Origin of the sequence: Pseudarthrobacter sp. fls2-241-R2A-127 (assembly GCF_030209355.1) — a bacterium.
Lineage (GTDB): Bacteria > Actinomycetota > Actinomycetes > Actinomycetales > Micrococcaceae > Arthrobacter.
This window is the reverse complement of sequence record NZ_JARVSF010000013.1, coordinates 57312-171720: the sequence shown is the minus strand read 5'-3', so window position 1 is coordinate 171720 and position 114409 is coordinate 57312. Positions and strand designations below refer to the sequence as shown.

The following is a 114409-nucleotide window of genomic DNA, read 5'->3' as shown; positions in this document are numbered from 1 at the left end:
ATGTTCCATGCGCTCTGCTGTACCGTGGCGGCTGAAGGCCTGCCGGTCCCCCATCGGTGGGCCTTCTTTTTCCCTCACTGCGGGGCACGATGGGCGAATTCGTGGCCGAAGTTGCCCCTGAAGTCGCTAAGAGACTGACGAAGCAGCCGCTGGATATCAGTCCGCAAGGGTACGGAGCTTGGCGGCGCTGAATTCCTCGTCAGAGAGTGCACCCTTCGCGTGGAGTTCTGCAAGGAGAGCCAGTTCTGCCGCCAGGGACCTTCTGCCCCGCATTTTGCCAAGTAACATCCGATGCCCGCCCGTGCGGGCTTGGGCTGCCGCTGGTTCCTGCGTCTGCCGTCGTGATGAACCTTTGATGCCAAATGCGATGAGTAGGGTTATCGCGAGGACGCCTAGCGCGATTCCCAAGGGGGCTCGGAACGGCTCCGTTGCGTTTGCCACGACGGCGATAACCACCCCAGCAACTGAAAACGTCCCAGCTATCCGAAGCCACCCTCGGCTGAGGCTGAACGCAAATATGTATTGGCCTGGTTCGGTCGGTACTGCATGTTGGTTCATCTGCCGAGGATAGCCCTACGAATACTCATAGAACATCCCCTGATGTGAACGCGATGAACTGCCGAACGCTGAACTCGTCATAGGCGTCCTTGGTCCACTTCCCGTTCCCATCGGGGGAGTAATTCTTGCGACCCTTCCCAAAATACGAAGTCAAGATCGCGTCGTTGTGAATTCAAGCGTTGCCTGGGTTGTCGAGTTGCTTGCGCAGCCGCTGGACTTCAGCCTCCGCCGCGGCGAGTCGAGCCTCGATCTTCTCCCGATCGAGGTTCGTCGACGGACGCGGTGCCGGCCTCGTCCTCGTCCTCGTAACGAGCCAGCCGATCCGCTGATAGCCAGTGATCCGCCGCACCTGCGTACACGTGAAGCAGTCCCTCTCGGGCTCAGGGCGCGGCCAGCGCAGATCGATCATCTTCCGGATGTGGTCTCGCTCGAAACCCTTTTCAGGCCATCCAGGGTTATCCGCTGCCGCCCAGCTTTCCTCGAAATCACGGCGGATTTCCACGATGCGCTCCTCGGACACCAGCTTGGGCCCGTCCTCGGGCTTCCAATCCACATCAGTGCAGACTTGCTCATAGTGCCCGCAGGAGAGCTTGACCCGCCAGAACGCCGACGAGTGTGGCTTGGGTTTCCGGATCTTCGCCCAGTCCTCGGCGTCCATCCAGTCGTATTCCGGCTCCACAGGGTCCGCCGGGAACTCCGTGACCTTGCGATCGACCCACTCGACGATGTCCCGATACGGCTTCTGAGCAGGTCCGTGGTCAGTCGTACACCAGAACTCCCCGGAGGGAAGCCTGCACTGACTGATGAGGTCGGGGAAGCGGCGATCGTCCGGATACTTGTCCTCTCCGTGCGTGTAGACCTCGTGCGTACATCCGCACTCCAACTCGACGCGCCAGCGAAACATGTTCTTGGCTTCCGGGACGAAGAGCGGCCAGAATACCGGGTCGTAATGCTGACGCAACTGGGCGACACCCTCCTCGAACTCCCGGAGGGCCTCCTTCTGAGGCCGCGCCCGCCCAGGTACTCGCTTCAGCAGTCTTGCGGATTCACGTGTCTGGTCATCGACCGGGGCAGTGTCGGCGGCGCTCACTATTCAATGCTCGTCCACAGCGTCACCCAAGTCTAGGAACAAGACGGACATCATCCCGAAAACGTAGCTTTGAACAAAAGCCAGGTCCTGCGCAGTTCCAGCTGATGGTTTCTCGTTCGGCTAATTGTTGGCACCAATCTGCTAGGAGACAGCAGCCTGGTGTGGACGGATAATGAGCGGCTATGGAACCAAATGCTGAGGTTTCCCGTGGTCCCTGCCCGGGGGAAGAGTGGGCCTACAGGCTGCGTGACGATGCGCGGTCCGAGCGGGTGCACATCGTGGCGGTGCACCAGGAGGGTCGAAGATTCCGGGTCGACATCCGTCACATGCACGGCCATCCACCGGGCAGGGAAGAGAACGTCCCTCGTTCCCGGCTCAAGGTACCGTGGGAAGACGTAGTCCCGTACGATGCCGCAATGGATGGCTGGAGGCGGCTCAAGGCCGAGGCCATCGACGAACATGAGGCGTCGGCCCTTTGGGCGGCCCTTGAGCTGCTTGTACCTTCGGAGGTCGCCGAGCTGTCTGTCGCTTCAAGCGACGATACGTTGACGGTCCACGATCACGTCGCCTTCGAAGCGCTCACCGGACAGACCGTGGCTGCCTTCCAAGCCCGATTTTCCTGGCTGGTTCACGACGGCGAGGTGTTCCTATCGCCGCGTGCGGCGCTGGCTGTCGTGGAGCTGGCCTGTCGCAGGAACCCGGCCCCGGTCCTGGACCTCGTCATGGCCGAGGAAGCGGTGGCTCGAGAAAAATCCAAGCGGGGCGGAACAATTGAAAACTGGGAAACCCGAGAACCGGTAACGACTTCAGCCGAGTTTGAATACGACTATTACCTGCGCCGCCAAAAGCCCGTTCATGAGATCCTCCGCCAATGGTGTGGTTATGGCTCGGTGACGGCCCATGAACGGCTCTTGGCTGCAGAAGCGGAAGTCAATCGCCTCGACGTCCTCCTGGCCTGGGCAGTGGACCACATCCGCAGGACTGACAAGAGCGCCGCAGAATTGATCGAGAGGGAGCACGAGGAGGACCGCATCACCCCTTATACCATCCGCCCGGTTCCCCAACGTCCACTGAAACCTCACGAAATCCCGCGGATTGAAGTCCCCACCCGCCGCGGCTGGTACCGCTGACACGTACCCACTAACCGCAGACGACGTGGACACTGCTTGCGTCTGCGGATCCCGACTCACTTCTGGAGCCAAGCGGGATACAGCACATGAAGACTTCCATCAAGCCATGGCTCGACAAGAGGAACCAGGCCTTCACCGCCGGAGCGAGGAGCGCAGAGCATGTCGACCCGTGGAGACATGCTCTGGGCCGGCAGCCCGAGTTGGGAGCGGCATTAGGCTCCGGTTCGCATGTAAGTGATGGGTACCGTAATAAGGCTTAAGCGGACTGAGCGGTCCGGGTCACTGGTCGAGCGAAGCACGTAGTCTGGTTCGTCCGGATGCTCCAGATTCTCTCGCAGGTTAAGGAAGAGTTTGTGCTCACGAATCGCTGTCTGCGCCTTCGCCATAGCCTCGGACATGTACTTCCTGTCACGGATGAAGATGATCAGGGCTGCTCTGGTGTTCCGCCAGACCACGTAACGGCCCATGAGCTGGTCGATCGCTGCCTGTAGCCCTTTTTCCCCTTCCCAGAGCTTGCACTCGGCGATGAAAGCGTCCCTATCTTTCCATCTCAGGAGGATGTCGCTCTTCCCGATGCCGATGAAGGTCTCGCCCGTGGCGGTACCGTCCCAGTTGGCATTGAGAATGAACAGCAGAAAATCACGGAGTGTCTGCTCGTCGCTTGTCAGCAGCGCGTCGGCTGATTCAGGGAGCCGTTCCAGCGCTGTTGCGAAGGAGCGAATGGTTCCCAGTAATTGCGCCGCTATCTTCTCCTGGAGCTCATATTCGGGTACGCCGCTGGCTGCCGATCGGTCCACGTGGCTAAGGGTCAGCGATGCCGGTCGAAGAGCTATCTCGATTCCACCTTCCACAGGGACCAAGTTAATTCCGGCCCTCCGCATCGATTGTCGAACCATTCGCGAGGCGCGTTGCTTGTGCTCCAGGATGGAGGAGAGCTGGGCTCGCATTCGTTCCTGGTGCTCCATGATCACATTGTTGGCCTTCCCAACAGCCTCGTTGACCTTCTCCACCCACTGCCGCTTCAAGTTGGCTATGGTTTCATCGAATTGCTGCTGGGTGACTTGGTCCAGCCCTTTGCTGGTCAGCGTCAGATGGATTTCATATCGTTCGCCCCGCAAACCAGTGTTTCCGCAGCTGCCGATCACCCCCGGATCGGAGACACGGATCAAAAGATCTGCCGCGCCCGTACATGGAATGGTGAGCTGCACCTGCACGACCCTTTCCCCTGGCGGCGGGATCTCAGCCATCGTGGTCTTAGGCCAGGATGGGGTTGCGTGCATCCTATCGACATGGATTTCAATGGGTAAGGCCGCCCACATCTTGACGATCTCACCAATCACAACGTCGACGTCCGTGTCCTCGAGTGTCTCGTCGTCGACGAGCTCGGCCGTTTTCCTGGCACCGTCTTCCCGGAAACCGAAGTCCGACTCAAACTCTCGTTTCGTGTTGCGAGGAGGCTGTTGCATTAATCTTTGTCTCCAAAAGGGCGCGAGGAAAATCCAAAGGGATAAGGCTGTTGAAGCCCAGCCTACGGCACGCAAGAGCGCCTTCCGCGGCACACCGCTCCGCGTCGAGGACTATGGATGAAGAGGCGACGGGGGCTTCCTTGCACTGACGGCATTCTGTAGTCTCTGGAGCTTCGGACCAACCCCGCGCCTTGAGGAGGACAGAACGCGGCGACCCCTGATGACGTCCAAGGCGGTCTGCATTGGTGGTCTCCGTCCAGACGTTGTGGAGTCGTTGGTACGATCCGGTCATGGTCGATTGGCTGGAGGACCCTCGAAACCTCGAGCTCCTCATGAATGCTTCTGCCGTGGTGCTGAGCGTGCTCGGGATACACCTGACAGCCCGCGGCGCGGCCAGGATATTGTGGGACCTCATCCGGAAGCGGACGGTTGTGTCCCCCGCCGGGATTCCCTCCGGCGCGAGGCTTGGCGACGCATCCATTATCAGGGATACAGTGTCGGCTGAGCTGACAAGCCCCGAGCTCGAGCGCCGATTGGAAATCCTCGAGCAACAGATGCATGACTCGTACAAGCAGATTCAAAACCTGCAGTCCGTCCAGAACCTCATTCGGACAGCGCTGGACGAGCTTCGCAGAAGCCACGCCGAGCTGAGTGCAGACATCACGCGGAAGATCGATCGCGCATCCCAGGAAAGCATCGAGATCAACGCGATCGGGATCCCGTTCGTCGTCGCTGGGATCGTGCTCGGGACATGGCCGTCTCTGTGGATGAATCCTTGGGCCGTGCTGGTCATGATCCTCGTCGCCGCGCTGATCCCGACGGCGATCTGGAGGAGGGACCGGAAGCTCCGGGCCAGGCGAGCGAGCAGTTAGAGGCGGCCACAGCCGGGTTCCCGCCCTTGCCGCGGGAACCGCCGGGCGGCGCGGCGGGGTCGTAGTGGCTCTCCTCGTGAAGAGACATCTTACCCATCCTCTGGTGTGGGGTGGTCTGCCATGCGGCGAGCGCATCGTCAACGTCCAGGCGGGCCTCGTCCGCGAGCGACTGGACACCATGGTCGACCTGTTCTAAGCGTCTCGGGGATGCAAGCGCGGCAGGCCCGTACAGCGGGGCTTTTATCGGATGAAGGTGGCGGCACGGGTCGATTCATAGGTGGAGAAGAGCGATCTGATCAGCACCAATACAGCCCGAACACCTAGGGTTCTGGGGCACGGTGAGTCAGGAAAGATGATCCGTACGAGCCACGCCGGCACTGCACCACCGAGATGTCGTTGGTGGCCTCTAGAGTCTGCCTATGACTCAGTACATCTATGCGACATCTGGCCAGGCCGTGGGCTTCGTTCGAGGCCGATATATCCACTCGCTCCACGGCGCTGCCATCGGTTAACTCCATGGAACCCATGTCCATCGGCTTAGCGGTCAGTACGTCGGAGAGCTCCACGACGACCAAGTCGTGGACAAACATCTCGGCAATTTAGGTAATATCGGCAATCCAGGAAATCCGGGGAACCCTGGCAATCCAGGAAACCCCGGTAATCGAGGCAACCGGGGCTGCCCCTACCCCGATGTCTTCCAAAAGCTCCTTTAGCTGCCGAATGGCAAACCTGTGACATAGCGGCACGCACGCCCGGAATGATGGAACGGTCGAGCGACCGGCACGGGCTTGCTGACGGTCGATGGGTGGTTCGCCTCCGCGATCTCGAGGCTCAACGAGAAGCTCTCCGCGGTTGACCACATCTGATCGCCCGAAGTGTTCGGAGTGCCCGTTGCTGACCACTAGCGCGTGATAAATGCGCACTCACCTCTCGACAGGCTGGTCGTTCTGGCCGAACTCCCGAGCCTCATCTTGCCAGCCCTTCAGGACTTCAAAGTTGTGCAGTACGAGGTTGGGGGCGTAGTCATAGGTCACCAGCAGCCGCGACATCCGCTCGAGCACCTCCTCGTCGTTCAACTGGGCCAACCACGCCGCGATCTGCGGGCTGCTCGGGGACCCGCCCATCTGGCCGATCATGTCGACCAGATCAACCCGTGCCGATGCCGCAACGAGGCGCTGCTTGTGGCGTTCCCCTGCGGACGTCGCCGATCCCACCGAGATCGCTCGACGCTCGTCCCCATGCCCGACGGCGATCTCGTAGCGCGTCGGAAGCGCAGGCTCGGGCGGTTCTGTCCCCGTGATCAGGCGCGGCACCGCCTGCGTGCGGACCCAATGGGCGATCTCATCGAGTTCCTGCGTCAGGACCGGCCACCGGTCCGTGTCTGGTCGGTTGATCCCGACCGTAGGAAACATGGTGACAGGGACCCTGGTGCCCATCGGGGTCTCCGCGATGATGTCGCCAACGCGCAGCGGTTCCTCGGGCCGGGGAGCAAGGTCGCGCACTGAGCGAGGCATCTGGTCGTCCTGGTACATGGCAGCCAGACGCACCGCCGTGATCGCCGGCGTCCTGTGCTTGGCGTGGTTCGTGTGAAGCACAAGCCGGGCCAAAGGGTGTAATTGAGGCTCGTTCCGACGGTGGAATGGCTGCAGGCCGTCGATCCGTCGTACGAGCTCACTGCCGGCACGCAGTGACGGCGGGCCATTGCGTGCTCGCTTCTTCTTCCACTCCTCGAACTTCTCGTAGCTGTCTGACGCGGGCATCTCAACCAGCTTGGCGGCCTTCTCGTCGAGTGGCGCGCCGTCCACGAACTCGACCTCGGCAAAGAGCGTGTGCTCGAGTGCGGCCCGGAGCGCCACGAGCGCGTCGGCAACGAGCAGCGGCACCTTGCGCGGGATCGGATCTACGCGCTCTACAACGGTTCGGCTGAACCTGCCCGCAGGCACCTCGCGCAGGCCGATCACGCCGTCTGGCTGCGTCTGGTAGTCGAAGAGGAGATCCGCGACCTGCCCGATCAGCTCGTCGGCGTGGGAAATTGTCGCGGCGACGCCGAGATGGCGCTCAGGGAGCCAGGTATACGTCTGATCGGTCATGACGATACTCTAGGGGTCGCTGCCCGTAAGCCGGCTTATCGTCACCGTGGGTCACATGATGTGGTCGTGCTCATGAGGGTCGAGCCATTCGCTTAGTTTCCGGGTGAGAGCTGACGACGAATTGTGGAGCGTGTTTCGGCATTGAGCGTGCTATCCGCGGCGACCAGCAGGCCGGTATCATTTTCGTTCGAGCAATCCGGCCACCCGTCACAAACAGCGATCACGAAAGCGCACTGGGATGCGCTGACTGGACGCAGCGTTTTCTCGGAAGAAGGAATCCTGCTGCGCTCGATGCACACGTCCGCCGCTCATCTGCTGCGGGGTGTCTGTGCGATGTATGTCCCTACTTCCACTAACCCCAACCGTCAATGATCTTCTGTTCCTCAGGAGTCGGACGAGGAGCTGCGGGTATGTGCCCGGACCACCATCGATTGACCACACGGACGGGTGCATCGTGCTGGCCCTCCCATCTTCGCGGCGTCCAGAATCGAAATAGGGATTCGTCCGAATTGGGTAAGTCGATCAGCTGAGACCGGATGCTGACCGGCTGCGAGGGAAGGTATAGCCTCTCCGCAATGCTGTCTCCCGCGCAAGCGATCGCGAAGCTATGCGCATTCGCGAGGATCGAACTGTTTAGGTCGATCGCTTCGCTCGTCGTTAGCATCGAACCAGGCTCCAAGGGAGGCTCCAGATCACGTCGGTACATAGCAAGCACAGAATAGGGGCCCAGAGGGAAGGCCAAAATCGGAGCGCCCCACACCCCACCCCCTATCGCGGGATTGGCCATGTACTCATGTAGCTCGATGACAGGCTCATCACAAGTAATTAGCGCCCTTCGAGTCCCATAAAGCGTTACATGGCGTGTCATGAGGATGCCGGCGATATGTGTCGCTGCTTTTGCTGAAGACTCCAGGTCTTCTTTCCGTGGGAGCGGCAGTTGCGACGGATCGGTGCGGAAACGTTCGACATCCGCAACAAGCTTTTCGAGGTCCTCGGAGGCGAACGACTGGTCACCGGCGGACAATTCGCGAGCTAGTTCGCCAGGTCCGCCGATCTCCAGGACCCGGGCCATCTGCTCGGCAATCATTGCACGCCGCCGCAGACGCGCAGAGCGGCTGCGCGTCATCTGCACAGCCAGAAAGAGACATAGCCACTGATGTGCTTCGTCGTCCATGGCCCCCGGGCCGGCAGCATCGATGCGTGCGATCGATGCCGCGGCCTTCCTCTCGACCTCCGAAAGCCACGCTTCCCAATAGACCGGCGACGTCTCATCGTCCGGCTCATCAAGTCGATAGAAGTCAGTCTCCAACGCGGCCTGGGCCGGAGAGAGTTCGTAGGCGTTCCGCCCGCGCAGTAGGTCAACGACTCTTACTCGCCCATCGACAGCCCAGCGATCGATGTAGAACCGGGGGACGAGATGATGGCGTCTTGGCTCCTGCCCCGCCGCTGTCATTGCAGCAGCCCGCGCAGCTGCCGTAGCCCATAGGTCATACGTAAGTTCCGCTCCCATCTCAGGAGCGTATCCAAAGAGGACAGCATTGGCGGAACTGTGTCTGGCCACGCGTCATTCCTTAACCTGCGCAAACCTTCGGAACCGGGACTCCCCATTGCGGAACCAGAGGCTCGTTTCGGTCGAGCCCGACTGCAAGGCTGACTTGATGGCGGCCGTGGTAGCGCCACATGCTCATGCTGTCGCCGTCAGATAAGGCGGAAAGCACAAATGAAAGCCGCGATCTCTCCCTTACTTCGGGAATGTATCTTTCCAACCCCTCGACTTCCGTCGGCAGCGCTGCCCGCTGATCCTCAAAATGCTTTCGAAGCTGATCCTGACACACAGTAGTTCGTTCGTATCTTTCATGAACGCCGCCGAACCGCCCACAGCTCGTTCTTCGTAAGGATATTCATCAAGGCGGCACCATCGGTGCAGTGCCCAACCAGTGCCGGCGCATTCTTCTCATGCCCCGAGCCCACGCTGCTCATGGTGTTGGGCGTTCACGCTTCGCCGGGAGCATCAGCCAACACGAGCCAGCGGAAGCAGCTCGGAGTCCGACTCAACATTCGGCTGGGTCTGCACCATCTTGAAGAATATGTCTGACTGCGCTGCGGTCAGATACTGGAAGCTCTGCGGGGGACGAAGGGTCGTGCCCAGTTCAGACAGGGGGACTGGTTCAAGGAATCGGCCAGCGGTCTCGACAAGGATCCCTGTTCCGTGCTCCCGCTGGTCGTAGTAGTCAAAGAACCTGCTCTTTGAGATCCCACCAACTGCACGGAATGTGGACCAGAGCCTCTTCGGGGACATGGTCTTCTGCCCGCGGACAGCAAACCACCCAAGAAGTGAGCCAACAGGCATGGTGGCATAGATCAGAACGTGGCTGACGTCATCGGCGACGGGCCGCTTGCGGAACTCCACAATCTTCTCGCCGGCGAGAATCGCATTGGCAAACTCCGGCCTGATAGACATCAGGGCTACCCTTCCTGGAGTGTTCTTGCCCACTGAATTCCTCCCTCTGATTTGATTTGGGCGATGGATTGCGGGGACTCTTCCATGACTCCCAGCATTTTGAGGTTTTCGCGCGACACTGGCGCGTCGAGCACTTGGTCAAGCCTGAATTTGACCGCCAGTACTTCCTTTGCGCACATCTTCTGGAGTTCCTCGGCACGGTATACGGTGCGTGCTCCGGCGAAACTCAGCACGTCGGCCAGGACGCTGGTGCGTCGTGTTTCTTCAACGACGCCAACAGCGTGCACAGCCCGCCTTTCGTGCGTCCGGAGAAAGAAAAGAGTGTCGCCCGGCTCCAACGTTTTTATACCCGAGTGGCAGATGTATACCTTACGGATTGCGTTTCCATAGGTCGAATCGAAGAAAGACTGCTGTGGTTCGGACGCAGGGAAGAGCATGCTGTGGAATACCGGAATGATAGGGACGAGGAATGCCCTGTTCACACGTCGCTTTCCAGGGCCGTAGCGCCTGTTGTACTCGAGGGGGTGCTCAGGCGGCTCTTGGTCGACGCTGGGCTCCAGGATCTTGCCAAGCATAATTTGTCCGGACGCCCCCGGTTTGGGCCCCAAATCGAAGAAGCCGAATTCCTTCAGCATCGCGAGCAACGGCTCTTTGTCCAAAGAAGCCTCGATGAAGCAGGTGTCAGCCCGCATCGACCGGATGCGGGCTATGACGGCTTCCAGCAGTGTCTCTCCCAGTTTCTTGCCCTGGTTGGCTTCGGCAATCTTGAATGTACAGATCTTCACGCTGTTTCCGGTCAATCCGGACACTTCCGGTTCCTGACGATCGAGGACCGCCAGGCCACGGATGTCCCTGCCGCCCCCTATGACCAGACAGGCCCGTCTTTCGGCAACCACTTTCTCCCACCAGCTGGAAAAGTCCCCATAATCAGCTCGGAGTGAATCAAAGAACGGTTGGACTGGATCTATGGTGTGAGGCTGGACGTCATCGACAGAATAATGAACTGGCAGCTGCCCCGACAGTGCCGTCAACACCCCTTGGGCGTCATCGAGCATCATCACGCGGTCTTGAAGTCCCGCATGACGGGCATGCGCGTGGAGCTTCCGGTCCTCAGTTATCAGCCAGGTGGCGGCGTTACGTTGCAGTGCAAGAAGCAGCGCGGCGTCCACGCCATCGTTACTGCGGGCCCCAAGATCCGGTGCATAACGTGCCTCATTCAGGAACCCTGTGGTGAGTTCAACACGTCCCAACCGCGGATACTTCTCCAACTGACGGCGCCGGCGGTCCCTTAGGTGGCGATCCTGAATCCGCGAGATGTCGTCAAATTGATTCTCCATGATGGAGATCTTGCCGCCGGTGTCCAGAACAAGGCGATAAACATTCGACGCCGACTGGTGGTTGACGTGATCTGCATCCTCATCACCCTCGATGGCGAGAACAATATTTGTGTCCATCAGGACTCGCAGGTCCCCCATATGCCCCGCGTGGCTTCCCATTTTCTCCCCAAGCTCTCGAATGCGGCAGACCATCCGCGTTGTCCCTGCTGCCTACGCTACCGACCTGAGCTCACGCTGGCCCTTTGCCACGGCGGCGGTGCAGAAAGTGACTCTAGAAGCCGCCGGCGGCCAGCTGGGCCGCCTTAGGGCCGAAGACAAGACCTATGAACTGGCCAAAGCAGCCTCCGAAGCCATGACCCCCGAGGGCTCGAAGGCAATCGCGATCCGGCCTGCCTTCCGCACAAGACCCTGCCACTGGATATTCAAAGTGAGCTACGCATCAGATACTCACTGAGCAGCCTGATAAGACGAGGACCAAGGTGTCGAGTGAAGTCGTCGACAACGCTACGGTCATCAAAGCTGTCCAACACGCCCCCGTACCGCCGGATGACCTGCTCTCGACGAGGCGTCGGAGCGAAGAGCGCACCGTAGAAGGCTCGTTCCGCTCCGCGGGAGGAGCTGTCGCGGCACCGCGCCGGGCGAGGTCGAACAGGTGAATGCGCTCGAAGTCCCTCAGCCGCACCCAGCCGAGCGCGACGTTCGTCTTCGAGAACTGCGCGCTGCATGGCAGGCGGTCCCAAGACCACTCATGAGCACCCAGACTCCGAGGGCGACGGCCGCTGATCACTCGTTCCAGGACGTCTCCGGCGACCGTGTCGACACCAGATAAGCCTGGTATACGAGTGCATCATCATATCTATGGTTAAGAGCAATGACCCGGAGGTGCAGGAAAGCGTAAAGACCATGTGTGCGCGCCCTGCTGACACCGAAATTCTGGCTGATTTGTGGACGGTAGCCAGGATCGGTCCGACCAACTCTGGGGTTCTCGTGGGTACCTGAAGACCTACAAATTCCGATGGCATGTCCTCCAGAATGGGGATACACCAGGGCTAGGCTGGCGGAACAAAGTCGGATTGGGGGATCCCCTGAAGCGCAGAACCGGGTTGTTAGCGGCCAGGAAAACTGCCCATAGGGGCGGGGAAGCCCGGGCCAACCGCCGCTTCGAAGCGTTCCGCGAGGTCCGCCGGCTATTGAACGGTGACCCGGTGGTATCTAGGCGAGGCTCTAGCTGCGCTTTTCGAGCGGACGATACCTGTCACCAAGCATGCGCGCCCCGGCACCGGGGCGCGCATGCTGTACCTTCTCGTCGCCGGAGACAGTCCCTGTCCGGGTCCGCCTAATGAATTCCGGCCGCAGCGGGGGCGTTGGCCTGTGCCGCGGTTCGGGAAGGCAAGGTAGCTGCAGCCAGTATTCCTGCAGCCACCAGCAGCCCAGCCGCGACGGCAAGTGCGCTGCCGTATCCGGCGACCAGTTGGCCTGCCTCGGTGACGGCCGAATGCTGGCTGCTGTTGCTGACCGTTGCAGCAACGCCTGCCAAAACGGCCAGTCCGAGGGCAACGCCGATTTGCTGGGCCGAGTTCAGCAGCGCAGAGGCAATTCCGGCCTCCGTTTCCTTCGTGTAATATACGGCGGCCTGGGTCAGGGCGATAATGCCGAGGCCGAACCCAAGGGCGAGGATGAACATGGCCGGTGCCAGGTACAGCCAGTAGTTCGTGTTTACCTGGATGAAGGAGAACCAGAAGGCAGCCCCGGCACTGAGCAGTGCCCCCGCTGCTGCGATGAGGCGCGCGGCCATCTTCAGCAGCAGCTTAGGCGCGGCCCCTGCCCCGAGCACCAGCCCTGCCGCGAACGGCAGCCAGCTGGCACCGGTCCGCAGAGGGCTGTAATGCTGAACCTGCTGGAGATAAAGGGTGATCACGTAGAAGCTGCCCATGGGACCAATGGCGAGCAGCAGCATGGAGGCGTATGCGCCAGCGCGGCCACGGTCCCGGAACAGCCCCAGTGGGACCAGCGGCGTGCTGCTGCGGGATTGCAGGGCGATAAAGGCAGCCAGCAGCAGGGCTGCAGCGGCTACCAGACCAAGGCCCAGAGGATCCGCGAAACCCTCCTCGCCAAAGCGGGTAATTGCGTACACCAGGGCGACCATGCCGCTGGTTCCCAATACGGCGCCCCTGACATCGAGACTCCCGGCGCGCCGTCCTGCGCTCACCAAGGTCCGGCTGCCCAGGAGCACGAGGATGGCGATGGGTACGTTGATGAAAAAGACCCACCGCCAGCCGAGGGTGTCGGTCAGGACGCCACCAAGAAGCAATCCCACCACAATTCCGAGAGCGGACATCGCGCCGTACAGCGACAGGGCTGCATCACGGGTCTTGCGTTCGGAGAAGGTTGTCGCAATGAGGGCCAGGGCGTTGGGCGCAACCAGTGCTGCTCCCAGTCCCTGAATCGCGCGAGCAGCGATGAGCGTATCGCTGTTGGGACTGAGGCCACCGGCCAGGGAAGCCATAACAAAGAGGGTGAGGCCTGCCTGCAGGATGCGGCGCCGGCCGTAGAGGTCGCCAAGCCGGCCGCCCAGGAGCAGCAGAGCGCCAAATGCGAGGATATATGCATTCACAATCCAGGGTAGATGCACGGCGCTCACCCGGAGTTCCTGCTGGATGCTTGGCAACGCGATGTTCACAATGGAGTCATCGAGCACCAACATCAGCTGGGCGGTCGCGATCACCAGCAGCGGTACCAATCCGCGCTGCTGGCCTGGCTTTCCGGTCATAACATCTCCTCTTAGATTGGCGGGCAGCGGCCCGCAGAAGCTTTGGAAACCCCGAGGGGGCATCACTCTGTTGAATTTGGGGCGTCGCCAACAGGACCCCGCGAAAGTCGAATCCTCCCCGTTGCCGGTTCAGTCCGTTTGTGGTGGACCTGCCGGGGGAATCGTTCGCTGCTGGCTGCACGTGCCCTTCCTCGCGTCTCCTTTTTCGGGAGGGGCGCCGGATTTGAGTGCAACCAGCAGGGGCTCGGGAAGTTGCAGGGGCTCAGTCGCCTACAACTGTGTAATCGGCGGACATGACGGCCTGACGCACAGCGGCTCCGGCGGCCTTACCACCTACAAGGAGGTGGGAAGGGCCGCCGGGAACGAGCTCAATAGCCACAGACTCCACGCCCTCAAGGGCTGAGACGGCCTTCTCAACAGTGCGGGCGCAGTGCCCGCAGGTTAGGCCCTCGAGAGTGAGCTCAGCAGCAGCCGGGGTGAAGGCGGGTGGCGAAAAGGGTTCTGATGAGCAGCAACTGCACGCCGCGCCCGATGGGGCCAGGAGCAGTTGAGTGCGGTTTGCAGATTCAAACATGCCAGTTTCCATTCCTTGACGAAGCATCAATGGCGCTGGGGTTGACGGGCTGTGAGGGGCGGTGCAGGGCACACGCCGGGACATACCATGTCACTGACAACAGTTGAAAGCATACCCCCCAGGGGTATAGGAAGCAAAGTGTGGCCCGGCTGGAACGGCCCTCCGTAACGACGCCAACAGAGGCTCGGTCAGCGTCGCCACAGCGCCAATCTTCGCTTTGTGTCATGGTCCACCGTGTGCACGATGGACAACCTTCGGATGGTCCGCCGGTCAGGCCTCGATGAGAGATGGTTTTACGGATCTTTCGGGTGCCGGCACGATTCCTCAACACACCGGTTATGACGAAGCGCCCGGCTGGCTTTCCCAGCCGGGCGCTTGCCCATTCCTTAGTTCATCGAAGAAGGTCCCCCTGCTTCGGCACATCTGACCCGATGCGGGGGCCAGTCATAAGGACAGTGTCACCGTACTTTCTTCACGGGGAGGATCGTCAGTGCCCCCAACAGGGCGATCCCGGCCGCTACGGCGAGCAGGAGGTCGTAACGGCCACCACCCATGGTAACCAGGGCTGCCGAGACCGCCGGGGCGAGTGTCTGCGGACCTGTCATGGCGATGTTGAATACGCCGAGGTCCTTCGCTGTGTCATCAGGATTCGGAAGGACATCGATGACGAGGGCGAGGTCAACAGCGATGTAGATGCCAAAGCCAATGCCGATGACCAGTTCCGCCCAGTAGAACCCACTGGTGGAGTCGGCCGCAGTGAGCATCCAGGTGCCGATGCCGAAGATTATGGCCGAGGTCCAAATGAAGACTTTCCGCCGCCCTAGCCTGTCGGAGATCCATCCGGCAATCTGGCCGGCCGTAACCAAGGCGAGCGTGTAGATGAGAACGCCGGTTGCCAGTGCGCCGGCCGCATCCTGTTTGGACAGGCCCAGATCCTGCTGTAGGTACAGGAGGCGGAAGGTGACGAACATAAACATCGCCAGGACGACGAGGAAGCGGGAGACCCAGGCGAACGCGAAGTCGGGGTTCTTGCGGGGGTTTACCCAGAAGGTCTTCAGGGCGGTCCGCAACCCGCCTTCTGAGGCAGGGCGGCGCTCCATTGGCCGGTCCGGCAGTACGAAGGCGAAGACAAGGACCAGCACCAGGGCGAGGACGCCGGGGACCAGGAAGAGTAGGAGCATGTTCTGCCCGAAAAGGCTTGCCGAATAGGCTGCGCCGAGGGAGGCTGCCTGGGAAGCAATGCCGATCATGCCGCTTACTTTGCCTCGCTGCCACTGGGGTACCTGGTCTGCCAGGGTCGCCGTATGTGCAGCGACCGCCGCGTTGCCGAGAGCCTGCGCGAAGAACCAGCCGATGCCCAGCACTACGGCATTCGGGGCCGTGGCGATGACGGCCAGGCATGCCAGGAGTCCCAAAGCTCCGGCAACCAGCCAGGGACGGCGGCGGCCGAAACGTCCGACGGTGCGGTCGCTAAGGCGGCCAAAAACGGGGTCGAAGAGGAGGGCTGCGAACGCGCCCATGGAGATGACGGTGCCCAGTGTGGCGGCAACGTCCGGTCCCGGAACCAGAGACTGCACCTTGAGTGTCATGCCGGCGACGATGGGCATAAAAAGGGCAATCATCAGTCCCAGCCGCGCGAGCACCATCGTTGTGATGACACTGGCCTGGGCCTTTTCGACGGGGACGGGAGCGTAGGACAACGAGTTGGGCGCTTCGGGTCCTGCAGCAGAATCAGACACAACCATGGGTCTCATTGCTTTCTATTGGGAGAGGGGAGGCGGGCCAGACGTAGCCCGTGTGATAGGAACCACAGTACCGCAGACCGACCGAGTATGCGGTCGGTTTATCAAATCGTTACTTTTTCGTCGCGCAAAGCTTGTGTTACCGACCGTGTAGTCGGTCGGCGTGCTATCGTTGTGATTCGAAGCACAACAGAAGGGGCACCAGTCCCGAAATTCGCCACTTTCCTGACGAAGGAGTCTTCCGATGAGCGTTCCTGCCACTGATCTTCCTGTCGTGTCCGGCGTGCAGTCGGACTTCATAGATGAAGCGGTGCAGTCCCTTGACCTGACAGGAAAGATCCGGCTGCTTTCCGGTGCAAAGATGTTCAGCCTCTGGGGTGATGCTTCCATTGGCTTGGACGAGATTGTCATGTCTGATGGCCCGACCGGTGTGCGTGGTGAAGAAGTTGTCGGTGGTCGCGAGAGCTGCCTGCTGCCGAACGCCACACTGCTGGCGCAGACGTGGAACTCTGGCGTGCTCGACGAGGTCGGCGCACTTCTGGCAGAGGAAGCCATGGACCAGCAGACCCACATCGTCCTGGGCCCCACGATCAACCTCCACCGCACTCCCCTGGGTGGTCGCCTCTTCGAGTGCTTCAGTGAGGACCCGTACCTCACCGGTGTCCTCGCGGCCGCCTATGTCCGCTCCCTCCAGAGCCGGGGCATCGGAGCGTCCCCGAAACATTTCCTCGCCAACGAATCCGAAATACAGCGCACCACTGTTGACTGCGTCGTTGACGAACAGACCCTGCGGGAGCTTTACCTGCTGCCGTTCGAAATCGTGAATCACGACGCGCAGCCGTGGACCGTGATGGCCTCCTACAACGGCGTAAACGGCGTCACCGCCACGGAGCACGATGAGCTCCTCAATGACATTCTGAAAAAAGAGTGGGGCTTTGACGGGCTTGTCATGTCCGACTGGTTCGCCACAAAGACGGCCGCGGAAAGCGCGAACGCCGGCCTGGACCTGGTGATGCCCGGGCCCGAAACGGTCTGGAGCACATCCCTGGAGAAAGCCGTGCGTTCCGGCGACGTCCCCGAAGAAGCCATCGATGACCACGTTCGCCGGTTACTGATTCTTGCCGCCCGGGTCGGCGCCTTCGGCACACGGCGTGACTGGCCCGCTGACATTGCCCGGCCCGACAGCGGAGTCCGCCGCGAACAGCTGCGAAGGATCGCTGCCCAGGGCATGGCAGTGCTCAAGAATGACAACGCCACCCTTCCGCTCGCCAACGAAACGGGGACCGTGGCCGTGATCGGTCGCCACGCTACTGACACCGTCGCCCAGGGCGGCGGCTCCGCCCGGGTCCGCCCGCCGCACATTGTGAGCATCGCAGATGGCCTTACGTCCGCGCTCGGCCCGGGGGCCACGATCGTGGACGGGGTGGAAACCAGGACGCGAATGGTGGCCGCGCCTGCCTCGACTGTGCGCGATCCCGAAAACGGCACTCCCGGGATGCGGGTCCGCGCTCTCGACGAGCAGGGCAACGTCATTGAGTCCCGCCACTTTGACGTAGCCGAACTTGAAGTAGCTGACGATGGTTGGCTCGCAAATGCGGTCAGGATCGAGCTCTCGGCCGACGTCGCCATGTCGTCACCGGCCCGGATGCGCGTCGGCGTGATCGGACCCGGCCAATGGACCGTGACGGCGCCCGGCCACCACGAGACGTTCGCCGTAACCCCGCATGATGGTCCCGGCGGCGGCCTTCACCGGCCCAAGAGCCACGTCGCAGTGGTGCCCTTGGAAGCCGGCGCCAGGATTACCGCCACCACCGGGCCCCACTTCGAAATGAGAATCATCGGGCTCGTCGTCACAGCGGCCGCCCGCCCCGCCGCCGCCGCGATCCGTGAGGCCGTGGTGGCAGCGGCATCGGCTGACACTGCCATTGTCGTCGTCGGCAACACCCAGGAACAGGAAACCGAAGGCCAGGACAAGAAAACGCTGGCATTGCCCGGCGACCAGGACGCCCTCGTGGCCGCCGTCGCCGCCGTCGCACGGCGTACTGTCGTCATCGTGAACGCCGCCACACCGGTCCTCATGCCCTGGCTTGATAATGTCGACGCCGTGCTCTTCGCCGGGCTCCCCGGGCAGGAAGCAGGAGACGCAGTCGCTGCAGCGCTGACCGGTGACATCGAACCGTCGGGGCGACTCGTTACCACCTTCCCCGCCCGTGACGGCGAAGGGCCGGCCTGGGGGACCATGCCCACCGACGGGCGTCTCGAGTACGCGGAAGGGCCGCGAGTAGGCTACCGAGGATGGCACCAATCCGGGACACAGCCCTTGTTCTGGTTCGGCCACGGCCTCGGCTACACTTCCTGGGACTACACCTCAGCGCACATCACCGGGCAGGACGGGACGGGGGTTAAAGCCGTTGCCGTGGCCCTGACCAACACAGGTCAGCGTTCCGGCAGGGAAACCGTGCAGGTCTACCGCGTCCCCGCCGGCGAGGATCAGCCTGCACGTCTTATCGGATGGGCACAGGTTTCCCTCGATCCCGGGCAGAGCGCTACTGTTCAGGTTGAGTGTGATCTCCGAACCCAGCGGATCTGGGACGTGGAAGAACACATATGGCTGCCGCTCTCCGGCGGTTCAATCGTGATTGCGCGTGGCCTCGGCGATCCCCGCATCACGGTTCCGCTCGAAAACGGACAGGAGTCCTAAGGCATGTCTTACCCACCCGGCTACCGCATTGAACGCGAGCGGAACCGCACGGAAAAGGCCGGCGACATCGCCCGGGCCAAGGCCATCCAGGCGGCGATTGAGCTGTTCTCGACCAGCGGGTACAACAAGTCCTCCATCGCCGAGGTAGCACTCCGGACCGGGCTGTCCCAGTCAGGCCTCCTCCACCATTTCCCCAACAAGACCGCCCTGCTCACTGCGGTGCTCGAACAGCGGGAAAAGGAAGACAGCGAATTCCTCTTCGGAGAAGGCGCGGCACCCATGGGATGGGCGGCCTTCGACTCGCTCGTCGCCCTCGTTGCCCGCAACTCCACCCGGCCGGAGTGGATCGGCCTGTTCGTCCGGATCTCGGCAGAAGCCACCGAAGCCAAACACCCGGCAAACCAATGGATGCTCGATCACTACCGCAGCACCCGGGAATGGCTCACCCAAGCCATCGAGGACGGCAAGCGAACGGGCGAGATCCTCCCGGACGCCCCCGTTGAAGCCATCGTCCGCAACACCATCGCCGTGCTTGACGGGCTCCAGCAGCAATGGGTGGCCGAACCGCACAGCATGTCAATGGTCGCGGAGCTCCGGGTGTACCTTGACCAGCTTCGTGCTACCTGGGGAAACTCTCAGCAGTAACCACAGCACCTGCCAGGCCCAGTTGCCCGCCGCGCGTACCAGTCGAGCGTGCGGGGCATTCTGGCGTACCCGTTCCCACCCTGAAAGGCGCCCCCTCATGCCCGCTCTCCCCCAGCACATGTACGACTTCATCTCCCAACCCAATCCTGCAGTCATGTCCACGGTCGCCTCCGACGGGCGCCCTGTCAGCGTCCAGATCGTCTATCTCGCCGAAGATGCCGGGCACATCCTCCTGAGCATCGCTTCCGGAAATTCCCGCGGCGGCCGGCTCCAGCACCTGCGAGAAGACCCCCGCATGTCCCTCACCGTGCTCAAGAACGACGACTGGACAGAGGCCGTCACCGTTCTGGGAACCGCCGTTGAATTCTTCGACGACAAGGACCTCCAGATCATCGATGCCATGACCACCCACTACTTCGGTGCGCCCTACGCGATCCGCAACCCGCGCACGGCAGTGAGGGTCCGCATCGACGAATGGACCGAACACTCCAACGCGATGTTCCGCATCAACAAAGCCGGAGAAGGCGAGACAGTTGGCTGAGCTCAATCGCTTTCCCAAAAGAGTCTTCAGCCAGGGAGATGAACCGGACCCACGGTTCAGCCTCGCTAATGAACGCACCTTCCTGGCGTGGATCCGCACCGCACTGGCTTTACTCGCCGGCGGGGTCGCTCTCGAGGCACTGGGCCTCGGCATCCATCCCGGGTACCGGCTCTCTGCGTCCATCCTGCTGATCCTCAGCGGGATCATGTCGGCCATCCAGGCCTGGGGCGGGTGGACGAGGACGGAACAGGCCCTGCGGAAGAGTTCACCCCTTCCCCCGACGATCCTCTCGCTCCCCCTGACTGTTCTGCTGGTAGCGGTTGCGGTCCTGGTTCTGATTGGAATCGTTCTGAAGTGACCGGGCTCTTCGATCCCGGTCTCCAACCGGAGCGCACGGGTCTGGCCTGGCAACGGACCTGTCTTGCGTTCCTCGCAGGCTCCCTCGTCGCCATGAAGGTCCTTCCGCCCATCCTGGGGCCCTGGTCACTGCTGTTGGGTGTGGCGGGCGTTCTGGAGTCCGTGCTCTTACTGTTTGTGGTCCGTCGGCGATACCTCCAGCACCATCAAATTCTCACAGCCCCGGACGGGCCACCTGCCCGGGCCGCCGACGGCTTCCTTCCGGCCGCTCTTGGCGCCTCGACATTGGTTGCAGGGTTTGTTTCGCTGGCTCTGGTCCTGACAATCCGGCTTTAGGGACGTCGTCGGATATTCCGCCCTGGAGAGGGCAACTGCGTGGAACAGTGTGTTCAGTATCGGGGGCGGTACAGCTTTCGTACTTGTCCGGTCTACAGAGCAGGGCGCTGAATTGAAGCAAGGCGTCACTGCTGACGCCTTAAACCACGAAGGAGTAGACGAAGAACTATGACTACAGACCTCTCGCGCATGCAGAAGGCCAATTTTGTCGACGAGGACAATTACGAACTCATCACTATCGGGCGGATCACGAAGAGGATGGTGACCCTTGACGGGGCCAGCGCCGTTCTCGTCCGCTTTCCGGTGGGGGCATCAGTGACGGAGGATGCGGTCAAGACCGGAATTCTCGACACGGATATGTGTCCTATGCCGCATGTCGCCTACATCCTGGAAGGCAGTTTGGGGGTGCGCCAGCGTACCGGATCCGAGGAGGAATTCTCAGCCGGAGATCTTATGATGCTGCCGCCGGAGCATGAAGCATGGACCGTCGGGGACAGGGACTGCGTCTTTATCGAATTCATGCGTGGGACCAGTGACGTCTACGACTACTGGCCGGAGCACTGAGCGGGCGCGTAGGCGCCATGTGAAGTGCGGGCACGATGAGCGCTGAAGATAGCGCTCATCATGCCACGTCTCCCGTTGGGCAAGTCGCCGCGCCTAACGGGAGGCGTGCCAGAAGTCATCATCTAACTGTTCGCCGGCTTCGTCCCAGAGGGGATGGCGGCGCTGTAACATCGAGGGTGTTGACGACAGCCAGGCTGCCTACTTCCGTCGCCGGCGGTCTGCCTGTTCGACCAGTTCCGTAATCCATGGCCGATGTCCGCGTCGAAATTCCATCCACTCAGGCAGGCCCTGAATAGAGGGGCCGGACCTATCGATGTCGATGGTGATCCGGCCGCCACCAACAGGTGCGTTGGTGATGTGCAGATCACCATAGGCTTCCGGAAGCACAGGATCCATCCACAGTCCCCGACGGGAGACATGAACGTCGTACCGCATCAGGTTCGTCACCAGGAGGATCGGGGCCGTTGCTGCCCAAGCCTGGGGCGAACACGCCGTTGGATAAGGTACGGGTTCGGCGAACTGATCACGGCTGAAGCCGCAGAAGAGCTCGGGCAAGCGCCCGCCCGAGAATTCGGCGGCTTCCAATATCGCAGTGGTAATGCGCTGTGCTTCCGCCACGAAGCCGTATCGCAACAGACCGGCAGCGATGATTGCATTGTCGTGGGGCCATACCGAGCCGTTGTGATAGCTGGCCGGGTTATATGCGCCCATGTTGCTGGCCAAGGTCCGTATACCCCAGCCGCTGAACATCTCCGGAGACATAAGCCGCTCGGCAACCTGCGGAGCCTTGTCCTCGTCTACGAGTCCGTAGACCAGACAGTGGCCCATGTTGGAAGCACACGCGTCCACCTGTCGCTTCCTGCCGTCGAGTGCGATTGCATAGTACCCCCGGTCCGGCATCCAGAACTGCTCGTTAAATCTCCGCTTCAGTTCCGCCGCCCGATCGGCGAGATCATCTCCCCGTGCCGTGTCGCCCGCGTCGTATGCCATCCAGGCACGCGCGGTATACGCAGCATAGACATAGGCCTGGACTTCACAGAGCGCGATCGGGGGCTCCGCAAGTGTTCCATCGGCAAAATTGATGCCGTCCCAGGAGTCTTTCCAGCCTTGGTTTATCAGGCCCTGGTCGTTGAGCCGTTCATACTCGACGAAACCGTCGCCGTCCTTGTCCCCGTAGTGACGTATCCATTCCAGGGCGCGGTCCGCGTGGGGCAGCAAACCGGCGATAATATCCGCACCGAATCCCCACCGGCTGACGGCTCCGAGCACATCCACAAATAACGGAGTCGCGTCGACGCTCCCGTAGTAGGCTGATTTGCCTCCAAGGGCCAAACCGGCATTGAGGCTAAGCCTTACTTCGTGCAGGATCTTGCCGGGCTCCTCCTCCGTCAGTGGGTCCACGACGCTTCCTTGCCGGTCCGCCAGCGTCTGCAGCGTCCCCAAAGCCAGTGAGGGATCCACCGGTAACGCCATTTCCGAGGCCCACAGGGAATCCCGGCCAAAGAGCGTCATGAACCACGGCGCACCTGCCGCCACCACAACGCGTTCGGGATGATCCGGATCCTCGATCCGGAGGGCACCCAAGTCGTCGTAGCTCCGCCGTAACGTCCGCTCAATGGATCGGTTACCCATGCGAACGACGGGAATCCTGGCAACCCATTCCTTGTGGCGCCGGTCACTGGGGGACAACTCCTCCCCCTCAGGGTGGACAAGGGTGGCGCTCCGGCCAGAGCCTTCAACCTCAACCCGGGCACTGACGACAGCGCTCCAGTCCCCTTGCGGTGGGACAGATACCAGAAAGGTGACCCCCTCCGGCTTCACCTCTGCTCCCGGAGCCTGAATAACCACCCGTTTTCGCATGCCTTGCCAGACACCGGAAATGGTCAGCTGGTCCCCATCCACGTACCGGGTTGCGTCCCACGCACGCTGGATCCGGGCTTCCTTCACTTCAAAAAGGTCCGCGAAGTCAGCTTCAACCTCGAGGGAAATCGCGCATTCGACGGGTTTGGTTGAATAATTGCGTACGGTAAGTCGCTCCTGAATACCCGCGCCGACTTCCCGCAGGCGCTCCACGATCAGCGGGCTGTCCGCATATCCGTCGGAACGGGGAACGCGACCTGCAAACAGGGCCCGGAACGGCTCGCGCGTCTCGGCAGCCAGGGACTCAAGCGGATGACTGTTAACTGTCAGGTTCCAGCGGGACAGGAATCGGGTGTCCTGCACGAACAGGCCATGCGGGTGCTCGGGATGAATGTCGCCATTGGGCAAAGAAATGCAGAACGAGGTTTCCTCGACCAGGGTGACGGTCCCTGCCCCTACTGGGCCGGCAGCCGTGTCAGCATTCCATCCAGCCATCCTGGTTCCTCCAAGAAAGCAGCGCCGGCACAACGTGGTCTCTTAGACACGCTTGGGCGACGGCACCTCTGTTTACTTGACCCTACTCTCCCCCGGCTAAGGGGTGTAGACCCTGTTTCATATCCCTGCATGGCATCCAGAAACAGGACCCAGTGCAACGTACCTGTATAGCAGGAAGCCGGGAAAAGGCGGGCCTGTCAACCGCGGGGCACCGTATGGTGGGCGCTGACCGTTAGGAAGCTGCCCGAGGGGCGAACCAGCCGGAGAAGTCCGCAGCCCACTCTTGCGGGCCAACAAACCCGATGGAGCCCAGCTGCCGCGCCTCCTCACAGCGGCGCAGACCCCACCAGAGGTCGTAGAGCACCCGCGGGGCGACATGAACCTGAAGATCCGGGACACGTTCTGCGCGGCCGATGCTCGCGGTTGTCTTGCTGTTCTCTGTGCAGATCCAGCCATGAAGGGGAGCTCCCCTGACGTTGTCGAACTCGAACCCCAGGACAATCGACTTCCTGGGCAGGGAATCTGTCACAAGGCCGCGGCCCATGTGTTCGAGCAGCGTGCCAAGCCCTGTCCGCAGGTCATTCTCAAAGGGCGCATGCCAATGACTCGCCCAGAGGCCCAGCGACTCCAAGGTCTGCCGCAGCGCGTAGCCGACCGGCGTCAGTCTGTAGCGTCGTGAGCCGCGGGGGCCGGTTTCATCGTTGCGAACGACAAGCTCCAGCTGGACCAGGCGCTTGAGCCGCTGGGAAAGCAGTGTCCGCGAAAGGTCAGGCAGGGCCCGGGACATATCGTTGAACCCCATTTCACCGCAGAGGAGTTCGCGCACGATCAATAGGGACCAGCGGTCACCCAGCAGCCGCAGCCCTTGTGATATCGACCAATAATCGGCACTCGGGCGCCCTGCTGTTTTCGCCAGGTCGTCTTGTTCCCGGGTGAACTGCTCCGCAATGGTCGTCATCGTCCCTGAACTCCAAGCGATCCGTGAGTTGTGCTGCCACCATTCTTCCCGACCCTTCGAGGTGCTGTGTGTGCGCCACGCACATAAGTTGATGCCCGCCTGTCCGTCGCAGGCCTTCACCGGTTCTGCCTTTAAGCAAGAATCGAAGGTTGGCCGATAACCGTCCAACCTTCGATTCTGCGGTCCGTTTGCTAGAGCCGGATGTCTGCAGACTCCCCCGGTTTCAAGGCGATGAGGAGTTCGCTGAGCCCGGCATCTGCGAAAAGCTTGCTGATCTGGTCAGCATTCTGGCTGAAATGTTCCCACGAATCCTCGTGCACTGGAACGACCTTCTTGACACCCATGATCTTGGCCGCCTCCAGGGCCCGGTCATTGCTGAGGGTGATGTACGCGCCATCTGCGATCACATCGAATTTTGCGCCGCCGACGAAGAGCACAGCGATATCAATGGCTGGAAAACGATCCGCAATTTCGCGCACGATATCCAGCTCGGAGTTATCACCGCTGATGTAAATCGTCGGCATGCCCTCTGCTTCGAGGACAAAGCCAATAACGGGCCCGAGTGCGTCCCACACGCCCTCCGGGCCATGATGCGCCGGCACTGCCGTGATTTTCATCTGCCTGCCATCGGGAAGCGTAACGGTATGAGTCTCGTAGTCGCTGGTCCCGCGGACGTTGGGGCCGAAGTTCTTCGCAGCCTCCGTCGTGGTGAGGGCAAGCGGCACCATCGTCAGAAAACCCCGGCCGGCCACGTCCAGATTGTCGATGTGCTCGTGGGAGGCGAGTGCCAGGTCAACGTGGCCAAGCTCCTCGGGGGTGGCGCTGGGGGCGAGCTTCTTGATGACGGGTCCGGCGATTGGGTGGTGGTAGACCTGGGGGGAATCGAAGGTGGGGTCAGTGATCATCCGGTAGCCGGCGATCTCGAGGAGCAGGGTCGGTCCTCCAATGAGGGTTACTTTGACGTCGTCCATAATTTCAGTCCTTATCGGGTCGGTGGGGGCCGGGGTTCAGCTCTTGCTCGTCATTTGAGCCGTGATGTCTTCCGCCCCGTGCAGGACATAGACGAGCTTGCCGTCACCATCGAAAGCCGGAGCGTTCAGGGGCTGGAACCACCGGGGCTCGAAAATCCCGTCTGAGTTCTCGATGTCATACCGAACAGGCGGAAGAATATCGATCTTGCCGGTTTCGACAACACGCTCGATGGAGCTGCGCAGAATCTCTGTTCCCTTGGCGTCAGGGTTGTCCGGGTTGTCCGGAAAAGCCTCGAGGATGTCCATGCCGACGATTCCCTCGCGGCTCTTTCCCGTAGATGCAAGGAACGAGTCAGTGGCAGCGACGATCGTTCTGTCGGGGGTGACGATGATGTATTGGTTCGGCAGACTTTCGAAGATTTTCTGAAAGTCGGGGTTACGTGCATCTGAGGATGACACTTCGACTCCTTTCCCTGATGAGCGACTCTTTCGCGTCTCGTATTGCCATTGCAGCAGGTGGGGCCGTCCCGCACTAGTGCAATACATGGACTGGAAGGAGTCAGCGTCCCTGCTGTTTCGCCGACCAGGGCCTGCCGCAGATGCCGGGAAAAACGGGGATGCCCTTTGGCTTGGGCCATCGGCGGCATTTGTCCCAGATCCCTAGAGTCCGAAGGCGGTTCCGTGGCCATGCTCGAACACGAGGTTGGTCTGGGTGCCTGCGACGGCAGGATTCGATGACAGATGGTCCAGTACGAATTGACGGATGTGCTCGGTATTCCTGGCCGTGATGTGGATCAGGAAATCATCTGCACCGCCAAGAACGAAGAATTGCTTGATCTCGGGCAGGTCCCGCAACTCATTTCCGAAGGCATTCATCAGGTGCCGGGCCCCAGGCCTAAGCCGCACGCTGACCAGGGCCTGGAGGGGCAGGCCCATTGCTTCGGGTGCGACTTCGACGGTGAACCGCTTGATTACCCCCGACTCTTTGAGCGCCTTGAGGCGGGCAAGACAGGTTGACGGCGCAAGTCCGAGGGCCTCCGACAACGACTGATTGGTACGCCTTGAATTATTGGACAGCAGGCCTAGAAGCTTGTGGTCCACTTCGTCCAATGGCACCTGTTGCAGTTTCTGCGAGTCCGACACTCTGTAACGCTCCTCACAATGCAGGAATTAATCAGCTGCTTCCATTCTGCCGCAGATCCTGCGAGCAACGCGCAGCTCTCCGCATTTTCTGTCATTCTCTTCCCCACAAGCATCAATCTCGTCAGAAAGCATGAGTCATGATCATCTCCGTCCCCAAGGAAATCAAGAACAACGAGTTCCGCGTCGCCATCACGGCCGCCGGCGTGTATGAATTCAAAGCAAACGGCCACGACGTGCTCGTGGAAACCGGTGCCGGCGCTGGTTCCGGCATCAGCGATCAGGTGTACGCACTCGCCGGAGCCGAGATCGTACAGAGTGCAGAAGAGGCCTGGGCGCGGGCCGACATGGTGATGAAGGTCAAGGAACCCGTGGCATCCGAATACCGCCACTTCCGCGAGGGCCTGCTACTTTTCACCTACCTTCACCTCGCAGCGGAACCCGCACTGACCCAGGCGCTTGTCGACTCCGGCGTCACGGCCATCGCCTACGAGACCGTCCAGGAAGGCCGAACGCTGCCGCTGCTCGCACCCATGTCCGAGGTGGCCGGCAGGCTCTCCGTCCAGGTCGGTGCGACCTCGCTCATGGCGCCGGCAGGGGGCAAGGGTGTGCTGCTCGGTGGCGTTCCGGGCGTCCGTCCCGCCAAGGTTGTCGTCCTCGGTGCAGGTGTCGCAGGCACCAACGCCGCGGCCATGGCGCTCGGCCTCGGCGCCGACGTCACCATCCTGGACATCAACATCAACCGGCTGCGCGAACTCGACGCCCAGTACCAGGGCCGGCTCAAGACCGTGGCGTCGAACTCGTACGAGATCGAAAAGTCAGTTATCGATGCAGATCTCGTCATCGGCTCCGTCCTGATTCCGGGAGCGAAGGCACCCAAGCTCGTCACCAACGACCTCGTGGCCCGGATGAAGCCCGGCTCGGTCCTGGTGGACATCGCGGTGGACCAGGGCGGCTGCTTCGAGGACACGCACCCCACCACGCATCAGGAACCCACGTACAAGGTTCACGAGACGATCTTCTACTGCGTGGCCAACATGCCCGGCGCTGTCCCGAACACCTCCACCTACGCGCTGACCAACGTCACGCTCCGCTACGCGGTGGCTTTGGCCAACTACGGCGTCAAAGGTGCTTTCGACCGGCTCCCCGCTCTGGCCGGCGGTCTGAACGTGGCGGCGGGAAAGGTCACTCACAAGTCTGTCAGCGATGCCCATGGACATAACCTCGCCGACTGGCAGGACCTCGTAACGGTTTAGGACATCGGCTGTGCCTGCCCGATAGAAGGCAGGCACAGCCCGCTCCATAGGAAGGGCACGGCATCAAATGGCATTTCATCTGCAACCCAAATGGCAGCCGCTGGTCGGTCAACTGGTCATCGTGAAACTTCTGGATAAGGAGATCCGCCGCGGAGTTGTCGATGCAGTCACCGATGATGATCAAATCCTATGGCTCGACAGTCACGGCGCCGAGCCCCGCCGTCTCTTTCACCGGGCAGACGGTTTCAAGGTGTGGGTCGACTATAGATGGGAAACCGACAGGTCCAGCCTCTGCCCTGGCTTCCAGCATGCTGCTGCACCATGACGTGCCAACACTCCGCTGCCCCTGGACGCGTACAGCTTCTGGAACAGCTGCATGATGATAATGAGTTAGCAAGAGCCATTACCCGACTGCGCTCTGAAACAGTCCCGGATGAAGCGTCAGGCGTTCTTGTCACCTGGTACGGCCCTTGGTCCTACACCCTTGAACTCAGCCATCAGATTCCTCCTGGTCTCGTCTACGAGTGCGTCGCCCCTGAACAACTGAACTTCTCAGACTGATTCAGGACCGCCGGTCTGACTGGTCGAGCCCATCAGCGCCCCTCCCTCCAACGGCGGCGCGCTGGCGGCGCCCTTCCAGCAGGCTGTCGACCTCACGAGCCGACCGCGGGTCCACCGTCCTCACGGATAGGCACCAGGCACACAGCCGATGCGAACGCTGTGCCCGCAGTACATATCGATCATCTGAGCCGGCACGAAAATGGTCGAATATGAAGAGTCGGTAAGCCACTCCCATTCCTGGTGAGTCGGGAGCGGGAGCCCCACCGGCCGTGTGCAACCTGGCAACGAGAAGGAACCCTGATGTCCGAACTTCCTGTGGAAAGAGCAGATCTCGGCATGGCCTGGGCGGTGAAAGAGAGCTTTGTACAGTACGTGCAGTCTATGCGCGATGGACGCATACTCCTGCGCGAGGGTGCTGCCGTGACAAATACCCGACAGTTCTATTTCCCGTTCAGAAGCCTGGATCAATCCGACGGGAACAACTTTGTGCTCCAGTTCGGTGGAGAGGCCCGCTTCCTCGCCCATCACGGGCTAATGTCGGTCTCAATTTGCAACCCAAGAATTAAAGTCGGGCCCGACGGGGCATGCCTGTCCATCGAACAAGGAAACGAGATCGTGCACCTCGCCCATCTCAACTTGCCGGCGGTGTCGGTGGAAGAAGGCATCAATATGTGGGCAAATGTCCCGGTAGCTCTGACCAGCGCAGGAGCGGCTGTTTTCGCAGATAGCTACTCAGCCGGAGAAACACTGGCTCCACTGACCGTGAGAGCACCATCCATTGTGGAAGTATCCTGACCGCGTTCTGCGGGGGACTGGCGGCACCACTTGGGACACGGTGCTGGGCCAGGCATGAACACGCCGTGCCTTGCCCCGCTCCCGACGACTCGGTGGATCCGGGCACGAGAGACTGGCAAGGACCTGTTCCTGCCCGCAGACTCAATGGGTCCAGAGGCAGGAATCGCTGCATCGACTAGTGTGTCCAACCCGCGGCCGCAGCACCACCACGCACTGTTGGTTACTGAGTAGCCACTGTTGCGGTCGTTCGGACCAGGTGGGCGAAGCGTCGCGCCATCGCCTCGGTATGCTCCCTCACGATCTGGTCTTGATTCTCGAATGCTTTCATTCCGCGGCCGGCCCGCTCTACGGCATCCGTGTCATTCTCCTTGACCAGGGACAACCACTGGCGGTAGACCACCGGCGAGATTTCCGGGTGAAACTGAACTCCCCATGACATCTCGCCTACTCGAAAAGCTTGGTGCGGATACTGGGCCGTCATCCCGAGCCATACCGCTGACGGCGGGAGTTGTTCGATCATGTCCCCATGCATGGCGCCTGCGAAGAATGGACCCGGCAATCCGGCCATCAAGGGATCCTTGGCAGCATCGGGCCGTAATGCCACCTCTACGACCCCCGCCTCGAGGCCCTGGTCTCCCCTAGCCACGGTCCCGCCGAACGTCTGTGCCATCAGCTGAGCTCCAAGGCAGATCCCTAGCGTGGGCTTTCTATGTCTGTCGGCGGCCGCCATAAGGCGCCGGATGTCGGAAAGCCAGTGATAGGCATCGTCGTCCAAGGAGCTCATGTCTCCACCAAGAACCACCAAGGCGTCCTCCTGGATCACGTCCGGGATCACGTCGCCAATGAAAGGCTGGATAATTCTGGTGGTTATTCCCTCGTCATGCAGCCAAACACCGAGACGGTCCAGCGGGCAGTGGAAATCTGGCTGTATGACGAGTGCCTGCAGGGTACCGGTACCTCGGGGCAGGTTTGGCTGATTGGTCATGCTCGAATTCCTTATCGGGCGATCGGGGTTTCAGCGTTCGAAACCCCCGGTTGTGAAGGGACGGTGGCATCCCGTGCGGTTAACCCGGACACCAAGGCCCCATGGCCTTTAATCCCCGACCCCCGCGGACAACTTCAACATAGCGAACAGCATCGCCGGGACCGCAGTGCCGTTTGCACATTAAGATCCAAATGTGTGTGCCACACCCTGGTGCTCTTGGGATCACGCGAATATTCCTCAGCGAACTCCGGCCGCTGTTGCCGTCATTGAAGAACCGCGCGGTGGCCTTCGCGCATCGCCAGTCGCGCTGCAATGCCCGTGGGAAGCCAGTCGCCGGCTTCTTCGAATGAATGACCGATGAGCTGCTCTACACGCTGGAGCCGTTGCCGGAGTGTGTTGCGGTGGATGTGCAGTTTTGAGACCGTGTCGGCAATGGATCCTTTGTTGGATAGGAGCATGGCGACTGTTTCGGCCAGCTGGGTTCCATTTTCCGCGTCGTAGTGCGTGAGGGACCTGAGTTCCGCGAGCACGTCCCTGATCTCCGCAGACATCCCTTCCCCAACAAGCGGCAGTTCCTGCAGGTGTTCTATGTCGCTGAAAGAGGTTACCCGTCTCCCGGATGTCCTGCCGACCAGTTCTGTCCATGCCAGTGCGGTTTCGGCGTCTGAAAGCGCTGGCTGCAGAGAGGCGACGTCCCGCGCCAGTGGACCTACGCCGGCGAAAGCTGAGACGCCACGGTGTTCGTCGAGGTCAGAAAGAGTTGTCTCCAACTTCGCCTTGATCTCTTCTCCGGAGCCGGAGGCGGTATCGATAAAGAGCAGGCTGAGGGGGCCTTCAGTGAAGACCAGGGATCGGGAGCCAGCCAGCTCCTGAAGATAGGGGGCGATGCGCCTGGACACCGCGTCAGAGTCGAATTTCAGCCGTTTCACTCGCACCAGAACCGGCAGAGTGCGGCCCTTGGACCAACCTGACTCCTCGAGAATCCGGGCGAATGTGCTCGTGCCGACGCTTCGGAGCAAGCGTGAAGCATGGGATGAACCGACGGACTCCAGTTCTACTGCTTCAAACAGAGCGGCCAGCTGAGAGCAAATGGCGCTCAGCCGATCGAGCTCTCTGGCGGAATAGCGGCGTGGACGATAGCACGTGACAATGCCCCGGGTGCTCGTCAGGCCAAAGGAGACAGATATCCGCTCGTGTCCAGCGACGTTGGATTCAATGAACTCGGACGTTGCCGTTCGTGAATGAGTGGTTCGAACCATGATTCCGCTCCGCTCGCCCTTGTCCATTGCAATGGCGGTGGGCGGCGACGTGGCTGGACCACGCCCGAAATATTCAATGACGCAGGCGTCCGAGCTCATGTGCTTAAGAATCGACCGGGCGGCCACCTGGGCGCACTGCAGGACGGAAGTGGCGGAGTTGATCGGGAAATCGACAAGGAAATGCGCTGCTGCGGATTGGCGCCGCAAGTCATCAACAGTCTCAGCCTGCAGCAGGCCGCTGGCAAGCAGCACGCCCACCTCGTCAGCAATCAGCTTCGACTCCCAGGTGAAGGTTTCCTCCTCATATGACCAGAGGCTAAACACGCCTAGCAGGGTCCCGGTCGGTGCCACGATCGGGACAACCAGCATCGAATTGAAATCTTCTTCTTGCAGTTCGCTGATGCTGACGAACCGCGGGTCCTGCTGAATGTTCTTGTTAAGGACAACCGACTGCCTAGTAAGCCCTACCCAGCCAGTTACACCTTCGCCGAGGCGAAGGGTGACTCTTCCCACTTGCTGGCTTTGCACTCCAGCGGTGCCTGCGCGCATGACAAGGACTTGTTCCTGTTCATCCCACAGGTAGACGAAAACCCCTGCTGAGTTTGTTGCCCTGGCTACCAAGTCCACTGCTCTTTGAGCAAGCGCGAGTGGATCCGGTCCTTCCATCATTAGCTGCGTGAGCTCGGACAAGGTATCTGCGCGAAGCTCTGCTATTTGGAGTTTATGGCGATAGTCAGCGGGCAGGGCCTCATTCGGTTGCGAGGCCGCGGGCTCAGCAGGGGGTTTCATGGTTTCAGCTTAGAAGGCTCATGCCCATGGACGCCCGGCTGAACTGCCGTGGCGCGTTGACGCCTATCCAAGCCACGTCCTCCTCCGCAGATCCAATCCGGTACAAGGCGGCGTTGCGTTCCTCTGCAGCGTATACCTGTACGAGTTCGCCTGCCGACGGAAGCATTCCGTGTACCTGTACCTTTCGGCCGAACTGCTCCGTCCACCCGTACGGAGCCTGTTCCAGTTCCGTGGAGTCGAAACCGGCAAAGTATTCAGCCAGGGCTGCGCCATGCCGTTGGGCCTGGGTCCAACTCTCGAACCGCCGAAAGGTTCCGTCCTCCGCCTGCCGGGCCGAAACGTCTCCGATAGCGAAGATCCCGTCGGCGATTTCACCGCTGGCCCGCAGGGCTTTCCCGTCCGCAGTGCAACGGACTCCGTTGGAAACGTCAAGCTCGCTATAGGTCAGCCATTCGGTATTGGGCCGCGCACCGATAGCGCTGATAACCAGGTCGGCGTGCAGGTCCAGGCCGCTGACCCGGACCGTCCAGTGCGCATTCGTTTTCTGAATGGATTCCACAGCAACCCCAAAATGAGTGACAACACCGGCCTGGTGCATCCATGCCTTCGCTTCCTCCCCAAGATGCCCCGAAAAGAAGCGCTGCATTGGTTGCGGAGCCAAATCCACTACCGTGACGGCAAGCCCACGTTGGGCGAGAGTAGACGCCAGTTCCGCACCAATGGTTCCGGCGCCGATGATGATCGCACTGGCAGCTCCTGCATCCACAGCGTTGCGCAGGGCCAGGGCGTCCTGGGCGGTTCTTAGGCTTAGAACGCCCGCTGGCTCGTTCGGCAGCCGGATTGAACCGGCTCCTGTTGAGATGACGACCGCGTCAGCAGCTACCTCTCCGAGCTTGTCCAGCAGGACAGTTCGCTTGTCGGTGAGCAGCCCGATCGCCTTTGCGTTGAGGATCGGTGTAGCCTCCGGCCACCACTCGGCCGGTTCAACGGGACCAGTGCCTAGAAGGAATTGCTTGGACAGCGGGGGCCTGTCGTAGGGCGCGTTCGGGTCTGAATCAATGACGATAAATTCGCCTGCAAAGCCCAGCTCGCGACTGCGTTCAATCAGCATTGCTGATGCAACCGAAGCGCCAATGACCGCAACCCGCTCTGGCAGATGTGTCACGACGCCGAAACCTCTGATGCTTTCTCGCTGGCCTCGTTCGTTTCCCGTTCCAGGATTGCCCGTTCGGGGCAGTTCCGGATGGCCTTTCGGACGTTGGGTTCATCGCCGCTGTTTTCGCGGCCAGGAATGACGTGCGCGTAGCCTTCCTCGTCGATCTCAAAGGTTTCGGGTGCCAGAGCCCAGCACCGGGCGTGGCCTTGGCAGCGCCCTCCGTCGACCCAAAGTTCTCCCATGGTGATCAAGCTCCAATCTTGAGGGTAAGCGGGCCGACGCCGTGCCACGGTTCGTCGTCATTCGCCCGTTCGAAGTGAGGGACAGCCTTCAGGAATTCCTCCATGGCGATAACCATTTCGGCGCGGCCAAGGTTCGAGCCAAGGCACCGGTGGATCCCTCCGCCGAAGGCCAGGTGGCGGTTGTCTTCGCGGTCAATCTTGATGTCATTGGGTTCTTCGTAGACCTCTGGGTCACGGTTGCCCGCGCCGAAGACGAGCACGACGCGTTCACCGGCCTTGATCTCCTGGCCCCGGACGACTGTGTCCTTCTTCGCGGTGCGGGCCATGGCCTGGACCGGGGAAAGCGTCCGCAGGAATTCTTCTGCAGCTGTGGGGATCAGGTCGGGGTTTTCACGCAACTGCTGCTGGGCCTGCGGGTTGCCGGCCAGGTACCAAAGGGCGGAACGGATCGCCCAGGCGGTCGTGTCCAGCCCGGCCAAGAAGAGCAGGTAGCAGTACGACAGCAGCTCTTCACGCGTGAGCTTCCGGCCTTTCACTTCCGCTTTCAGAAGCTGGGTGATCAGGTCATTGCCGGCTTCTGCTTCCGGTCCGGCCTTTTCCCGTTCGTCGAGAAGACGGTCGAAGTAGTCGTTGAGCTCGCGTCCGGCCGCGTATGCCTTTTCCGGATGAGCGGTCCGCTCATAGATGATCTCGTCAATCCACCGGTCGAAGATTGGCCAGTCCTGTTCCGGATATCCGGCCAGGCGGCTGAAGATAATGGTCGGCATCGGGCGGGCAAGCTTCGCCGAAACATCAACGACGTCGCCGGCTGCAAGGACTTCCTGGCACAGCTGCTTAGCGGTCTCCCGCATGCCGGGTGTCAGCTTTGAGATGTTCATGGGTGTGAACATCGGTAGCAGGATTTTGCGGAAGTCAGCGTGGGTCGGCGGATCGATGTCGATCGGAATCAGGGGGACGTCAGTGCCGAACGCCGGGAGGAGCATTGAGGGACCGACAGCGAAGGTGTCGGGGTCCTGCTCGGCGTTGAAGATATCCTCGCTTTTGGTGATGTACCAAAAGCCTCCATACTTGTTGCTGTGTCCAACAGGGCCGTTGGCCAGTATGTCCTGGTATTCGTCGAAAATGTTGTCGAGCGACCGTCCGTGGAAGTCAAAGTCTGACTTGTTGTGGCTGAGTCCCCGCTCAGTTTCTGTGCTCATGAGAATTGCTCCTGAAGTGGTTTCTGTGACTGTGCGTACGCTGCGGCCTTCTCCACGAGATCAACGAAGAGGGCCTTCTGGGCTTCGTGATAGTCGACCATGTGCTCGGGATGCCATTGGACTCCGATGAGGCGGGCATCATCGGCTTCAATTGCTTCGATGACGTCGCCTTCCCGTCCCACGACACGAAGACCTGTTCCGAGCTTTCCCAAGCCCTGATGGTGGTAGCTGTTCACGGGAATGCTCAGGCCTTTGGCGATCCGGGCAAGTTCGGAACCGGGCTCCAGCTGTACCTTGTGCCATGGTTCGTGTGAGGGGTGGTCCTGCCAGTGCCCCCTGTCCGGGCTCACTTCCTGGACGAGGTTTCCGCCGCGGATGACGTTGACAAGCTGCATCCCCCGGCAAGTGGCCAGGATGGGCAGGCCGCGAAGCATGGCCTCGTTGTAAAGTTCTATTTCGAAGTCGTCCCTGATGTCGCAGACGTCATAGACCGTGTCGATCGGGTCCTCGCCGTACAGCCGGGGGCTGATGTCGCCGCCGCCGGTGAGGAGGAGCCCGTCAAATCCTTCAAGAGCCGCATCCGGGATTGTTGCCGTGGACGGAAGAATGGCGGGACGGCCGCCCGCGGCAAGAACGCCGTTGGCGTAGGCCATGTTCTGGACCGTTGAAGGCATCGGGCCGAAGGCGGTATCGACGGTTTGCCGGGCCGCGGAAATGGCAATAAGGGGCGCCCGCATGTCAGTAAACCAGCCAACCACCGTCGACGTGGATGGTGGTACCGGTCACCCAGCTGGCCTCGTCGCTGGCCAGGAACGCGACGGCGTTGGCAACGTCAGAGGGCCGTCCGATTCGTCCGAGCGGCGTACGGTCGAGGAGGAACTTCACGGCCTCCTGGTTTTCCAGCACGGACTTGGTGAATGGGGTCTCGATGAAGCCGGGGGCGACAGCGTTGACGCGGATTTTGGAAGCTGCGGTTTCGATGGCCAAAGCCTTCGTGAACATAAGGAGTGCACCCTTGGATGCGTTGTAGTGGACCTGGGGGTGTCCGCTGCTGGCGATGACGATGTGGGCCTCGACAGAGGTGATGTTGACGATGGCACTGGTTGAATCGTCGCCCCGGGCGGCAGCGCCCTTCTCCAGCAGCGGCCGTGCGGCCTGGCTGACCAGGAACGGTCCGGTGGAGTTCACGGCGAAGACCTGGTCCCATTCCGCTACGCTCACGTCGTCGAAGTTGCTGCCCTTGACGATGCCTGCGTTGTTGACGAGGGTGTCGAGCCGGCCGAATTTTGCGTCGATCTCGGCCATGCCGCTGCGGACCGAGGCTTCGTCGGCGACGTCCATAACAACAGGCACCATTTCCGGGTGCTGGGCAATCAGACGCTCGAGCGCGGCCTCGTCACGGTCCAGGGCTACGACGGTGGCGCCCTCCTTGAGCAGCTTTTCTGCGATGGCAAGGCCGTTTCCGGACGCGGCTCCGGTGACTGCAGCGATCTTTCCGGGGTGAGTAGTCATTGGGTGCTTCTTTCTGAGTATTGAAAAATGGAAATGGAGCTCTTAGCGCGGTGTTGGGCGCTAGATTCGTTCCAGGTAACGTGCGATTTCGAAGTCGGTGACACTGGTCTGAAGCTTGCGGAGCTCCCAGCGCCTCGTCTGGACGTAGTGGGTAACGAACGTTTCGCCGAAGTACGCCTTGGCGACCTCGCTTTTCTCGAACTGTTCGATGGCCTGGTCGAGTGTTCCGGGCAGCTGCTTTACCTGGTGTCCTTCCTCCAGGGCGTAAGCGTTTCCTACCACCCGCTCCGGGGCAGTCAGTTCCTGCTCCACGCCGTGCAGGCCGGCGGCGATGCTTGCGGCGATGACCAGGTAGGGATTGGCGTCAGCGCCCGGTACCCGGTTTTCGATGCGTGCAGCACTGCCCTTTGACGGAATGGACCTGATTGCGACCGTACGGTTGTCGAGCCCCCAGGTGGCGCTGGATCCGGCCCACTGACCACCTTCGGTCCGCTTGTAAGAGTTGATGGTGGGCAGGTAGACGGCCGTGAGCTCCGGCGCCGTCTCGACGACGCCCGCCAGGTAGTTGTACCCGATGGCGCTCAGTTCGCCGGGCTCGTCGGCATTGGCGAAAGCTGACTTGCCAGATTCCGGATCCCAAAGGCTCTGGTGCATGTGTCCGGAAGAACCGGCCCACTCCGGGTTGATCTTGGCCATGAACGATGCCGTGTAGCCGGCTTCAGCTGCAGCCTCCTTGACGGTGGCTTTAAGCCGGAGGGCGTTGTCCGCGGCTGCGAGAGCATCCGAATAGTGGATGTTCATCTCGAACTGGCCTGGACCGTTTTCACTGTTGCTGGCCTCGATGAAAATGCCCTGCTCAGACAGGCGGCGTCGGATCTCACCGATGAGGAACTCGGTGCCTGTGTCCCTGACAAGGCTGTAGGTATGGCTGCCCGCCGTGATGGGGGTCAGGTCGCGCCAGTCCTTGGCGGCCAGGTCCGTCGGAGTGCCTTTGAGCAGGTAGAACTCGAACTCGTAGGCGCAGACTGGCGAGTATCCAAGGTCTTCGGCTTTCTGCACGACCCGCTTGAGAATGCTCCGGGGACAGATTGCCGCAGGCTCGCCCGACATCTCGTAAGCGTCGCAGATGACGGAAGCCACGCCGGGTTCCCCGGGAACGACCTTCAGGGTACTGAGATCGGGGAGGAGCGTCACGTCAGGGTAACCCGTGTCCCACCCCGTGTAGCTGAGATCAGAAATGATTTCGTCCTGAATGTCCCAGCCGAAGATGATGTTGCAGATATTCGTTCCGCTCTCAGCGACACTTTCCAGGAAGTACCTGGCAGGGATGCGCTTGCCGCGCCAAACACCGTCGAGGTCCACCACGCCCACTTTGAACGTTTTGATGTCGTTGTCGGAGACGAACTTTTGCAGTTCGTCATGCGCTGACGCCGCTGCGGATTGATCCTGCATGTCGATTGCCTCGAGTTCTTGGAGATCCTCCGGGACCTGTGTGATGGGATTCACTGTGTACCTCTTATCCTCATTGATATTGCTTACTAAAAACACTAAGAGCGGGATCCTATTGGCGTATGTGCAAGCTGCACATCATGATTGCCGGCTACATGCATGCGGTAAGGCAGATCACATCCAGAGCCGTACGTAGGCCAAGACTTTTTTCGAGTCCTGCCGAGTATCCGGGACACGAAAGCCCTGGTACTGGGCAGGGTTCAGATGGGGCCTAGTAGACGTCCTTGACGTAACGGCCCTCAGTCTTCATGGACTGCACGTAGTCGTACGCCTTTTCGCGGGTCATTGCGCCGTGGCTGCCCAGCACCGCCAATAGGGCTTCGTCGATATCAGGTGCTATCTGTTTCCCACCGCACACATAGACGGAAGCTCCGTCCGATAGCCAGGCAAAGATGTCTTCACCTTCTTCGCGGATCCGGTCCTGGACGTAGACCTTGCCCTGTTGATCCCGGGAGAAAGCCAGGCTGAGGCGGTCCAGCACACCGTTGCTCTGCAGTTCTTCCATTTCCGCCTGATAGAGCCAGGAAGGCCTTTCATGGCGGTCCCCGAAGAACAGCCAGTTCCGGCCCCGGGCTTGTGAGACTTCACGGTCACGGAGGAATCCGCGGAACGGGGCAACTCCGACACCTGGACCGATCATGATCACATCAGCTGAGCTGTCCTTGGGCAGGTGGAACTCGTGCGCGGGCAGCGGGAACACTTTCATAGCTTTTTTGGTGCGTGCGGCGGACTGGAGGAAAGCGCTGCACGCCCCCGAGTGCCGGCGCCCGGCGGTCTCGTATCGCACAGAGGAGACCGTCAAGTGGACGCGGTTGCCGTCGGCGAGGGGACTGGAGGCGATGGAGTACGACCGGTGCTGCAGAGGCCTCAGCTTTGAGAGGAACTCGCCGGGGTCGACATCTGTTGTCCGGGTTTCCTGCAGCACGTCCAGCATGTCCCGTCCCCACAGCCAGTTCTCCAGCGCGTTCCGGTCACCGGACTCGACCAGGTTCCGCACGGGATGATCCGGTGCGAGATCTTCAACGAGCCAGGCAACGATGCCCAGGTGGGGCAGCCGAAGCTCATAGTCGTTTTGAAGCGTCTCGCGTACAGTCTTGCCGTCCTCACCGAACGCCTCGCTGCCCTCGAGGCCAAGGAATTCGAGGAGGTTTTCCACGAGCTCGATGGAGTTGGTGGGGATTACGGCAAGTGAGTCACCTGGCCGGTAGTTGCGGCTGTCGCCGCTGACCTCAAGCTCATAGTGCCAGACCTCTTTTTCGGACTCTGGAGCGCTTAGGAGGCGGGCCTCGACGACGGTGGCAGTGTCAGGTTCCCGGCGTGTGCTTTTGGGCTGCTCGGCGGGGTTTGCTCCTGGAACAGTGGAGTCTTGCGGGCTGTTGTCCCGCTTCTTGGGAACAACTGTCGTGAAGGTCTCGAGCATGCCCTTGATCCACTTGCCTGACGTCAGGTCATAGTCGACATCGCAGTCGAGGCGGTCGAGGATTCTCTTGCCGCCGAGTTCGCCAAGGCGCTCGTCAAGGTCGATGCCGGCTTTGCAGAAGTCTTCGTACATGGAGTCGCCAATGGCAAGGACTGCGAAGGGAACGTCCCTGAAGAGGTCTGAGCCGGCGCTTTGAAGCTGATCCCAAAACGGTTGCGCGTTGTCCGGCATGTGGCCGTTGTCGTGTGTGGCGGTAACGATCAACAGGCGGTCCTTGCGTGCCGCATCTTGCGGGGTCAGCATGTCCAGGCTCATAAGCTCGGCTGAGTAACCCTGGCCGTTTGCCTTGTCCACGATCTTGGACGCAAGGAACTCAGCGTTCCCGGTCTGGCTGCCGTAGAGGACGCTGAGGGTCTGCACGGCGGTGTCTGTCTCACTGGATACTCCGGATGAGGTGCCTTGGTTGGTCCGAACCAGCTCCCCTGTGTCAGTTGTCACGGTTCTGTCCTTACAAATACGGTCTTGAGTTCTGTGTATGCCTCGATGGCAGCTTGGCCCAGTCCGCGGCCGATGCCTGACTGTTTGAAGCCGCCATAAGGTGTCTGGATTCGAATTGATGAGTTTGAGTTGACCGAGAGAGTCCCGGACTCGAGTGCCCGCGCCGTCCGCAGGGCCTGGCCGACGTCGTTGGTCCAGATGGAGCCGCTCAGGCCGTAGATTGAGCTGTTGGACAGCGCGATGGCTTCCTCTTCGGTGTCGAAGGGAATCACCGAGGCGATGGGGCCGAAAATTTCCTCGGTTGCCACCCGGCTCTTGGGGTCGGGGGCGATGACGATTCTGGGTGCCATCCAGAAGCCGGGGCCATCCGGTGCTTCACCGGCGGTGACGACGTTGAGCCCGTTTTCGAGGAAGCTGGAAACGGTGTCGCGGTGGGCAGCCGATACCAGCGGTCCGAGGTTGGTCTTGTCGTCCAGCGGGTTACCGATTTTCAGTGCCCGCGTAGTTTCGATGAATCCCTCAACGAACTCGTCGAAGATTCCCCGCTGCACGAGAAAGCGGCTGCGTGCACAGCAGTCCTGGCCCGTGTTGTCGAAGACCGACATCGGGGCTGCCCGCAGACACTTGGCGAGGTCGACGTCGTTGTAGACAATACTGGCGGACTTCCCGCCGAGCTCAAGAGAGACTCTTTTCATCGTCGTTGAAGCCGCTTGGACGATGGACCGGCCGACCTCGGTGGAACCAGTAAAACTTACTTTGTTAACATCCGGGTGTTCAGCGAGGGCATTGCCGATCCGGGCGCCCGAACCTGTGAGAACCTGAAGCGCGTCTCCGACGACGCCCAGTTCCTTCACGATTTCACCAAATCGGACAGTTGACAGGGGGGTAAGGGCGGCGGGTTTCACAATCACGGAATTGCCGCTGGCCAGTGCCGGCGCGATACTCCAGGATGCGATAGGCAGAGGGAAGTTCCAGGGGGCAATTACGGCCACCACGCCCAGCGGCTCGCGGAAAGTCATGCTGACGCCGCCGTCGACGGGAATGGTGTCTCCGAGGATCTTGTCCACCGTTCCGGCGTAGTACTTGAAGCACTCGGCGACACCAAGAACTTCCTGTCGGGCCGCCGCCAATGGCTTACCAACGTCGGTGGATTCGAGTAAGGCCAGTTCGTCGCTGTGAGCGATGACAGCATCGGCAATAGCCCAGAGGGCATCACGGCGTTCAGCCAGTGGCTTGCGGACCCAGGCGCGCTGGGCGGCCCGTGCGCGTTCGACCGCTGCATTCACGTCCGGCAGGTCGTAGGCGGGCACCTCGCCTATCTGTTCTTCTGTAGCGGGGTTGTAGACCGAAATAACGCTGCTCATAATCGGGTGCTCCTTCAGGAGAAGTGGGTTTTGTCGAAAATTTCCTAGTCCCGTGTGGAGTCTGGGAAGCTCCGTTAGTTCCGACAATGCCTGAGGAAACTGCGGCCAGCGAGTGCTGGGAGCACCACGATAACTAGCTGTATGTGCGTGGTGCACATTCCAGAAACTCTTCGGTCATCGGACCGCGTCCATTCTTTTGCCAGCCGGTAGCTGTGCATCAAGACCATGCGCAGGACGGATGTATGTGCAGGCTCAACACCGCAAACCCTGGGGTAACTCCTACGCTGTAATCCAATTCACAGTGACGTTCGGCAAGGGGGCCGGCCCCACTTGTGGGTTCCGCGATGCCGTTCAATTCCGCCTTGTCGAAGGCATCGCGATGACACTCAGCTTCTACGTCCAGGAGGGACGAATGGCAATTAAAGATGTTAAATTTGAGCCGGTGGATGCGGGACCGAACAGCATATTGAGCCCGGACCGATTGCTCAGCAGGGGCCTTGGAGTCCGGTCGATCGTGTTCATGGTTGTGGCGGGAGCTGCGCCCATGACAGCTGTCGTGGCTGGTTGGCCTGTTGTCGTTTCTGCATCGGGAAGCACGGGCGGTCCGCTGTTCTTCCTTATCGCGACCGCTATTCTGTTTCTGTTTGCCGTTGGCTTTACGAGGATGACGCCCTTTGTAAAAAATGCTGGAGCGTTCTATTCCTACATCCAAACGGGGCTGGGCCGGGGTGTTGGCATGGGGGCTGCCACTTTTGCGCTCGGAACATACTTGCTGCTGTTTCTTGCGTTGTGTTCATACCTGGGATCAGCGGCCCAGACCACGGTTCACGATCTGGGCGGTCCGGATCTTCCCTGGTGGCTGTGCAGTCTGGTGCTGATGGCAACCTGCGGTGCTCTTGCTTACCGGGACGTCGAGCTCTCCGCCAAGGTGCTGGGCGTGGTCCTGGTCATCGAAACAGTCGTTCTGCTGGCAGTAAACATCGGGGTGATTGTCCACGGCGGCGCGGAAGGTTTGAGTGGTGACTCGCTGTCCCCCGCGCGTTTGGGCGAAGGTGTCCCGCCTCTGGGCGTCATGTTTGCCTTCTTCTCGTTCATCGGTTTTGAGGCCACCGCCGTCTTCCGGAACGAAGCACGTGACCCCGATCGCACTATCCCTCGGGCAACCTACATCGCCGTTATCGGCGTCGGCATTTTCTACACTTTCACTGCCTGGGCCTTGCAGGCGGGAGTCGGAAGCAGCCAGATCGTCGAAGCCGCGACGAATGATCCCACCAGCATTGTGGTAGGGCTCGCGGGACAGTACGTGTCCCCGCTCCTTGCCACCCTGCTCCAGGTTTTCCTCATCACCAGCCTTTTCGCCTGTATCCTCACCTTCCAGAACGTACTGACCCGGTACCTCTTTACCCTTGGTACTCAAGGTGTTCTTCCGTCTGGACTTGGTGCAATCCACCCACGTCACCACGCTCCGTCCAGGGCAGCCTTGATCGTCTCGGTAGTTGCGATAGCACTGCTTGGTGTCGAGGCGATCATCGGGCTCGACCCGGTAACGCAGGCCTACACCTGGTTCTCAGGCTCGGCCACATTGGGCATCGTTGTTCTGATGGCTCTCACGTCACTCGCGGTGATCGTGTTCTTCCGGAGGAATGCACACAACAAGAAGGTCTGGGGCACGTTGCTGGCCCCCGCGCTTGCCCTTCTCGGACTCGGGGGAATTGTCTTTCTGGTCCTTCAGAACTTCGGGCTTCTCGTCGGCGGCGACTTGGCGGCGGGAATACTGTTGGCGCTCATGGCCGCACTCTTCCTGGGAGGCGTGACTACCGCGCTGGTTATGCGATCCAAGCGGCCGGCGACGTATGCCGCACTGATTCCGGCAAGTTCCAGCAGCGAGGAAAGATCTACAGCGAGCTAAGAAAAGAAGATCTATCTCCGTAGCTTCCGTCGCACAGGTCTTCTTGGGGCGATCGTAACGGTGTCCGGTCGCGCAAAGCGCGGCCGGACACTCGCGCCCATGGACAAAAGGATCTTCCAGAGATTTCTCTACCCGTCACTGCATTTAGTGAGCTGCTAGAGCAGCTGCCGATATTTAGGAGCTTCCCATTTCCGACAGCGCACTGTTAAAGCAAATCATCGACAGGAAGTACCCGACAGTTGCCTACGGCGAAGGCGTCTTCCTGTATGACACGGAAGGGCGCCAGTATCTGGATGGTTCAAGCGGCGCCATGACCGCCAGCATTGGCCACGGTGTGGAGGAGATTGCTGAGGCGGTGAAAGAACAGTGCCGCCGCGTGGCTTTTACGTATAGAACCCAGTTCACCAACCTGCCCGCTGAAGAACTTGCCCGCCGGCTCACCGACATTGCTCCCGGGGACCTCGATATGGCTTTTTTCGTCAATAGCGGGTCAGAAGCATCCGAATACGCCATCCGCACCGCAGTGAGCTACTGGCGCGAAAGGGGGCTCCCAGGCAAAGTCAAAATCCTTGGCAGGACCATCAGCTATCACGGCATGACAATGGGCGCCCTGTCGATGTCCGGGCATGCAGCACGTCGCCCCGACTACGGATCCTTGCTGCATGCGTTCTCCTTCGCCCCGCCGGCCTACGCATACCGCTTCGCCCTGCCAGGCGAGAGCGAGGAAGCGTACGCTGCGCGGGCTGCGAAAGCCTTCGAAGATGCCATTCAGAAGGAGGACCCCGGCACAGTCGCGGCAGTCATCGTCGAACCAATCGTAGGAGCCGCCGGCGGAGTCCTCACACCTCCAGCGGGCTACTTCGCCCGGCTTCGGGAAATCTGTGATCGGCTGGACGTGCTGATGATCATCGATGAGGTCATTACCGGAATGGGGCGCACGGGCGACTGGTTCGCGAGTTCCTACGAGGACGTCGTGCCGGACCTTCTTCTTATCGGCAAAGGAATGAGTGCCGGTTACTCCCCTGTTGCTGCCGTCTTGCTGCGGAGCCACATCGTTGAGTCGTTCAGAGAGGGCAGCGGCGTCGCGCCGTTCGGCCACACCTTCTCGGGGAACCCCCTGGGGGCAGCAACCTGCCTGGCGGTCCTGGACTTTATGGAACGCGAGGATATCCTAGCGAACGTCCGGCAACGGGGGAAGCAGCTCGAGGAGGGTCTGCTCTCCCTGGCAACAAGGTACCGCTGCATGGCAGATGTCCGTGGGCGGGGCCTGCTCTGGGGCTTCGAGTTCGTTATGGACCAGGAAAGCAAGCAGGCACCCGATCCTGCGCTGGGAGCGGCCAACGCATTCGTGCAGGAATGCCTGGCCCAAGGGCTCATTGTCTATCCGGCCGGTATCGCCCCGCTGAACAACGCCGTGATCCTGTCCCCGCCCTTGGTGATCACCGAAGAGGAGACACGCGTACTGCTGGCGAAGCTGGAGAAAGCCCTCCGCGCCATGGAACGCCACGTTAAGCGCTGGGCAACCGTGGGTGACGACCGGCATGGATCCCGAGTTGGAACCGGAAGCTGACTCTCATCCCGGCCGTTCCACAGTGGAGCCGGAGGTCAGGTTGCACATAGTGGTCGTAAAGGCTGTTCCCTCCACACACTTTTGAAACTCGACCAGGGCTGAAGATGGTCGAAGCGACCCATCTGCCAGCACCTCAACCATCAAGGAAGCCAAGTGACTACACCGATTCTTGCCGCCGTGCTGGAAAAGCCCGGAGCCCCTCTTCAGATCCGCGAACTGCTGCTTGACGATCCGGAGGACAATGAGGTTCTCATCCGGACTGAGCGAGTGGGCCTTTGCCACAGCGATCTGCACTATATAAAGGGGTCGCTGGATATCTCCCTGCCGGTAGTCCTCGGGCATGAAGTCGCAGGCATTGTCGAGCGCGTCGGTTCTGCGGTCACAAGAATTAAGACCGGTGACCGGGTCGTGGCAACGGTCACCCCCTCCTGTGGGGCATGCCGCAACTGCATAAGCGGGCGCCCGACCCAGTGCGAACGGGTCGACTCGATGCGTGAGCGGCATCGACCCAGGCTGCTCGCACCTGATGGATCAAGCGTTGAGTCGCTCGGCGGTATCGGCGCATTTGCAGAAGCCTTCCTTGTGAAGGAGGCATCCGTTGCAGTGGTCGGCTCGTATCTGCCTCCCCAGGTGGCGTGTCTTCTCGGTTGCTGCATTAGTACAGGAGTAGGCGCGGTTATTCACGGCGCAAAGGTAGGGCCAGAGGATACTGTTGCCGTAATCGGTTGCGGCGGTGTCGGCATAGCAGCCATTCAAGGTGCCAGGTTGGCTGGGGCACGACGAATCATTGCCATTGACGCCGTGCCGGCGAAGCTGGAGCTCGCCCGCAACTTCGGTGCCACGGACACTGTTGTCTCATCACCCGACCCGACAGAAACACTCATCCAGGTCCGATCACTACTTCCCCAAGGTGTCAGCCATGCAATCGAGGCCGTGGGCCGCAGCCAGACAGCGGAACTCGCCTTTTCGCTCCTGAGCCCGAACGGAACCGCCACCATCCTCGGTCTCATGCCCACAGGGTCCGAACTGCGTATCCCCGCAGATGCACTCGTCTACGGCGACCGACACCTGCAAGGCGCCTACATGGGCGCGAACAGGTTCCTCAGCGACGTCGACATGTTCACGGACCACTACCTGAACAACCGACTGGATCTCGATGCAATGGTCACCAAGGAACTGCCCTTCGAACGTATCAACGAGGGATTCGAAGCGATGGCAGAAGCCTCGACGATCCGAGTTGTGCTGAACATGACCGACAGGCAATCGTGATCCGGGCAACCTGAAGACCATTCAACAGCTGACTATTACGCCGATCATGATCTGATTTTCCGCCACGGCCAGCGTCGGAACGAAAGCTGCGCAACATGGCGCTGCAAATCCTCCCGAACATAAACGGTCAACGTCAAGGCTCAGCCCCTGCCGTCGCTGGTCCCGGACGACAAAGACAACAACGAAAACCAGAGGAGCACCTTGAATGACTGCTGAAGGACTAACACAACTGACCGCTATCACCCCCGACCTTGTCGAGCAACGCTCCTTTGTCGATGGCGCATGGCTGCAGCTCGACGAAAACGGCCGCTACCTTACCAACCCAAATACGGGCGAACCTCGGCAGCCGATGCGAAAGACCGGAAAGGCTGACGTCGAGTGCGCACTCGCCGCAGCGGCGACACTGCACGAGTCCGGGACGCTTGAAGACATCAAACTCCGGGACCGTCTTAAGCTCCTGACGAAGGTAGCCGCATCTCTCGATGCTCAGAGCGAAGAAATCGCGCTGCAGGACAGCATCAACACGGGAGTCCCTATCCGGACCACTCGCCTGATTGCCGGTGCACTCGGGGACAGAGTCCGGGGTACTATCGCTGAAGCGGAGCAGCTTGGCGAGTCGGAGACCCTGGACGGCGGTGACCGGTCTGTGGTCATCCTGCGCAAGCCCCTCGGCCCGGCCCTCATCGTTGGCCCCTGGAATGCTCCAACCTTCACCGTGGTAGGCAAGGTGGCGGCAGCAATGGCGGCTGGCTGCCCGGTCATCCTCAAACCCTCCGAGAACGCCCCCGGAGGTTGCCAGCTCTTCGCCGAATCGATCGTCGCCGCCATGACCGAACTCGATTACCCGAGCGCCGCGTTTCAACTGGTTCATGGGAATTCGGAGACAGGATCACTGCTGACTTCGGATCCCCGCATCGAGGCTCTTTCGTTTACCGGCGGCGATTCGGCAGGCCGCACAGTCGCGCAGGCTGCAGCGTCCAATCTCGCTGTCATGCAGATGGAGCTCGGATCCAACAATCCCGTGATCATTCTGGATGATGCCGATGTCAGCTCAGCGGCACAGTCCATTGTGCAGGGCATGACCCGTCTCAATGGCCAGTGGTGCGAGGCGCCCGGCAAGGTACTGGTTGACGGGTCGATTCACGACCGTTTCGTTGAAGCTATGAAGTTCGAACTCAGTAAGCTTCGGGTAGGAAATGCCTTGGATGAGACAACGCAAGTGGGTCCCCTGGCGTTTGAGCGGCAGCGTGATGGTTTGAAAGCCGCCGTGAATCGACTCCTCGAACTGGGGGGAACGCTGGTCACTGGCGGCGACCTACCGGATCTAGACGGCTGGTTCCTGGCACCGGGGATGATTGTCGGATGTCCCGCCGGAGCCGCCACGGAAGAACTCTTCGGGCCGCTGGTCACGGTACATTCCGTGCATTCCGTTGAAGAGGCGCTTAGCCATGCAAACGGACCGGCAACCGGTCTTGATGCCTACGTATTCGGTGGCGACGAAACACGGGCCATCGACGTTGCATCCCGTATCCGTGCCGGGGAGGTCCGCATCAACGGCACGTTCATGAGCGACCTGGCCGGCAATTCGCGCCAGAGTTTCTGGGGTACCAGCGGTATCGGAGGCCACGGTCCCCAGTACGGCGTACGCTTCTTCACCGGCGACCGCGTGGTTGGCGTGGACAGGACGGATTTCCCGCTCTAGGGGCCATATCCGACCCCAAAAGCGTAGGCGAGGCTGCACTGGGCCTGGGACAAAGATTCCGGGAACGTGACGCGTGGCTCAGACGGGGGCTCCGCGTCCTCTCGGGAAAGCAGCAGGCCAAGGCCTTGGCAACATGAGACGAGAAAGTCCTTCAATGACAGATACTTCAACGACAGATACGGTGCGGCTTTCAACGCTGAGCTTCCTTGAGGGCGCCGCAGCGGCGATCCCGGCCTTTGAAACCGACCTGGTCGATTTCCGTAGGGAAATGCACGCCGATCCTGAAGTCGGCCTGTATCTGCCCCGCAGCCAAGCCCGGGTCCTTGAGGCACTCAAGGGACTCGATCTCGAAATAAGCCTGGGAAAAGCAGCCTCGTCCGTGGTAGCGGTACTACGTGGCGGGGCCACCCAGGCCCCCGTCGGGAGCCGCCCCACTGTACTACTCAGAGGCGACATGGACGCCCTTCCTCTGGCTGAAAAGACGGGGATATCCTTTGCCTCGACCAATGGAGCGATGCATGCCTGCGGCCATGACCTGCATACAGCGGGCCTGATTGGTGCCGCCCGCCTGCTCTCGTCCGTACGTGACAGCCTGACCGGCGACATCATCTTCATGTTCCAACCGGGGGAGGAAGGACATGACGGGGCCCGCATCATGCTGGAGGAAGGCGTTCTTAACGCAGCCGGGAGGCGGCCGGATGCTGCCTACGCCCTGCATGTCGTTTCGGACATCCCGTCAGGCGTGTTCACGACCCGGGCCGGCTCCTACATGGCAGCCTTCGGAGATCTGTCCGTCAAGGTTATCGGGCGTGGTGGGCACGGTTCGCGCCCCTTCCAAGCTCTGGATCCCATACAGGTAGCTGCTGAAATGCTTGGCGCGCTACAAACGTACATCACCCGGCGATTCAACGTTTTTGATCCCGTGGTACTGTCCGTGGGCCAATTCCATGGCGGTTCCGCCTCTAATGTCATACCTGATTCGGCGGAATTCAGGGCCAGCGTCAGGTCTTTCAGCCCCGGTGTCGAAGCGCGGCTCGCACAGGAGTTGCCGGATCTTATCCGGCAACTGGCGACCGCTCATCAGCTGACAGCCGAGGCAACGTTCACTCCGGTTATGCCGGCCACCGTCAATCACGACAGTGACGCCGAACTCTGGGGCAGGACCGCACGGACGTTCTTCGGAGAGCACCGGTTCGTGCCCAGCCCGTCCCCCAGGACCGGCTCTGACGATTTCTCCCGTGTCCTCGTGGAGGTCCCAGGAGCGTACGGGCACCTCGGAGCTGGGTCTCCAGATATCGACCCCATGGAGTGGGCTCCCATGCACTCGCCCAGGGCAGTGTTTGACGACAGTATCCTCGTCGACCAGACACAATTTATGGCGGGCGTGGCGCTTGGAAAGCTCCAGGAGTTGGAGGTCCTGGGGTAGCGCAGTACCGGTCTCGAAGCCCCGAATGGATGGCAGTTCAACCACTATCAGATTGGCGTACAACCCAACCGGACGTCAGACGATCCGCAAAAAATGCGTCAAGATGGGCTCAAAGTGCTCTTCCTTGACACCCAGCGGCTGAATTCTGAGATCTCAATCTGACACCTAGTGGTGGGCAGCACCGCTGTTCTTGTCGGACCTCCTGGTTAGCGTTAAGCCCGACGACACAATTAGGGGGACACATGTTTGACCGAGACACCGACTACCCAACAGCCGTAGCGAGCTACGACGACGAGGGCGTCAGCGCGGCGATCGACTGGTGCGTCGAACACATGCAGACGGATGACACGCTCTCTGTCTGGACGGCACTACAGTCGAACCTCAGCAACTGCGACGCTTTGGAGCGCCTCGTGCAGCGACACAGCAATGTGTCGCATATCACCGGTCGTGGTGGCGGTACGCCACAAGGTACCGGTCCGGTGCTGATGGCTTGGCCGGACATGGACGACATCGGGAAGCTGGTGCGCTACGGCCACGGGATCCGCGCCATCTGCGTCATCACCTGGAACGCCGACCGAATCCGCTCGTGGGTCACGGCGATGAAACCGGACATTCTTGGCGACGGCTCAGACTGGAAGACTCCCTCCGCCGAACTCGACCCGATCATTATGGAGGCTCTGAGAAGCCTGACGCTTACGGTGAACCACAACAACACGATATCGGCCGGCTTTGAGAAGGATCAGGTCGTCGGCGTACTCCTGGCGCTGCGCGACGCCAGAATCCCGATGGACGCCGACGCCATGCAGGGCTGGGCCCTTGCTCACGGGTGGGCCGGCAAGAATCCGGAGCGGCTGGCGCAGTACGTCCGGGACATCAACGGCGGGAAGCGCCCGCGAGCCCGGCACGTGCTCCGTACGGACTATATCGACTACCTGCGGCAGAAGCTGGCATCGGGTGACGATCCTGACGCTGAGGATTAGGAATCGCAGTCGGGTAGTTTCACTACCCCATCTTCTGGCTCCTCTGCGAGTCCGAAGAGCACGGCGATGTCGCTGAGTCGTCATCCCAGCTTTCGTGCATGACGGGCAGGAGCTCGGAAAGGGCTCTGTCTACCCGAGGAGCACCGCTCCGCATGGTGAGAAATGCCCGTCATTACAGGGAACACATCACATCATTACTTAAGGACATACCCCCGGCGGCCCCGTGAGGAGCAAGTGGTGGGCGCCCGCGGCCGCCACCTCCAGCGCCTGGCGCGCGTCCCCCTGCCCGGCGACATCGGCCATGTCGGGACACGGCCCGGCTGCCAAAGGGCCGTCGTCGGCCTCTTCTGCGTCGTCCGGTTCGAAATCCAGGGCGAGCTCTTGCGGGTCCGCCCCGAAGTCGAGGGCCAGCCGGGCAAGCGTGCGGTAACCGCGGACGCTCGCTCCCGGGACGAGGGAAGCCTCGGCAAGGTTCGCCTGCGCCACCACGACGTCCGGGTAGCCGGCCTGCACTGACGCCATCACGGCCGGCAGGATTCCCCGGACGGGCCGGAGCCTGCCATCGAGTCCCAGTTCAGCGATAAAGACCGTGCGCCCCGTGGGCTTGATGTCGTTCGCTGCCCGGAGTACGGCCATGGTGACGGCAAGGGCAAAACCTAGCTATGGCGGTTTTATGAGCGTAGTGTTCACCTCGGTTGAAGCTTCAACCAACGAACCGCTAGAACCGAAGGAAGCAACCGAAATGTTCACCCAGCACATCACCATCGCCAATCCCGCTACGCAGCAGGTTTCCCATCACCCGGAAGTGCGCCGTGGCGACACCGTGGCACTGATCGCCCGCGTTGCCGGTGAGGTCGAGGCCAAGGAGTTCTTCGCCGAGATTTCCGAGAACCCCGACCGGATCGCACCCTACGTCAGCAGCAGCGGCAACGTGGTCGTGGTTTTCTCCGCAAAGCCCGACCCCCGCAACGAGTGGCCAGCCACCTTCTCCGTCGAGCAGCCCGAGCCGGAAAAGCCGGTGCGCCAGGCTGGCAAGCAACTCCGCCGCCGCTGCCTCGAATGCGGCAAGGAAAGCACCGCTGCCGCCATGGGCTACCACATGAAGTCCAGCGGTCACACCGGACTAGAGGACGTAGCGTAAAAGCAAAATCCCAGCGGAGGGCGCGGTAGCCAGCTACCGCGCCCTCTTTCTGTGTCCCTATGATCTTGTTCATGGCACAACAATTCATGAACTTGCACCCCGGCCCCATCGACTCCATTACCGAGCTTCCCCCGAATGATCAGTTCACGGCCTCAGCGATCTTCCGGGCCAGCAACGCCCAGTTGGTGCCCATGCGGGGAACCGTCACAGCGGAGAGCGAGAACATGTACCGGTTCCTGATCGAGAAGGACGGCGAGTCGCTGTCCCTGTGGGCGATGAAGGCAGTTACGAAGAAGGGCTAGCTGATCCATCGCAGGGCGCCGAGCCGACCTGCACGGATCGCACGGCATAGGGGCGGTACAACCCACCAGGAATGATCTTTTTGGATCTTTTAGGACGTCCTGGGGCCTGTTGTGCAGGGATCGGCTTTATTAGTCTTCCTTGCGGATAGCCTTGTCCCGTGGAAGAAACCGAAGAAGCGAAAATAGCTATTGGCCGACTAGTTATAAAAGGGCGTCTAAAGATGGGTTATAAAGCCCAAGCTCCGTTCGCCACTTTTGCCGACGTGGACCTGAAGACGCTACGCAGCCTCGAAACCGGCCAGCGCGCCCCACGGGACGGCACCCGCAGCAAGGTCGAAGCAGCGCTTGGCTGGCGTGAAGGTGTCATCACTGAAGTTCTCGACCACTACGAAATCATCCCGCCCGATGCCCTGACGCTGGAATACATGACACAAGGGCCTCGGAAATCAGTGAGCCGCGCCGCGGACTTGACCGACGAAGAGCTGATCGGGGAACTCGCGTACCGGCTGCGCAGCAGGACCCAAAAGAGTCCATTCTAGGGTTTTGCTTGGGCTTTGATATCCGTTTGTACTGCCTTTTGTAGCACTTCGACTCGTGCCGGCGATCCATCCTTGCTGATCAGGGGCTTCTGTAGGTATTTTCATCCACCCAAAATTTTGGATTTGGGTGTCAAAAACGCGATGTGCATAGCTGGTGCATACCCATGGAGCGCGGGATTGGCTATCCGAGCTAGAGGTTTTTCACCACCCTGCCCCTCGGAATCCGCGCGGCAGGTGTCCCCGGGGGCCGGGTGGGGGCGTTTAGATATTTCATCGTTTCGCCGTTGCCCTTTGGGGCAGGCCACGGGGAGCGGTCAAGCCAGGAGAAGGAACCGACCGCTCCACGCGGTTCTAGGGCGAGTGTATGGTGCAGCACAAGGGGACACCATACACTCGCCGGTCTAGGTCGTACCGGTGAGGTATAGGTCCATCGTGAAGCTGGGGCTGGTGCCTGTGATGGTAGCCACGGCCCGGACGGATGAGCCGATTGGACCAGCGACGACCAGCCTCTGCGTCGTCGCTGCCGTTGCGGCAGTGAAGGCACCCGACGGCAGGTCGTACCATGACACACCGTCGGCCGAATCCTGCAGCTTTACCGTCATGGACGGCGAGGTTCCGGACACGGTCGAGACATTCAAGTATCCGATGACACCCTTGTACCCACCTCCCTGGGTCATGGCGCTGCTCGTCGTCGCCGTGAGCACCTGTCCAACCCAGATAGCGCTGGTGGCGTTTGTTCCCTGGAGCATTGACAATCCCTTCTTTTCCGACTCAGAGCCCGGTAATGATGTTGACAGCCGCTGGACGCTGGACGCCCAGAGTCAGGCGCTCTTCAGCCCTGACACGAACCGATCCGGTCTGGAAATCGGTGCCACTCTGGTTCGACATTTCCAACGTCACTCCACTGCGGACGAAGGCAGTAACGGCTAGGGACGTATTGAGCAAAATCCCTGTGCCGACTGCGATCTGCGTCGTGAGGGCCACAGGAACGCCCCAAAGCTGAGGCACGATTTCGTCGGCTGGATTGCCGAGAAGGTAGTGGCCGTAAGAGTCCTTGATGGTCCTGATCGAGGCCCAGGTGCTCGGGTGGATTATGAAAAGGTCCGGCTCCACGAATTGAGAACCAGAGCGAAGGTCCGCAATTGCAGCGTTCAGGGTATCCAAATCGTTCGTTCCGTACGCTGCCGCGCGAGTGAGTACGCCGCTTGTGTTGAGCAGGCCCCGAATCTGCGGGGCGGTGCCGTTCCCGTTCAACAAGGCGTTGTTTTCGGCGTCCTGAATTTGCCTCGTGATCTCGACGGAAATGTAATCTCGGAAGCTGGGGAAGTCAGCCAGTAATTCGTCGAGGACTACGGTTTGTACAGCCAGCTTCTGAGCGACCAGCGTTGTCTGTGTCGTCGTCAGGACGTTTTCCGGATACGTGCCGCCCATGGCGACGGCGGTAGCCGCCTGCGAATTGGCCGAGTGGGTAATGAATTCAATCGAGGGCCCCGCCATGGGAGCGGTGGGAAACAGATCAAGGAGCCTCTGCGGCTCAAACCGACGTTCTACCAGTCCGATCAACTGCGGGGGAATCTGCTGCTCAGTGACGATAGATTGAGCGCTGTCCTTGGTTATCACGCCCAGTTCAAACCGAGCTCCGCCGCCACCTTTCAGTGATTTGAAGCCGTCGTAGAGTGCTTCGTCCGGGATTTCGAAAGACGGCACGACTGCCCCGCGACGGGCAAGGACGGGGCCATTCGCGGCGGCCGAACCGTTGAAGCTGTCGGCTCCGGCCATCATCATCTTGGCCTGCGTGTGCAGGGCGATGATTGCGTTCTGCTCCTTGATGTCTGCTTCGATGCGGTCGAGCTGACGTTTCTTCTCGACATTCGTCAGCGACTTGTTGTCCACAATTTGGGACGCTTTGGTGCTCAGCTCGCTGATGGCGGCACGGGCAGTTTTGATGGTGCTCATTGGAATTTGATCCAGATTCTGCGGACCCTGGATGATATGTGGACGTGGGCGAGTGCCCTTTGGTGAGCGTCCGACTTTCAGGTCCAGCAGGCGGCAGTGGGCGGCGCGGGCAGCGAGGGGGCAACGGGGGCAGGATGGGTACTGCGCCGGATGCGCCGTCGACTGCGCCATAACGCGGCGACTACGGCGGTTGTGCCGAAAGAGCGTGTGATGCTTGCTCAGGATTTCGATCTATTCAGTTATTTTGCTAGCAGTTTCATTGTAACTTGAAACGTTTCAGGTACGCAGCTTTGAGCGGTCCTGTGTGGACTTTGACCCCGATCCGGCTATAACCACATCGGGGTCGTTCCGTTTGATCCGCTCGGGAAAATCAGAGTCAAAATTTATTCAGATGGGTGCATATAGGTAAACTCGCCTCAAAGCGGGTTCCCGTCCACGTCGTACTCGGCAGCGGGACCGTCCTCTGGCTCGGCCAAGGGGCAGCCGGGTTCATGCGTGACGCCCAGTGCCCTGGCTCCAACGTCGTTGACTTGGTTTACCTCGCGCCTAGGCGTGCAAATCTGGCAGTCGGGGAACTCGCGGAGCTCCTTCTCTGCCTTGATGCGGCGGATCAATTCATGGACCCTACGAGCGCGGCGGTTTCTCATTGTTCTTCCTCCTGTTGCTGTTGTTCGGCCATTGCTGCCAGCAAAGCGCGGACGAGCTGCCGAGCATTCTGCGTGGTCATGGGTAGGCGTAGATTTCCATTCACCAACACCCCGATACCGGGCTGGAAGTTCAGCCCGGACGGCGACGTGATGCGGATGCACGCGGCGTCGACCTGAGCCGTGCTTATCTTGCTGAATTCGTGCGCCTGGGTTCGCGTAATCACTTCTTGTCTTCCTTCTTCTTGTCCTTCTTGGCGGCTCTGATCGCAGCGGCCTTGGCACGCGCCAATTCCGCTTTCCGAGCGTTCGCCACTGATGGCGTCGGCATCGTCGTGAACCGCCACGCATTCTTGCTCATCTCAGTTCTTTCCTTTCTGTCGTTTCGCTGCCCGACGGGCAGCCCTGTTTCTGTTGATGGCATGGAGGGACGGGCAGGTGTCGTCGTGGGCGACAGATAGGAACGTGGCGTTCCCCCTGCTGATCACTGTCACTTCGGCAACGCAGTCCTCGCACGGACGGGCCATAATGCGCGCGGCAAGCGACAGCATCTCGTCGTGCGTGCCGCCGACAATCGTGAGGTCGTTGTTCATTTCCGGTTTCCTTTCATGATGAAAAACTCCCCCAGTTGGCGCGCTCGCGTGGGGGTTGCCCCCACTGCACCAACTGCACCAACTGCGCTGACAGAGTGAAAAAGAGTGAGTGAGTGCATGAGCTATTTCTCCCCAGTTGGTGCAGTTGGTGCAGTTGGCGCGCGCCCAGGGACGTCTGCACCAACTGTGGACAGGTCGGCCCCCGGCAGATGCCAAAATGTCACCCTTGGAAAGCCCAGGGACTTGTGGCCGATCTTGCGCCGAGACTTCGCCCTCTTTAGGGCATCGGCGGAGTGCCCAGCCTTACTTCCCGCCTTCTTGATTTCGGCGCTTGGCGCGACCCCATCCCACAGCTTCAGAAAGTCCTCAAGCCAGTCCGCTGCCTCCCCGGTCGCGCTTCCGTCCTGCTCCTGCTTCATGGCGTCGGCGATCGTGCCTTCCGCCTCTCCCCGCCAGATAAGACGCCCCGTTTCCGCCGGACCCTCGTCCGTGAGGAAACTGAAGCCCTCGATTTCAAACCTCAGGGCAGGCAGGTCGGAACGTCCGAGGTTGTTCTTTGGCGTCCCGAACAGCCGGATGGTTTTCGTGTCATCGTCCGGGTCTGGGACTACCGTGTGAACTGACCGCGCTACGGCAGTGAAAGCCTTGGACCCCATGATCAACTGGAGCGGATCGGTGGAGCCTGACTTGTTGTGATGGATGAGGCCGAGCACAGCCATGCGCGTTCGGTCTGCGACCGCCACGATCGGTTCCAGCGCCTGCCTCACTTCGGCGTCCTTGTGCGTGTCGCGGTCGCCCAGCCGCGAGATCAGCGGGTCCAGCAGTAGCAGCGCGGCGTCAACCTCCCGAGCCGCTGTCTCCGTCGCGTGGTTGTCTCGCGGGAGCCGGAGCCCTACGTGAATCTCGTCGGCGTTGAGTACTTCTACCCGATAGACCCGCCGAAGGTCCGCCTCGGCGGCGATTAGCCTGGGAACGATTGTGTGTTCCCAACTGTCCTCGGTGGCGCACACCAGAACGGCCTTCGGCTCCCCCTCGAACACACCGGGAAGCTCCCCGCGCGTGATCCGAGCGGCCACCCAGTACGCGAGCGTTGACTTTCCGAGGCCCTCCCTTCCAGCGAGCAGCCCGAGCGTCCCGAGGGCCAGCCTGCCCTCCCACAGCCAGCGGACGGGGCGAGGCCGAATGTCCGCCGCTGACGTGAGAACAAGCCGCCTCGTCCCGGCCGTGGACTCCGCTCGATCAGGCAGCGGCACGGCGAAGTCGTGTGCGGCGGACCACCCTTGCGCCCATGGCGGCAGGTTGAGCACTTCGAGAATGTGCTTGTCGCTGCACTTCGCAGCGCCGAAGTCCTCCATCCACACGCGCTCCGCGCACTCATCCCACCCGAAGCGAAGCGACGGCCCATCGTCGGCGTGGCCTGGGCACTGAGCGTAGTCCCCCCTCACCGTCTTACCTGCCGCGCCCAGCGCTGAAAGAAAGCGGTCGTACGGATGCTGCTCTTCGTGGGACAGCGGCACCAGTTCCTCGGGGTGCAGAAGCCGCCCATCCGTGACGCCCCAGTCATAGGTGTCCGCGTCGGGTGTAGATGGCCAGTACATGCAACGCTCCGGGTCACGGCTCCCCCTGTCGAAACACTCGCGACCCAGCCGGTCCATCAGCGCATCAGCCAGAACGATGTACTCTTCGGGCGACACGCTCTCGGACAACGGGACGACGATGCGATAGCGCGGCGAGTCCGATGTGTGCGAGAACGTAGTGTGATATGCGGCCAGCCAGGGCAGCGCCTTCACCCGGTCCGAAAGCCCCAGATCAGCCGTGTCCGCGTCGAGGGTGACGGCCGACCGCGATACGAGATCGCTCCGGCGTCGCCGGTTGCCCTTGAAGACCGCTCCGAGGACGTACAGCCCCACGCCGGTCTTCTCGTCTGTGACGACGGGGTTGCCCAGCCGATCGACGTACTCGCCCCAGCCGATCGTCCCGGCCTTCCATACAGGGCTGCCCACACGTGGTGCAGTAGCGAGCGTATACTGAGTATGCGTAGATCGGGTTTCTGGAAACTCCCTTTCTTCGCCTCCTGTGAAAGGCTCCCCCGGCTTCATGCCCCGAGGGGGCCTTTCTTTTTGCCCGCTCACTCGAAAACCCCGCCGTCTGTGCCGTCGTCCTGGCCAAGCAGAATCGCGGCAACGGCGTCGACCTGCTCAGCGGTCAGCGGCGGAGCGCTTGCCACGATATCCGCGATGCGGGCCTTGTATGCGCGGTTGTTCTCAAGAAGCCGCCGTGCGGCTTCTACCTTCTTCGGGTCAGCGTTATGGCTAGAAGCCCTTGCGGCGCGTGCGACCTCGGTTCGCGCCCGGATGATGTCTGAATGGGGAGAGCGTGGCATAAAAAGAACCGGAACCCTTTCCGAAAGCCCCTTCGGCTTACGGTTTTCGGTTCACGGTTCTTTGGGGGTAGACCTCCCTGTTGAGGCCTATGTATATAGCTTAATTTCCAAAAGGCGTTTTTATGGGTGTTTTCCAAAATCCACGTCAATGAATTTCGGGTCAAAGTACGGCTTCCCGGGCACATGTCCCACAGGCCGTCCACGCCGCGCGGGCCTGATGGTCACCACTGCCAGCGCATCGATAATGGCACGCCGCCTGTCGAGGTCCGCGTCGAGGAACATCTGTCCTGGGTCGGCGGCTGTCAACGTTTCGCCCAGAACGTTGCCCGTCGTAAGCGCGGTCAGCTTCTGCTCTACTTCCTCGATCTGACCCTCCAGATTGCTGCGCGCCTCAAGGACCATCTGCCAGTCGGTGATCCTCCCGCCCGCGTACTCCGCAGGCAGCCCCTTCAGTCGCTCCCGGTAGCCTCGAAGGTCAGCCCGCAGCTTCTCTACGTCCTTCCGGTGCGGGGCAGGCACCGTCATCTTTGCCCGAAGCGCGTCCTGTTCGTCGCGCAGGTAGTCTCTTACGGCTATCTCTACGACGGCGTCCGTCAGATACATGTCTCGGTTCACGTGCCCGCTCGACGTCTTGCAGCGATAGACGAGCCGTCGCACCCTCCCCTCGCCCGAGGTCACAGCCGCTCGAACCACTCCCCCGCAGCCCGGTGTCCCGCAGCGGAACAGGCCGGAGCCGAGCCAGCGCCTCTCGCTTCCGTTCTGCGTCCGCCGCGACGGGTCCGTGAGGATGCCCCGAAGCGCCAGCCACTTGTCCTCAGGAATGACGGCGGCCCACTGTGCTTTCCCGGTTATCTCTCCGTTGACCTCCATCAAGCCAGCGTTGCGCGGCCGGAGCAGGATGTTCCGCAGCGAGACAACATCCATCGCGAGGTTCTTAGATGTGGTCGTCAGGCCGGACTCGTTGATTTCGCGGGCAGCCGCGCCCAGCGAACGACCCGCGATTATCGCGTCCGCAGCCCGCTCCAGCGCTGCCGCCTCGTCGGGGCGGATGGTCACGCCATCGGCCTCGTAACCGAATGGCCTGCGACCCCCGCGCCACTTACCTTTCGCCGCCGAATCGGCCTTCGCCCGCTGCACGCGCTCAGCGGTGCGCTCGGCTTCTGCCGCGTCCCATGCCGCCACGGTGCGGGCAGTCGCTCGCCCGTCGGCCGTCGAGAAGTTGGCCGTGCCGGACATAACGGTGTGGATCATCGTGCCCACCGTCTCATACAGGCGGATTAGATCTTCCCACTCGGCGGGCCGTCGCGTGATGCGGGAGGCGGAGTACGCGAGGATGGCGTCGTAAATGCCAGCCCGCGCGCCGTCGATCATCTCCTTGTAGAGCGGACGAGCCTTCTTAGACTTCGTACTGGCTCCTGTGTCGTTCTCGACGAACACGCGGACCACTTCGAGGCCCAGGCGCGCCGCCAGCGCGCGGCAGTCCACTTCTTGCCGTTCCACACCAAGGGCCAGCCCCTCCGGATCACTGGAGATGCGGCAGTAAATGGCGGCGCGGGGCCGTGCCTGCTGGGTAGTTTCCATAAACGCCATTTTACGCTTTTGCTAGGTCGAAGCCCGAACCGCGTTTAGGCAGTGACGCCGGGATGAGGTTGGCCGTGATCTTCCGGCGGCTGAGCGGGATGCCGGAATTCTTCGCGGCCGAACGGATCCGTTCCTTGGCTTCGTTCAGGGCCGCATCCGGCAGCCCCAGGATGACGAACGCCGGGAGCGTCTGGCCGATGTCGGCTTCGACTTCAACCACATAGCCGTTCAAGCCCACCAGCGCGATGGAGTACGTCCGGCCCAGGGCCATCACCCCACCCCCTTGAGGTGCTCCACCACCGGGTGGCCGCCGCCGTCGTCCACCACGGCGATAACGTCCACGCGGCGCAAGGGCATTCGGAGTTCCCGGTCACGGCACCAGGCTGCACCGAGCCGGTGCAGGCGTGCCAGCTTCTCCGGGCCTACTGCCTCGAAAGGGTGGCCGAAGTCCAGGGAGCGGCGGGTTTTGACTTCAGCGATGACCAGCGCGTCACCGTCAAGGGCCACGATATCGATCTCGCCCTCGGCGCACCGCCAATTGCGTTCCACCACGAGCATGCCCAGCGTTTCAAGGTAGCCGGTGGCAAGGTCTTCGCCGCGCCGGCCCAGCAGGTCCTTCGATTTCATTTCTACCTCCGCACCCAGCTTGGAGGCGGCCGGCCGCGGAGCACAGAAAGGCCCTGCCGTATGTGGACAGGGCCTTTGTGTGGAGGGAAAGTCGGGGAGCTGCTAGTTGCCCAGGTCCACGTCCTTGGGCAGGGCCAGTTCCTCGTTGCGCGGCAGTTCTTCGACGTTGACGTCCTTGAAGGTCAAGACCCTGACGCTCTTGACGAAGCGGGCCGAGCGGTAGACGTCCCAGACCCAGGCGTCCTGGAGGGTCAGGTCGAAGTAGACCTCGCCGTCGGCGCTTCGGGCCTGCAGGTCCACATGGTTGGCGAGGTAGAAACGCCGTTCGGTCTCGACAACGTAGGTGAACAGGCCGACGACGTCGCGGTATTCACGGTAGAGCTGAAGCTCCATGTCGGTTTCGTAGTTCTCAAGATCCTCGGCACTCATGCTTCCATCTTGCACCATGTCCGGCAGGGCTTGCGCCGAAGGGAAAATTCAGACTTGGTCCTGCGCGTCTTCGCCGGGGGTTTCGGTGCCCTGCAGCTCGCCGCCGAGCAGCCGCCAGCTGACCCGGTGGTAGGGCGTGGGTCCGGCTGCGCGGAGGACGTCCCGGTGCGCTGCGGTGGCGTAACCCTTGTTGATGTCCCAGCCGTAATCCGGGTACTCGAGGTGCAGTTCGCGCATCATCCGGTCCCGCTCCACTTTGGCGATGACGCTCGCGGCGGCCACACTCAGGCACTGCATGTCCGCCTTGACCTTGGTGTGGACGGGCGCGTCGCAGGCGGCTTCGGCCACGGGCTGGTCGAAGAGGGAGGGCTGCCCAGCCGGGGAGAGCCAGTTGTGGCTTCCGTCCAGCAGCACCGCCTCCGGGATGATTCCGTCGCCCAGGATGGTCCCCCAGGCACGGGTTCCTGCCAGCCGCAACGCTGCGATGATGCCGAGCGAATCGATCTCTGCGGCGGTGGCGTGGCCCACTGCCGAGGCGACGCTCCAGCGGCGCACCAACGGTTCCAGCCGCTCCCGCTCCGCCGGGCTGAGGAGCTTGCTGTCACGCACGCCCGCGAGGGACTTTTGGCGCTCCAGGTCCACCACGGCGATTCCCACGCTGACCGGCCCGGCAAGCGCACCGCGGCCCACCTCATCCACGCCGGCCAGGAGCCGTACGCCCGTGGCCTTGAAGGTACGCTCATGCCGCAGCGTGGGTGCCTTGGCCCCGCGTGCCGGAGCGGCACCTGCGCGGGTGCGCGGTGTTCCTGCGGGTGCGGTGCGGGCGGCGGAGGGCATGGTCAGCGGGGCGCCGGTACGTTGCGGAACACGTCGGGGTAGTTGTCCAGGGTCTTGATCCTGTTCAGCGGCCAAGCGATGACCGCGGCCTTGCCCTCGAGGTCCTTGAGGTCGATAAATCCGCCGTCGTTCTCCATGTGTGCCCGCGAATCGGCGGAATGGTTCCGGTTGTCGCCCATCACCCACACCTTGCCCTCCGGGACGGTGACGTCAAAGTTGCGGACCTGCGGAACTTCGGCGGGGTTGATATACGTCTCGTCCACCGGCGTTCCGTTAATGGTCAGTTTACCGCCGGCGTCGCAGCACACCACGTGGTCGCCCGGGAGCCCGATGACGCGCTTGACCAGGTGCTGCTCCGAATTGTCCGGCAGCAGTCCCACAAACGTCAGTCCATCCTGGACCCACGTAAACGGCCCCTGGGTCTTGGCTGCTGCCGGCGGCAGCCAGCCCTTGGTGTCACGGAACACCACCACATCCCCGCGGCTGAGCGCAAACGGTTCCGGGACTAGGAGGTTGACGAAGATCCGGTCGTCCACATCAAGCGTATTCACCATGGACTCCGACGGAATGAAGAACGCCCGGAACAGGAAGGTCTTGATGAGGAAAGACAGCACCACGGCGATGACCACGACGGTGGCAATTTCCTTGAGCCACCCGAGCAAGGGGTTGCCGGTGGCCTTGCCGGCCGGTTTGGATCCGGACCGGCCTTTCCGGTGGGAGGGCGTGCCCGCTGCGGGACCGTCGACGGCTTCTTCGGGGGCTGGAACGGCCTGGTTGTCTGCGGCGCCGTCATGGCGCGGTTCAGGATTCCGCGCTGGGTTCTCGGGCATTTACGGTCCGTTCTTTGTTGTTGGCTCCACCACTGGCGGCCGTGCTACTGGAGCAAATCTATCAAGGGGCCACAGGATCTGGACCGGCCGGCCGATCACGCGCTCCAGCGGAACCAGGCCGCCGCCGGGGGCGCCCAGCAGGCTGCGCGAGTCCGCGGAAACCGAACGGTGGTCACCCATCAGCCACAGCCTGCCCTCGGGGACCACGGAGTTGAATTTTTGGGCGCTGGGGGCATCACCCGGAAATATGTACGGCTCATCCAGCGGCACGCCGTTCACGGTTACCTTGCCGCCTGCATCACAGCAGATCACGGTATCTCCGGGTAGCCCGATGACCCGCTTGACGTAGGTGGTGTCGCTTCCGGTGAGGCCAAGCCACTGGGTGAGGCCGGTGGCGGCGTCCATCAGCGACCCCTTGCCACTCGCAAGCGGCGCGAACGTGCCGCGTCCGTCAAAGACGACGATGTCTCCGCGCCTGATGGGCTCGGCCTGGAAATCCGTGCGCGAGACCAGGATCCGGTCGCCGCCCTGGAGCAGCGGCTCCATGGACTCCGAGGGAATGTAGTAGACATCGAGCCACAAGGAGCGCACCACGCCGCTGATGGTGACGGCCAGGACCAGGGCCAGGAACACAAAACGCCAGCCCATGGTGCGGGGCTGGCGTTTTGTCTGGTGCATGGTCCGTATCCTGGCGCTGGTGGATTGCTCCGGCGCTTGCCGGCTACGGCCGCGTCCCAGCCTGGTGCTAAGTCCGAAAGGAGCTTACTTGCCGGTGGCGAAGTCGCGCTTTTCCTTGATCTTCGCAGCCTTGCCGCGCAGTGCGCGCATGTAGTAAAGCTTGGCGCGGCGGACGTCACCCTTGGTGACGACCTCGATCTTTTCGATGATCGGGGAGTGTACCGGGAAGGTACGCTCCACGCCGACACCGAAGGAAACCTTGCGGACGGTGAAGGTTTCGCGGACGCCATCACCCTGGCGGCCCAGGACGAAGCCCTGGAACACCTGGACACGGGAGTTCTTGCCTTCGATGATGTTCACGTGGACCTTGAGGGTGTCGCCCGCGCGGAAATCGGGAACATCGTTGCGCAGCGAAGCTGCGTCGAGGGAATCGAGAATATGCATGGTTGCACTCCTGGTGAACGCCACAGGTCATTCACTTTGGGTCACGGCAGGCAAGTCCGTCCGCCCGAAAGCCGGACGGATTATTGCCGCCGAAGTAAAGTGGTCCGGCCGCTTCAATGGTTGACGGGGCCGGTTGTCCGGCTGTTGGCCGCGCTACCCCCTGTGGCAGGTGCGGACCCAGCAGACACAAAGGTCAATTTTGCCACAGTGGAAGGGCTACGCCAATTCCGCGCCGGAGCCGGGGCCGCTACTGCTCCGTCGGAGCCGGGCCAGGGCGGCGGGCCAACCTTCCAGCGACGACGTCGTACCCCAGGTTGTGCAGTTCGGTGCGGTCGGCACGCGGAAGATTACCGGCGTCAAACGCCTCCAGGAGGTCCGGGCGGCGTTCGGCTGTGCGGCGGTACTGCTCGTGCCGGCGCCACTGCGCAATCTTCCCGTGGTTTCCGCTGAGGAGGACCGCCGGGACCTCGCGGTCCCGCCACACGGACGGCTTGGTGTAGACCGGATATTCCAGCAGGCCATCGGAGTGGGACTCCTCCACCAGGGACTCGGGGTTGCCCACCACACCGGGCAGCAGCCGGCCAATGGCCTCCACCATGGCCAGGACAGCCACCTCCCCGCCGTTGAGGACGTAGTCGCCAAGGCTCACGGGGCGGACGGTGAAGTGCTCCTGCGCCCACTCGATGACCCGCTCGTCTATGCCTTCATAGCGGCCGCAGGCGAAGGCGAGGTGTTCTTCCTCGGCCAGTTCGTAGGCGAGTGCCTGCGTGAACCGCTCGCCGGCGGGAGACGGAACGATCAGGACGGGTTTGCGCTGCGGATCGGCATTGCCCTGGGCCACCGCTGACAGGGCTTGCGCCCACGGCTCAGGCTTCATGACCATTCCCGCACCTCCGCCGTAGGGAGTGTCGTCCACGGAACGGTGCTTGTCCGTGGTGAAGCTGCGGAGGTCGTGGACGTGCAGGTCCAGGATTCCGTCCTGGCGGGCCTTGCCGATCAGCGAGAGCTCAAGCGGAGCAAGGTATTCGGGGAAGATGCTGACGACGTCGATCCGCATCTATTCCCTGCCTTCGGGTTCCGGAGACGCGGCGTCGTCGGCGTTCACTTCAAAGAGGCCGTCCGGCGGGGTGAGGAGGACGAACCCCTCCTCGATGTTGACCTCGGGCACGATCTGCTCAACGAAGGGGATGAGGATCTCTTCGCCGTCCGGGGTGGTCACGGTCAACAGGTCCTGCACAGGCATGGTGGCAAGCGCTGTTATCTTCCCCACGACCCGTGAGCCCACCCGCGCCTGGAGGCCGACGAGTTCGTGCTCGTACCAGCCTTCGTCGTCGTCATCCTCGTCGAGTTCCTCGGTTCCGATGAAGAGCTTGGCACCGCGGAGGGTCTCGGCCCTGTTGCGGTCCGTGACTTCCTCGAAGCCCAGCAGCAGGATGTCCTTGTTCCAGCGCGCACTGCTCACCGTCAAGGGGCCGGCGGAGGCAGGTTCAACGACGAACTCCGTGCCGGGGACAAACCTGTCTTCGGGGGCATCGGTCAGCACCTGGACCGTGACTTCCCCGCGGATGCCGTGCGGCTTGCCGATCCGCGCCACCTGAAGCTGCATCTGTTCCTCTGTTCCGGGTTGTGATTGTGGTGGGGTGAAAGCACTCCGGCCCCTCCACCTGATGGTGGAGGGGCCGGAGCAAAAAACTGAAAGTTGCCGAGCGCTCAGCGGCGGCGGTCGGTGTCGACGACGTCGACCCTGACCGGTTCGCCGCCGGCCAGTGCTGCCACCACGGTGCGCAGTGCGCGTGCCGTGCGGCCCTGGCGGCCAATCACCCGTCCGAGGTCATCCTGGTGAACCCGCACCTCGAGGGTGTCCCCGCGGCGGTTGTTCTTCGAACTGACCTTGACGTCGTCCGGGGAATCGACGATTCCGCGGACGAGGTGCTCCAGCGCTTCTGCCAGCAATTTACTCAGCCTCGGTGGTCTCAGCTTCGGCGTCGGCCGGGGCCTCGGCAGCGTCAGACTTGGAGGCCTTCTTGGTGATGGCTTCCGGGATGATGACCGAACCCTTCTCCGGAGCAACGAAAGCTTCCTTCGCGACCTTGGTCTTGAGGGTGCCTTCCTGGCCCGGGAGGCCCTTGAACTTCTGCCAGTCACCGGTGATCTTCAGGATGGCGGCAACCTGCTCGGACGGCTGGGCGCCGACGGACAGCCAGTACTGGGCACGCTCGGAGTTGACCTCGATGAATGAGGGCTCTTCGGTGGGGTGGTACTTGCCGATCTCTTCGATGGCGCGGCCGTCACGCTTGGTGCGTGAGTCCGCGACGACGATGCGGTAGTACGGGGCGCGCATCTTGCCGAAGCGCTTAAGGCGAATCTTTACGGCCACTTTTGTGGTCACTCCTGTTTCAGAAAAGGGGTGAACCCGGCTTTCTGCACCCGTGGGGCGGGCCATACTTGCGGGCTCAAAGGACAGGATCCGGACGCGGAGAGAGGGGCCACGCGGATCGAGTACATGTCCATTGTGCCAGATCAGCGAGCTTATTTCGACTTGGCGTCGCGGCGCGGGGCGCCGCCGCCGGCAGGAGACCGGACCCTGCGGCTCCGGTCAGGCGGACCAGACGTACAGCCCGGTCCGCTCGGCGTCGTCCAGCCCGGCCGCGAGCGTGGCGAGCTGCTCCACATAGGTCCGGGCCTGGGCCGCACCGAAAGGCATGTCGTCCTGGGCAGCCCACTGCTCGGCAACGTCTTCGAGGACGTTGCCCTCACCTTCGGTTTCGTAGGACAGGAGGTCAGCGAGCGCCCGGACCATGGCAGGGGGAACTGCGAGGAGGGAGTCGCTGGCCACGTCCACCATGGTCAGCTCATAGTCGGCACCGCCGGCGTGCACTGCGGTCCCGGCGAGGTCGCCGAGCTGTTCGATTTCGAAGTCGCTGACCCCCTCGATCCGCACGGCATGACCACCTGTTGCCGCGGGCGCGCTCCCTGCATCAAGGAGGCCGGCGCGTTTCAGCGCGGCGTCATGGGTGGCAACAAAGATCTCGGTGAAGCCCATGGCTGTTAGCCCTTCTTCCGTTGGCGGAACTGCGCGCCGGGAGCTGCCTGCGTCCCGGCCGTACGGAATCAGCCTAGTAGCTGCGGACCGGCCGGCGCACGCGCGGGGGCCACGGGGGCCACGGGGGCCGGCAGGGCCGGCCGCCTTCCGCCGTCAGGACGGTTCAGCGGACGGCCACCCGCAGCCGGTTGCGCCACGGATCCTCGAACCGGAGTTCGGCGCCGGTGTGGTGGGCAGGCACTCCGGCGACCTTGAGGCGGTCGGCCAAGGCGCCGACGTCGTCCCCTGACGGAACTTCGATGAGGACTTCGCCGAGCCCAAGGGTGTCCTTGCGGGGGCCGGCACCGCGGCTGTTCCAGACGTTCATGGCCATGTGGTGGTGGTAGCGGCCGGCGGAAACGAACAATGCCTGCCCGTGCCAGCCCGCCGTCTTTTCGAATCCGAGGGTGCCCACGTAGAAGTCGCGCGCCGTCTGGACGTCTCCCACCTGAAGGTGGACGTGGCCCACGCCTGCGGCCGTCACGCGCTGGCCTTCCAGGGATTCCTCCGTTAGGTGCTGTTCCAGGTAGCGCTGCGGGGGCAGTGCGAGGCTGTCCATCACTACGTCCGTCCCGTTCCAGGACCAGTTGCTGCGCGGGCGGTCCCAGTACAGCTCGATACCGTTGCCTTCCGGATCGGTGAAGTAGAAGGCTTCGCTGACCAGGTGGTCGGCGCTGCCGGTGAAGGACATCGGCTCGTACTGCGCCGCGGTGGCAATGGTGGCGGCGAGGGAGGCCTGGTCCTCAAACAACAGCGCGGTATGGAAGAGGCCGGCCTCTCCCCTGCCGGGCAGGTTCAGCCCGGGGGCCGGGGCCAAGTGGACCAAGGGGCGGCCAAGACGGCCCAAGTACAGCCCGCCGTCCTGTTCGGCCACCACCTCCAGGCCCAGGGCGCGCTGGTAGTAGTCGGTCATGACCTTCATGTCCCCCACCTTGAGCATCACGGTGCCCATGGCGAGGTCGGCAGGAAGAAGATCCTGGCTGCTGGCTGATGCGGTCATTGAAGGCTCCTTGCATTGGCGGCCGTCCCGTTGGCGGCCTGTCACACATTAAAATTACTTGAAGCTTCAATTTATTCCAAGTCCCGGGCAGCACTTTCAATCAGCAGATGATGCGGCCGCCGAGCACGACATGTTCCAGCCTGCCGATGGTCTCCGGGACCGCCCGCGGATCCTCACGGCACACGACGACGTCGGCGCGGGCCCCCTCGTCCAGGCCGTCCGCCCCCAGCCAGGCACGCGCTGCCCAACAGGCCGCATCAAGGGCTGCAGCCATGGGGAGCCCGGCACTGTGCAGGGCGAGGATTTCGTCCGCAATGCGGCCGTGGCTGATGACGCTTCCGGCGTCGGTGCCGGCGAAGATGCGCACACCGGCGGCATGGGCCTGCGCCACCCGCTCCAGCCTCCGCTCCCAGAGGGACCACATGTGGGCTGCGTACCGTGGAAACTTCGGCTCCGCCTGGGCGGCAATGTCCGGAAACGTGGCGATGTTGATGAGGGTGGGCACGATCGGCACCCCCTGTTCGGCGAACCGGGGCAGGTGCCGCGGCAGGAGCCCGGTGGCGTGCTCAATGCAGTCGATGCCGGCATCGAGCATCTGGTCCAGGGTGTCCTCGGCGAAGCAGTGGGCGGTCACCCGGGCGCCTTCGTCATGCGCCGCACGGACGGCGTCCCGGACGACGGCGGCGGGAAAGGAGGGTGCCAGGTCGCCGACGCCCCGGTCGATCCAGTCCCCCACCAGTTTGACCCAGCCGTCACCGTCCCGGGCCTGCTTGCGCACCGCCTCAACCAGGCCCTCGGGTTCAACTTCGTGGGCGAAGCCGCGCAGGTAGCGCCGGGTCCTGGCAATGTGCCTGCCCGCGCGGATCAGGACCGGAAATTCCTTGCCGCCCTGCATCCATCGCGTATCGGCCGGCGAGCCCGCATCCCGGACCAGCAGCGTGCCGGCGTTGAGGTCGGCAAGTGCCTGTTCCTGCGCCACGGCGGCCTCCACCGGACCGGACGGACCCAACCCGATGTGGCCGTGGGCGTCGACGAACCCAGGCAGCACCCAGCCGTCAAGCACCCGGTCAGGCGGTGGCGCGGGCCGATGGAAAGTGAGCCTGCCGTCCACCGACCACAGTCCGCGCCGCACCCGGTCCGGCGCAGCCAGCACGGGTCCGCGGAAGTGAATGATTCCTGCCATCCGGGGATCCTTTCGTTGCCCGGTCAGGCTAGCATCACCGATTGTTACACCGGGCTTCCAGAGGGCTGTGGTAGCTTCGTTGCTGACCACACGGGTGCCCTTGCAGGGGCTGAGATCGGGCTGACGCAGCCTGCGACCGTTGAACCTGTCCGGGTAATGCCGGCGAAGGAAGTGAGTATTCCCTTGAGTACGCAAAACACCCAGTTGAACCCTGCCCTGCTGACCTCCGGCGGCCCCGGGGACGCATCGGAACAGCCCGTGACCCAGTCACTGAAGTCCCATTCACTCGCCTATGTCGAGGACGAAACGGCCGGAATCCGGGTCCCGGTGACTGAAATCGCCCTCGAGCCATCGCCGAACGGGCGGCCGAATGCTCCCTTCCGGACATACCGGACGGCGGGCCCGGGAAGCGATCCGGTGCGCGGGCTGGAGCCCTTCCGCGCGGAATGGATCGAGGCGCGGGAGGACACCGAGGCCTACAGCGGCCGGGAACGCAACCTGCTCGACGACGGCCGCTCGGCCGTGCGCCGCGGCGCAGCCTCCGCGGAGTGGAAGGGCGCCCGGCCGGTGCCCCGCCGCGCCGTCGAAGGGAGGACGGTGACGCAAATGCACTACGCCCGGCAGGGCATCATCACGCAGGAAATGCGTTTCGTGGCGCTGCGGGAGAACTGCGACGTGGAACTGGTCCGGAGCGAAGTTGCCGCCGGGCGGGCCATCATCCCGAACAACATCAACCACCCCGAGTCGGAGCCGATGATCATCGGCAAGGCCTTCCTGGTGAAAATCAACGCCAACATCGGCAATTCCGCGGTGACGAGCTCCATCGCCGAAGAAGTGGACAAGCTCCAGTGGGCCACCCAGTGGGGCGCGGACACGGTGATGGATCTGTCCACCGGGGACGACATCCACACCACCCGGGAATGGATCATCCGCAATTCCCCCGTCCCGATTGGAACCGTGCCGATCTACCAGGCGCTGGAAAAGGTCAACGGTGAGGCCAACGCGCTGACCTGGGAGATCTTCCGGGACACGGTCATCGAGCAGTGCGAGCAGGGCGTGGACTACATGACCATCCACGCCGGCGTCCTGCTGCGGTACGTCCCGCTCACGGCTGACCGGGTAACGGGCATCGTCTCGCGCGGTGGCTCGATCATGGCCGGCTGGTGCCTGGCCCACCACCAGGAGAACTTCCTGTACACGCACTTCGACGAACTCTGCGAAATCTTCGCCAAGTACGACGTCGCCTTCTCCCTCGGGGACGGCCTGCGCCCCGGTTCCACGGCGGACGCCAACGACGCCGCCCAGTTTGCCGAGCTGGACACGCTGGCCGAACTGACGCAGCGCGCCTGGGAGTACGACGTCCAGGTGATGGTGGAAGGCCCGGGCCATGTGCCGTTCCACCTGGTCCGGGAAAACGTGGAGCGGCAGCAGGAGTTGTGCAAGGGTGCGCCGTTCTACACGCTGGGCCCGCTGGTGACCGATGTCGCGCCCGGTTACGACCACATCACCTCGGCCATCGGGGCCACCGAAATCGCCCGGTACGGCACCGCCATGCTCTGCTACGTCACGCCCAAGGAACATCTGGGCCTGCCCAATAAAGACGATGTCAAGACCGGCGTCATCACGTACAAGATCGCAGCCCACGCAGCAGACCTGGCCAAGGGCCACCCGGGAGCGCACAAACGGGACGACGCTTTGTCCAAGGCACGGTTCGAATTCCGCTGGCGCGACCAGTTCGCGCTCTCGCTGGACCCGGTGACTGCGGAGGCGTTCCACGACGAGACGTTGCCGGCCGAACCCGCCAAGACAGCACACTTCTGCTCCATGTGCGGACCCAAGTTCTGCTCGATGCGGATCAGCCAGGACATCCGGAACGAATACGGCTCGGCTGAGGCGCAGGCGGCGCTCACCGAGGCGGCGTCCGGGATGCGGGAAAAAAGCCAGGAATTCCTGGCCGCGGGCGGCAAGGTCTACCTGCCGGAACTCCAGGTGCCTGCCGGCAGCTAGGAGGCCCGGGCCGGCCGGCTCCGGCTGACCTCGCTGATGAACTGCCGGATGGCACGGTCGCCTTCCACCGAGTCATGGGGCCGGTGCCCGCCCGCGGCAACGCGGTGCAGGGCGCCGGTCTCCCTCAGGTAACCGGCAATTTCCTCGTACAAGGGCTCCCAGCCCCCGGTCAGGACCAACGTGGGGACACCGGGAACAATGTGCAGCGGCGCCTCCCACGACGGGACCTGGAGCCGCAGCCGGCGTGCGGACCGCTTCTCCTCCGTGGTGGCAGGCTGCTGCAGGTCCGTGGCATAGACCCGCCGGACGAACTCCCGCTGGAAGTCCTCGTCACTGAGCTGGTGGCGGACCTCGAGGAGGGGCTTCATCAGGCTGATGTGTGCCGCCGTGGCCGGCAGTTCAGCGGTCAGGGAGAGGCACGCCGGTTCCACCAAGGTCAGCGAATAGACGAGGTCGGGGCGTTCGACGGCGGCCATCATGGCGGGGATCGCTCCCTGCGAGTGTGCCACCACGTGTCCCCCGGCTGCGCCGCGGCCATCATCCGCCAAGGACCGCAGCACGATGGCGGTGTCCTCGGCAAAGGATGATTCCACTGGTTCCGCCACGGCGTCATAGCCCTGCCGGCGAAGGAACAAAGCGTCGAAGGACAGCGCCATGCCGTGCTGGCGGGGCCACGCGGCGGCACCGAAAGCACCGGCGCCGTGCACGAAAACTACCCGCTGCTTGAACATGAACCAACCCTATTCCACGGCACCGACATCCCAACGAAGAAGCGCCAGGTGTCGTCTTGAACGGTCAAGACGGCACCCGGCGCTTCCTGATTACGTGAAACTGCTACTTGCCCAGGAACTTGTCGAAGCCCTTGGGGAGGTTCAACTGGGACGGATCGAAGTCGCCACCCGGCTGGCCGAACGCGGCACCCGTGGGCAGCGCCTTGCCAGCGTTCGCGCGCCGGGCTTCGGCCTCCTTGCGTTCCTGTGCGGCCTTGGCGGGGTTGCCGGACTTCGCCTTCTTCTTCGGCGCGTTCTTGGCGTTCTTGCGCGCACCTCCGCCGGCGCCGGGAATGCCCGGCATACCGGGCATTCCAGGCATGCCGCCCTGGGCCATCTTCTTCATCATCTTCTGGGCCTGCGCGAAGCGTTCCAGCAGGCCGTTGACCTCGGAGACGTGGACGCCGGAGCCGCGGGCGATGCGCGCACGGCGGGATCCGTTGATGATCTTCGGGGCCAGGCGCTCGTGCGGCGTCATGGACCGGACAATGGCCTCGACGCGGTCGATTTCGCGCTCGTCGAACTGCTCCAGCTGCTGCCGGATGTTCTGCGCACCGGGCATCATCATGAGCATCTTCTTCATGGAGCCCATGTTGCGGATTTGCTGCATCTGGGCGAGGAAGTCCTCGAGGGTGAAGTCTTCCTGGTCGGCGAACTTCTTCGCCATCCGGGCAGCTTCATCCTTGTCCCAGGCCTTTTCGGCCTGTTCGATGAGCGTGAGGATATCGCCCATGTCCAGGATGCGCGAGGCCATCCGGTCCGGGTGGAAGAGTTCAAAGTCGTCCAGGCCTTCGCCGGTGGAGGCGAACATGACCGGCTTGCCGGTGACCGACGCAACCGAGAGCGCGGCACCGCCGCGCGCGTCGCCGTCGAGCTTGGAGAGCACGATGCCCGTGAAGTTCACGCCTTCGTCAAAGGCGAGCGCCGTGTTGACGGCGTCCTGGCCGATCATGGAGTCGATCACGAAGAGGACTTCGTTGGGGACGATGGCGCGGCGGATCTGGCGGGCCTGTTCCATCATGTCGGCGTCGACGCCGAGGCGGCCGGCGGTGTCGACGATGACGACGTCGTGAAGCTTCTGGCGCGCCTCCTCAACACCGGCACGGGCTACGGCGACGGGGTCGCCGGCCGGGTGGTCCAGCTCCTGGGAGGTGGCGCCGGGGTGCGGGGCGAAGACGGGCACGTTGGCGCGCTGGCCAACCACCTGGAGCTGGGTGACGGCGTTGGGACGCTGCAGGTCGCAGGCCACCAGCATGGGGCTGTGGCCTTGGGCCTTCAGCCACTTGGACAGCTTGCCGGCAAGGGTGGTCTTGCCCGCACCCTGGAGGCCGGCCAGCATGATGATGGTGGGACCGTTCTTGGCGAGCCGGATCCGCCGCGTTTCGCCGCCAAGGATCTCCTGGAGTTCCTCGTTGACGATCTTGACGATCTGCTGGCTGGGATTCAGCGCGGCCGAAACCTCGGCACCGAGCGCACGTTCGCGGACCTTTCCGGTGAATTCGCGGACCACTGGTACGGCGACGTCTGCGTCCAGCAGGGCCCGGCGGATCTCGCGGACGGTGGCATCGACGTCGGCCTCGGTGAGGCGACCCTTGCCGCGGAGATTTTTGAAGGTTGCTGTCAACCGGTCAGAGAGTGAATTGAACACGCGCCGTGAACTTCTTTCAAGAGATGATCGGGACTCGACTACCAAGGGTATCAAGTCAGCCACGTCAGATGGCATGCTGGCAAAATGACGAGCCAAACATCTGTACAAACCTTGCTCATCCTCGGCGCCTCGGGCGACCTCACCGGCCGGCTCCTCCTTCCCGGCCTTGCCCGGCTGGCGGCGGCCGGGCGTGCCGAAGGACTCCGGCTGCTGGGTGCCGGATCGGATCCGTGGACCCCGGAACAGTGGCAGGAGCGGGTCCGGTCTTCGTTCGACGCCGCAGCCGGCTCGGCGGACGGGCCGGGCAAGGAAGCCCTCGAGTCGATCAGGAAGGAGACGGAGTACCACCAGGTGGATGTCACGGCCAAGGGGGCCCTGGCATCGTTGCTGGCGGGGCTCAAAGGACCTGTGGCCGTCTACTTTGCGCTTCCGCCCCGCATCAGCCAGCAGGCTTGCGAAACGCTCCAGCCGGAAGAGGTTCCGGAGGGAACCCGGCTGGTCATGGAGAAGCCGTTCGGCTCCAGCGAGGAATCGGCGCGCTCCTTGAACCGCACACTGGCGCGCCTGGTTCCGGAGGACCACATCCACCGCGTGGACCACTTCCTGGGCAAGGCGACGGTGCTCAACCTCCTGGGCCTGCGGTTTGCCAACAACTTCCTGGAGCCGGTATGGAACCGGCAGCACGTGGAGAAAGTGGAGATCTTCTTCGACGAGGACCTGGCGCTCGAGGGCCGCGCCCGGTACTACGACGGTGCCGGCGCCCTCCGCGACATGATCCAGAGCCACCTGCTGGAGGTCATGGCCCTCATGGCGATCGAGCCGCCCGCAACTATTGGCGAGCGGGACCTCCGCGACGCCGTGTCCAGCGTGCTTCGGGCCAGCAGCGTCCGCGCCCCGTTTACTGACACCACCCGCAGGGCGCGCTACACGGCGGGATCAATTGCAGGAAAGGCCGTCCCGGACTACGTGAAGGAAGAGGGGGTGGACGCCGGCCGGGGAACGGAGACCCTTGGGGAGATCCAGGTGGACATCGACAACTGGCGCTGGCAGGGCGTGCCGTTCATCCTGCGCTCCGGGAAGGCGCTGGGCGATAAGCGCAAGGAAGCGGTGGTCACCTTCCTGCCCGTACCCCACCTGCCCCGGGGCTTCACGGGGGTGGACTCCCCCAACCAGCTGCGGATCGGGTTTGGTCCCGACACGTTGGAGTTCGACGTCGACGTCAACGGCCCGGGGAACATCTTCAGCCTGGGCCGGGTCACCCTGGAGGCGGAATTGAGTGCCTCCGACCTGTTGCCGTACGGGGAAGTGCTGGAGGGCGTCCTGACCGGAGACCCGTTGCTGTCCGTCCGCAGCGACACGGCGGAGGACTGCTGGCGGATCGTGGAACCCGTACTCAAGGCGTGGGCGGCGGATGAAGTGCCGTTGGAGGAGTACGACGCCGGTTCGGCCGGCCCGGCGTCCTGGCCCACCAACCGCGGGACCGGCGCGGGCACCGGAGACTGACCGGGCCCCGGCACCAGCCCTAAACGACTCACGGCGGGCGGGAACCCTTTCGGTTCCCGCCCGCCGTGGTTCTGCGTTCAGGTGTTCCTGACCACAGGAACGGTGCGTCCCGCCTAGATGGCGGCTACTCCGCGCTCTCCGGTCCGGACCCGCACTGCTTCGTGGACGTCGATGGTCCAGACCTTGCCGTCCCCGGCCCGGCCGGTGTTGGAGCTGGCGATGATCACGTCCAGGATGTCGTCAGACTGTTCGTCGGTGGCCAGGACTTCGACGCGGATCTTGGGAAGAAGGTCCACATTGTATTCGGCCCCGCGGTACACCTCGGTGTAGCCGCGCTGGCGTCCGTAGCCGCTGGCCGCGCTTACGGTGAGCCCCTGCACGCCGTAGGCTTCCAGTCCTTCCCGGATGGCTTCGAGCTTCTCCGGCCTGACGATTGCAGTGATCAGTTTCATGCCCCCACACTTTCCTTGCCTGTTGCCGGCTGTGCCTTCTGTGCTCCGGTTGCGGATTCCCGGTTGTCCGCCTGGGTCTTGCCCATCACCATGTCGTGCAGCGGCTGGAAGCTGCCACCGTGGCCGCCGACACCGAACTCGTAGGCAGTCTCGGCGTGCAGGCTGAGGTCTGCACCGGCGATTTCCTGGTGCTCGGAGATGCGGAAGCCCATGGCCTTGTGGATCGGGTAGGCGATGATCAGGGTCATCACCCCGGTGAAGGCGATGGAGAACAGTGCTGCCAGGACCTGGGCCACCAGCTGGGTGGCGCCGCCGCCGTAGAACAGGCCGGCTGCACCCTGGTCGGGGGTGGCGAGGAAGCCGATGGCGACGGTTCCGATAACACCTGCGACGAGGTGGACGCCCACGACATCCAGTGAGTCGTCATAGCCGAGCTTGAACTTCAGGCCGACCGCCAGGGCCGAGGCGATGCCGGCGACGACGCCCAGGGCGATCGCACCGAGCGGTGAGACGTTGGCGCAGGCGGGGGTGATGGCGACCAGGCCGGCAACCACACCTGAAGCGGCACCAAGCGAGGTGGGGTGTCCGTCGCGGATGCGTTCCACGGCGAGCCAGCCCAGCATCGCGGCGGCCGGGGCTGCCAGGGTGTTGATCCAGATCAGGCCGGCCTGCTCCACGGTGGCGGCGGCGCCGGCGTTGAACCCGAACCAGCCGAACCACAGGATGGCTGCACCGAGCATGACGAACGGAATGTTGTGCGGGCGGTGGTTCGGGTCCTTGCCGAAGCCCTTCCGGTTGCCAATGATCAGCACCAGCACCAGGCCGGCAACACCGGCGTTGATGTGCACCACGGTGCCTCCGGCGAAGTCGATGACCGGAGCGAAGGTCTGGCCGAACCAGCCGTCCTTGGAGAACAGGCCGCCGCCCCACACCATGAACGCCAGCGGCGCGTAGACCAGCGTGGCCCAGATCGGCGTGAAGATCACCCAGGCAGAGAACTTGGCGCGGTCAGCGACGGCACCGGAGATCAGTGCGACTGTGATGATCGCGAAGGTTGCGGCGTAGCCTACCTTCAGCAGGTCTGCCGGATCCGTGAAGTTGTGAAGGCCAAAGTGGCTGAACGGGTTGGCGAAGATCTGGAAGAAGTTGTCCTCGTTGCTCGTGGACATGGAGGCGCCCCACAACACCCACGTGATACCGACCGTGCCGATGGCGACGAAGCTCATCATCATCATGTTCAGTGCCGACTTGGCGCGCGTCATGCCGCCATAAAAGAATGCCAGGCCCGGGGTCATGAACAGCACGAGTGCTGCCGCAACCAGGAGCCAAACGAGACCTGCGGTGAGTTCCATGGCCTACGTCCTCTCTTGCTTTTGGTGCGGACTTGTCCGCCTGCCAACGCCTTTTTGCGTCCTGTAACGAGTGTGTCGTTGGCTTGTTTCGGCCGCGGAGGATTTAGATTGCGGGCCTGTTACAACAACCTCTAGGAAGTAAATGGTGCATATCCGCCTTGTTACGGTTATGTTTCCGCACTCGCGCAGCCACCCGGCTCCCTTTCCAGCAAGGACTTCAGCACCATGACGGCACCACCCCCGGTAAACGGCGCCACCGCAAGGATCTTGGCCCGTATCAGGCCGCAACGGGAGAAGCTTCCGCGGGACATCAAGGTGATGCTGGCCGCAGCGTTCCTCATCGCCCTTGGATTCGGGCTTGTTGCCCCCGTATTGCCGCAATTCGCAACAACCTTTGGGGTGGGAAACACGGAGGCGGCAGTCATCGTGGCGATCTTCGCGTTCATGCGCCTGGCGTTTGCTCCGGCCGGCGGCGCCCTGATCGGAAAGCGGGGCGAACGGCCCGTCTACGTTGCCGGGCTCCTGATCGTGGCACTGTCCACGGCAGCGTGCGCCTTTGCCCAGGACTACTGGCAGCTGCTGTTGTTCCGGGGCCTGGGCGGGGCGGGGTCAGTGATGTTCACGGTGGCCTCGATGGCCCTGGTGATAAGGCTGGCGCCGCCCCAGAGCAGGGGCAGGGTCTCCGGGGCCTACGCATCGGCGTTCCTGATCGGGAACGTCTGCGGCCCCATCGTGGGCGGGCTGCTGGCCGGGCTGGGCCTTCGGGTTCCGTTCCTGGCGTACGCCGGTGCCCTGCTCGTGGCCGCGTTCGTGGTGCAGACCCAGTTGAGCCATCAGCGCCAGGGCGCCGGCGAGGTCCGGGAACGCGCACCGGACATGCGCTTCGGCGATGCCCTGGCGGCCGGGACGTACCGGTCGGCGCTCCTGTCCAGCTTTGCCAACGGTTGGGCCACCTTCGGCGTCCGGATGGCAACTGTCCCCTTGTTCGCCGCGGCCGCGTTCGGGGCGGGCCCGCAGGCGGCGGGCCTCGCCTTGGCAGTGTTCGCCGCGGGCAACGCGGCCGCCCTGACTTTCTCGGGGCGCCTGGCGGACTCCCTGGGACGAAAGCCCATGATGATTTCCGGGCTGGTGGTGGCCGGCCTGTCAACAGCGTCGATCGGCATCACCCACGATCTGCCCTGGTTCCTCGCGGCGTCGACGCTGGCCGGCGTCGGATCCGGCCTTTTCGGTCCCGCGCAGCAGGCCGCAGTGGCGGACGTGATCGGCAGCGGACGCTCCGGCGGCAAGGTGCTGGCCGTGTACCAGATGACGTCGGACGTCGGAGCGATCGTTGGACCGGTCGCGGCGGGCCTGCTTGCGGACGGACTGGGATTCGGCTGGGCGTTCGGGGTCACGGGCGCCACGATGCTGCTGGCCGCCGTCGGGTGGCTGCCCACCCGGGAAACCCTCCGGGTTAAACCCAACTAGCTCGCATTTGTTGTCATTTTGAGGGCTCAAAACGACAACAAATGCGAGCCAGTCGGGCGGGCAGCTAGTTCAGCAGCGCGTCGACGAAGCCTTCGGTGTCGAACGGAGCCAGGTCGTCCGCGCCTTCGCCCAGTCCGATGAGCTTCACGGGGACGCCCAGCGTCTTCTGGATGGCGACGACGATGCCGCCCTTGGCGGTTCCGTCAAGCTTGGTCAGCACGATGCCGGTGATGTTGACCACCTCGGAGAAGACCCTCGCCTGGTTCAGGCCGTTCTGGCCGGTGGTTGCGTCCAGGACCAGCAGGACCTCGTCCACTTCGGCCAGCTTCTCCACTACGCGCTTGACCTTGCCCAGCTCGTCCATCAGGCCCACCTTGTTCTGCAGGCGGCCCGCGGTGTCGATCATGACGACGTCGACTTCCTGCTCGATGCCGGCCTTCACCGCTTCGTAGGCGACCGACGCAGGGTCCGCGCCGTCGATGTCGGACTTGACCGTGGGGACGCCAACGCGCTGGCCCCACGTTGCCAGCTGCTCGGCGGCGGCGGCCCGGAAGGTGTCGGCCGCCCCCAGCAGGACGTCCTTGTCCTCGGCCACCAGTACCCGGGCCAGCTTGCCCACGGTGGTGGTCTTTCCGACGCCGTTGACGCCCACCACCATCATGACGGCCGGCTTGTCCGCATGCCGCTCAACATGCAGGCTGCGGTCCATGGTGGGATCGACCAGCTTGATGAGTTCTTCGCGGAGCATGGCCTTGACGTGTTCGGGGGTCCTGGTGCCGAGCACCTTGACCCGCTCCCGGAGTGCATCCACCAGCTGCATGGTCGGTTCGGTGCCCAGGTCGGCGAGCAGGAGTGTTTCCTCTACCTCGTCCCAGACGCTCTCGTCGATCCGGTCGCTGGACAGGAGGGCCAGCAGGCCCTTGCCCATGATGTTGTTGGAGCGGACCAGCCGCTCCCGCAGCCTGGTGAGGCGCCCTGCGACCGGCAGCGGGGTTTCGACCGGGATGGTTTCGAGTCCGGCTGCATCGTCCGGGACGGTGGTGGTGTCAACAAGGTCGGGGCCGGCCTCACCGGGTGCCCCCCGCTCGATGGTGCCGGTGCTGTCCTGCACTGCCGTGCCGCCCCCGGAGCGGACCGCAGGATCGTTGGCGTCCCGGGTGTCCGGGTACCGGGTGATGTTCCTCCGCGTCTTGATCAGGACCGGGATCAGCCCGCCGATGACCACCAGGGCAGCAAGGATGGACAGGACAATGGGAAGGATGTCATTCACTCCCCTAGCTTCTCATACGCGGTCCGCCCGGTTCGGGCGCCGGCAGGGCACCTGACCTGCTCCGATGCCGCCTGGTATGGCTGCTACACCTCGGCGCCGAGGCGCTGACTGATCACGGTGGACACGCCGTCGCCCCGCATGGTGACGCCGTAGAGCGCGTCCGCCACCTCCATGGTCCGTTTTTGGTGGGTGATGACGATCAGCTGGCTGGACTCCCGGAGTTCCTCGAAAATGGTGATCAGGCGGCCCAGGTTGGTGTCGTCCAGCGCCGCCTCCACCTCGTCCATGACGTAGAACGGAGACGGCCGGGCCTTGAAGATGGCCACCAGCAGGGCCACCGCGGTGAGTGAGCGTTCGCCGCCGGAGAGCAGGGAGAGCCGTTTGATCTTTTTTCCGGCAGGGCGGGCCTCGACGTCGATGCCCGTGGTCAGCATGTCAGTGGGGTCGGTGAGGACCAGGCGGCCCTCACCCCCTGGGAACAGCCGGTCAAAAACCCTGACGAACTGGGCCTGAGTGTCCTCGAAGGCTTCCGCGAAGACACGCTGGACGCGGTCGTCCACTTCTTTAATGATGTCCAGCAGGTCCCGGCGGGACGCCTTCAGGTCCTCCAGCTGCGTGCTGAGGAACTGGTGCCGCTCCTCCAGCGCCGCGAATTCCTCAAGCGCCAGGGGGTTCACCTTGCCCAGGCTGGCGAGGTCGCGTTCGGCCTTCCGCAGCCGTTTCTCCTGTTCCTGGCGCACGTAGGGTTTGCCGTCCCGGATCTCCTCACCGGCGGCATCGACCGGAGCACGCAGGGCAGCCCATTTGTCGCCCGATTCCTCCGCAGGCACCGGAACCGGGACGTGCGGCCCGAACTCAGCGACCAAGGCCTCGGGCGTGATGCCCAGTTCGTCCACCGAACGTGCTTCAACGGCCTCGATCCTGGCCCGCTGCTGGGCCCTGGCAAGTTCGTCGCGGTGCACATTGTCAGTCAGGTCCGCAAGTTCACGGGCCAAGGCGTCGTTCGATTCCCGGATGTCCCGGAGTCCGCGGTCCCTCAGCTCCCGGTTCTCCTCTGCCAGGTCGCGTTCGTGGCGCGCGAGTTCCACGGAGACGTCCACGTAGCCAAGGGCCACCCCCACCCCGGCGGAAACGGCTGCGGCACGCCGGGCCTGGATGCGGCGGCGGCGAGCGCGTTCGGCCGCTTCCTCCCGGGCCCGGCGTTCAGTGGCGGCCGCGCGTTCCAGTGAGGCCGCCCGGTTGCCAGTGGCTGCCAGCTGTTCCTCGGCGCTGCGCAGGGACAACCGGGCCTCAACCTCGGCGGCGCGGGCTGCGGAGGCGGCGTGCGCCAGCTCGTCCCGCTGTTCGGTGGAGGGTTCCGCCTCGACGGGAGCTTCCTGGGCGGCCGCGAGGCGGGCGGTGATGGCTGCGAGCGCCTCTTCCTCGGCGGCCACGTTCTCTTCGGCGCGGGCAAGGGACGCAGCAAGCCGCCCGCTCTCGCCAACGGCGCTGCGCAGGACCGAGTTGAGGTGGCCCAGGCGTTCGGCGACGGCCGCGAGGCGGGCATCGGATTCGTGCAGCCGTTCCAGGGCCGCGTCCGCGTCCTCCTGCGCCGCGGTGCGCCGGGCCTCGGCGGCGGCCAGGGCGAACCTGTTCCGCTCCAGGTCCGCTGTGACCGCCGACAGTTCGCGCCCGGCGTCGTCCACTGCCGCCCGGACCTCCAGGAGCGACGGCGCCTTCGCCGACCCGCCGGTCGCCGAGACGGCGGTAAACACATCCCCCTCCCGGGTGACCGCCGTGACGCCGGGCAGCGTGGCCACGAGCGCCGCCGCGCCATCCATGCCGGGGACGACCACGGTTTGCGCCAGCAGGTGCCGGACCAAGGACACCTCCACCGCCGGGCCGTCCACCAGCCCGCCGGCCCACCGGGCGCCGTCCGGAAGCTCCACGTCCAGGGCGTCCCGCGGCTGGTCCTCGGCCGCGGACGCGAGGAGCAGGGCCGCACGGCCGCCGTCGTCGTCCTTGAGGGCCTGCAGGACCGCGGCCGCCGTGTCCGCGTCCTGGACCAGGATGGCCTCCGACGACTGGCCCAGCGCCGCCGCGATTGCCGCCTCGAAACCGGCCTGCACCGTGAGCGCGGCCGCGAGGCTGCCCCGGACGCCCGGGAGCCCGGCCTCCAGAGCGTGCCGGGCACCGTCCTTGCGGTCCAGGCCGAGTTTCAGGGCTTCCAGGCGCGCGGCGAGGGCGTCGCGTTTGCGGATTCCTTCGTTGACGGCATTCTTGAGGCCGGCGATGTCGCCCAGCACCGCATCGAGCACGTCGCTGGCGGCCTCATACTCGGCGTCGAGGGACTCTTCCCCCTCCTCCACTCCCGCCACCTGGTTTTCCAGGGCCGTGAATTCGGATTGTGCCTTGGCGCGCCGTTCGGTGCCGGCGGCAAGGGATTCGCGGAGCCTGCCCAGCTCCGCCTGGGCCGACTCAACCCGTGACCGTGCCGCCGCGACCTGCCCTGCGAGGCGCGCCAGGCCTTCCCGGCGGTCAGCGGCTGCCCTCAACTGGGCGGTGAGCCGCTGGTCTTCGGCGCGCGCGGCCTGCTCGGCGTCGGCTTTGGCGGTGCTTGCGGCGTCCAGGGCGCCGCGCCGGCGCACAATGTCCGCTTCGAGTTCGGACAGCTCCTGCCGCACCCGTGCGGCCTGGCGTTCCAGTTGTTCCGGGTCCCGCCCGGAAGGGGCCGGGGCGTCGTCGGAGCCCAGCAGGCGGCTTCGTTCCGTGGCCAATGTGCCCAGGGAACGGAGCCGTTCCCTGGCGGTGGACAGCCGGTACCAGGTGTCGCGCGCGGCGTTGAGCCGGGGCGTGGCCTCCGCGGCCAGCTGTTCCATCGCGGCCTGCTGCCTGCGGCCGGCTTCGAGTTCCTGTTCGACGGCGGTCCGGCGGGCTTTGAGTGCGGCTTCGTCGGCCACATCCTGTTCCAGGGCCTGCTGGAGCTGGACAAGGTCATCGGCAAGGAGGCGTGCCCGGGCGTCCCGGACATCGAACTGGACCCGCTGGGCGCGGCGGGCCACTTCCGCCTGCTTTCCGAGGGGCGTGAGCTGGCGCCGGATCTCCCCGGTGAGGTCGGTCAGCCGCTGGAGGTTGGCCTGCATCGCCTCCAGTTTGCGGACGGTCCGCTCCTTGCGCCTGCGGTGCTTGAGGATGCCGGCGGCCTCCTCGATGAAGCCGCGCCGGTCCTCCGGGGTGGCGTGCAGGACCCGGTCCAGCTGCCCCTGGCCCACAATGACGTGCATTTCCCGGCCCAGCCCGGAGTCGGACAACAATTCCTGGATATCCAGCAGCCGGCACCCGGCACCATTGATCGCATACTCGGATCCGCCCGTCCGGAAGAGGGTCCGCGAGATGGTCACTTCGCTGTACTCGATGGGCAGGGCGCCATCGGTGTTGTCGATGGTCAGCGACACATGGGCGCGCCCCAGCGGCGGCCGGCCGGACGTCCCGGCGAAAATGACATCCTCCATCTTGCCGCCCCGAAGGGTCTTGGCCCCTTGCTCGCCCATCACCCAGGCCAGGGCGTCAACCACGTTGGACTTGCCGGAGCCGTTGGGACCCACGACGGCGGTGACGCCGGGTTCGAAGTCGAAGGTGGTGGCAGACGCGAAGGACTTGAACCCCCGGACGGTGAGGCTTTTGAGGTGCAAGGCTTTCCTGGTCTCCTGGCGGGGGTAGGGAACGATGCTGGAACCGGCTCCCTATAATCTACTGCGCAGGGGCGACAATTCCCGTCCAGCACTCCGTGGCCGGTGCCGGCTCCCCGGGCCAATATGCATGATCGGGTGCTGCAAAGGCATAGTTAAGCTCTTGGGCCTGCACTGATGTGGGTACAGTCACCGCGTGGCTGCAGGACAAAAACGAAGAGGGGCTTGAATTGGCAGGTAATGCAACCTTCCGGCACAGCAATACCGCACTGCTTTCCGTGAGCAGCGTCGAGGCTCCGCGGATCGTCAGTTCCACGGATTTCGACCGCAGGCTGGCCTCGACCCTGCAGCGGCTGAAGTTTCCGCCGCGGCTGCTCGAGCGCGTGGCCGGCATCACGCACCGCCGGTGGTGGGCTGCGGGGACCTCGTTTGATGATGCTGCCATCGAGGCCGGCGCCAAGGCGCTTGCCGAGGCGGGCATCGAACCGTCGGAGGTGGGCCTGCTGATCAACACGTCGGTGACGCGGCGGAACCTGGAGCCCTCAGTCGCGGTGAAGATCCATCACGGACTGAGCCTGCCGTCGTCGGCCATGAACTTTGACCTCGCCAATGCCTGCCTGGGGTTCGTGAACGCCCTGACCCTGGCGGCCAACATGATCGATTCCGGACAGATCCGGTACGCGGTGATCGTCAACGGCGAGGACGCCCAGATGACGCAGGAGGCCACGCTTGCCCGGCTGCAGCGTCCTGAAACAACGCGTGAGGACTTCAACCGGGAGTTCGCCACGCTGACGCTCGGGTCCGGCGCCGCCGCCGCCGTCCTGGGCCCGGCGGACCAGCACCCCGGCGCCCACCGGATCGTGGGCGGCGTGATGCGGGCCGGCACCGAGCACCACGACCTCTGCGTGGGCGGTATTGACGGTATGGCCACCGACACCAAGGGCCTGCTCGACGGCGGCCTGCAGCTGGTGGTGGATGCCTGGCACGAGGCCCAGCCGGAGTGGGACTGGACCGGGATGGACCGCTACGTCACGCACCAGGTCAGCAACGCCTACACCCAAGCCATCATCAACGCGATCGACCTGGACCCGGACAAGGTCCCCATCACCTTCCCGCACTGGGGCAACGTGGGCCCCGCGTCGTTGCCGATGACGCTTGCCGCCGAGACGCAGACCCTCGGAAGCGGGGACAGGGTCCTGTGCATGGGCGTCGGTTCGGGCCTGAACACTGCGATGCTGGAAATCGTTTGGTGATCGCGGCCTGGCCCGGCGTCGACGCCGAATGGTCGCGCAAGATCGATGTTCCGTCCACGGCGGGCACGGACCCGGCAGGCACGGTGCACCGCTGGCACGTGCTGGATAACGGGCCGCAGCTGGAGCGGCTCGGCCTGGTCCCGGCCGGGACGCTGCTGTGCGTGCACGGCAACCCCACCTGGTCCTACCTCTGGCGGAGCCTGCTTGCTGCCGGAACCGACCCGGCCCGGCCTTGGCGCGTGGTGGCGGTGGACCAGCTGGACATGGGCTTCTCCGAACGCACCGGTGTGTTCCGCCGGCTCGCCGACAGGATCAGCGACCTTGGCGACCTCACCGATGCCCTGGGACTGGACGGGCCCGTGGTCACCGCGGGCCACGACTGGGGCGGCGTGATCAGCCTCGGCTGGGCCTTGGCCCATCAGCACCAGCTCGCCGGCGTGGTGCTCACCAACACTGCCGTCCACCAGCCCGGCGGTTCCCGGATCCCGCCGGCACTGCGCCTGGCGCTGCATCCGGCCGTGCACAAGTGGGGAACCACGACGTCGGACGCTTTCCTGCGGGTGACGCACTCGCTCGCCAGCCCGCCGCTGCCGGCGGATATCCGGGCCGCATATATGGCCCCGTACCGCGGGGTTTCACGCCGTCAGGGCGTGGGAAACTTTGTGGCCGACATCCCCGTGGATGCATCCCATCCCAGCCACCCGGCACTCACCCACGTGGCCGAAGGCCTCCGGGGCCTGGACGTCCCCGCCTTGATGTTGTGGGGCCCGCGGGACCCGATCTTCTCCGACCGGTACCTAAAAGACCTCTTGCAGCGAATGCCGGCGGCCAAGGTGCACCGCTACGAGGGCGCCGGACACCTTCTGGCGGAAGACCGGAACATCGCCCCGGCCATCGTCGGCTGGCTCGCGGAGCACGTCGCCGGAACGGAAGGTACGACGGCGGCCGGTGGCTCCGCGCCGAAAGGCACCGGGGCGGGCCATGCCGTGTCTGCCGGACAGGACGGGTTCCGTCCCCTCTGGACGCTCCTTGATGAGCTCGCAGCCGGGCCCGCCGGCAGCGGGACGGCGGTCTCGGAGATGGCGCCGGACGGCAGCGTTGCCCGTTCGCTCAGCTGGGAACAGCTGGAAAAGAACGTTGCCGACGTGTCAGCCGGGCTGGCCGGGCTCGGCGTCGGCAAGGGCAGCCGCGTGAGCCTGATGGTCCCGCCCGGAGTGGACCTGACGGTGGCCCTCTATGCCTGCCTGCGCCTGGGAGCCGTGGTGGTGGTGGCTGACGCCGGCCTGGGCACCAAGGGGCTGAGCCGTGCCGTCAAAGGGGCCACCCCGGATTTCCTGATAGGAATCGACAAGGCGCTGGCGGCGGCCCGGGTCCTCGGATGGGCTGCCAGGCTTATCAGCGTGGCCGACCTGGCCGCCGGGCGCCGCCGCATCCTTGGGGTCGAAGCGTCCCTCCCCGGCCTGGCAGAGGCAGGAGCCCGCAGCGGAGACCGCTCCAGCGAGAGCCCGGCGCCGGACCAGCCCGCAGCCGTGCTGTTCACGTCCGGTTCCACCGGGCCCGCCAAGGGCGTCGTCTACACGCACCGGCAACTGGCAGCGATGCGGGATACCGTGGCTGAAACCTTCGGGATCCAGCCCGGTGACCGCCTGGTGGCGGGCTTCGCGCCATTCGCCCTGCTGGGGCCGGCCCTGGGCGCCGTCTCGGTGACACCTGCCATGGACGTCACGGCCCCGCGCACCTTGACGGCGTGTGCCCTCGCCGAAGCGGCCTCGGCAGTTGACGCAACGGTGGTTTTCGCCTCGCCTGCGGCGCTGCGCAATGTCCTGGCCACCGAGAGCGGCCTCAGCTCCGCCGGCGCCGCGGCGTTGGCCCGCGTCGAACTGCTGCTCTCCGCCGGCGCCCCCGTTCCGGAACCGCTCCTCGCCGGGGTGCAGCGGCTGCTGCCCCGTGCCTCATTGCACACGCCGTACGGGATGACCGAAGCCCTTCCCGTCACCGATATCAGCCTTGAACAAATCCGGGCCGCCGGAGCCGGGACTGTGGCGGGGGCCGGCAATGGGGTCTGCGTGGGCCTGCCCGTCCATGGCGCCCGGGTTGCCGTCCTCCCGCTGGCAGAGGACGGCACAGCTCCCGCAGCCCGCCCCGTGACGGAGCCCGGTGTCACCGGCGAGATACTGGTCAGCGCGCCGCATGTTAAGGACTCCTACGACCGGCTTTGGCTCACCCAGCAAGCGAGCGCCGGCACGGCCGGATGGCACCGCACCGGGGACGTGGGCCACTTCGACGCCGAGGGACGGCTGTGGGTGGAAGGGCGCCTGGCGCACATCGTGACAGCTCCAGGAGCGGTGGTAACGCCGGTGGGTCCTGAACAGGCCATCGAGACCCTGGACAGCGTGCGCATGGCCGCCGTTGTTGGGGTGGGACCGGCGGGGACCCAGGCCGTCGTCGCGGTGGTGGAAACCGTGCCTACCGCCCGCAAGGCCGGTCCTGCGGACCCCGAACTGGCCGGACGGGTGCGTGAGGCGGCTGCCGCAGCGGGTGTGCCCGTGTCAGCGGTCCTGGTGGTGCCCGCCCAGCCCACCGATATCCGCCACAACGCCAAAATCGACCGGACCCGGCTGTCCCGCTGGGCGTCGAAGGTGCTGGCCGGCGGCCGACCGGGGACGCCGTGAAAGTCCTGGTCACCGGGGCGAGCGGGCTCCTGGGCCGGGAGGTGGCCGCGTTGCTGGTGCGCCGGGGACACACCGTGGCCACCTTCCAACGGCGTCCCTCGGGCGTTGACGGCGCCGCCGACCGTTGCAACTCCCTCACCGATGATGCCGCAGTCAAGGAAGCGGTGCAGGGCATGGAAGCGGTGGTCCACCTGGCCGCCAAGGTTTCCTTCACCGGCCGCGCAGCGGAGTTTGACGAGGTGAATGTCCGGGGAACCCGGCGCCTGCTCCACGCCGCCCGCGAGGCCGGCGTGCGGGACCTGGTGTACGTGTCCTCCCCGTCCGTGGCCAACACGGGGGCCGCCATCGCCGGGTTGGGGGCAGAACCGGCGGACCCCGAACACGCGCATGGCAACTACTCGCGCACCAAGGCCCGGGCCGAGCTGGCGGCCCTCGCCGCGGACGCCCCGGACTTCCGCGTCACCGCGGTCCGCCCGCACGTCGTCTGGGGTCCGGGAGACACGCAGTTGGTGGAGCGTGTGCTGGCGCGGGCCGCGGCACGCCGGCTGCCGCTGCTCGATGCCGGCGCCGCCCTGATCGACACCACGTTCGTTGACAACGCCGCGGCCGCGATCGTGGCGGCGCTGGACCGGATGGGGCACGTCCATGGCAGGGCCATTGTGGTCACTAATGGGGAACCCCGGCCTGTCGGCGAGCTGTTGGCCGGCATCTGCGCTGCCGGCGGGGTGCCGGCGCCGTCGTGGTCGGTGCCCGGCAGGCTTGCGCGGCTTGCGGGCTCGGTGGTGGAACGGGCCTGGCTCCGGTCCGGCCGGGAGGAGGAACCGCCCATGACGGCCTTCCTTGCCGAGCAACTGTCCACGGCCCACTGGTTCGACCAGCGCGAAACCCGGGCCCTCCTGGACTGGGTTCCGGAGGTGTCGCTGGATGAGGGATTGGCGCGGCTGGCCGACTACTACAGACCAGGTTTCACGGCTGGCACCCGACTCCGCTGACTTCGGGAAGCCGCCGGTTCAGCGGACAGACAGAGGTCTCCAGTTCAGCGGACGACGGCGGGCGGCCAGGAGTGCCCGGTGAGGAGCGGGTGCCGCGCCGGGTTCCGGGGGCATGCTGTGGAACCTACCAGCGGCCGTTCCGCGGCCGGGGCTGGCACACGGGGCACGTGTGGGACGAACGGTTCATGAACTGCTCGCGGCGGATAATCGACTGGATTCCCACTGCGGCACAGCGTTTGCAGGGCTCGCCGCCGCGCCCGTAGGCGTTAAGGGACCTGTCGAAGTAGCCCGAGGCTCCGTTGACGTTGACGTACAGGGAGTCGAAACTGGTGCCCCCGGCCGCCAGGGCATCCAGCATCACCTCGCGGGCGCTGTCCAGGACGCGCTGCGCCTCGGCCCGGCGGAGTGTGTCGGTGGCCCGTGCGTAGTGAAGCTTCGCGCGCCACAGGGCTTCGTCGGCGTAGATGTTTCCGATCCCGGACACCATCCCCTGGTCCAGGAGTGCCCGTTTGAGCCCGGTTTTACGTTTCCGGAGGCGCTGGTAGAAGAGATCGAAGGAGAATGCGGGGTCCAGCGGGTCCCGGGCTATATGGGCTGCTTCCGCCGCGATCAACGGAAGCGGCGATTCGGCGAGACCCCCGGGGCCGCCGTCATCGGTGGGTACCAGGGCAGTCACGAAGAGGCCGCCGAAGATCCGCTGGTCAACGAAGCGCAGTTGGTCCGGCATGCCCTCACGCGGACTGAGGGTCAGCCGTACTTTGAGGTGTTTCTCGTCGGGAACGCCCGGGCCCTGCATCAGCAGCTGTCCGCTCATACCCAGGTGCGCCATGAGGGCAACTTCCGGTGCCTGGCTGGTTTCCGGATGTCCGGGCCCGGCAGCGCCGTTGTCCGTCAGCGGCATCCAGAGGAATTTACCGCGACGGACCACGTCGGACACCGTGGCGCCTTCGAGGTTGCCGATGAAGTCTTGAGCCCCCAGTGCGTGACGCCGGATGGAGCGCGGGTCGAGGACATCGACGCTTTGGACGGTCCTGCCGCGGACCCAGCGGACCAGGCCGCGGCGCACCACTTCAACCTCGGGAAGTTCCGGCACGGACGCTACTTGGCGGCTGCGGAGCCGGCGGACGTACCGGCGGTATCCTGGGCTCCAGCCCCCGAAAGCACCCGCCACGCGTCGGCTGCGGCTTCCTGTTCGGCTTCTTTCTTCGAATGCCCGGAGCCCTTGCCGTAGGCGTTGCCGCCGATGTTCAGGACGGCCGTGAACGTCCGGGCATGGTCCGGTCCCGAGCCGTCCACTGCGTAGTGGATGCTGCCGAGCTGCCGGCTGGCAGCCAGTTCCTGAATGCTGGTCTTCCAGTCGGTTCCGGCGCCCAGGACGGCGGCGTCCTTCAGCATCGGACCGATCAGCCGCATAACCAGCCGACGGGCGGTCTCGATGTCGTTGGAGACGTAGGTGGCACCGATCAGGGCTTCCATGGTGTCCGCAAGGATGGACGCCTTGTTCTTCCCGTGGGTGAGCTTTTCGCCCTGCCCGAGGTAGATGAATTCGCCGATGCCCAGGCTGCGTCCGATGCCGGCCAGTGCACGGGTGCTGACGACGGCGGACCGGCGCTTGGCGAGCTCGCCTTCGGGCAGGTCCGGGTTGTCCCGGTACAGGGCATCGGTCACCGAGAAGCCCAGAATCGAGTCCCCCAGGAACTCGAGCCGCTCATTGGTGGGTATGCCGCCGTTCTCGTAGGCATACGAACGGTGGGTGAGCGCAAGACGAAGCGTCCCGGCGTCAATAGAGACACCGAGACGCTTCAGAAGCTCTTCAGTTGAAGACATCAGTCAGCCTGTTGGGCCGATTAGACGTCAGCGACCTTGCGGCCCTTGTACTCAAGGAACAGCGCGGTGCCAGCAGAGTCGGTAACGACCTTTGCCTGGTGCGGCAAGCTGTAGGTGACCTGGCCGTTCTCAACGGTCTTCACCAGGTGGGGGGCGGTCGCCTTCCACTGCGAGCGGCGGGCGCGGGTATTCGAGCGAGACATTTTCCGCTTGGGAACAGCCACGGCTAACTCATTTCTCTCTAGACAAACACGTACAAATCAATTTTGCCGGTCAGGCTTAGCCATATCAGCTAGGGCAGCCCAGCGAGGATCCAGGACCTCGTGGTGGTGCCCCGGCTCGTCTTCCAGGCGAGCTCCGCATTCGGAGCAAAGGCCCTGGCAGTCTTCCCGGCACACCGGCTGGAACGGCAGGTTGGTGACAACCGCGTCCCGCAACACCGGTTCAAGATCGATTACATCGTGCTCGACTCGACGTTGCTCTTCATCTTCTTCTTCGTCCGAAAGCTCAGCACCTTCATAGAAGAAAAGTTCTTGCACATTGACCTCAAGGTCATACGCAAGGGGATCCAGGCATCGGCCGCATTCGCCGGTTACTTCGACGGCAGCGGTTCCTGATACCAGAATTCCTTCGTGTACGGCCTCAAGCCTCAGGTCAAGCTCGACATCCGAGCCTTCCTGAACACCAATGAGCGCCACACCAAGATCACTCGGTGCGGGTACATGTTCCTTCAGTGTCCGCATGCTTCCCGGGCTGCGCCCGAGGTCCTTGACGTCGAACGCCAGGGGCGAACCAGCATCTCTTTTAATGAGAACTCCTGTTGAACATATGACCGACGTACCATCCTAGCCTGAAGAGCCATGGTGACTCAAACCGGCATGCGGCGGCGCCGAAGTACCCGTCCATCCTACCGTCTTGGCCGCTGATCCGGGCCAGGCTCGCCGGTCACCAGGCGGCGGTGCACCGAACGGGGCACGTAGTCCGAGACGCTGCCGCCCAGTGCCGCCACCTCTTTGATCAGGGTGGACGACAAGTGGAGGTAGCTGGCCTCAGCCGGGAGGAACACTGTTTCCACGCCGCTGAGCTGCCGGTTCATCGTCGCCATGGGAAGTTCGTAGTCAAAATCCGACGACGAGCGCAGCCCCTTGACGATGGCGGACACCCCACGGTGCCGGCAGTATTCGGCGAGCAGCCCGGCGCCTACAGGCTCCACCACGATGCCTTTGAGCGAAGCCAGCGTCTCCCGGGCCATGTCCAGCCGCTCTTCCAGGGTGAACATGTAGTTCTTGGCGTAGTTGGTGGAGATGGCCACGATGACCTCGTCAAAAAGGCCTGCTGCCCGGGCTATGACTTCGAGATGGCCGTTGTGGATGGGGTCGAAGGATCCGGGGCACACAGCGCGTCTCATGCTCCGAACCTACCGCATGGAAAGGCCGGGATACCATGACTGGATGCATCCTCCACGGGAACTTTCCGCGCCCCTGGCACCTGCTCCCTGGCAGCGGACCGCGCTCGGCGCCAACCTGCTGGCACGCGACGGCGGACTGGGTGTCACCATCTTCGAAGAGATGACCACCCTTGCCGTCCAGACCGGCGCCATCAACCTGGGCCAGGGCTTCCCGGATGAGGACGGGCCGCTGGAGATCAGGGAGGCGGCGCGCGCGGCCATCGCCGCCGGAGCCAACCAGTACGCGCCCGGAAAAGGCCTCCCCGAACTCCGCCAGGCGGTGTCCGCACACCAGGAACGCTTCTACGGATTGACGCCCGATCCCGCCACGGAGGTCATCATCACCACCGGGGCCACCGAAGGGATCGCGGCCGCACTGCTGGCATTCGCCGGTCCCGGCGACGAAGTCCTGACCTTCGAGCCGTTCTACGACTCCTACGGTGCGGTCATCGGCCTCACCGGCGCCACCCACGTGACCGTACCGCTGGCCGCCCCGGACTTCATGCCTGACCTCTCCGCGCTGGAATCGGCGTTCAGCGGCCGCACCCGCGTGGTGCTGCTGAACAACCCGCACAATCCCACCGGCGCTGTTTTTCCGAAAGCCGTCCTGCAGCGGGTGGTAGACCTTGCTGCCAAGCACGGCAGCATCATCGTCACCGACGAGGTGTACGAGCACCTCACGTTCGGGGTCACCCATGTCCCCGTGGCAACCCTGCCCGGAGCCGCCGGGAACACGATCACCATCTCCTCGGCCGGAAAGACGTTCTCGCTGACAGGCTGGAAGGTGGGCTGGCTGACCGGGCCCGAGGACCTGGTGGCTGCGGTGCGGACGGTGAAGCAGTTCCTTACGTACAGTTCCGGAACCCCGTTCCAGGCAGCAATCGCCACGGGCCTGGGCCAGCCTGACGCTTTCTTCCACGGCATCGCAGCCACCCTGGAGAAGAAACGGGACATCCTCAGCGCAGGCCTCAGGGATGCCGGATTTGACGTCTTCACGCCGCAGGGCACTTACTTCGTCAACGTGGACACCGCACCGCTGGGCATCACCGATGCGCTGGACCTCGCCCGCCGCCTGCCCGCACTGGTGGGTGTTGCAGCCATCCCGGTCCCGGTCTTCTGCCATCCTGAGGGCGCGGAACGGACGCGCAGCCTGCTGCGTTTCGCCTTCTGCAAGAAGGACGACGTCCTGGCGGAAGCTGCCTCACGGCTGGCAACACTCCGCGGCAGGCTCTGATGTCCGCGGGGGCTGCCAGGCGCTTCCTGCGCACAACCGGCCAGCACGCCACGATCGAACCGGACACGTTCACCGACGGCGGCTATGTGCTGACCATCGGCGGAGCCGAACAGTCCCATGTCAACCTCAGCCGGCCCGACGAGATCTTCTACGAGTACCTGCGCAGGATCGGGCACCTGGTGGATCTCGCCGCACCGGCAGGGGAACCGGTCAGGGCCCTGCACCTGGGCGCCGGCGCGCTGACCCTTGCACGCTACATTCAGGCCACCCGGCCCGGCTCACCCCAATACGCGGTAGAGCTGGAACGGGAGCTGCTGGACTTTGTCCTGCGGCACCTGCCCCTGCCCGAAGGCACGGACCTGACCACCATGATCGGCGATGCCCGGGAGGCACTTGGCACGCTGGATCCCGGACTCACGTTCGACGTCGTCATCCTGGACATCTTCTCCGGGCCCGAGGCACCCGCCCACATCGCCTCCACTGGTTTCTACCGGGAGGCGCGGGACCGGTTGAGCCCGGAAGGGGTGCTGATCGTCAATGTGGGCGACGAGCCTGCCCTCACGTTGGTCAGGAGCCAGGTGGCGGCCATGCGGGAGGCCATGGCCGACGTTGCGGCGTTCGGCGAAGCAGGAGTTTTCGACGCACGGTACCCGGGAAACATCATCCTGGCAGGAACCCAAGGCCCCTGGCCGGAACAGTGGACAACAGAGTTGGCCGCCCGCGGCCCCCACCCTGGCCGGGTCCTGTCGGGAGTGGACCTGGACCCTTTCTCGGCCTAGTCCCCTACCCCTCGGCTCCGTCCGGTAGGTCGTCGGCGGAAATGGCATCGGGCACGGCCGGCTCGGCAAACCACAACCGGGTCTCGCCATACTTTTTCTCCGCGAACCGCGCCAGCCCGCCGGGCCACTCCGGCTCCGGAGAACGCGAGGACCGCTCCACCACCACCACGGCCCCTGCGGCCAGGTGGCCGGCGAGCTTCCGGAGCACCGCGGCCAACGCCTCTTCATCCAGCGGATAGGGCGGATCCAGGAACACCAGGTCCCAGGCAGCGGCATCCGGCGCGCGGTCAAGGAACGGTTCCACCTTGGAGCGGTGCACACTGACGGTTTTGCGGCCAAGGACGCCGTCGATGAGGTCCGCATTACGCTGGCACACTCCGCTGGCCTTGGCGTCGGACTCCACCAGGTCCACGGCCTGCGCTCCCCTGCTGGCACTTTCCACGCCCAGGGATCCGGAGCCTGCGTACAGGTCCAGGACCCTGGCGCCGGAGATCACGCCAAAAGCGTCCAGCCGGGAAAACAGCGCTTCCTTGACGCGGTCGGTGGTGGGACGGGTCAGGGAACCCGGGACGGCGTTCAACGGTGTACCACCCGCGGCGCCGGAAATGATCCGGGTCATCGCCGCTGCCGCCGTCCGCCAGCGCCCTGGGATCCTGCCGTGCTAACCGCGTTCAAGGAACGCCTCCTTCTCGGGATTGAGGTACTTCTCGATGGCATCGGCGAGTTCGGGGTGGCCCGCCAGCAACGGGTCCCCACCGACGATGTGCTGGGCGTCTTCCCTGGCCCGGGCGATGACGTCTTCGTGTTCGAGGACGCGCAACAGTTTCAGGGTGGAGCGTCCGCCGGACTGGGAAGCGCCCAGGATATCGCCTTCGCGGCGCAGCTTGAGGTCCTCCTGGGAGAGGACGAATCCGTCCGTGGTGGCCACCACGGCCTCCAGCCGCCGCCGGCTGGGATGTCCTTGTTCCAAGGAGGTGACCAGCAGGCAGGTTCCGGGCAGTCCGCCGCGGCCGACACGCCCGCGGAGCTGGTGCAGCTGCGAGATCCCGAACCGGTCGGCGTCCAGGATGACCATCAGGGTGGCGTTATGCACGTCCACGCCGACTTCGATCACGGTGGTGGAGACGAGCAGTTTGATCCGGTTGGCGGTGAAGCCGGCCATCGTCTCCGTCTTCAGTTCCGGGTCCTGGCGGCCATGCAGCGGTGCAAGCGGCACCCCCGCCAGCGACGGCTCGGCCAGCAGGTGCTCCACGACGGCGGTGACGGACGCGAGCTCCCGCCCTTCCTCTCCCTCCGCCCCCGGAGGTGCGGCCTCGCCGGGGCTGAAGTCGCCGTCGTCGTCCATGCCGATCTTGGGACAGACCACGTACACCTGGCGCCCTGCCTCGATCTCCTCGCGGGCGCGCGCCCAAATCCGCGCCGCCCAGGCGGGGTTCTCCGCGAGGCCCACGAGGTGGGTGGTGATCGGAGCCCGGCCCTTGGGCAATTCGCTGAGGGTGGACGTCTCCAGGTCCCCAAAAACCGTCATGGCAACTGTGCGCGGGATGGGGGTGGCGGTCATGACCAGCAGGTGCGGGGGCTTGCGCGCCTTGGCCCGCAGGGCGTCGCGCTGCTCCACGCCGAAACGGTGTTGTTCGTCCACCACGATGAGCCCGAGGTCGTAGAAGGAAACGTTGTCGCCGAGCAGTGCGTGGGTGCCAATGATGATTCCCGCCGTCCCCGAGACGGCGTCCAGCATGGCCTGCCTGCGCGCAGCGGTGGGCATGGAGCCCGTCAGCAGCGTGACCTGGACGGATGCGCCGTTTCCGCCGGCAAGCCCGCCCAGGAGGCCATCGCCGGACAACGGTCCCAGGCTGCGCCGGATGGAGTCGTAATGCTGGGCCGCAAGCACTTCGGTGGGGGCCAGGAGTGCTGCCTGCCCGCCGGCGTCGATCACCTGCAGCATGGCACGCAGCGCCACCACCGTCTTGCCGGAGCCCACCTCGCCCTGCAGCAGCCGGTTCATGGGAGTGTCGCGCGCCAGTTCCGCCATGAGGGTTTCGCCGACGGCGGCTTGGCCGGCGGTGAGCGTGAACGGCAGGTTGTCATCGAAGACGGCAAGGACGCCGTCATCCACCGGCCGCCGGGCGGTGGCTTCCTCGGCTGCGAGCTGGGCGCGGCGCCGTGCCAACGCGGACTGCAGGACCAGGGCTTCGTGGTAGCGGAGGCGGTCCCTGGCCCTGCGCCAATCCTCCGCGGACTCGGGAGCGTGGATCAACCTGTAGGCCCGGGAGACCGGCAGGAACCCTTCGCGGTGGGACACCTCCGCGGGCAGCGGATCCGGCAGGGCATCAAGGTCGAGTGTCTCCAGGAGGGTGGCTATGGTCTTCTGGATCTTCCAGCTGGGAAGTTTGGCGGTGGCCGGGTACACCGGGATGGGCATGGCAGCGAGTTTCTCCGGGTCCTGGCCGCTGTCGCTGAAGGGGTCTTCGTCCACCAGCTGGAAGTCCGGGTTGGTCAGGCCAAGCTGTCCCTTGAAGCTGGTGACCTTTCCGGAAAACAGGGCCCTGCGCCCCTGCAGGAGTTCGGTCTTGGCTTTGTACCCGTTGAAGAAGCTGATCTTGAGGGTCCCGGGCACCTTGCCGCGGAAGTCGCGGCCGCCCACCAGCCGGAGCCCCTGTTGACCGTCGTCGTCCGAAACGATGACATCGGTAATGGTTCCCCGGCGGGCCTGCATGGTCCGCGTGCTGCTGGACAGCACCCGGGCGATCAGGGTGACGTCCTCGTCCAGCGGCAGCTCGCTGATGGGGGTTAACTCACCGCGGCTCATGTAGCGGCGCGGGAAGTAATTCAGCAGCCCGTCCACGGTGGTGATTCCGAGGTGTTTCTCAATGACCGCTGCCGAGCGCTTCCCGATGCGCCGCTCCAGGGCCAGGTCGAGCTCAGCGTTCATGCCCGCCGGTGTTCACTGCGTCCATGTCCGGGTCCCGGGGCAGCGCGAGTTCGCTGATGCTGATCTGGGACGGTTCGCCCAGGGACCTGATGAGGGCGACGGCCTGGTCAGGCTGCGGCACGTGCACATGCACCCGCCACCGGTAATTTCCGGCGGGGTCAGCCCCGCTGCCCACCTGGCTCATGATGACGGACTCGCCGATCTCGTCGAGCCGCTGCCGGAGGGTGGCGGCGTTCAGCGGCGACAGGCTGATGGTGCACATGACTTCCACGCCGTCGTCGACCGGCATGGCGGCGTGGATGTGCGGATCGGAGACGTCGTAGCCGTGCAGGCCGTCCAGGAGCTCATTCTGCAGTTCCTCGCCCAGGACCGCCGAGCGCAGGCAGTCGAGGATGAGCAGCATTCCCACGCCGCCGGCATCCACAACGTGGGCGGACTGGAGGGCATCAAGCTGCTCTTCGGTGTGGATCACCGCGGCCAGGGCCCCCTCCACCGCTGCGTCGAGGGCGAGGCCCAGGGCGTGGTTGCTGTCGTCCCCGTCCTGGGCCGCGTCCACGGCGGCGACGGCGCGGGCGGCGGCTTCCATGACGGAAAGCATGGTTCCCGGAACGGGATCACTGAGGGCGGACCAGGCACGGATCTGGGCGCGGTTCAGCGCGGCCGAGAGGAGGGTGGACGTGACCCTGGTGTGGCCGGCAAGGGGCTCGGCCGCTGCGCACAGGAACACGGAGAAGAGGGTGCCGGAGTTTCCCCGGGCCTCCTCCATGGCCGCCTGCCCCGCCGTGGCGAGGACTTCCCCGACATCCACCGGAGCCGGCTGGTCGTCGGTGAGCACCAGGGAGCGGGCAGCAGCACGTACGGTGAGGTAGAGGTTGGTTCCGGTATCGCCGTCCGCCACCGGGAAGATATTGATGGCGTTGAGCCGGTCGCTGTGGTTCCCCAGGGCCGTTTCCGCCTTGCCCAGCCACCTCTTCATCGCCAGCGCGTTGGCGGCAACCTTAGTGTGCAAAGTGATCCCATCCCCCGGTGTCCGCGGCCCGGCCCGCTATCAGGACGCCCGGGCCTTCGTCGGTTCCGAGTGCATGTACCGAGCCTATCGCAGTGAATCCGGGTGGCAGCTGAATGCCGGCCGGAAAAGTGGCCAGCAGGCCGTGGTCCTCGCCCCCGCCCAGCACCCATTGTGCCGGGTCCGCGTCAAGGAGGGTGGCGGCCGGGCGCAGGAGTTCGGCAAGGTGCCCCAGCGGGGCGGGATCGAGGGAGACGGAAACGTTGCTGGCAGCCGCCAGCCGCCTTCCGTCCCGCAGGAGTCCGTCCGAAATATCAAGCATGGCCGTGGCCCCCGCCAGCCTCGCCGCCGGCCCTGCATCCAGGGGTGGCCGGGGCCGGGATTGCAGGTCGAGGAAGATCCGTTCGGCGGGGCCAAGGCTGTCCGCGGCGATGCCTGATTCAAGCAGGGCCAGGCCGGCCGCGGCATGCCCGACGGTTCCGGCCAGGGCCAGGATGTCTCCCGGCCGGGCTCCGGAACGCAAGACAGCGCGGCCGCCGTCGAGCGTTCCCAGGACGGCGACCGTCACGGAAATTTCGCGGCCCCGGCCCAGGTCACCGCCGGCGACGGAACATCCGGTGGCTCCAAGTGCCTGGATTCCTGCTGTCAGCCCGTCCGCCAGGTCTTCCACCCAGGTGACCGGCGTGTCCACCGGCAGCGTGAGGCTGACCACCATCGACGTGGCCGTGGCACCCATCGCGTTGATATCGCTGAGGTTCTGTGCCGCGGCTTTCCACCCGACGTCGAACCCGGTGGTGCGGTAGCCGTTGGGCCAGAGCAGGCGGAAATCCTGGTCCTGGACCTGGGTGTCTATGCTGATCACGGCCCTGCCGTCCGGGGCCGCGATAATGGCGGCATCGTCCCCCGGGCCCAACAGCGTGCTTGCCGTGTGGGATCCCTCCATCCGGAGGCGCGGGAAGATCCGGGCCAGCAGGTCTGCTTCGGAGAGGCCGGCGACGGCGGGCTCGCGGTCAACGCGGTTTCTTAGGTCTTCAGGCACGCCACTACGCTACCGCGACCGGCCGACATCGTGTCCTGGCGGGGGCACGGGCGGCGATAGGCTGGAAGCATGCACCATCCCCAGCTGTCCCTGCCCGCCCGTGCCACCAGGATGGCAGCTTTAGGGGCAGTCGCCGCCCTGTCCCTGGCTGCGTGCTCTCCCGCGGTTGACGTCACCGCCGCCAAGGACGCGGCAAATCCGGCCTGCGCGCCGATGATGGTGGCGCTGCCGGATGCGATCGGCGATTCCCGGCTGCGGAAGACCAACAGCCAGGCAACTGCCGCGTGGGGCGACCCGTCACTGGTCATCCTCCGCTGCGGCGTCAATGTGCCGGGTCCGACGACGGACCGCTGCGTGACCGTCAACGGCGTCGACTGGGTCATCAAGGAAGGCGACCCGGTATGGACGCTGACCACCTACGGCCGGGAACCGGCCACCGAAATCCTGATGGACCCGGACAAGATCAGCTCCGCAACCGTCCTCGCGGACCTGGCCGGCGCCGCCGCGAAGGTCCCGTCGGTGCGGAACTGCGTCGGCCAGGAAGACCTGCAGAACCTGCCCCAGAGCAAATAAGCCTGAAGTTAGGGTGCCGGTTGGGCCCACGCCGGCAGGGTTCCCTGGCCGAAGCGGAGCGAACTCAGGTGCCGGGTGGGCCCACGCCGGCAGGGTTCCCTGGCCGAAGCGGAGCGAGGCTAGGGTGCCGGTGGGGACTAGCGGAGGCCGGTGTTGCGGTTCAGCGCCAAGTGGATGAGTTCATCGATCAGGTCTGCATAGCCCAGTCCCGAGGCCGCCCACATTTGCGGGTACATGCTCTTGGGCGTGAACCCGGGCATGGTGTTGATCTCGTTGATGATCAGCTCACCGTCGGGCGTGTAGAAGAAGTCCACGCGGCTCAAGCCCTCAGCGCCCACGGCATCGAAGGCCAGCGCGGCGAGCTCACGGACCCGTGAGATGGCTTCCGCCGGAATGTCTGCGGGGCAGCTCAGTGCCGCGGCATCGTCCTCGACGTACTTGGCGTTGAAATCGTAGAACTCGTGGGTTCCGCCGGAAACCGAGATCTCCCCCGGCATGGAGGTCCGGGGAGCGTCCGTGCCCCTGCCTTCGAGCACCGCGCACTCAATCTCGCGTCCCACGATTCCGGCTTCGATGACGAGCTTGAGGTCGTGCCGGCGTGCTTCCTCGATGGCGGCGTCGAGCTCATCGATGGAGTCAACCTTGGAAATGCCCATGGACGAGCCCGCGCGTGCGGGCTTGACGAACACGGGGAAGCCCAGGCGGTCCACCTGTTTGCGGACGGATTCCGGGTCATTGCGCCACTGCCTGTCGGTTACCACCACGTAGGGGCCAACGCGGAGCCCGGCAGCTTCGAAGACCACTTTCATGTAGTGCTTGTCCATGCCGACGGCGGATGCCAGGACACCGGCGCCGACGTAGCGGGTATCCGACAATTCCAGGAGCCCCTGAATGGTGCCGTCTTCGCCGAAGGGTCCGTGCAGGAGCGGGAAGACCACGTCCACGGCGCCCAGTTCCTGGGGTACCGCGTTGGGAGAAGCGACAATGAGTTGGTGTTCGCCGCCGATTTCGGCCAGGGTCACGGTCTGGGCGGACGGGGACACTTCCGGCAAGGATGAGGCCGTCAGGGACCATTGCGCGGTATCGGCCGGCGCCAGGACCCATTGCCCGGTCTTGGCGATCCCGATCGGGATGACCTCGTATTTGTCCCTGTTGATGGCGCCGAGCACGCCGGCTGCCGTCACGCAGCTGACGGCGTGCTCGCTGGAACGTCCGCCGAACAGCACGGCGACCCGCGGCTTCCTGTTCGCCGTTTCCGCTGTGGTGGGAGTGTCTTGGGACATGGTCAGTAATCGCCTTCAGGTTTCAATTCCCGGGACAGCAGAACCGGCCCCAGTTGGTCAACGGACAGCTTGCCTGCCAGCACCGCGACGACGGCGGCCGTGATAGGCATGTCGACGCCGAGCTTACCGGCAAGTTCGTGCACGGCCTGGCCGGACTTGATGCCCTCGGCGGTCTGGGTCATTGTGCGGCCCACCTCCTCAAGCGTCAGCCCCTGGCCCAGGAGCCGGCCAGCGGTGTGGTTGCGGGACAGCGCGGACGAGCAGGTCGCCACAAGGTCGCCGAGCCCGGCGAGGCCGGCCATGGTCTTTGCTTCGCCGCCGAGTGCCAGGGCAAGGCGGGAGGTTTCCGCCAAGCCCCGGGTAATGACCGAGGCCTTGGTGTTGTCCCCCATTTCCTTGCCCTCGCAGATGCCCACGGCCAGGGCGATCACGTTCTTGACGATGCCGCCGATTTCCACGCCGACGACGTCCGAGGTGGTGTAGGGGCGGAAGTAGGGTGCCGTGCAAGTCCTGGCGAGCCACCCGGCGGTGGCGGAATCCGTGCAGGCCACCACCGATGCCGTGGGTTCTTCGCGCGCGATTTCCATGGCCAGGTTGGGCCCGGAGACCACGGCGATGCGTTCGGACGGCAGGTCAAGTTCCTGCTTGATGACCTCGCTCATGCGGGCATCCGTGCCGAGTTCGAGGCCCTTCATGAGGGACACGACGACGGCACCTGGTTCGATCATGTCCTTCCACTCCCGCAGCTGCGGACGGAGGGACTGTGCAGGGACGGCCACCACCACCAGGTCGGCCCCGACCAGCACCTGCCGGACGTCGGTGGACGCGGTGATGGTTTCCGGCAGGACGATGTCCTTGAGGTAGGCGCTGTTGCGGTGGGCCTGGTTGATCTGGTCCACCACCTCGGGGCGCCTGCCCCACACCTTGATCACCCGCGGGGTCCCGGCGGCGATGGCTGCGTCGGCGAGGATCTTCGCGAAGGTGGTTCCCCACGAACCGGCGCCGAGGACAGCGACCGTTCGGGCCGATCCCGGCTTGCGGTCAAGAGTCACTGGGCTTCAGCTTCCGGGCCGGACTGCTGTCCGCGTTCGATGAATCGTCCGTGCTTGGCCTGTTGCTGCTTGGCCGGATCCCAGCGTTGGGCAGGCGGCTGTTCACCGCGAAGGCCAGCCAGCAGGCCGGTGATCGCGGCCATGATGACCTCGGTGGCTTCGGTCAGTGTCGCCTTGTCCAGGGGGCGGCCGCTGAAGGCGCTGAGGTCCACCGGGTCCCCCACCACAACCCGCGAGAGCTTCCGCGGAAACAGGTGGAACCTTTTGCCGTACCGGGGGAACACCTCGTGGGCACCCCAGTGGGCGATGGGCACCACGGGGATTCCGCCCTCAAGGGCGAGCCTGGCCGCACCGGTGTGGCCTTTCATGGGCCAGAGCGCAGGATCCCGGGTCAACGTGCCCTCCGGGTAGATGATGATCGCTCCGCCCTCGGCCACGATCTCCTGGGCCACCTGCAGCGAACGGTTCGCTCCCGTCGTCGAACGCTCAACGGGGACCTGCTTGGTGGCATGCAGGAGCCAGCCCAGGCCGGGAACGTTGAACAGGCCGGCCTTGGCCAGGAAGTGCGGGGCACGCCCCTGGTTGTAGAGCATGTGTCCCACAACCAGGGGGTCGATCTCGGTGCAGTGGTTGGGTGCGGCAATGAAGCCGCCGGCAGGCAGCTTCTCGGTGCCTTCCCATTTCTTCGCCATCATGAGGTTCAGCAGCGGGCGGGCGATCCCGGCGATGAACACAAACGTGGCCCTGCTTTTGGCCGATTCCTTCACGGTCCGCCGCTACTTCGTGGTGGCGATGTCGAAGTCGGCACCAAGGCCGGCGAGCTTTTCGGTGAAGCGCTCGTAGCCGCGGTTGATGATGTCGATGCCCGTTACCCGGGAGGTTCCGGTGGCGGCCAGGGCGGCAATAAGGTGGCTGAACCCGCCGCGCAGGTCGGGCACGTCAATGTCGGTTCCCTTGAGCTGGGTGGGGCCGGAGATGACTGCCGAGTGAAGGAAGTTGCGCTGGCCAAACCGGCACGGGACGCTGCCGAGGCACTCACGGTGGACCTGGATGCTGGCGCCCATCCGGATGAGGGCATCGGTGAAGCCGAACCGGTTCTCGTACACCGTTTCGTGGACGATCGAGACGCCCTCGGCCTGGGTCAACGCAACCACCAGGGGCTGCTGCCAGTCCGTCATGAATCCGGGGTGCACGTCCGTTTCCAGGACCAGCGGGTTGAGCTTGCCGCCCTTGTGGTAGAAGCGGATGCCGTCCTCGCCGATGTCCATGCCGCCGCCCACTTTGCGGTAGGTGTTCAGGAACGTCATCATGTCGCGCTGGGAGGCGCCTTCAACGAAGATGTCACCGCGGGTGACCAAGGCAGCCGAGGCCCAGGACGCCGACTCGTTGCGGTCCGAGAGGGCACGGTGGTTGTAGCCGCCGAGATCGCGGACACCCTCGATGCGGATGGTCCGGTCCGTCTGGACGCTGATGATGGCGCCCATCTTCTGCAGCACGGCGATCAGGTCGATGACCTCGGGCTCGGTGGCCGCACCGGACAGTTCCGTGATGCCTTCCGCCCGGGTGGCGCTGAGGAGGACCTGCTCGGTGGCCCCGACAGAGGGATACGGCAACGAGATCTTGGCCCCGTGCAGTCCCTTGGGGGCCGAAATGTGGATTCCGCCCGGGCGTTTCTCGACGACGGCACCAAACTGGCGCAGCACGTCCAAGTGGTAGTCGATGGGACGGTCGCCGATCTTGCAGCCGCCCAGATCGGGGATGAATGCTTCCCCGATCGCGTGGATCAAGGGCCCGCACAGCAGGATGGGGATCCGGGAATCGCCCGCGTGGGCGTCGATGGCCGTGCTGGAGGCCGTCTTGGCGGACGTCGGATCGAGCGTGAGGTCTCCGCTGACCGGGTCTTTATCCACGGTCACGCCATGCAGCTGCAGCAGGGAAGTGACGACCTCTACGTCCTTGATCTCCGGCACGTTCCGCAGCACCGAGGGTTCGTTGCCCAGCAGTGCTGCCACCATGGCCTTCGGTACAAGATTCTTTGCCCCGCGGACGCTGACGCGGCCTGTAAGCGGAACTCCACCGCGGATTGTCAGAACACTACTCATATACCGGTTTCCTCACGATCACTAGCCCACAAATCCTTGCAAAGGCTCCAACCAAGCATAGGAGGTCGCGTTACCGAACCGAAATAAGCGGGCGCCGGCGGCAGTCCGTGGCGGACTCCAAACAACTCCGGCCCCTTCTCCACGCAGGCGGGGAAGGGGCCGGAGGGAAAGCTTGCCTAGGACAGCTTGGCGGGCAGCGTCTTGGGCTTGAACGCCGGGCGGGTGGCCTCGTAGGCAGTGATGTCGGCTTCGTGCTGGAGGGTCAGCCCAATGTCATCCAGGCCCTCCAGGAGCCGCCAGCGGGTGTAGTCGTCGATTTCGAAGGGTGCCACGATGTTGCCGCACACCACGGTCTTGGACTCGAGGTCCACGGTGACCTCGGTTCCCGGGGCGTTCTCGAGCTCTTTCCAGATGAGTTCGATGTCGTCCTGCGCCACCTGGGCCGCCAGCAGGCCCTGCTTGCCTGAATTGCCGCGGAAGATGTCGGCGAAGCGGGAAGAGAGCACGGCTTTGAAGCCGTAGTCCTTCAGCGCCCAGACGGCGTGTTCGCGGGACGACCCGGTGCCGAAGTCCGGGCCTGCCACGAGCACCGAACCGGTGGTGAAGGGCTCCTTGTTGAGGATGAATGAGGGATCCTTGCGCCAGGCCGAGAAGAGGGCATCCTCGAACCCGGTCCGGGTGATGCGCTTGAGGTACACCGCCGGGATGATCTGGTCGGTGTCGACGTTGCTCTGGCGCAGCGGGACGCCGACGCCGGTGTGCTTGGTGAACTTTTCCATGATGTGTCCTAGGCTGCGTGGCTTGCGGATGGGGTTTCGGCAGGCTCCGCCACCGGCTCGGGGGCAGGATCGAGGTCAGACGGCGAGCTGAGCGTGCCGCGGACGGCCGTGGCTGCGGCCACCACCGGGGAAACCAGGTGGGTGCGGCCGCCCTTGCCCTGGCGTCCTTCGAAGTTGCGGTTGGACGTGGAGGCGCAACGCTCCCCCACCTCCAGCTGGTCCGGGTTCATGCCCAGGCACATGGAGCAGCCTGCGAAGCGCCACTCGGCGCCGAAGTCCTTGAACACCTTGTCCAGGCCTTCGGCTTCGGCTTCAAGACGTACCCGTGCGGAACCCGGCACCACGAGCATCCGGATGTTGGGGTCTTTCTCGCGGCCGCGGATGATGTCGGCGGCGGCACGGAGGTCTTCCATCCGCGAGTTGGTGCAGGAGCCCAGGAAGACGGTGTCCACCCGGATCTCCTTCATCGGCGTGCCGGCTTCGAGTCCCATGTACTGCAGGGCGCGTTCGGCGGCGGCTTTGGCGTTCTCGTCGCCGAAGTCCGCCGGGTTGGGCACGGACTGGGAGAGGGAGACGCCCTGGCCGGGGTTGGTGCCCCAGGTGACGAAGGGCTCCAGCGTGTCCGCGTCCAGGTCCACCTCGACGTCGAAGGTGGCGTCGTCGTCGGTGCGCAGGGTGTTCCAGTATTCGACGGCGGCGTCCCACTCGGCGCCCTGGGGCGCGTGCGGGCGGCCGGACATGTAGTCGTAGGTGGTTTGGTCCGGGGCCACCATGCCGGCCCGCGCGCCGGCTTCGATGGACATGTTGCAGATGGTCATCCGTGCTTCCATGGAGAGCGCACGGATGGCGGAGCCGCGGTATTCCAGGACGTAGCCCTGGCCGCCGCCGGTGCCGATCTTGGCGATCACGGCGAGGATGATGTCCTTGGCGGTGACGCCGGGGCGCAGCGTGCCCTCAACGTTGATGGCCATGGTCTTGAACGGCTTCAGCGACAGGGTCTGGGTGGCCATGACATGCTCCACCTCGGAGGTGCCGATGCCCATGGCGAGGGCGCCGAAGGCCCCGTGGGTGGAGGTGTGCGAGTCACCGCAGACCACCGTCATTCCGGGCTGGGTCAGGCCAAGCTGGGGACCGACCACGTGGACGATGCCCTGCTCGGCGTCACCCAGGCTGTGCAGGCGTACGCCGAACTCCGCGCAGTTGTTGCGCAGCGTCTGGATCTGGGTGCGGCTGGTGAGATCGGCAATAGGCTTGTCGATGTCCAGCGTGGGGGTGTTGTGGTCTTCAGTGGCAATCGTCAGGTCCGGCCGGCGCAGCGCGCGGCCGGCAAGGCGCAGGCCTTCGAAGGCCTGCGGGGACGTGACTTCGTGGACCAGGTGGAGATCGATAAAGAGGAGGTCGGGCTGGGCGTTGGCTCCTTCGCCTTCGCCTTTGCGCACCACGTGCGCGTCCCAGACTTTCTCGGCCAATGTCTTTGCCATGGCCATCTCCCTTCACTGCTGTTTGGCTGATGAGTCCAACTGAATCAGGACGGCTCCGCACTGCGCCAGCCGAAAGATTTGCATCTCAGATATTGAGACGGCAATATCATTACATGGACAATTCTAGTGGAGTCGGCGTCATTGATAAAGCAGCCCAGGTGCTCGATGCACTCGAGGCCGGCCCCACCACGCTGGCACAGCTCGTGGCCGCCACCGGCCTGGCCCGGCCCACCGTCCACCGGCTCGCCCTGGCCCTCGTCCATCACCGGCTGGTCAGCCGCGATATCCAGGGCCGGTTCGTCCTGGGCAGCAGGCTCGTGGAGCTCGCCTCTGCCGCGGGCGAGGACCGCCTGATCGCCTCCGCCGGCCCCGTCCTCATGCAACTGCGGGACGCCACCGGGGAAAGTGCCCAGATCTTCCGCCGGCAGGGCGACTGGCGTGTGTGCGTTGCGTCCGCCGAACGCCCCATCGGACTCCGCGACACCATCCCCGTGGGCACGCAGCTGTCCATGAAAGCAGGCTCGGCCGCCCAGGTGCTTCTCGCGTGGGAGGACCACGACCGGCTCCTCGAGGGCCTGCAGTCAGCGCGCTTCACGCCCACCGTCCTGGCAGGCGTACGACGACGGGGCTGGGGACAGAGCCTTGGGGAGCGTGAGCCCGGGGTCGCCTCCGTCTCCGCGCCGGTGCGGGGACCGTCCGGCAGGGTGATCGCCGCCGTCTCCATTTCCGGGCCGATCGAGCGGCTGACCCGCCAGCCCGGGCGCCTGCACGCAGAGGTGGTCTGCAACGCCGGCCGGATCCTCACCGAAGCCCTGCGCAAGACCAACGATTAAGGGGATCCGTCCCGTTTTCCGCTCCGGCGGACCACGCAGCCACCAGGCTCTGCCCGCGGCTACTAGGCTGTGCCCATGGGCAGCTACGCAGTCTTCCTCCGTGGAGTCAATGTTGGCGGAATCAATATCAAGATGGCGGACCTCCGGAATGCGCTGAACGACTCGGGCTTTGCGGATGCCAAGACCCTCCTGGCCAGCGGAAACGTGGTGTTGACCAGCAGTTTGGACGCAGCCGGCGTCAAACGCGGTACCGAAAAATGCCTCCGCGCAGCGTTCGGCTATGAGGCCTGGGTGGTCGTTGTGGAGGCCGGACGGGTGGCCGAACTGGTGGACGCCTGCCCCTATCCGGAAGATGACAAGTCCACCCACACCTACATCACCTTCTCGTCCGACGCCGCGGTCCTGGACGAACTGGAAGCGGCCGGCGCGGCCATTGACGGGCAAAACCAGAGGCGCCTGGGACCTGAAGCGCTGGCATGGCTGGCCCCGGTGGGCGGCACCCTGGACAGCCCCTTCAGCAAGGTCAGTTCGAAGTCCAGGTTCAAGGCCGCCACCACCACCCGCAACCTCCGCACGCTGATCAAGGTCCGGGACGCGGCGGCCGCCCTGGCGCAGGCTGCCTAAGCGGCTTCCGCCTGCTCCATCACTTAGCCCGGCAGCAGCGCCTCCCCGCAGGAGGGACCGCTCCCCTGCGCCAGGCATGGTGTTGCGTCCGCGGAAAGGACTTTTCGGGGGGACTGCCGGGCAAACAAAAATGGTCCCGGGCTAGAGCCCGGGACCATTCCATGGTGACCCCAGCGGGATTCGAACCCGCGTTACCGCCGTGAGAGGGCAGCGTACTAGGCCGCTATACGATGGGGCCAAGTACTTTCCGGCAGCGTTTCCGCTGCACAAGCTCAGTGAGTATTTCACACACTTTGCCATGGTTTCAAATCGGCGAACCGGCTGGAAACCTACTGATTCTTGGCCCCGCAAAGGGCTTCAAACCAGAGCTGGGATACCAGGACTCGAACCTAGAATGACGGTACCAGAAACCGTAGTGTTGCCAATTACACCATATCCCAATGGTACTTTCGGGCCGGATTTCAGGGCGTTTTCCCTGCTCCGTGCGCCTCAGCACGAGAAATTACTTTACCCGAGACTTCGGGCTCGCACAAATCGGCGGGGCCGGCATTTGGGGCCGGCCGAAAAAGGTATCAGCCAAAACCCTTGCCCGCCGTCCGGCGTTGTGGTTACCCTCGAGTAAGTTACCGATCGGTAACAAGCTCCTGCCCGTCAATTCGGGAACCCATGAGGTCGAAGGGACCGCCCTGCCCACCAAGGTTTCGCCACCGGACATTGCTGTCCGGCGGAAGTTAGGAAGTGTCAGCGTTGACAACCCGTACAGCAACCATTGCATCCGCAACCCGCAAAGCCAGGCCCCAGTCCGTCGCCATCATGGCCCTCTCCCTCCTGCTGGTCTTGTTCCTTGCCTTCTACACCTATCTCACGGGCCAGATCGCCAACGGCTCGGCCCAACTGATGGACGGCGCCGAACAGGCCGCCACAGGTGCCGCGCAGCTCAAGGACGGCTCGGGCCGGTTGGCTGCGGGCGCGGGAGCGGCGAGCAAGGGCGCAGCACAGGTGCAGGACGGCTCGATCAAGGTCAAGGACGGTACCACCCAGCTCAATGCCGGGGCCCTCGCCCTGGAGTCGGGGGCCGGCAAGATCTACTCGGGTGTCCGGGACCAGCTCGCCCCGGGCGTGGAGAAGCTTCATGCCGGCACCACCAAGCTGCAAAATGACGTCCTGAACAAACTCGTCCCCGGCGTGTACCAGGTGGACGACGGTGCCCGGAAGCTCCAGGCCGGCGCCGTAGCACTCTCGGCCGCGCTCACCCCAACCGCAGCCGGCAACGCCCCCAACAACCTTGCCGACGGGGCCGGGCAACTGGCAGCAGGGACCGGCCAGCTGGTGGCGGGGGCCGGCCAACTCGACGCCGGCGCCGGCAGCCTTGCGGCCGGTACTGCTGCGCTGAAGAACGGAACAGCCCAGCTGAAGGGGTACCCCGGGGCCGGCAACGACCCCACCAAGGGCGACGGACTGGCTGCGCTCAGCCAGGGCCTGGACCAGCTTGAGGCCGCCGCCAACGGACCGGAGGGCCTGGTGCCGCTGGCGGTGATCAAGGACCAGATCGCCAAATTGGCCGACGGCGGCCGGCGCGCCTACGCGGGGGCAGGGCAGCTTGACTCGGGGGCGGCAAAGCTGAACGACGGCGCGGGACAGTTGAAAGCGGGCACAGGCACCCTGAACTCCGGGGCGGCCCAGCTGAACGACGGCGCGGGCCGGCTCAAGGCGGGTTTCGCCACCCTGGCGGAGAAGCTCAACTCCACGGATCCCCAAAACCCCGGCGTCGTGCTGGGCACCACCATGCTGGCTGACGGCACCGCAAAAATCAGGACCGGAATGGATGGCGTCCCGGGCAATCCCGACAGCCCCGGCCTGATCTACGCCGCCAACAACCTCCAGGACGGCACCACCAAGCTCAGTGCAGGCGTCAACGGCGACGGCGACCCGGCCAACCCGGGCCTCCTGGCCGGAACCGAGGCTTTGTCCGAGGGAACCTCCACCCTGAGCCAAGGCACCGGCCAGCTGCAGTCGGGCTCCACCCAACTGGCGGACGGTACCGGGAAACTCGCGGACGGCAACGGCCAGCTGGATGACGGTTCCGGCAAGCTCGCCGACGGCGCCGGCAAACTGGCCGACGGCAACGCGAGGATCGCTGCGGGAACGCAGGAGCTGCACAGCAAGGTAGCCGCTGTGTCGCCGTCGTCCTGGCTGGACAGTCCCCTGACGGCACTGCTGCTGATCGCCGTGCTCGTGGGAGCCGCTGTCGGCGGATATTTCCTCCTCCGCCGCACGGCGAGACTGAACGCCGCCTGACAGGCACGCCGGGCCGCCAGTCAAGCATGGTCCGGGCCGGACGTGGGTCGCCCGGCCAGGACCTAAGCGAAGAGCGGGAGCAGATCCGCCAACGAGGTGACCGCGGTTCCATCAAAGTGGGCCGCGGTCTCAGCGTTGCGGTTGAGCCAGATGCCAACCAAGCCGGCCGCCGTCGAGCCTTCCGCATCCAGCAGCCGGTTATCGCCCACGTACAGCGTCTCGGCAGGGATGGTGCCCAGGAGCCTGACGCCTTCCAGATAGATGGCCGGATCCGGCTTGGCCACGCCCAGGGTGTCTGTGCCTACGAGGTGCTTCACGCGGTCAAGGCCGGCGCCGTCCAGCTTGGCGCGCTGGTAATCGTGGACGTTGTTGCTGACGGCCCCGTACGGGATCCCGGCGGCGTCCAAAACGTCAAGGAGCGGCGAAACGTCCGGGAACGGTTTCACGTAGGACGGCTGCTTTTCCACGTACGCTGCCAGCCACCGGTGCGATTCATCGCCGTCGGCCAATTCCACGCCAAAATGGCCCAGGGCAGCGCGTCCGCGGAGCAGGCGCTGTTCATTGAAGGTCAGCTCACCGGCCAGGTAGCGGTCGTAGTAGTGCGTGGTCTCGTGGGTAAAGATCCGCCCGAAACGTTCCCAGCCGGCCTGGTCCAGGTGGGGAAGCAGGTGCTCGCTGACCTCCCGCAGGGCGGTGGTCATCGAATACTCGAGGTCCACCAGGGTGTCGTCAATGTCGAACAGGACGCCCCTGACCACGCCCAACGGAGTGTCCGCAGCGCCCGCCCGGGCTTCGCTTGGCGCTGTCATCAGCCGCGGAAGGCGCGGAGCCTGCGCAGGGAGGATTCCTTGCCCAGGATTACCATCGATTCGAACAGGGGCGGGGAGATCCGCCGGCCGGAAACAGCTGTCCGGACGGGCCCGAACGCGAGCCGCGGTTTGATGCCCAGGTCCTCCACCAAGGCCTGCTTCAGGGCTGCCTGGATGCCCTCCGCTGTCCAGTCCGCCACCGGTTCCAGGGCGGCAAGTGCCGCATCCAGCACCTCGGAAAGGTTCTCGGGAAGGCCCTTGCGGGCGTCATCGGCGATGTCGATGGCGTCGTCCGCCTTGAACAGGAAGGCCAGCATGTCGGGCGCCTCACCCAGCAGCGTGATGCGCTCCTGGATCAACGGTGCGGCCTCGATGAGGATCTCTTCCTCACGGTCGGTCAGGATCTCCCCCACCAGGCCTGCGTCGCGCAGGTAGTGCGCCACCCGGTCGCGGAAGACCTTGGGCTCAAGCATCCGGACGTGCGTGCCGTTGATGGCCTCGGCCTTCTTCAGGTCGAAGCGCGCGGGGTTCCCCAGGACATCGTGGATGTCGAAGTGCTCCACGAGCTGTTCAACCGTGAAGATGTCTTCGTCGGCGCTCAGCGACCAGCCAAGGAGGGACAGGTAGTTCAGCAGCCCCTCAGGGATGAAGCCCCGCTCGCGGTGCAGGAAGAGGCTGGACTCGGGGTCCCGCTTGGAGAGCTTCTTGTTTCCCTGGCCCATGACGTAGGGCAAGTGGCCGAACTCGGGCATGTATTCGGCTACGCCCACCGCGTACAGGGCCCGGTACAGGGCAACCTGGCGCGGAGTGGAGCTGAGCAGGTCCTCACCGCGCAGCACGTGCGTGATGCCCATGAGGGCGTCATCCACGGGGTTGACCAGCGTGTACAGCGGTGCACCGTTGGCACGGACCACTGCGAAGTCGGGCACGGAGCCGGCCTTGAAGGTGATCTCGCCACGGACCAGGTCGGTGAAGGTGATGTCTTCGTCCGGCATGCGCAGGCGGAGTACAGCCTGCCGGCCCTCGGCCCGGTACTGCGCCAGCTGCTCGTCGGTCAGGTGCCGGTCGAAGCCGTCATAGCCAAGCTTGGGGTCCCGGCCGGCGGCGCGGTGGCGCGCCTCGATCTCCTCCGGGGTGGAGAAGGACTCATAAATGAATCCGCCGTCATGCAGCCGCTTGATGACGTCCTGGTAGATGTCGCCGCGCTGGGACTGGCGGTAGGGCTCGTGCGGGCCGCCAACTTCCACGCCCTCGTCCCAGTCGATGCCCAGCCACTTCAGCGCGTCCAGCAGCTGGTGGTAGCTTTCCTCGCTGTCACGCGCGGCGTCCGTGTCCTCGATCCGGAAAACCAGCGTGCCTTTGGTGTGGCGCGCGTAGGCCCAGTTGAACAGGGCCGTCCGGATCAGTCCCACGTGCGGGGTGCCCGTGGGCGACGGGCAGAACCGGACGCGGACGGGCGTCTCGGCGGTGATGGGCGGAATGGAGGCGGCAAGCGACGAAGAAGCGTTAGTCATAGTGGCTTCAACTTTACCCGCCCGGCCGCCCCCAGGCCTTCCGCGCGGCAGCCGGGGTCAGCGGCGGACGATTGGGTTGGACAACCGGCCGATGCCTTCAATTTCCACTTCGAAGCGGTCGCCTTCCTTGACCAGCCCCACACCGGCAGGCGTACCGGTCATGATCACGTCACCCGGCAGCAGGGTGAAAGCCTGGGACACCACGGACACCAGTTCGCGGACGCCGCGGATCATCTGGCTGGTGCTGCCGTCCTGGCGGATTTCCCCGTTGAGCCTGCCCTGGATCTGCAGGTCCTCGGTGTCGAGGTCGGTCTCGATCCACGGGCCCAGTGGCGCGGACGTGTCGAAGCCCTTGGCGCGGGTCCACTGCAGGTCGGTCTTCTGGACATCGCGGGCGGTGAGGTCGTTGCCGCATGTGTAGCCGAAGATGACATCGTCAACGCGGTCCTCGGGAACGTCCTTGCAGATCCGGCCGATCACCACGCACAGTTCGGCTTCGAAGGAGACCTCGTCGGAGAATTCCGGCAGGACCACGGGGTCGTTCGGGCCCACCACTGCGGTGTTGGGCTTCAGGAACAGCAACGGCTGGGCGGGTACCTCGTTGCCAAGCTCATGCGCGTGTTCCACGAAGTTGCGTCCGACGCCGATGACCTTGCTGCGCGGGATGATGGGCGCCAGCAGCCGGACGTCCTCCAGCTTGTGGCGCACGGACGTGCGCTCCACACCGTTGAAGAAGGGGTCGCCGTGGATGACAGTGATTTCCTCACTGCCGCTATCACCTTCCACAACGCCGTACAGGGGATCGGAATCGACAACAAACCTCGCAATACGCATGGTTCCTACCCTACCGTTTCGCCGGCGCCGTCCGGCCTCCGCTTTCGGGACCGCGGAGGTAGGAGAGCTGCGCGGCCACGGACAGCTCGGCCGCGCGCCTGACGGAAGGGTCGACGCCGGCATAGACGGCGTCCGCCACGTCGCCCACGGTAGCGTCCCGGCCCAGCGTGCCCAGCGCCGCGCGGATCTGCGCGAGCCGGTCCTCCCGGTGCGCCCGGTAATCCCTGGCGATCAATGCGAGGGACGGCAGTACCGGGCCGTGGGCGGGAAGGACCGTGGCGGGCCCCAGGGCTTCCAGTCGGTCCAGGCTGGAGAGGTAGTCGCCCAGTGTTCCGTCCGGGTAGTCCAGGACGGTGGTGCCCCTGCCCAGGACGGTGTCACCGGTCAGCACCGATCCGTGCTGTCCGTCGGCCGCCAGGTGGAAGCATACGGAATCAGAGGTGTGCCCGGGGGTTGCCAGCACCGTGATGTCCACTCCAGCGGCGTGGACCACTTCGCCGTTGGCCAGCGGCGCTCCCCCGCCATGGCAGTGGGCCGGGTCCATGGCGCGGACGGGCGCACCCGTCAGTTCATGCAGGCGTGCGGATCCTGCCGTGTGGTCTGAGTGCCGGTGCGTCACCAGGATGATTTCGACGTCGCCTGCCCCGGCCAGCGCTGACAGATGGGTTTCGTCCGGCGGACCGGGATCCACCACGACGGCGGTCGGGTGGCCCGGGGCGCGCAGGACGTAGGAGTTGGTGCCGTCCAGGCTCATGGGGCCGGGGTTGGGGGCCAGGATGAACTGGGTGAGGCCTGAGCTGCGCTGCAGGCCGGGGCCGGGAACTGAAGTCACTGACCCATCCTTGCATCAAGCCCCGTCCTCCCCCACCCTCCCGCGAGGGTGCAGTGGCGGAATAGATCGGCCGCCTGCGCAGGTTGGCAACCGGTGACAGCACAATGATCCCCACCAGGAAGCCTGACACCGCCCCATGAGCACACCATCAATCGCAGACCTCCTCGCCCGCGCGGACGCAGACGGCCACGACCATTCGGCAACCGAAAAAGCCACCGGCCTCCTGCACATCCATAACCACGCCAAGGGCAGCATCATCTGGTTTCCCACGTGGAAGAAGTTCCGCGAGACAACCGACTGGACGGACAACGTCAGCGCCGTCGCGGCTGAGCTGGGGACCGCTTCCGCGCCCGCTGACCAGGCCGGCGCCGCGTTGATCGCCGCCGACCTGGAGGCGCTGGTGGACCAGGCTTCCCGATCAGCCGACGCCGCCGTCTTCGTACAGGAAAAACTCACCCGCCACCTGACCCGGACCTGGGCCGTTGGCGACGCCGTGGCCAAGGCCAACGGGAAGGACCTCTTCACCGGCGGCACCACCCCCTCCGTGTATGCCGGCTACCCCTACGACGTCTACGCCCAGGACGGCGGCGTGTTCGCCACCACGCTCTGGAACGACCTCATCGATGCCCGGCGCAACCGCGCCCTGGCGGAGGAGGCTGCCCGCAAGGCGCTCAAGCCCGTGTCCCGCAAAGCCATGAAGAACGCTGCCCGGAAGGCGGCACGCCGCTGACCCGGCCTCACCCGCAGCAACGCAAAACGGCGCCTTCCGGACAAAACTCCGGAAGGCGCCGTCGTGCGTGGAGAGCCTAGGCCAGGCGGGTCAGCCAGCCGTGTGTGTCCGGCTCGGCACCGGTCTGGATGCCCAGCAGCTTTGCGCGGATGGCCATGGTGGTTTCCCCGGCCTTGGCGTCCTCGGAGCCGATGAACTCGGTTTCATCCTTGAGCACCCCGATGGGGGTAATCACTGCCGCGGTGCCGCAGGCGAACACTTCGGCGATGTCGCCGGAGGCCACGCCGTCGCGCCATTCATCAAGGGTGATCTTGCGTTCGGCCACCTCGCGGCCCATGTCCTTGGCCACCTGGATGACGGACATGCGGGTGACGCCTTCCAGGATGGTTCCGGTCAGCGCGGGGGTTGCCAGCGAGCCGTCCTTCATGACGAAGAACACGTTCATGCCACCCAGCTCTTCCACGGCGTTGTCGTTGGCCTGGTCAAGGAACAGCACCTGCTTGCAGCCGTTGGCTTCAGCTTCCTGCTGCGCGATCAGGGAGGCAGCGTAGTTGCCGCCGCACTTGGCGTCGCCGGTGCCGCCGCGGCCGGCACGGGCGTACTGGCGCGAGATCCAGATGGACACCGGCTTGAGTTCGCCGCCGAAGTAGTTTCCGGCCGGCGAGGCGATCACGCGGAAGGACACCTCACGGGCTGCCCGGACACCCAGGAAAGCCTCGGTGGCGATCATGAAGGGCCGCAGGTACAGGGCTTCGCCGTCGCCGGAGGGCACCCATTCCTTGTCGGCGGCCACCAGCTCGCGGATGGCGCCGAGGAAGTATTCGGCGGGGAGTTCGGGCAGGGCCAGCCGGCGGGCCGACTTGTTCAGCCGCGCCGCGTTCGCCTCGGGCCGGAACGTCCAGACGGAGCCGTCAGAGTGCCGGTACGCCTTGAGTCCCTCGAAGATTTCCTGGCCGTAGTGGAAGACGGCGGCGGACGGGTCAAGGACGATCGGGCCGTAGGGCTCGATCCGGGCATCGTGCCAGCCGCCGTTGCCGTC

106 protein-coding genes, 2 tRNA genes, 2 pseudogenes and 1 riboswitch (1 of these 111 running past the window's edge) are annotated in these 114409 nt (G+C 64.0%); of the genes and pseudogenes, 34 read left to right on the top strand and 76 right to left on the bottom strand.

The annotated features are described in order from the left end of the window. Positions 1–156: 156 nt before the first annotated feature. Positions 157–273 carry an SHOCT domain-containing protein gene (locus QRN53_RS11045; RefSeq protein WP_267217940.1) on the bottom strand — a complete coding sequence of 39 codons (117 nt, stop codon included), beginning with the start codon at positions 271–273 and terminating at the stop codon, positions 157–159. Positions 274–730: 457 nt separating this feature from the next. Next, positions 731–1648 carry a hypothetical protein gene (locus QRN53_RS11040; RefSeq protein ID WP_056387723.1) on the bottom strand — a complete coding sequence of 306 codons (918 nt, stop codon included), beginning with the start codon at positions 1646–1648 and terminating at the stop codon, positions 731–733. 416 nt (positions 1649–2064) lie between these two features. Here QRN53_RS11040 and QRN53_RS11035 point away from each other — a divergent pair, with 416 nt between their 5' ends. Beyond that, complete coding sequence (locus QRN53_RS11035; protein ID WP_156400146.1) at positions 2065–2778, top strand: hypothetical protein; 714 nt, start codon at positions 2065–2067, stop codon at positions 2776–2778. A gap of 212 nt (positions 2779–2990) precedes the next feature. Here the strand turns inward: QRN53_RS11035 and QRN53_RS11030 are convergent, their stop codons facing one another. After that, entirely contained in the window at positions 2991–4244 is a 1254-nt protein-coding gene (locus QRN53_RS11030) for a hypothetical protein (RefSeq protein WP_056387729.1), read from the bottom strand. Positions 4245–4534: 290 nt separating this feature from the next. Between QRN53_RS11030 and QRN53_RS11025 the strand changes: the two genes are divergently transcribed. Next, complete coding sequence (locus QRN53_RS11025; protein WP_142133541.1) at positions 4535–5116, top strand: hypothetical protein; 582 nt, start codon at positions 4535–4537, stop codon at positions 5114–5116. 923 nt (positions 5117–6039) lie between these two features. Here the strand turns inward: QRN53_RS11025 and QRN53_RS11020 are convergent. The 4 genes from QRN53_RS11020 to QRN53_RS11005 form a co-directional block, all read right to left on the bottom strand. Beyond that, a complete protein-coding gene (locus QRN53_RS11020) occupies positions 6040–7206 on the bottom strand; it encodes a hypothetical protein (RefSeq protein WP_056387737.1) in 1167 nt (388 codons plus the stop codon). A 352-nt stretch (positions 7207–7558) separates the two neighbouring features. Next, entirely contained in the window at positions 7559–8659 is a 1101-nt protein-coding gene (locus tag QRN53_RS11015; RefSeq protein WP_160141482.1) for a DUF4238 domain-containing protein, read from the bottom strand. Positions 8660–9217: 558 nt separating this feature from the next. Next, positions 9218–9700, bottom strand: a complete 483-nt coding sequence (locus QRN53_RS11010) for an ASCH domain-containing protein (protein ID WP_200830697.1) — start codon at positions 9698–9700, stop codon at positions 9218–9220. Then, the gene (locus tag QRN53_RS11005) at positions 9673–11121 is read right to left on the bottom strand and encodes a PIN domain-containing protein (protein ID WP_142133539.1); all 1449 of its coding nucleotides are present in this window, start codon (positions 11119–11121) and stop codon (positions 9673–9675) included. Before QRN53_RS11005 ends, QRN53_RS11010 begins: the two co-directional genes overlap by 28 nt. A gap of 61 nt (positions 11122–11182) precedes the next feature. On the opposite strand from QRN53_RS11005, the gene QRN53_RS11000 reads away from it, so the two are divergent. Next, the gene (locus QRN53_RS11000; protein ID WP_142133538.1) at positions 11183–11458 is read left to right on the top strand and encodes a hypothetical protein; all 276 of its coding nucleotides are present in this window, start codon (positions 11183–11185) and stop codon (positions 11456–11458) included. Positions 11459–12340: 882 nt separating this feature from the next. On the opposite strand, the gene QRN53_RS10995 is transcribed toward QRN53_RS11000, so the two are convergent. From QRN53_RS10995 to QRN53_RS10990, 3 genes are all read right to left on the bottom strand, one after another. Continuing rightward, positions 12341–13774 (bottom strand): MFS transporter, encoded by a 1434-nt coding sequence (locus QRN53_RS10995; RefSeq protein WP_285244014.1) that lies wholly within the window; start codon positions 13772–13774, stop codon positions 12341–12343. Between the two features lie 262 nt (positions 13775–14036). Beyond that, entirely contained in the window at positions 14037–14348 is a 312-nt protein-coding gene (locus QRN53_RS21775; protein WP_082581627.1) for a heavy-metal-associated domain-containing protein, read from the bottom strand. 458 nt (positions 14349–14806) lie between these two features. Further along, positions 14807–16093, bottom strand: a complete 1287-nt coding sequence (locus tag QRN53_RS10990) for an MFS transporter (protein ID WP_056387753.1) — start codon at positions 16091–16093, stop codon at positions 14807–14809. A gap of 241 nt (positions 16094–16334) precedes the next feature. Here QRN53_RS10990 and QRN53_RS10985 point away from each other — a divergent pair, with 241 nt between their 5' ends. From QRN53_RS10985 to QRN53_RS10960, 6 genes are all read left to right on the top strand, one after another. Further along, positions 16335–18791, top strand: coding sequence for a glycoside hydrolase family 3 C-terminal domain-containing protein (locus QRN53_RS10985; RefSeq protein WP_056387762.1), 2457 nt, complete (start codon positions 16335–16337; stop codon positions 18789–18791). A gap of 3 nt (positions 18792–18794) precedes the next feature. Next, positions 18795–19436, top strand: coding sequence for a TetR/AcrR family transcriptional regulator (locus QRN53_RS10980; protein ID WP_056387765.1), 642 nt, complete (start codon positions 18795–18797; stop codon positions 19434–19436). 97 nt (positions 19437–19533) lie between these two features. Then, positions 19534–19977 carry a pyridoxamine 5'-phosphate oxidase family protein gene (locus QRN53_RS10975; protein WP_082581628.1) on the top strand — a complete coding sequence of 148 codons (444 nt, stop codon included), beginning with the start codon at positions 19534–19536 and terminating at the stop codon, positions 19975–19977. Then, positions 19970–20335, top strand: a complete 366-nt coding sequence (locus QRN53_RS10970) for a YidH family protein (RefSeq protein WP_056387771.1) — start codon at positions 19970–19972, stop codon at positions 20333–20335. Before QRN53_RS10975 ends, QRN53_RS10970 begins: the two co-directional genes overlap by 8 nt. Then, on the top strand, positions 20332–20670 hold the full coding sequence (locus QRN53_RS10965; RefSeq protein ID WP_056387774.1) for a DUF202 domain-containing protein: 339 nt from the start codon (positions 20332–20334) through the stop codon (positions 20668–20670). The genes QRN53_RS10970 and QRN53_RS10965 overlap by 4 nt, the downstream gene beginning before the upstream one ends. Before the next feature lie 168 nt (positions 20671–20838). Continuing rightward, on the top strand, positions 20839–21234 hold the full coding sequence (locus tag QRN53_RS10960) for a cupin domain-containing protein (RefSeq protein WP_056387777.1): 396 nt from the start codon (positions 20839–20841) through the stop codon (positions 21232–21234). A 198-nt stretch (positions 21235–21432) separates the two neighbouring features. Here QRN53_RS10960 and QRN53_RS10955 read toward each other — a convergent pair whose 3' ends face one another. From QRN53_RS10955 to QRN53_RS10935, 5 genes are all read right to left on the bottom strand, one after another. Beyond that, positions 21433–23589 (bottom strand): amylo-alpha-1,6-glucosidase, encoded by a 2157-nt coding sequence (locus QRN53_RS10955; protein WP_285244013.1) that lies wholly within the window; start codon positions 23587–23589, stop codon positions 21433–21435. A gap of 232 nt (positions 23590–23821) precedes the next feature. After that, positions 23822–24547 (bottom strand): winged helix-turn-helix transcriptional regulator, encoded by a 726-nt coding sequence (locus tag QRN53_RS10950; protein ID WP_056387782.1) that lies wholly within the window; start codon positions 24545–24547, stop codon positions 23822–23824. A gap of 191 nt (positions 24548–24738) precedes the next feature. Next, positions 24739–25518 (bottom strand): MBL fold metallo-hydrolase, encoded by a 780-nt coding sequence (locus tag QRN53_RS10945; RefSeq protein WP_110504009.1) that lies wholly within the window; start codon positions 25516–25518, stop codon positions 24739–24741. 36 nt (positions 25519–25554) lie between these two features. Further along, positions 25555–25977, bottom strand: coding sequence for a PAS domain S-box protein (locus QRN53_RS10940; protein WP_056387787.1), 423 nt, complete (start codon positions 25975–25977; stop codon positions 25555–25557). Between the two features lie 201 nt (positions 25978–26178). Further along, entirely contained in the window at positions 26179–26661 is a 483-nt protein-coding gene (locus tag QRN53_RS10935) for an Lrp/AsnC family transcriptional regulator (RefSeq protein ID WP_056387789.1), read from the bottom strand. Positions 26662–26798: 137 nt separating this feature from the next. Between QRN53_RS10935 and ald the strand changes: the two genes are divergently transcribed. The 3 genes from ald (at position 26799) to QRN53_RS10920 (ending at position 29270) form a co-directional block, all read left to right on the top strand. Further along, positions 26799–27914: an alanine dehydrogenase gene (ald, locus tag QRN53_RS10930; protein ID WP_110504007.1), complete on the top strand. Its 1116-nt coding sequence runs from the start codon at positions 26799–26801 to the stop codon at positions 27912–27914. A gap of 67 nt (positions 27915–27981) precedes the next feature. Then, a complete protein-coding gene (locus tag QRN53_RS10925; protein WP_110504006.1) occupies positions 27982–28239 on the top strand; it encodes a hypothetical protein in 258 nt (85 codons plus the stop codon). 536 nt (positions 28240–28775) lie between these two features. Beyond that, the gene (locus QRN53_RS10920) at positions 28776–29270 is read left to right on the top strand and encodes an HtaA domain-containing protein (protein WP_235009456.1); all 495 of its coding nucleotides are present in this window, start codon (positions 28776–28778) and stop codon (positions 29268–29270) included. A gap of 220 nt (positions 29271–29490) precedes the next feature. Here QRN53_RS10920 and QRN53_RS10915 read toward each other — a convergent pair whose 3' ends face one another. The 10 genes from QRN53_RS10915 to QRN53_RS10870 all read right to left on the bottom strand — a co-directional run bounded on the left by QRN53_RS10915 (position 29491) and on the right by QRN53_RS10870 (position 41203). After that, the gene (locus QRN53_RS10915; RefSeq protein ID WP_056387794.1) at positions 29491–30255 is read right to left on the bottom strand and encodes a type 1 glutamine amidotransferase; all 765 of its coding nucleotides are present in this window, start codon (positions 30253–30255) and stop codon (positions 29491–29493) included. A gap of 263 nt (positions 30256–30518) precedes the next feature. Then, positions 30519–32303: a helix-turn-helix domain-containing protein gene (locus tag QRN53_RS10910; protein WP_082581629.1), complete on the bottom strand. Its 1785-nt coding sequence runs from the start codon at positions 32301–32303 to the stop codon at positions 30519–30521. 4 nt (positions 32304–32307) lie between these two features. Further along, a complete protein-coding gene (locus tag QRN53_RS10905; protein WP_235009455.1) occupies positions 32308–33468 on the bottom strand; it encodes an NAD(P)/FAD-dependent oxidoreductase in 1161 nt (386 codons plus the stop codon). After that, complete coding sequence (locus tag QRN53_RS10900) at positions 33465–33701, bottom strand: ferredoxin (protein WP_056332056.1); 237 nt, start codon at positions 33699–33701, stop codon at positions 33465–33467. Before QRN53_RS10900 ends, QRN53_RS10905 begins: the two co-directional genes overlap by 4 nt. A gap of 5 nt (positions 33702–33706) precedes the next feature. Continuing rightward, entirely contained in the window at positions 33707–34900 is a 1194-nt protein-coding gene (locus QRN53_RS10895; protein WP_056387803.1) for a cytochrome P450, read from the bottom strand. Further along, on the bottom strand, positions 34897–35637 hold the full coding sequence (locus QRN53_RS10890) for a gamma-glutamyl-gamma-aminobutyrate hydrolase family protein (protein WP_056387806.1): 741 nt from the start codon (positions 35635–35637) through the stop codon (positions 34897–34899). The genes QRN53_RS10895 and QRN53_RS10890 overlap by 4 nt, the downstream gene beginning before the upstream one ends. Position 35638: 1 nt before the next feature. Then, positions 35639–36412, bottom strand: a complete 774-nt coding sequence (locus QRN53_RS10885; RefSeq protein ID WP_056387811.1) for an SDR family NAD(P)-dependent oxidoreductase — start codon at positions 36410–36412, stop codon at positions 35639–35641. Between the two features lie 60 nt (positions 36413–36472). Further along, positions 36473–37918, bottom strand: coding sequence for a glutamine synthetase family protein (locus QRN53_RS10880; RefSeq protein ID WP_235009454.1), 1446 nt, complete (start codon positions 37916–37918; stop codon positions 36473–36475). 214 nt (positions 37919–38132) lie between these two features. Continuing rightward, complete coding sequence (locus tag QRN53_RS10875; protein ID WP_056387815.1) at positions 38133–39839, bottom strand: diflavin oxidoreductase; 1707 nt, start codon at positions 39837–39839, stop codon at positions 38133–38135. Then, positions 39836–41203, bottom strand: coding sequence for an aldehyde dehydrogenase family protein (locus QRN53_RS10870; RefSeq protein WP_110504005.1), 1368 nt, complete (start codon positions 41201–41203; stop codon positions 39836–39838). The genes QRN53_RS10875 and QRN53_RS10870 overlap by 4 nt, the downstream gene beginning before the upstream one ends. A 301-nt stretch (positions 41204–41504) precedes the next feature. On the opposite strand from QRN53_RS10870, the gene QRN53_RS10865 reads away from it, so the two are divergent. The 6 genes from QRN53_RS10865 (at position 41505) to QRN53_RS10840 (ending at position 50059) form a co-directional block, all read left to right on the top strand. Then, positions 41505–43112, top strand: a complete 1608-nt coding sequence (locus QRN53_RS10865) for an APC family permease (protein ID WP_235009453.1) — start codon at positions 41505–41507, stop codon at positions 43110–43112. A gap of 187 nt (positions 43113–43299) precedes the next feature. Continuing rightward, positions 43300–44682, top strand: coding sequence for an aminotransferase class III-fold pyridoxal phosphate-dependent enzyme (locus QRN53_RS10860; protein ID WP_181423267.1), 1383 nt, complete (start codon positions 43300–43302; stop codon positions 44680–44682). 153 nt (positions 44683–44835) lie between these two features. Then, entirely contained in the window at positions 44836–45951 is a 1116-nt protein-coding gene (locus tag QRN53_RS10855) for a Zn-dependent alcohol dehydrogenase (RefSeq protein ID WP_235009452.1), read from the top strand. Between the two features lie 205 nt (positions 45952–46156). Continuing rightward, the gene (locus tag QRN53_RS10850) at positions 46157–47653 is read left to right on the top strand and encodes an aldehyde dehydrogenase family protein (RefSeq protein ID WP_056387826.1); all 1497 of its coding nucleotides are present in this window, start codon (positions 46157–46159) and stop codon (positions 47651–47653) included. Positions 47654–47807: 154 nt separating this feature from the next. Beyond that, positions 47808–49079: a M20 metallopeptidase family protein gene (locus QRN53_RS10845; RefSeq protein WP_056387828.1), complete on the top strand. Its 1272-nt coding sequence runs from the start codon at positions 47808–47810 to the stop codon at positions 49077–49079. 242 nt (positions 49080–49321) lie between these two features. Then, positions 49322–50059: a DUF1889 family protein gene (locus QRN53_RS10840; protein WP_056387831.1), complete on the top strand. Its 738-nt coding sequence runs from the start codon at positions 49322–49324 to the stop codon at positions 50057–50059. Positions 50060–50269: 210 nt separating this feature from the next. Here QRN53_RS10840 and QRN53_RS10835 read toward each other — a convergent pair. Continuing rightward, positions 50270–50716: pseudogene (locus QRN53_RS10835) on the bottom strand (magnesium chelatase domain-containing protein); the annotation flags it as partial. 16 nt (positions 50717–50732) lie between these two features. On the opposite strand from QRN53_RS10835, the gene QRN53_RS10830 reads away from it, so the two are divergent. The 3 genes from QRN53_RS10830 to QRN53_RS10820 all read left to right on the top strand — a co-directional run bounded on the left by QRN53_RS10830 (position 50733) and on the right by QRN53_RS10820 (position 52041). After that, complete coding sequence (locus tag QRN53_RS10830; protein WP_285244012.1) at positions 50733–51200, top strand: hypothetical protein; 468 nt, start codon at positions 50733–50735, stop codon at positions 51198–51200. 71 nt (positions 51201–51271) lie between these two features. After that, positions 51272–51502 carry a hypothetical protein gene (locus QRN53_RS10825; RefSeq protein WP_285244011.1) on the top strand — a complete coding sequence of 77 codons (231 nt, stop codon included), beginning with the start codon at positions 51272–51274 and terminating at the stop codon, positions 51500–51502. A gap of 158 nt (positions 51503–51660) precedes the next feature. Continuing rightward, positions 51661–52041 (top strand): helix-turn-helix domain-containing protein, encoded by a 381-nt coding sequence (locus QRN53_RS10820; RefSeq protein ID WP_285244010.1) that lies wholly within the window; start codon positions 51661–51663, stop codon positions 52039–52041. 401 nt (positions 52042–52442) lie between these two features. Here the strand turns inward: QRN53_RS10820 and QRN53_RS10815 are convergent, their stop codons facing one another. The 22 genes and pseudogenes from QRN53_RS10815 to QRN53_RS10710 form a co-directional block, all read right to left on the bottom strand. After that, positions 52443–52790, bottom strand: a complete 348-nt coding sequence (locus QRN53_RS10815; protein ID WP_285244009.1) for a hypothetical protein — start codon at positions 52788–52790, stop codon at positions 52443–52445. A 22-nt stretch (positions 52791–52812) separates the two neighbouring features. Beyond that, complete coding sequence (locus QRN53_RS10810) at positions 52813–53997, bottom strand: phage major capsid protein (protein ID WP_285244008.1); 1185 nt, start codon at positions 53995–53997, stop codon at positions 52813–52815. Positions 53998–54413: 416 nt separating this feature from the next. Beyond that, positions 54414–54644 carry a hypothetical protein gene (locus QRN53_RS10805; protein ID WP_285244007.1) on the bottom strand — a complete coding sequence of 77 codons (231 nt, stop codon included), beginning with the start codon at positions 54642–54644 and terminating at the stop codon, positions 54414–54416. Further along, positions 54641–54988 (bottom strand): hypothetical protein, encoded by a 348-nt coding sequence (locus tag QRN53_RS10800; RefSeq protein WP_285244006.1) that lies wholly within the window; start codon positions 54986–54988, stop codon positions 54641–54643. The genes QRN53_RS10805 and QRN53_RS10800 overlap by 4 nt, the downstream gene beginning before the upstream one ends. 15 nt (positions 54989–55003) lie before the next feature. Continuing rightward, positions 55004–55234 (bottom strand): hypothetical protein, encoded by a 231-nt coding sequence (locus QRN53_RS10795; RefSeq protein ID WP_285244005.1) that lies wholly within the window; start codon positions 55232–55234, stop codon positions 55004–55006. A gap of 122 nt (positions 55235–55356) precedes the next feature. After that, positions 55357–57237, bottom strand: coding sequence for an AAA family ATPase (locus QRN53_RS10790; protein ID WP_285244004.1), 1881 nt, complete (start codon positions 57235–57237; stop codon positions 55357–55359). 125 nt (positions 57238–57362) lie between these two features. Then, the gene (locus QRN53_RS10785; protein WP_285244003.1) at positions 57363–57617 is read right to left on the bottom strand and encodes a hypothetical protein; all 255 of its coding nucleotides are present in this window, start codon (positions 57615–57617) and stop codon (positions 57363–57365) included. 120 nt (positions 57618–57737) lie between these two features. Next, entirely contained in the window at positions 57738–59198 is a 1461-nt protein-coding gene (locus tag QRN53_RS10780; protein WP_285244002.1) for a recombinase family protein, read from the bottom strand. A gap of 19 nt (positions 59199–59217) precedes the next feature. Then, a pseudogene (locus QRN53_RS10775) lies at positions 59218–59469 on the bottom strand (magnesium chelatase domain-containing protein); the annotation flags it as partial. Then, the gene (locus tag QRN53_RS10770) at positions 59469–59825 is read right to left on the bottom strand and encodes a YraN family protein (protein ID WP_285244001.1); all 357 of its coding nucleotides are present in this window, start codon (positions 59823–59825) and stop codon (positions 59469–59471) included. The gene QRN53_RS10770 and the pseudogene QRN53_RS10775, both read right to left, overlap by 1 nt. Positions 59826–59927: 102 nt before the next feature. After that, complete coding sequence (locus QRN53_RS10765; RefSeq protein WP_018759992.1) at positions 59928–60254, bottom strand: DUF2469 domain-containing protein; 327 nt, start codon at positions 60252–60254, stop codon at positions 59928–59930. A gap of 48 nt (positions 60255–60302) precedes the next feature. Further along, positions 60303–61091, bottom strand: a complete 789-nt coding sequence (gene rnhB / locus QRN53_RS10760; RefSeq protein WP_285244000.1) for a ribonuclease HII — start codon at positions 61089–61091, stop codon at positions 60303–60305. A gap of 2 nt (positions 61092–61093) precedes the next feature. Continuing rightward, positions 61094–61921, bottom strand: coding sequence for a signal peptidase I (gene lepB, locus QRN53_RS10755; protein WP_285243999.1), 828 nt, complete (start codon positions 61919–61921; stop codon positions 61094–61096). After that, complete coding sequence (gene lepB / locus QRN53_RS10750) at positions 61922–62599, bottom strand: signal peptidase I (protein ID WP_285243998.1); 678 nt, start codon at positions 62597–62599, stop codon at positions 61922–61924. A gap of 84 nt (positions 62600–62683) precedes the next feature. Continuing rightward, positions 62684–63043 (bottom strand): 50S ribosomal protein L19, encoded by a 360-nt coding sequence (gene rplS, locus QRN53_RS10745; protein WP_285243997.1) that lies wholly within the window; start codon positions 63041–63043, stop codon positions 62684–62686. Between the two features lie 247 nt (positions 63044–63290). Next, positions 63291–64100: a tRNA (guanosine(37)-N1)-methyltransferase TrmD gene (gene trmD, locus QRN53_RS10740; protein ID WP_285243996.1), complete on the bottom strand. Its 810-nt coding sequence runs from the start codon at positions 64098–64100 to the stop codon at positions 63291–63293. Further along, positions 64101–64649: a ribosome maturation factor RimM gene (gene rimM, locus QRN53_RS10735; protein WP_285243995.1), complete on the bottom strand. Its 549-nt coding sequence runs from the start codon at positions 64647–64649 to the stop codon at positions 64101–64103. A gap of 104 nt (positions 64650–64753) precedes the next feature. Then, positions 64754–64996 carry an RNA-binding protein gene (locus QRN53_RS10730; RefSeq protein ID WP_018759999.1) on the bottom strand — a complete coding sequence of 81 codons (243 nt, stop codon included), beginning with the start codon at positions 64994–64996 and terminating at the stop codon, positions 64754–64756. 1 nt (position 64997) lies between these two features. Then, on the bottom strand, positions 64998–65420 hold the full coding sequence (gene rpsP, locus QRN53_RS10725; protein WP_018768286.1) for a 30S ribosomal protein S16: 423 nt from the start codon (positions 65418–65420) through the stop codon (positions 64998–65000). Between the two features lie 219 nt (positions 65421–65639). Then, complete coding sequence (locus QRN53_RS10720; protein WP_285243994.1) at positions 65640–66086, bottom strand: hypothetical protein; 447 nt, start codon at positions 66084–66086, stop codon at positions 65640–65642. A 163-nt stretch (positions 66087–66249) separates the two neighbouring features. Then, complete coding sequence (locus QRN53_RS10715; protein ID WP_285243993.1) at positions 66250–67125, bottom strand: VOC family protein; 876 nt, start codon at positions 67123–67125, stop codon at positions 66250–66252. Between the two features lie 100 nt (positions 67126–67225). Beyond that, positions 67226–68308, bottom strand: a complete 1083-nt coding sequence (locus QRN53_RS10710; RefSeq protein ID WP_285243992.1) for an amidohydrolase family protein — start codon at positions 68306–68308, stop codon at positions 67226–67228. An 80-nt stretch (positions 68309–68388) separates the two neighbouring features. After that, positions 68389–68496: riboswitch (TPP riboswitch) on the top strand. Here QRN53_RS10710 and thiC point away from each other — a divergent pair. Then, complete coding sequence (gene thiC, locus QRN53_RS10705; RefSeq protein WP_502934840.1) at positions 68492–70315, top strand: phosphomethylpyrimidine synthase ThiC; 1824 nt, start codon at positions 68492–68494, stop codon at positions 70313–70315. It overlaps the preceding riboswitch by 5 nt. On the opposite strand, the gene QRN53_RS10700 is transcribed toward thiC, so the two are convergent. Continuing rightward, complete coding sequence (locus tag QRN53_RS10700; RefSeq protein WP_285243991.1) at positions 70312–71046, bottom strand: alpha/beta fold hydrolase; 735 nt, start codon at positions 71044–71046, stop codon at positions 70312–70314. The two genes, thiC and QRN53_RS10700, sit on opposite strands and share 4 nt — an antisense overlap. Positions 71047–71149: 103 nt before the next feature. Beyond that, on the bottom strand, positions 71150–72733 hold the full coding sequence (gene ffh, locus QRN53_RS10695) for a signal recognition particle protein (protein WP_285243990.1): 1584 nt from the start codon (positions 72731–72733) through the stop codon (positions 71150–71152). 84 nt (positions 72734–72817) lie between these two features. Here ffh and QRN53_RS10690 point away from each other — a divergent pair, with 84 nt between their 5' ends. After that, a complete protein-coding gene (locus tag QRN53_RS10690) occupies positions 72818–74236 on the top strand; it encodes a glucose-6-phosphate dehydrogenase (protein ID WP_285243989.1) in 1419 nt (472 codons plus the stop codon). Between the two features lie 113 nt (positions 74237–74349). On the opposite strand, the gene QRN53_RS10685 is transcribed toward QRN53_RS10690, so the two are convergent. Together QRN53_RS10685 and QRN53_RS10680 are read right to left on the bottom strand one after the other, a co-directional pair. Next, positions 74350–74688 carry a P-II family nitrogen regulator gene (locus QRN53_RS10685; RefSeq protein WP_285243988.1) on the bottom strand — a complete coding sequence of 113 codons (339 nt, stop codon included), beginning with the start codon at positions 74686–74688 and terminating at the stop codon, positions 74350–74352. Then, on the bottom strand, positions 74685–76040 hold the full coding sequence (locus QRN53_RS10680) for an ammonium transporter (RefSeq protein WP_285243987.1): 1356 nt from the start codon (positions 76038–76040) through the stop codon (positions 74685–74687). The genes QRN53_RS10685 and QRN53_RS10680 overlap by 4 nt, the downstream gene beginning before the upstream one ends. A gap of 225 nt (positions 76041–76265) precedes the next feature. Between QRN53_RS10680 and QRN53_RS10675 the strand changes: the two genes are divergently transcribed. Further along, positions 76266–77507 carry an MFS transporter gene (locus QRN53_RS10675; protein ID WP_285243986.1) on the top strand — a complete coding sequence of 414 codons (1242 nt, stop codon included), beginning with the start codon at positions 76266–76268 and terminating at the stop codon, positions 77505–77507. 64 nt (positions 77508–77571) lie between these two features. Here QRN53_RS10675 and ftsY read toward each other — a convergent pair whose 3' ends face one another. Both ftsY and smc read right to left on the bottom strand, forming a co-directional pair. After that, on the bottom strand, positions 77572–78777 hold the full coding sequence (ftsY, locus tag QRN53_RS10670) for a signal recognition particle-docking protein FtsY (RefSeq protein WP_285243985.1): 1206 nt from the start codon (positions 78775–78777) through the stop codon (positions 77572–77574). 83 nt (positions 78778–78860) lie between these two features. After that, positions 78861–82448 (bottom strand): chromosome segregation protein SMC, encoded by a 3588-nt coding sequence (smc, locus tag QRN53_RS10665; protein WP_285243984.1) that lies wholly within the window; start codon positions 82446–82448, stop codon positions 78861–78863. 227 nt (positions 82449–82675) lie between these two features. On the opposite strand from smc, the gene QRN53_RS10660 reads away from it, so the two are divergent. Genes QRN53_RS10660 through QRN53_RS10650 form a run of 3 tightly spaced genes read left to right on the top strand, consistent with a single transcriptional unit; the run spans position 82676 to position 87362 of the window. Then, positions 82676–83698, top strand: coding sequence for a 3-oxoacyl-ACP synthase III (locus tag QRN53_RS10660; protein WP_285243983.1), 1023 nt, complete (start codon positions 82676–82678; stop codon positions 83696–83698). Beyond that, positions 83692–86370: an alpha/beta fold hydrolase gene (locus tag QRN53_RS10655; protein WP_285243982.1), complete on the top strand. Its 2679-nt coding sequence runs from the start codon at positions 83692–83694 to the stop codon at positions 86368–86370. The genes QRN53_RS10660 and QRN53_RS10655 overlap by 7 nt, the downstream gene beginning before the upstream one ends. After that, complete coding sequence (locus tag QRN53_RS10650; protein ID WP_285243981.1) at positions 86367–87362, top strand: NAD-dependent epimerase/dehydratase family protein; 996 nt, start codon at positions 86367–86369, stop codon at positions 87360–87362. The genes QRN53_RS10655 and QRN53_RS10650 overlap by 4 nt, the downstream gene beginning before the upstream one ends. Before the next feature lie 124 nt (positions 87363–87486). Here QRN53_RS10650 and mutM read toward each other — a convergent pair whose 3' ends face one another. From mutM to coaD, 5 genes are all read right to left on the bottom strand, one after another. Further along, positions 87487–88455: a bifunctional DNA-formamidopyrimidine glycosylase/DNA-(apurinic or apyrimidinic site) lyase gene (gene mutM / locus QRN53_RS10645; protein WP_285243980.1), complete on the bottom strand. Its 969-nt coding sequence runs from the start codon at positions 88453–88455 to the stop codon at positions 87487–87489. Positions 88456–88460: 5 nt separating this feature from the next. Beyond that, on the bottom strand, positions 88461–89189 hold the full coding sequence (gene rnc / locus QRN53_RS10640) for a ribonuclease III (RefSeq protein ID WP_285243979.1): 729 nt from the start codon (positions 89187–89189) through the stop codon (positions 88461–88463). A gap of 20 nt (positions 89190–89209) precedes the next feature. Beyond that, the gene (gene rpmF, locus QRN53_RS10635) at positions 89210–89413 is read right to left on the bottom strand and encodes a 50S ribosomal protein L32 (protein WP_009356569.1); all 204 of its coding nucleotides are present in this window, start codon (positions 89411–89413) and stop codon (positions 89210–89212) included. Positions 89414–89449: 36 nt separating this feature from the next. Beyond that, a complete protein-coding gene (locus tag QRN53_RS10630) occupies positions 89450–89974 on the bottom strand; it encodes a YceD family protein (protein ID WP_285244037.1) in 525 nt (174 codons plus the stop codon). 122 nt (positions 89975–90096) lie between these two features. Continuing rightward, on the bottom strand, positions 90097–90597 hold the full coding sequence (gene coaD / locus QRN53_RS10625; protein ID WP_285243978.1) for a pantetheine-phosphate adenylyltransferase: 501 nt from the start codon (positions 90595–90597) through the stop codon (positions 90097–90099). Between the two features lie 43 nt (positions 90598–90640). Between coaD and QRN53_RS10620 the strand changes: the two genes are divergently transcribed. Together QRN53_RS10620 and QRN53_RS10615 are read left to right on the top strand one after the other, a co-directional pair. Continuing rightward, positions 90641–91870, top strand: coding sequence for an aminotransferase class I/II-fold pyridoxal phosphate-dependent enzyme (locus tag QRN53_RS10620; protein WP_285243977.1), 1230 nt, complete (start codon positions 90641–90643; stop codon positions 91868–91870). Continuing rightward, positions 91870–92649: a spermidine synthase gene (locus tag QRN53_RS10615; RefSeq protein ID WP_285243976.1), complete on the top strand. Its 780-nt coding sequence runs from the start codon at positions 91870–91872 to the stop codon at positions 92647–92649. The genes QRN53_RS10620 and QRN53_RS10615 overlap by 1 nt, the downstream gene beginning before the upstream one ends. Positions 92650–92653: 4 nt before the next feature. Here the strand turns inward: QRN53_RS10615 and rsmD are convergent, their stop codons facing one another. The 4 genes from rsmD to thiL are packed head-to-tail and all read right to left on the bottom strand — an operon-like array spanning position 92654 to position 97626. Further along, entirely contained in the window at positions 92654–93268 is a 615-nt protein-coding gene (rsmD, locus tag QRN53_RS10610; RefSeq protein WP_285243975.1) for a 16S rRNA (guanine(966)-N(2))-methyltransferase RsmD, read from the bottom strand. A gap of 42 nt (positions 93269–93310) precedes the next feature. Then, entirely contained in the window at positions 93311–95581 is a 2271-nt protein-coding gene (locus QRN53_RS10605; RefSeq protein WP_285243974.1) for an ATP-dependent DNA helicase RecG, read from the bottom strand. Further along, a complete protein-coding gene (locus QRN53_RS10600; protein ID WP_285244036.1) occupies positions 95571–96557 on the bottom strand; it encodes a DAK2 domain-containing protein in 987 nt (328 codons plus the stop codon). The genes QRN53_RS10605 and QRN53_RS10600 overlap by 11 nt, the downstream gene beginning before the upstream one ends. Positions 96558–96579: 22 nt before the next feature. Then, a complete protein-coding gene (gene thiL / locus QRN53_RS10595) occupies positions 96580–97626 on the bottom strand; it encodes a thiamine-phosphate kinase (protein ID WP_285243973.1) in 1047 nt (348 codons plus the stop codon). Between the two features lie 69 nt (positions 97627–97695). Between thiL and QRN53_RS10590 the strand changes: the two genes are divergently transcribed. Next, positions 97696–98199, top strand: a complete 504-nt coding sequence (locus QRN53_RS10590; protein ID WP_285243972.1) for a DUF3515 domain-containing protein — start codon at positions 97696–97698, stop codon at positions 98197–98199. A gap of 137 nt (positions 98200–98336) precedes the next feature. Here QRN53_RS10590 and QRN53_RS10585 read toward each other — a convergent pair whose 3' ends face one another. The 6 genes from QRN53_RS10585 to leuC form a co-directional block, all read right to left on the bottom strand. Continuing rightward, on the bottom strand, positions 98337–99482 hold the full coding sequence (locus tag QRN53_RS10585) for a D-alanine--D-alanine ligase family protein (RefSeq protein ID WP_285243971.1): 1146 nt from the start codon (positions 99480–99482) through the stop codon (positions 98337–98339). Positions 99483–99484: 2 nt separating this feature from the next. Further along, the gene (locus QRN53_RS10580; protein ID WP_285243970.1) at positions 99485–100534 is read right to left on the bottom strand and encodes an NAD(P)H-dependent glycerol-3-phosphate dehydrogenase; all 1050 of its coding nucleotides are present in this window, start codon (positions 100532–100534) and stop codon (positions 99485–99487) included. Next, the gene (locus QRN53_RS10575) at positions 100531–101301 is read right to left on the bottom strand and encodes a lysophospholipid acyltransferase family protein (RefSeq protein ID WP_285243969.1); all 771 of its coding nucleotides are present in this window, start codon (positions 101299–101301) and stop codon (positions 100531–100533) included. Before QRN53_RS10575 ends, QRN53_RS10580 begins: the two co-directional genes overlap by 4 nt. A gap of 9 nt (positions 101302–101310) precedes the next feature. After that, positions 101311–102636, bottom strand: coding sequence for a UDP-N-acetylglucosamine 1-carboxyvinyltransferase (murA, locus tag QRN53_RS10570; protein WP_285243968.1), 1326 nt, complete (start codon positions 102634–102636; stop codon positions 101311–101313). 176 nt (positions 102637–102812) lie between these two features. Then, complete coding sequence (gene leuD, locus QRN53_RS10565) at positions 102813–103415, bottom strand: 3-isopropylmalate dehydratase small subunit (RefSeq protein WP_285243967.1); 603 nt, start codon at positions 103413–103415, stop codon at positions 102813–102815. Positions 103416–103423: 8 nt separating this feature from the next. Beyond that, positions 103424–104896, bottom strand: a complete 1473-nt coding sequence (gene leuC, locus QRN53_RS10560) for a 3-isopropylmalate dehydratase large subunit (RefSeq protein ID WP_285243966.1) — start codon at positions 104894–104896, stop codon at positions 103424–103426. 113 nt (positions 104897–105009) lie between these two features. Between leuC and QRN53_RS10555 the strand changes: the two genes are divergently transcribed. Next, the gene (locus tag QRN53_RS10555; protein WP_285243965.1) at positions 105010–105729 is read left to right on the top strand and encodes an IclR family transcriptional regulator; all 720 of its coding nucleotides are present in this window, start codon (positions 105010–105012) and stop codon (positions 105727–105729) included. 75 nt (positions 105730–105804) lie between these two features. Beyond that, complete coding sequence (locus QRN53_RS10550) at positions 105805–106353, top strand: DUF1697 domain-containing protein (RefSeq protein WP_285243964.1); 549 nt, start codon at positions 105805–105807, stop codon at positions 106351–106353. A gap of 162 nt (positions 106354–106515) precedes the next feature. Here the strand turns inward: QRN53_RS10550 and QRN53_RS10545 are convergent. Further along, positions 106516–106591 (bottom strand) — tRNA-Glu (locus tag QRN53_RS10545). 130 nt (positions 106592–106721) lie between these two features. Next, positions 106722–106793 (bottom strand) — tRNA-Gln (locus QRN53_RS10540). A gap of 307 nt (positions 106794–107100) precedes the next feature. Between QRN53_RS10540 and QRN53_RS10535 the strand changes: the two genes are divergently transcribed. Beyond that, complete coding sequence (locus QRN53_RS10535) at positions 107101–108651, top strand: hypothetical protein (protein WP_285243963.1); 1551 nt, start codon at positions 107101–107103, stop codon at positions 108649–108651. 62 nt (positions 108652–108713) lie between these two features. On the opposite strand, the gene QRN53_RS10530 is transcribed toward QRN53_RS10535, so the two are convergent. From QRN53_RS10530 to QRN53_RS10515, 4 genes are read right to left on the bottom strand one after another with little or no spacing between them, the layout of a single operon-like run. Next, a complete protein-coding gene (locus QRN53_RS10530) occupies positions 108714–109460 on the bottom strand; it encodes an HAD family hydrolase (protein WP_285243962.1) in 747 nt (248 codons plus the stop codon). Beyond that, positions 109460–110974 (bottom strand): glutamate--tRNA ligase, encoded by a 1515-nt coding sequence (gene gltX / locus QRN53_RS10525; RefSeq protein WP_285243961.1) that lies wholly within the window; start codon positions 110972–110974, stop codon positions 109460–109462. The genes QRN53_RS10530 and gltX overlap by 1 nt, the downstream gene beginning before the upstream one ends. A 57-nt stretch (positions 110975–111031) precedes the next feature. Further along, complete coding sequence (locus QRN53_RS10520; protein ID WP_285243960.1) at positions 111032–111808, bottom strand: fumarylacetoacetate hydrolase family protein; 777 nt, start codon at positions 111806–111808, stop codon at positions 111032–111034. Positions 111809–111818: 10 nt separating this feature from the next. Beyond that, the gene (locus QRN53_RS10515) at positions 111819–112640 is read right to left on the bottom strand and encodes an MBL fold metallo-hydrolase (RefSeq protein ID WP_285243959.1); all 822 of its coding nucleotides are present in this window, start codon (positions 112638–112640) and stop codon (positions 111819–111821) included. 136 nt (positions 112641–112776) lie between these two features. Between QRN53_RS10515 and QRN53_RS10510 the strand changes: the two genes are divergently transcribed. Beyond that, positions 112777–113370, top strand: coding sequence for a hypothetical protein (locus QRN53_RS10510; RefSeq protein WP_285243958.1), 594 nt, complete (start codon positions 112777–112779; stop codon positions 113368–113370). A gap of 76 nt (positions 113371–113446) precedes the next feature. Here the strand turns inward: QRN53_RS10510 and QRN53_RS10505 are convergent, their stop codons facing one another. After that, on the bottom strand, positions 113447–114409 hold the 3' portion of the coding sequence (locus QRN53_RS10505; protein WP_285243957.1) for a branched-chain amino acid aminotransferase. Its footprint extends 150 nt past the window's final position; only the last 963 of its 1113 coding nucleotides appear in the window; its start codon lies off the right edge, out of view; its stop codon occupies positions 113447–113449.

Bases quoted from the DNA above. Each gene is read 5' to 3' on its own strand.
- QRN53_RS11045 (WP_267217940.1), bottom strand. From the start codon at position 273: ATGCGGGGCAGAAGGTCCCTGGCGGCAGAACTGGCTCTCCTTGCAGAA.
- QRN53_RS11035 (WP_156400146.1), top strand. From the start codon at position 2,065: ATGGATGGCTGGAGGCGGCTCAAGGCCGAGGCCATCGACGAACATGAG.
- QRN53_RS11030 (WP_056387729.1), bottom strand. From the start codon at position 4,244: ATGCAACAGCCTCCTCGCAACACGAAACGAGAGTTTGAGTCGGACTTC.
- QRN53_RS11025 (WP_142133541.1), top strand. From the start codon at position 4,535: ATGGTCGATTGGCTGGAGGACCCTCGAAACCTCGAGCTCCTCATGAAT.
- QRN53_RS11020 (WP_056387737.1), bottom strand. From the start codon at position 7,206: ATGACCGATCAGACGTATACCTGGCTCCCTGAGCGCCATCTCGGCGTC.
- QRN53_RS11015 (WP_160141482.1), bottom strand. From the start codon at position 8,659: ATGACAGCGGCGGGGCAGGAGCCAAGACGCCATCATCTCGTCCCCCGG.
- QRN53_RS11005 (WP_142133539.1), bottom strand. From the start codon at position 11,121: ATGGACACAAATATTGTTCTCGCCATCGAGGGTGATGAGGATGCAGAT.
- QRN53_RS11000 (WP_142133538.1), top strand. From the start codon at position 11,183: ATGCGGCAGACCATCCGCGTTGTCCCTGCTGCCTACGCTACCGACCTG.
- QRN53_RS10995 (WP_285244014.1), bottom strand. From the start codon at position 13,774: ATGACCGGAAAGCCAGGCCAGCAGCGCGGATTGGTACCGCTGCTGGTG.
- QRN53_RS21775 (WP_082581627.1), bottom strand. From the start codon at position 14,348: ATGTTTGAATCTGCAAACCGCACTCAACTGCTCCTGGCCCCATCGGGC.
- QRN53_RS10990 (WP_056387753.1), bottom strand. From the start codon at position 16,093: ATGGTTGTGTCTGATTCTGCTGCAGGACCCGAAGCGCCCAACTCGTTG.
- QRN53_RS10985 (WP_056387762.1), top strand. From the start codon at position 16,335: ATGAGCGTTCCTGCCACTGATCTTCCTGTCGTGTCCGGCGTGCAGTCG.
- QRN53_RS10980 (WP_056387765.1), top strand. From the start codon at position 18,795: ATGTCTTACCCACCCGGCTACCGCATTGAACGCGAGCGGAACCGCACG.
- QRN53_RS10975 (WP_082581628.1), top strand. From the start codon at position 19,534: ATGCCCGCTCTCCCCCAGCACATGTACGACTTCATCTCCCAACCCAAT.
- QRN53_RS10960 (WP_056387777.1), top strand. From the start codon at position 20,839: ATGACTACAGACCTCTCGCGCATGCAGAAGGCCAATTTTGTCGACGAG.
- QRN53_RS10955 (WP_285244013.1), bottom strand. From the start codon at position 23,589: ATGGCTGGATGGAATGCTGACACGGCTGCCGGCCCAGTAGGGGCAGGG.
- QRN53_RS10950 (WP_056387782.1), bottom strand. From the start codon at position 24,547: ATGACGACCATTGCGGAGCAGTTCACCCGGGAACAAGACGACCTGGCG.
- QRN53_RS10945 (WP_110504009.1), bottom strand. From the start codon at position 25,518: ATGGACGACGTCAAAGTAACCCTCATTGGAGGACCGACCCTGCTCCTC.
- ald (WP_110504007.1), top strand. From the start codon at position 26,799: ATGATCATCTCCGTCCCCAAGGAAATCAAGAACAACGAGTTCCGCGTC.
- QRN53_RS10925 (WP_110504006.1), top strand. From the start codon at position 27,982: ATGGCATTTCATCTGCAACCCAAATGGCAGCCGCTGGTCGGTCAACTG.
- QRN53_RS10920 (WP_235009456.1), top strand. From the start codon at position 28,776: ATGTCCGAACTTCCTGTGGAAAGAGCAGATCTCGGCATGGCCTGGGCG.
- QRN53_RS10915 (WP_056387794.1), bottom strand. From the start codon at position 30,255: ATGACCAATCAGCCAAACCTGCCCCGAGGTACCGGTACCCTGCAGGCA.
- QRN53_RS10910 (WP_082581629.1), bottom strand. From the start codon at position 32,303: ATGAAACCCCCTGCTGAGCCCGCGGCCTCGCAACCGAATGAGGCCCTG.
- QRN53_RS10900 (WP_056332056.1), bottom strand. From the start codon at position 33,701: ATGGGAGAACTTTGGGTCGACGGAGGGCGCTGCCAAGGCCACGCCCGG.
- QRN53_RS10895 (WP_056387803.1), bottom strand. From the start codon at position 34,900: ATGAGCACAGAAACTGAGCGGGGACTCAGCCACAACAAGTCAGACTTT.
- QRN53_RS10890 (WP_056387806.1), bottom strand. From the start codon at position 35,637: ATGCGGGCGCCCCTTATTGCCATTTCCGCGGCCCGGCAAACCGTCGAT.
- QRN53_RS10885 (WP_056387811.1), bottom strand. From the start codon at position 36,412: ATGACTACTCACCCCGGAAAGATCGCTGCAGTCACCGGAGCCGCGTCC.
- QRN53_RS10870 (WP_110504005.1), bottom strand. From the start codon at position 41,203: ATGAGCAGCGTTATTTCGGTCTACAACCCCGCTACAGAAGAACAGATA.
- QRN53_RS10850 (WP_056387826.1), top strand. From the start codon at position 46,157: ATGACTGCTGAAGGACTAACACAACTGACCGCTATCACCCCCGACCTT.
- QRN53_RS10845 (WP_056387828.1), top strand. From the start codon at position 47,808: ATGACAGATACTTCAACGACAGATACGGTGCGGCTTTCAACGCTGAGC.
- QRN53_RS10840 (WP_056387831.1), top strand. From the start codon at position 49,322: ATGTTTGACCGAGACACCGACTACCCAACAGCCGTAGCGAGCTACGAC.
- QRN53_RS10830 (WP_285244012.1), top strand. From the start codon at position 50,733: ATGAGCGTAGTGTTCACCTCGGTTGAAGCTTCAACCAACGAACCGCTA.
- QRN53_RS10825 (WP_285244011.1), top strand. From the start codon at position 51,272: ATGGCACAACAATTCATGAACTTGCACCCCGGCCCCATCGACTCCATT.
- QRN53_RS10815 (WP_285244009.1), bottom strand. From the start codon at position 52,790: ATGCTCCAGGGAACAAACGCCACCAGCGCTATCTGGGTTGGACAGGTG.
- QRN53_RS10810 (WP_285244008.1), bottom strand. From the start codon at position 53,997: ATGAGCACCATCAAAACTGCCCGTGCCGCCATCAGCGAGCTGAGCACC.
- QRN53_RS10805 (WP_285244007.1), bottom strand. From the start codon at position 54,644: ATGAGAAACCGCCGCGCTCGTAGGGTCCATGAATTGATCCGCCGCATC.
- QRN53_RS10795 (WP_285244005.1), bottom strand. From the start codon at position 55,234: ATGAACAACGACCTCACGATTGTCGGCGGCACGCACGACGAGATGCTG.
- QRN53_RS10785 (WP_285244003.1), bottom strand. From the start codon at position 57,617: ATGCCACGCTCTCCCCATTCAGACATCATCCGGGCGCGAACCGAGGTC.
- QRN53_RS10780 (WP_285244002.1), bottom strand. From the start codon at position 59,198: ATGGAAACTACCCAGCAGGCACGGCCCCGCGCCGCCATTTACTGCCGC.
- QRN53_RS10770 (WP_285244001.1), bottom strand. From the start codon at position 59,825: ATGAAATCGAAGGACCTGCTGGGCCGGCGCGGCGAAGACCTTGCCACC.
- QRN53_RS10765 (WP_018759992.1), bottom strand. From the start codon at position 60,254: ATGAGTGCCGAGGATCTTGAGAACTACGAAACCGACATGGAGCTTCAG.
- rnhB (WP_285244000.1), bottom strand. From the start codon at position 61,091: ATGCCCTCCGCCGCCCGCACCGCACCCGCAGGAACACCGCGCACCCGC.
- lepB (WP_285243999.1), bottom strand. From the start codon at position 61,921: ATGCCCGAGAACCCAGCGCGGAATCCTGAACCGCGCCATGACGGCGCC.
- lepB (WP_285243998.1), bottom strand. From the start codon at position 62,599: ATGCACCAGACAAAACGCCAGCCCCGCACCATGGGCTGGCGTTTTGTG.
- rplS (WP_285243997.1), bottom strand. From the start codon at position 63,043: ATGCATATTCTCGATTCCCTCGACGCAGCTTCGCTGCGCAACGATGTT.
- trmD (WP_285243996.1), bottom strand. From the start codon at position 64,100: ATGCGGATCGACGTCGTCAGCATCTTCCCCGAATACCTTGCTCCGCTT.
- rimM (WP_285243995.1), bottom strand. From the start codon at position 64,649: ATGCAGCTTCAGGTGGCGCGGATCGGCAAGCCGCACGGCATCCGCGGG.
- QRN53_RS10720 (WP_285243994.1), bottom strand. From the start codon at position 66,086: ATGGGCTTCACCGAGATCTTTGTTGCCACCCATGACGCCGCGCTGAAA.
- QRN53_RS10715 (WP_285243993.1), bottom strand. From the start codon at position 67,125: ATGACCGCATCAGCCAGCAGCCAGGATCTTCTTCCTGCCGACCTCGCC.
- QRN53_RS10710 (WP_285243992.1), bottom strand. From the start codon at position 68,308: ATGGCAGGAATCATTCACTTCCGCGGACCCGTGCTGGCTGCGCCGGAC.
- QRN53_RS10700 (WP_285243991.1), bottom strand. From the start codon at position 71,046: ATGTTCAAGCAGCGGGTAGTTTTCGTGCACGGCGCCGGTGCTTTCGGT.
- QRN53_RS10690 (WP_285243989.1), top strand. From the start codon at position 72,818: ATGACGAGCCAAACATCTGTACAAACCTTGCTCATCCTCGGCGCCTCG.
- QRN53_RS10685 (WP_285243988.1), bottom strand. From the start codon at position 74,688: ATGAAACTGATCACTGCAATCGTCAGGCCGGAGAAGCTCGAAGCCATC.
- QRN53_RS10680 (WP_285243987.1), bottom strand. From the start codon at position 76,040: ATGGAACTCACCGCAGGTCTCGTTTGGCTCCTGGTTGCGGCAGCACTC.
- QRN53_RS10675 (WP_285243986.1), top strand. From the start codon at position 76,266: ATGACGGCACCACCCCCGGTAAACGGCGCCACCGCAAGGATCTTGGCC.
- rnc (WP_285243979.1), bottom strand. From the start codon at position 89,189: ATGTCTTCAACTGAAGAGCTTCTGAAGCGTCTCGGTGTCTCTATTGAC.
- coaD (WP_285243978.1), bottom strand. From the start codon at position 90,597: ATGAGACGCGCTGTGTGCCCCGGATCCTTCGACCCCATCCACAACGGC.
- QRN53_RS10620 (WP_285243977.1), top strand. From the start codon at position 90,641: ATGCATCCTCCACGGGAACTTTCCGCGCCCCTGGCACCTGCTCCCTGG.
- QRN53_RS10615 (WP_285243976.1), top strand. From the start codon at position 91,870: ATGTCCGCGGGGGCTGCCAGGCGCTTCCTGCGCACAACCGGCCAGCAC.
- rsmD (WP_285243975.1), bottom strand. From the start codon at position 93,268: ATGACCCGGATCATTTCCGGCGCCGCGGGTGGTACACCGTTGAACGCC.
- QRN53_RS10605 (WP_285243974.1), bottom strand. From the start codon at position 95,581: ATGAACGCTGAGCTCGACCTGGCCCTGGAGCGGCGCATCGGGAAGCGC.
- QRN53_RS10600 (WP_285244036.1), bottom strand. From the start codon at position 96,557: ATGAAGAGGTGGCTGGGCAAGGCGGAAACGGCCCTGGGGAACCACAGC.
- QRN53_RS10590 (WP_285243972.1), top strand. From the start codon at position 97,696: ATGCACCATCCCCAGCTGTCCCTGCCCGCCCGTGCCACCAGGATGGCA.
- QRN53_RS10585 (WP_285243971.1), bottom strand. From the start codon at position 99,482: ATGTCCCAAGACACTCCCACCACAGCGGAAACGGCGAACAGGAAGCCG.
- murA (WP_285243968.1), bottom strand. From the start codon at position 102,636: ATGAGTAGTGTTCTGACAATCCGCGGTGGAGTTCCGCTTACAGGCCGC.
- leuD (WP_285243967.1), bottom strand. From the start codon at position 103,415: ATGGAAAAGTTCACCAAGCACACCGGCGTCGGCGTCCCGCTGCGCCAG.
- leuC (WP_285243966.1), bottom strand. From the start codon at position 104,896: ATGGCAAAGACATTGGCCGAGAAAGTCTGGGACGCGCACGTGGTGCGC.
- QRN53_RS10555 (WP_285243965.1), top strand. From the start codon at position 105,010: ATGGACAATTCTAGTGGAGTCGGCGTCATTGATAAAGCAGCCCAGGTG.
- QRN53_RS10550 (WP_285243964.1), top strand. From the start codon at position 105,805: ATGGGCAGCTACGCAGTCTTCCTCCGTGGAGTCAATGTTGGCGGAATC.
- QRN53_RS10530 (WP_285243962.1), bottom strand. From the start codon at position 109,460: ATGACAGCGCCAAGCGAAGCCCGGGCGGGCGCTGCGGACACTCCGTTG.
- gltX (WP_285243961.1), bottom strand. From the start codon at position 110,974: ATGACTAACGCTTCTTCGTCGCTTGCCGCCTCCATTCCGCCCATCACC.
- QRN53_RS10520 (WP_285243960.1), bottom strand. From the start codon at position 111,808: ATGCGTATTGCGAGGTTTGTTGTCGATTCCGATCCCCTGTACGGCGTT.
- QRN53_RS10510 (WP_285243958.1), top strand. From the start codon at position 112,777: ATGAGCACACCATCAATCGCAGACCTCCTCGCCCGCGCGGACGCAGAC.